The 109,461-nt window shown below is 73.9% G+C and carries 99 protein-coding genes, 5 tRNA genes and 3 pseudogenes; 76 read left to right on the top strand and 31 right to left on the bottom strand.

The features are described 5' to 3' along the window. Positions 1 to 110 precede the first annotated feature (110 nt). The 15 genes from H488_RS26945 to murA (H488_RS26875) all read left to right on the top strand — a co-directional run bounded on the left by H488_RS26945 (position 111) and on the right by murA (H488_RS26875) (position 14,309). Positions 111 to 1,028 carry a glycosyltransferase gene (locus H488_RS26945; RefSeq protein WP_017833268.1) on the top strand — a complete coding sequence of 306 codons (918 nt, stop codon included), beginning with the start codon at positions 111 to 113 and terminating at the stop codon, positions 1,026 to 1,028. Positions 1,029 to 1,032: 4 nt separating this feature from the next. Beyond that, a complete protein-coding gene (locus H488_RS26940) occupies positions 1,033 to 1,872 on the top strand; it encodes a glycosyltransferase (RefSeq protein WP_017833267.1) in 840 nt (279 codons plus the stop codon). A gap of 70 nt (positions 1,873 to 1,942) precedes the next feature. Continuing rightward, positions 1,943 to 3,871, top strand: coding sequence for a polysaccharide biosynthesis protein (locus H488_RS26935; protein WP_017833266.1), 1,929 nt, complete (start codon positions 1,943 to 1,945; stop codon positions 3,869 to 3,871). After that, positions 3,868 to 4,980: an MraY family glycosyltransferase gene (locus H488_RS26930; RefSeq protein WP_229588636.1), complete on the top strand. Its 1,113-nt coding sequence runs from the start codon at positions 3,868 to 3,870 to the stop codon at positions 4,978 to 4,980. The genes H488_RS26935 and H488_RS26930 overlap by 4 nt, the downstream gene beginning before the upstream one ends. Further along, positions 4,977 to 5,411: a hypothetical protein gene (locus H488_RS26925; protein WP_017833264.1), complete on the top strand. Its 435-nt coding sequence runs from the start codon at positions 4,977 to 4,979 to the stop codon at positions 5,409 to 5,411. The genes H488_RS26930 and H488_RS26925 overlap by 4 nt, the downstream gene beginning before the upstream one ends. Next, positions 5,408 to 5,797 (top strand): AtpZ/AtpI family protein, encoded by a 390-nt coding sequence (locus H488_RS37930; RefSeq protein ID WP_017833263.1) that lies wholly within the window; start codon positions 5,408 to 5,410, stop codon positions 5,795 to 5,797. The genes H488_RS26925 and H488_RS37930 overlap by 4 nt, the downstream gene beginning before the upstream one ends. Before the next feature lie 33 nt (positions 5,798 to 5,830). After that, entirely contained in the window at positions 5,831 to 6,625 is a 795-nt protein-coding gene (atpB, locus tag H488_RS26915) for a F0F1 ATP synthase subunit A (RefSeq protein WP_017833262.1), read from the top strand. 114 nt (positions 6,626 to 6,739) lie between these two features. Continuing rightward, on the top strand, positions 6,740 to 6,943 hold the full coding sequence (atpE, locus tag H488_RS26910) for an ATP synthase F0 subunit C (RefSeq protein WP_017833261.1): 204 nt from the start codon (positions 6,740 to 6,742) through the stop codon (positions 6,941 to 6,943). Between the two features lie 47 nt (positions 6,944 to 6,990). Continuing rightward, on the top strand, positions 6,991 to 7,542 hold the full coding sequence (locus tag H488_RS26905) for a F0F1 ATP synthase subunit B (RefSeq protein ID WP_031282934.1): 552 nt from the start codon (positions 6,991 to 6,993) through the stop codon (positions 7,540 to 7,542). Then, positions 7,542 to 8,354, top strand: coding sequence for a F0F1 ATP synthase subunit delta (locus H488_RS26900; RefSeq protein WP_017833259.1), 813 nt, complete (start codon positions 7,542 to 7,544; stop codon positions 8,352 to 8,354). The genes H488_RS26905 and H488_RS26900 overlap by 1 nt, the downstream gene beginning before the upstream one ends. A 151-nt stretch (positions 8,355 to 8,505) precedes the next feature. Further along, positions 8,506 to 10,131, top strand: a complete 1,626-nt coding sequence (atpA, locus tag H488_RS26895) for a F0F1 ATP synthase subunit alpha (protein ID WP_017833258.1) — start codon at positions 8,506 to 8,508, stop codon at positions 10,129 to 10,131. A 60-nt stretch (positions 10,132 to 10,191) separates the two neighbouring features. Further along, on the top strand, positions 10,192 to 11,103 hold the full coding sequence (locus tag H488_RS26890; RefSeq protein ID WP_017833257.1) for a F0F1 ATP synthase subunit gamma: 912 nt from the start codon (positions 10,192 to 10,194) through the stop codon (positions 11,101 to 11,103). Positions 11,104 to 11,158: 55 nt separating this feature from the next. Continuing rightward, a complete protein-coding gene (atpD, locus tag H488_RS26885) occupies positions 11,159 to 12,625 on the top strand; it encodes a F0F1 ATP synthase subunit beta (protein WP_017833256.1) in 1,467 nt (488 codons plus the stop codon). Positions 12,626 to 12,627: 2 nt separating this feature from the next. Further along, entirely contained in the window at positions 12,628 to 12,903 is a 276-nt protein-coding gene (locus tag H488_RS26880) for a F0F1 ATP synthase subunit epsilon (protein WP_031282932.1), read from the top strand. 128 nt (positions 12,904 to 13,031) lie between these two features. Further along, positions 13,032 to 14,309, top strand: coding sequence for a UDP-N-acetylglucosamine 1-carboxyvinyltransferase (murA, locus tag H488_RS26875; protein ID WP_017833254.1), 1,278 nt, complete (start codon positions 13,032 to 13,034; stop codon positions 14,307 to 14,309). A 75-nt stretch (positions 14,310 to 14,384) separates the two neighbouring features. Here murA (H488_RS26875) and H488_RS26870 read toward each other — a convergent pair whose 3' ends face one another. Together H488_RS26870 and nucS are read right to left on the bottom strand one after the other, a co-directional pair. Further along, positions 14,385 to 14,588, bottom strand: coding sequence for a cold-shock protein (locus H488_RS26870; protein WP_017833253.1), 204 nt, complete (start codon positions 14,586 to 14,588; stop codon positions 14,385 to 14,387). A gap of 324 nt (positions 14,589 to 14,912) precedes the next feature. Continuing rightward, positions 14,913 to 15,608 (bottom strand): endonuclease NucS, encoded by a 696-nt coding sequence (gene nucS / locus H488_RS26865; protein WP_031282930.1) that lies wholly within the window; start codon positions 15,606 to 15,608, stop codon positions 14,913 to 14,915. Positions 15,609 to 15,677: 69 nt separating this feature from the next. Here nucS and H488_RS26860 point away from each other — a divergent pair, with 69 nt between their 5' ends. The 6 genes from H488_RS26860 to H488_RS26835 all read left to right on the top strand — a co-directional run bounded on the left by H488_RS26860 (position 15,678) and on the right by H488_RS26835 (position 22,186). After that, positions 15,678 to 16,019 (top strand): hypothetical protein, encoded by a 342-nt coding sequence (locus H488_RS26860; RefSeq protein WP_017833251.1) that lies wholly within the window; start codon positions 15,678 to 15,680, stop codon positions 16,017 to 16,019. Between the two features lie 239 nt (positions 16,020 to 16,258). Further along, positions 16,259 to 17,221 carry a tetratricopeptide repeat protein gene (locus H488_RS26855; RefSeq protein WP_017833250.1) on the top strand — a complete coding sequence of 321 codons (963 nt, stop codon included), beginning with the start codon at positions 16,259 to 16,261 and terminating at the stop codon, positions 17,219 to 17,221. A 156-nt stretch (positions 17,222 to 17,377) separates the two neighbouring features. Further along, positions 17,378 to 18,235, top strand: a complete 858-nt coding sequence (locus H488_RS26850) for an ABC transporter ATP-binding protein (protein ID WP_017833249.1) — start codon at positions 17,378 to 17,380, stop codon at positions 18,233 to 18,235. Further along, positions 18,217 to 19,872, top strand: coding sequence for a hypothetical protein (locus H488_RS26845; protein WP_237740433.1), 1,656 nt, complete (start codon positions 18,217 to 18,219; stop codon positions 19,870 to 19,872). The genes H488_RS26850 and H488_RS26845 overlap by 19 nt, the downstream gene beginning before the upstream one ends. Before the next feature lie 57 nt (positions 19,873 to 19,929). Then, positions 19,930 to 20,265: a DUF3039 domain-containing protein gene (locus tag H488_RS26840; protein ID WP_017833247.1), complete on the top strand. Its 336-nt coding sequence runs from the start codon at positions 19,930 to 19,932 to the stop codon at positions 20,263 to 20,265. A 118-nt stretch (positions 20,266 to 20,383) separates the two neighbouring features. Then, positions 20,384 to 22,186, top strand: a complete 1,803-nt coding sequence (locus H488_RS26835) for a DEAD/DEAH box helicase (protein ID WP_017833246.1) — start codon at positions 20,384 to 20,386, stop codon at positions 22,184 to 22,186. 55 nt (positions 22,187 to 22,241) lie between these two features. Here H488_RS26835 and H488_RS26830 read toward each other — a convergent pair whose 3' ends face one another. Together H488_RS26830 and H488_RS26825 are read right to left on the bottom strand one after the other, a co-directional pair. Then, positions 22,242 to 22,853: an isochorismatase family protein gene (locus H488_RS26830; RefSeq protein WP_017833245.1), complete on the bottom strand. Its 612-nt coding sequence runs from the start codon at positions 22,851 to 22,853 to the stop codon at positions 22,242 to 22,244. Between the two features lie 126 nt (positions 22,854 to 22,979). Further along, positions 22,980 to 24,329 carry a nicotinate phosphoribosyltransferase gene (locus H488_RS26825; protein WP_017833244.1) on the bottom strand — a complete coding sequence of 450 codons (1,350 nt, stop codon included), beginning with the start codon at positions 24,327 to 24,329 and terminating at the stop codon, positions 22,980 to 22,982. Positions 24,330 to 24,384: 55 nt separating this feature from the next. Between H488_RS26825 and clpS the strand changes: the two genes are divergently transcribed. The 8 genes from clpS (at position 24,385) to H488_RS26785 (ending at position 30,279) form a co-directional block, all read left to right on the top strand. Next, a complete protein-coding gene (clpS, locus tag H488_RS26820; RefSeq protein WP_017833243.1) occupies positions 24,385 to 24,723 on the top strand; it encodes an ATP-dependent Clp protease adapter ClpS in 339 nt (112 codons plus the stop codon). Next, positions 24,723 to 25,283, top strand: a complete 561-nt coding sequence (locus H488_RS26815; protein WP_017833242.1) for a DUF2017 domain-containing protein — start codon at positions 24,723 to 24,725, stop codon at positions 25,281 to 25,283. The genes clpS and H488_RS26815 overlap by 1 nt, the downstream gene beginning before the upstream one ends. Before the next feature lie 115 nt (positions 25,284 to 25,398). After that, positions 25,399 to 26,343, top strand: coding sequence for a glutamate racemase (gene murI, locus H488_RS26810; protein ID WP_017833241.1), 945 nt, complete (start codon positions 25,399 to 25,401; stop codon positions 26,341 to 26,343). A gap of 59 nt (positions 26,344 to 26,402) precedes the next feature. Next, complete coding sequence (locus tag H488_RS26805; protein ID WP_017833240.1) at positions 26,403 to 27,230, top strand: MBL fold metallo-hydrolase; 828 nt, start codon at positions 26,403 to 26,405, stop codon at positions 27,228 to 27,230. A 56-nt stretch (positions 27,231 to 27,286) separates the two neighbouring features. After that, positions 27,287 to 28,072: a ribonuclease PH gene (gene rph / locus H488_RS26800; RefSeq protein WP_017833239.1), complete on the top strand. Its 786-nt coding sequence runs from the start codon at positions 27,287 to 27,289 to the stop codon at positions 28,070 to 28,072. Next, the gene (rdgB, locus tag H488_RS26795; RefSeq protein ID WP_017833238.1) at positions 28,065 to 28,709 is read left to right on the top strand and encodes an RdgB/HAM1 family non-canonical purine NTP pyrophosphatase; all 645 of its coding nucleotides are present in this window, start codon (positions 28,065 to 28,067) and stop codon (positions 28,707 to 28,709) included. Before rph ends, rdgB begins: the two co-directional genes overlap by 8 nt. Positions 28,710 to 28,736: 27 nt before the next feature. Then, positions 28,737 to 29,609: a phosphotransferase family protein gene (locus H488_RS26790; RefSeq protein WP_017833237.1), complete on the top strand. Its 873-nt coding sequence runs from the start codon at positions 28,737 to 28,739 to the stop codon at positions 29,607 to 29,609. 22 nt (positions 29,610 to 29,631) lie between these two features. After that, positions 29,632 to 30,279 carry a 3'-5' exonuclease gene (locus tag H488_RS26785; protein WP_020380579.1) on the top strand — a complete coding sequence of 216 codons (648 nt, stop codon included), beginning with the start codon at positions 29,632 to 29,634 and terminating at the stop codon, positions 30,277 to 30,279. On the opposite strand, the gene H488_RS26780 is transcribed toward H488_RS26785, so the two are convergent. Further along, positions 30,248 to 31,372 carry an ADP-ribosylglycohydrolase family protein gene (locus H488_RS26780; protein WP_146200241.1) on the bottom strand — a complete coding sequence of 375 codons (1,125 nt, stop codon included), beginning with the start codon at positions 31,370 to 31,372 and terminating at the stop codon, positions 30,248 to 30,250. The genes H488_RS26785 and H488_RS26780 overlap by 32 nt on opposite strands. Positions 31,373 to 31,513: 141 nt before the next feature. Here H488_RS26780 and H488_RS26775 point away from each other — a divergent pair, with 141 nt between their 5' ends. Further along, positions 31,514 to 32,446: an aquaporin gene (locus H488_RS26775; protein ID WP_017833233.1), complete on the top strand. Its 933-nt coding sequence runs from the start codon at positions 31,514 to 31,516 to the stop codon at positions 32,444 to 32,446. A 139-nt stretch (positions 32,447 to 32,585) separates the two neighbouring features. Beyond that, positions 32,586 to 33,893, top strand: a complete 1,308-nt coding sequence (locus tag H488_RS26770; protein WP_017833232.1) for a hypothetical protein — start codon at positions 32,586 to 32,588, stop codon at positions 33,891 to 33,893. Positions 33,894 to 33,985: 92 nt separating this feature from the next. On the opposite strand, the gene H488_RS26765 is transcribed toward H488_RS26770, so the two are convergent. The 4 genes and pseudogenes from H488_RS26765 to H488_RS38225 all read right to left on the bottom strand — a co-directional run. Continuing rightward, positions 33,986 to 34,726: an MBL fold metallo-hydrolase gene (locus H488_RS26765; protein ID WP_017833231.1), complete on the bottom strand. Its 741-nt coding sequence runs from the start codon at positions 34,724 to 34,726 to the stop codon at positions 33,986 to 33,988. Then, a complete protein-coding gene (locus tag H488_RS26760; protein ID WP_017833230.1) occupies positions 34,723 to 35,820 on the bottom strand; it encodes an S-(hydroxymethyl)mycothiol dehydrogenase in 1,098 nt (365 codons plus the stop codon). Before H488_RS26760 ends, H488_RS26765 begins: the two co-directional genes overlap by 4 nt. Positions 35,821 to 35,996: 176 nt before the next feature. Next, the gene (locus H488_RS38230) at positions 35,997 to 36,623 is read right to left on the bottom strand and encodes a YihY/virulence factor BrkB family protein (protein ID WP_017833229.1); all 627 of its coding nucleotides are present in this window, start codon (positions 36,621 to 36,623) and stop codon (positions 35,997 to 35,999) included. Between the two features lie 199 nt (positions 36,624 to 36,822). Beyond that, positions 36,823 to 37,227 (bottom strand): annotated as a pseudogene (locus H488_RS38225) (YihY/virulence factor BrkB family protein); the annotation flags it as partial. A gap of 171 nt (positions 37,228 to 37,398) precedes the next feature. On the opposite strand from H488_RS38225, the gene H488_RS37920 reads away from it, so the two are divergent. Then, positions 37,399 to 38,223 carry a transglutaminase-like domain-containing protein gene (locus tag H488_RS37920; RefSeq protein WP_017833226.1) on the top strand — a complete coding sequence of 275 codons (825 nt, stop codon included), beginning with the start codon at positions 37,399 to 37,401 and terminating at the stop codon, positions 38,221 to 38,223. Positions 38,224 to 38,242: 19 nt separating this feature from the next. Here the strand turns inward: H488_RS37920 and H488_RS26750 are convergent, their stop codons facing one another. The 6 genes and pseudogenes from H488_RS26750 to bcp all read right to left on the bottom strand — a co-directional run bounded on the left by H488_RS26750 (position 38,243) and on the right by bcp (position 46,204). Beyond that, positions 38,243 to 38,701, bottom strand: a complete 459-nt coding sequence (locus H488_RS26750) for a MarR family winged helix-turn-helix transcriptional regulator (protein WP_031282916.1) — start codon at positions 38,699 to 38,701, stop codon at positions 38,243 to 38,245. Positions 38,702 to 38,933: 232 nt separating this feature from the next. Further along, positions 38,934 to 42,118 (bottom strand): annotated as a pseudogene (locus tag H488_RS38660) (efflux RND transporter permease subunit). Between the two features lie 210 nt (positions 42,119 to 42,328). Next, positions 42,329 to 43,813 (bottom strand): malate:quinone oxidoreductase, encoded by a 1,485-nt coding sequence (locus tag H488_RS26740; RefSeq protein WP_031282915.1) that lies wholly within the window; start codon positions 43,811 to 43,813, stop codon positions 42,329 to 42,331. Positions 43,814 to 43,925: 112 nt separating this feature from the next. Continuing rightward, positions 43,926 to 45,533: an ABC transporter substrate-binding protein gene (locus H488_RS26735; protein WP_017833223.1), complete on the bottom strand. Its 1,608-nt coding sequence runs from the start codon at positions 45,531 to 45,533 to the stop codon at positions 43,926 to 43,928. Between the two features lie 78 nt (positions 45,534 to 45,611). After that, a tRNA-Leu gene (locus tag H488_RS26730) sits at positions 45,612 to 45,695 on the bottom strand. 35 nt (positions 45,696 to 45,730) lie between these two features. Further along, positions 45,731 to 46,204 carry a thioredoxin-dependent thiol peroxidase gene (gene bcp, locus H488_RS26725; RefSeq protein WP_017833222.1) on the bottom strand — a complete coding sequence of 158 codons (474 nt, stop codon included), beginning with the start codon at positions 46,202 to 46,204 and terminating at the stop codon, positions 45,731 to 45,733. A gap of 228 nt (positions 46,205 to 46,432) precedes the next feature. On the opposite strand from bcp, the gene H488_RS26720 reads away from it, so the two are divergent. Continuing rightward, entirely contained in the window at positions 46,433 to 46,969 is a 537-nt protein-coding gene (locus H488_RS26720) for a MarR family winged helix-turn-helix transcriptional regulator (protein WP_017833221.1), read from the top strand. Positions 46,970 to 47,188: 219 nt separating this feature from the next. On the opposite strand, the gene H488_RS26715 is transcribed toward H488_RS26720, so the two are convergent. Then, positions 47,189 to 47,264: transfer RNA gene (locus H488_RS26715), tRNA-Lys, on the bottom strand. 157 nt (positions 47,265 to 47,421) lie between these two features. Here H488_RS26715 and H488_RS26710 point away from each other — a divergent pair. From H488_RS26710 to H488_RS26635, 16 genes are all read left to right on the top strand, one after another. Then, positions 47,422 to 48,438, top strand: coding sequence for an NAD(P)-dependent oxidoreductase (locus H488_RS26710; protein ID WP_017833220.1), 1,017 nt, complete (start codon positions 47,422 to 47,424; stop codon positions 48,436 to 48,438). Between the two features lie 287 nt (positions 48,439 to 48,725). Continuing rightward, on the top strand, positions 48,726 to 50,618 hold the full coding sequence (locus tag H488_RS26705) for an acetolactate synthase large subunit (RefSeq protein ID WP_017833219.1): 1,893 nt from the start codon (positions 48,726 to 48,728) through the stop codon (positions 50,616 to 50,618). Positions 50,619 to 50,621: 3 nt separating this feature from the next. After that, the gene (ilvN, locus tag H488_RS26700; RefSeq protein WP_017833218.1) at positions 50,622 to 51,131 is read left to right on the top strand and encodes an acetolactate synthase small subunit; all 510 of its coding nucleotides are present in this window, start codon (positions 50,622 to 50,624) and stop codon (positions 51,129 to 51,131) included. A gap of 103 nt (positions 51,132 to 51,234) precedes the next feature. Continuing rightward, complete coding sequence (gene ilvC / locus H488_RS26695) at positions 51,235 to 52,260, top strand: ketol-acid reductoisomerase (protein ID WP_017833217.1); 1,026 nt, start codon at positions 51,235 to 51,237, stop codon at positions 52,258 to 52,260. Between the two features lie 162 nt (positions 52,261 to 52,422). After that, positions 52,423 to 53,229 carry a CPBP family intramembrane glutamic endopeptidase gene (locus H488_RS26690; RefSeq protein ID WP_017833216.1) on the top strand — a complete coding sequence of 269 codons (807 nt, stop codon included), beginning with the start codon at positions 52,423 to 52,425 and terminating at the stop codon, positions 53,227 to 53,229. A 73-nt stretch (positions 53,230 to 53,302) separates the two neighbouring features. Next, complete coding sequence (gene metG / locus H488_RS26685) at positions 53,303 to 54,865, top strand: methionine--tRNA ligase (protein WP_017833215.1); 1,563 nt, start codon at positions 53,303 to 53,305, stop codon at positions 54,863 to 54,865. A 79-nt stretch (positions 54,866 to 54,944) separates the two neighbouring features. Next, positions 54,945 to 56,021: a 3-isopropylmalate dehydrogenase gene (locus H488_RS26680; protein ID WP_017833214.1), complete on the top strand. Its 1,077-nt coding sequence runs from the start codon at positions 54,945 to 54,947 to the stop codon at positions 56,019 to 56,021. Positions 56,022 to 56,119: 98 nt separating this feature from the next. Further along, positions 56,120 to 57,229, top strand: coding sequence for a branched-chain amino acid aminotransferase (locus tag H488_RS26675; RefSeq protein WP_017833213.1), 1,110 nt, complete (start codon positions 56,120 to 56,122; stop codon positions 57,227 to 57,229). 70 nt (positions 57,230 to 57,299) lie between these two features. Further along, the gene (locus H488_RS26670) at positions 57,300 to 58,073 is read left to right on the top strand and encodes a fumarylacetoacetate hydrolase family protein (RefSeq protein ID WP_017833212.1); all 774 of its coding nucleotides are present in this window, start codon (positions 57,300 to 57,302) and stop codon (positions 58,071 to 58,073) included. Between the two features lie 109 nt (positions 58,074 to 58,182). After that, positions 58,183 to 59,829, top strand: coding sequence for a glutamate--tRNA ligase (gltX, locus tag H488_RS37915; RefSeq protein WP_017833211.1), 1,647 nt, complete (start codon positions 58,183 to 58,185; stop codon positions 59,827 to 59,829). A gap of 127 nt (positions 59,830 to 59,956) precedes the next feature. Then, positions 59,957 to 60,535, top strand: coding sequence for a cupin domain-containing protein (locus H488_RS37430; protein ID WP_017833210.1), 579 nt, complete (start codon positions 59,957 to 59,959; stop codon positions 60,533 to 60,535). A gap of 88 nt (positions 60,536 to 60,623) precedes the next feature. Beyond that, positions 60,624 to 60,695 (top strand) — tRNA-Gln (locus tag H488_RS26655). Between the two features lie 22 nt (positions 60,696 to 60,717). Then, positions 60,718 to 60,793, top strand: a tRNA-Glu gene (locus H488_RS26650). A 151-nt stretch (positions 60,794 to 60,944) separates the two neighbouring features. Then, positions 60,945 to 61,020, top strand: a tRNA-Glu gene (locus H488_RS26645). A 198-nt stretch (positions 61,021 to 61,218) separates the two neighbouring features. Continuing rightward, positions 61,219 to 61,557, top strand: coding sequence for a hypothetical protein (locus H488_RS26640; RefSeq protein WP_017833209.1), 339 nt, complete (start codon positions 61,219 to 61,221; stop codon positions 61,555 to 61,557). Between the two features lie 53 nt (positions 61,558 to 61,610). Next, the gene (locus tag H488_RS26635) at positions 61,611 to 62,579 is read left to right on the top strand and encodes an NAD(P)/FAD-dependent oxidoreductase (RefSeq protein WP_017833208.1); all 969 of its coding nucleotides are present in this window, start codon (positions 61,611 to 61,613) and stop codon (positions 62,577 to 62,579) included. A gap of 171 nt (positions 62,580 to 62,750) precedes the next feature. On the opposite strand, the gene H488_RS26630 is transcribed toward H488_RS26635, so the two are convergent. The 3 genes from H488_RS26630 to H488_RS26620 form a co-directional block, all read right to left on the bottom strand. Next, a complete protein-coding gene (locus H488_RS26630; protein ID WP_017833207.1) occupies positions 62,751 to 63,182 on the bottom strand; it encodes an OsmC family peroxiredoxin in 432 nt (143 codons plus the stop codon). 146 nt (positions 63,183 to 63,328) lie between these two features. Beyond that, the gene (locus H488_RS26625; RefSeq protein WP_017833206.1) at positions 63,329 to 64,585 is read right to left on the bottom strand and encodes a heparan-alpha-glucosaminide N-acetyltransferase domain-containing protein; all 1,257 of its coding nucleotides are present in this window, start codon (positions 64,583 to 64,585) and stop codon (positions 63,329 to 63,331) included. A 318-nt stretch (positions 64,586 to 64,903) separates the two neighbouring features. Continuing rightward, complete coding sequence (locus H488_RS26620) at positions 64,904 to 65,953, bottom strand: TerC family protein (protein WP_043738896.1); 1,050 nt, start codon at positions 65,951 to 65,953, stop codon at positions 64,904 to 64,906. A 291-nt stretch (positions 65,954 to 66,244) separates the two neighbouring features. On the opposite strand from H488_RS26620, the gene H488_RS38350 reads away from it, so the two are divergent. From H488_RS38350 to H488_RS26600, 3 genes are all read left to right on the top strand, one after another. Beyond that, positions 66,245 to 68,218, top strand: a complete 1,974-nt coding sequence (locus H488_RS38350) for a glutamate--cysteine ligase (RefSeq protein WP_441295099.1) — start codon at positions 66,245 to 66,247, stop codon at positions 68,216 to 68,218. After that, positions 68,215 to 68,916, top strand: coding sequence for an esterase/lipase family protein (locus H488_RS26605; RefSeq protein ID WP_017833204.1), 702 nt, complete (start codon positions 68,215 to 68,217; stop codon positions 68,914 to 68,916). Before H488_RS38350 ends, H488_RS26605 begins: the two co-directional genes overlap by 4 nt. A 158-nt stretch (positions 68,917 to 69,074) precedes the next feature. After that, a complete protein-coding gene (locus H488_RS26600; RefSeq protein WP_017833203.1) occupies positions 69,075 to 69,350 on the top strand; it encodes a hypothetical protein in 276 nt (91 codons plus the stop codon). A gap of 68 nt (positions 69,351 to 69,418) precedes the next feature. Here H488_RS26600 and H488_RS26595 read toward each other — a convergent pair whose 3' ends face one another. Beyond that, a complete protein-coding gene (locus H488_RS26595) occupies positions 69,419 to 69,976 on the bottom strand; it encodes a DUF421 domain-containing protein (RefSeq protein WP_017833202.1) in 558 nt (185 codons plus the stop codon). Positions 69,977 to 70,027: 51 nt separating this feature from the next. Then, complete coding sequence (locus H488_RS26590; protein WP_017833201.1) at positions 70,028 to 71,275, bottom strand: cation:proton antiporter; 1,248 nt, start codon at positions 71,273 to 71,275, stop codon at positions 70,028 to 70,030. Positions 71,276 to 71,452: 177 nt separating this feature from the next. Here H488_RS26590 and H488_RS26585 point away from each other — a divergent pair, with 177 nt between their 5' ends. From H488_RS26585 to H488_RS26570, 4 genes are read left to right on the top strand one after another with little or no spacing between them, the layout of a single operon-like run. Further along, positions 71,453 to 72,328: a potassium channel family protein gene (locus H488_RS26585; protein ID WP_017833200.1), complete on the top strand. Its 876-nt coding sequence runs from the start codon at positions 71,453 to 71,455 to the stop codon at positions 72,326 to 72,328. A gap of 45 nt (positions 72,329 to 72,373) precedes the next feature. Then, entirely contained in the window at positions 72,374 to 73,294 is a 921-nt protein-coding gene (locus tag H488_RS26580) for an NADP-dependent oxidoreductase (RefSeq protein ID WP_031282908.1), read from the top strand. 57 nt (positions 73,295 to 73,351) lie between these two features. Further along, entirely contained in the window at positions 73,352 to 75,115 is a 1,764-nt protein-coding gene (locus tag H488_RS26575; protein ID WP_017833198.1) for a dynamin family protein, read from the top strand. Beyond that, the gene (locus tag H488_RS26570; protein ID WP_017833197.1) at positions 75,112 to 76,800 is read left to right on the top strand and encodes a dynamin family protein; all 1,689 of its coding nucleotides are present in this window, start codon (positions 75,112 to 75,114) and stop codon (positions 76,798 to 76,800) included. Before H488_RS26575 ends, H488_RS26570 begins: the two co-directional genes overlap by 4 nt. 69 nt (positions 76,801 to 76,869) lie before the next feature. Here the strand turns inward: H488_RS26570 and H488_RS26565 are convergent, their stop codons facing one another. Beyond that, positions 76,870 to 77,682 carry an IclR family transcriptional regulator gene (locus H488_RS26565; protein ID WP_255219483.1) on the bottom strand — a complete coding sequence of 271 codons (813 nt, stop codon included), beginning with the start codon at positions 77,680 to 77,682 and terminating at the stop codon, positions 76,870 to 76,872. 114 nt (positions 77,683 to 77,796) lie between these two features. Here H488_RS26565 and leuC point away from each other — a divergent pair, with 114 nt between their 5' ends. The 6 genes from leuC to H488_RS26535 all read left to right on the top strand — a co-directional run bounded on the left by leuC (position 77,797) and on the right by H488_RS26535 (position 84,416). Continuing rightward, positions 77,797 to 79,299, top strand: coding sequence for a 3-isopropylmalate dehydratase large subunit (leuC, locus tag H488_RS26560; protein ID WP_017833195.1), 1,503 nt, complete (start codon positions 77,797 to 77,799; stop codon positions 79,297 to 79,299). 32 nt (positions 79,300 to 79,331) lie between these two features. Continuing rightward, positions 79,332 to 79,931, top strand: coding sequence for a 3-isopropylmalate dehydratase small subunit (leuD, locus tag H488_RS26555; RefSeq protein ID WP_017833194.1), 600 nt, complete (start codon positions 79,332 to 79,334; stop codon positions 79,929 to 79,931). Between the two features lie 172 nt (positions 79,932 to 80,103). Next, complete coding sequence (gene murA / locus H488_RS26550; protein WP_017833193.1) at positions 80,104 to 81,420, top strand: UDP-N-acetylglucosamine 1-carboxyvinyltransferase; 1,317 nt, start codon at positions 80,104 to 80,106, stop codon at positions 81,418 to 81,420. Between the two features lie 13 nt (positions 81,421 to 81,433). Then, positions 81,434 to 82,183, top strand: coding sequence for a lysophospholipid acyltransferase family protein (locus H488_RS26545; RefSeq protein WP_017833192.1), 750 nt, complete (start codon positions 81,434 to 81,436; stop codon positions 82,181 to 82,183). Continuing rightward, positions 82,180 to 83,301: an NAD(P)H-dependent glycerol-3-phosphate dehydrogenase gene (locus tag H488_RS26540; protein WP_017833191.1), complete on the top strand. Its 1,122-nt coding sequence runs from the start codon at positions 82,180 to 82,182 to the stop codon at positions 83,299 to 83,301. Before H488_RS26545 ends, H488_RS26540 begins: the two co-directional genes overlap by 4 nt. Continuing rightward, positions 83,298 to 84,416 (top strand): D-alanine--D-alanine ligase family protein, encoded by a 1,119-nt coding sequence (locus H488_RS26535; RefSeq protein WP_017833190.1) that lies wholly within the window; start codon positions 83,298 to 83,300, stop codon positions 84,414 to 84,416. The genes H488_RS26540 and H488_RS26535 overlap by 4 nt, the downstream gene beginning before the upstream one ends. A 34-nt stretch (positions 84,417 to 84,450) precedes the next feature. On the opposite strand, the gene H488_RS0118310 is transcribed toward H488_RS26535, so the two are convergent. Together H488_RS0118310 and H488_RS36055 are read right to left on the bottom strand one after the other, a co-directional pair. Further along, the gene (locus H488_RS0118310) at positions 84,451 to 85,053 is read right to left on the bottom strand and encodes a class F sortase (RefSeq protein ID WP_017833189.1); all 603 of its coding nucleotides are present in this window, start codon (positions 85,051 to 85,053) and stop codon (positions 84,451 to 84,453) included. A gap of 108 nt (positions 85,054 to 85,161) precedes the next feature. Continuing rightward, on the bottom strand, positions 85,162 to 85,863 hold the full coding sequence (locus H488_RS36055) for a hypothetical protein (RefSeq protein WP_126350231.1): 702 nt from the start codon (positions 85,861 to 85,863) through the stop codon (positions 85,162 to 85,164). 479 nt (positions 85,864 to 86,342) lie between these two features. Here H488_RS36055 and H488_RS26525 point away from each other — a divergent pair, with 479 nt between their 5' ends. Together H488_RS26525 and H488_RS26520 are read left to right on the top strand one after the other, a co-directional pair. After that, complete coding sequence (locus tag H488_RS26525) at positions 86,343 to 87,140, top strand: ABC transporter ATP-binding protein (RefSeq protein WP_017833187.1); 798 nt, start codon at positions 86,343 to 86,345, stop codon at positions 87,138 to 87,140. Beyond that, complete coding sequence (locus tag H488_RS26520; RefSeq protein ID WP_017833186.1) at positions 87,137 to 88,417, top strand: ABC transporter permease; 1,281 nt, start codon at positions 87,137 to 87,139, stop codon at positions 88,415 to 88,417. The genes H488_RS26525 and H488_RS26520 overlap by 4 nt, the downstream gene beginning before the upstream one ends. A 31-nt stretch (positions 88,418 to 88,448) precedes the next feature. Here H488_RS26520 and H488_RS26515 read toward each other — a convergent pair whose 3' ends face one another. Together H488_RS26515 and H488_RS26510 are read right to left on the bottom strand one after the other, a co-directional pair. After that, positions 88,449 to 88,754, bottom strand: a complete 306-nt coding sequence (locus tag H488_RS26515) for a DUF4193 domain-containing protein (RefSeq protein WP_017833185.1) — start codon at positions 88,752 to 88,754, stop codon at positions 88,449 to 88,451. 142 nt (positions 88,755 to 88,896) lie between these two features. Continuing rightward, the gene (locus H488_RS26510) at positions 88,897 to 89,388 is read right to left on the bottom strand and encodes a DUF3515 family protein (RefSeq protein ID WP_017833184.1); all 492 of its coding nucleotides are present in this window, start codon (positions 89,386 to 89,388) and stop codon (positions 88,897 to 88,899) included. Positions 89,389 to 89,452: 64 nt separating this feature from the next. Here H488_RS26510 and thiL point away from each other — a divergent pair, with 64 nt between their 5' ends. The 5 genes from thiL to H488_RS26485 all read left to right on the top strand — a co-directional run bounded on the left by thiL (position 89,453) and on the right by H488_RS26485 (position 95,880). Continuing rightward, entirely contained in the window at positions 89,453 to 90,556 is a 1,104-nt protein-coding gene (thiL, locus tag H488_RS26505) for a thiamine-phosphate kinase (RefSeq protein ID WP_109222467.1), read from the top strand. Then, a complete protein-coding gene (locus tag H488_RS26500; RefSeq protein WP_237740432.1) occupies positions 90,546 to 91,505 on the top strand; it encodes a DAK2 domain-containing protein in 960 nt (319 codons plus the stop codon). Before thiL ends, H488_RS26500 begins: the two co-directional genes overlap by 11 nt. A gap of 12 nt (positions 91,506 to 91,517) precedes the next feature. After that, complete coding sequence (locus H488_RS26495; RefSeq protein ID WP_017833181.1) at positions 91,518 to 93,815, top strand: ATP-dependent DNA helicase RecG; 2,298 nt, start codon at positions 91,518 to 91,520, stop codon at positions 93,813 to 93,815. A gap of 50 nt (positions 93,816 to 93,865) precedes the next feature. Continuing rightward, entirely contained in the window at positions 93,866 to 94,465 is a 600-nt protein-coding gene (rsmD, locus tag H488_RS26490; protein WP_017833180.1) for a 16S rRNA (guanine(966)-N(2))-methyltransferase RsmD, read from the top strand. Positions 94,466 to 94,554: 89 nt separating this feature from the next. After that, positions 94,555 to 95,880, top strand: coding sequence for a UDP-glucose dehydrogenase family protein (locus H488_RS26485; RefSeq protein ID WP_017833179.1), 1,326 nt, complete (start codon positions 94,555 to 94,557; stop codon positions 95,878 to 95,880). A gap of 96 nt (positions 95,881 to 95,976) precedes the next feature. On the opposite strand, the gene H488_RS26480 is transcribed toward H488_RS26485, so the two are convergent. Both H488_RS26480 and H488_RS26475 read right to left on the bottom strand, forming a co-directional pair. After that, on the bottom strand, positions 95,977 to 97,209 hold the full coding sequence (locus tag H488_RS26480; RefSeq protein ID WP_017833178.1) for an aminotransferase class I/II-fold pyridoxal phosphate-dependent enzyme: 1,233 nt from the start codon (positions 97,207 to 97,209) through the stop codon (positions 95,977 to 95,979). A 28-nt stretch (positions 97,210 to 97,237) separates the two neighbouring features. Beyond that, complete coding sequence (locus H488_RS26475; protein WP_017833177.1) at positions 97,238 to 98,575, bottom strand: wax ester/triacylglycerol synthase domain-containing protein; 1,338 nt, start codon at positions 98,573 to 98,575, stop codon at positions 97,238 to 97,240. 83 nt (positions 98,576 to 98,658) lie between these two features. On the opposite strand from H488_RS26475, the gene coaD reads away from it, so the two are divergent. From coaD to H488_RS26445, 6 genes are all read left to right on the top strand, one after another. Next, the gene (gene coaD / locus H488_RS26470) at positions 98,659 to 99,126 is read left to right on the top strand and encodes a pantetheine-phosphate adenylyltransferase (protein ID WP_031282901.1); all 468 of its coding nucleotides are present in this window, start codon (positions 98,659 to 98,661) and stop codon (positions 99,124 to 99,126) included. Between the two features lie 170 nt (positions 99,127 to 99,296). Continuing rightward, positions 99,297 to 99,809 (top strand): YceD family protein, encoded by a 513-nt coding sequence (locus tag H488_RS26465; protein WP_165440247.1) that lies wholly within the window; start codon positions 99,297 to 99,299, stop codon positions 99,807 to 99,809. A 2-nt stretch (positions 99,810 to 99,811) separates the two neighbouring features. Further along, entirely contained in the window at positions 99,812 to 100,015 is a 204-nt protein-coding gene (rpmF, locus tag H488_RS26460) for a 50S ribosomal protein L32 (protein ID WP_031282896.1), read from the top strand. 5 nt (positions 100,016 to 100,020) lie between these two features. Then, positions 100,021 to 100,719: a ribonuclease III gene (gene rnc, locus H488_RS26455; protein ID WP_017833173.1), complete on the top strand. Its 699-nt coding sequence runs from the start codon at positions 100,021 to 100,023 to the stop codon at positions 100,717 to 100,719. A gap of 20 nt (positions 100,720 to 100,739) precedes the next feature. Continuing rightward, positions 100,740 to 101,681 (top strand): bifunctional DNA-formamidopyrimidine glycosylase/DNA-(apurinic or apyrimidinic site) lyase, encoded by a 942-nt coding sequence (mutM, locus tag H488_RS26450; RefSeq protein WP_017833172.1) that lies wholly within the window; start codon positions 100,740 to 100,742, stop codon positions 101,679 to 101,681. A 324-nt stretch (positions 101,682 to 102,005) separates the two neighbouring features. Beyond that, positions 102,006 to 103,049 (top strand): NAD(P)-dependent alcohol dehydrogenase, encoded by a 1,044-nt coding sequence (locus H488_RS26445; RefSeq protein ID WP_017833171.1) that lies wholly within the window; start codon positions 102,006 to 102,008, stop codon positions 103,047 to 103,049. A 102-nt stretch (positions 103,050 to 103,151) separates the two neighbouring features. Here H488_RS26445 and H488_RS26440 read toward each other — a convergent pair whose 3' ends face one another. The 3 genes from H488_RS26440 to H488_RS26430 form a co-directional block, all read right to left on the bottom strand. Then, on the bottom strand, positions 103,152 to 104,327 hold the full coding sequence (locus H488_RS26440; RefSeq protein ID WP_017833170.1) for an NAD-dependent epimerase/dehydratase family protein: 1,176 nt from the start codon (positions 104,325 to 104,327) through the stop codon (positions 103,152 to 103,154). Continuing rightward, entirely contained in the window at positions 104,324 to 107,011 is a 2,688-nt protein-coding gene (locus H488_RS26435) for an alpha/beta fold hydrolase (protein ID WP_017833169.1), read from the bottom strand. The genes H488_RS26440 and H488_RS26435 overlap by 4 nt, the downstream gene beginning before the upstream one ends. Before the next feature lie 134 nt (positions 107,012 to 107,145). Next, complete coding sequence (locus H488_RS26430; RefSeq protein ID WP_017833168.1) at positions 107,146 to 108,171, bottom strand: 3-oxoacyl-ACP synthase III; 1,026 nt, start codon at positions 108,169 to 108,171, stop codon at positions 107,146 to 107,148. A gap of 324 nt (positions 108,172 to 108,495) precedes the next feature. On the opposite strand from H488_RS26430, the pseudogene H488_RS26425 reads away from it, so the two are divergent. Further along, positions 108,496 to 109,434 (top strand): annotated as a pseudogene (locus H488_RS26425) (chromosome segregation SMC family protein); the annotation flags it as partial. Positions 109,435 to 109,461: the final 27 nt, after the last annotated feature.

The raw sequence follows: 109,461 nt of genomic DNA, 5'->3' as shown, positions 1-109,461 counted from the left end.
GTAATATAGGCGAAAATGTCTTCGAAAAGCCGGACCCCGCACCCGTTCCCGCACTGCCCGTCACCGCACTGCCCGTCACCGCACAGCCCGTCACCCCCTGGAGGAGCCGCATGCCGTCCGACCCCACGCCCACCCCCACGGTGGCGGTGGCCTGCGTGACCCAGGACCGGCAGGAGGACGTCCTCGCGCTCGTCGCCGCGCTGCGGGAGCAGACGGTGCCCGTCGCCTCCCTGTGCCTCGTCGACGCGGGGCGCGAGGCGCTGCCGCGGGAGGTGCTCGAGGAGGCGATCGGCGGCCGGTTCGCGCTCGAGCTCGTGCGCTCCCTCGCCAACCTGGGCGGGGCCGGCGGGTTCTCCCTCGCGATCCTGACCGCGCTCGCCACCGGTGCCGACCGGGTGTGGCTCATGGACGACGACGCCCACCCGGAGGGCCCCGACTGCCTCGAGATCCTCCTGCAGGAGGCCGCGCGGCGGGAGCTGTCGGTCGTCTCCCCGCTCGTCGTGGCACCCCAGGACCACGGCGCGCTGGCCTTCTCCTACCGCCTCGAGGGGCGGATGACCCACTCCCGGGCGGACCTGGAGCCGCTCGGCTTCCTGCCCGGCTACGCCACCTTCTTCAACGGCGCCCTGATGGCCGAGCACGTCTTCTTCACGGTCGGGCTGCCGGACCTCAAGCTCTTCCTGCGCGGCGACGAGGTCGACTTCCTGGTGCGGCTGCGCCGCTCCGGGCTGCCCTTCGGCACCACCACCCGCACCGCCGTGGCGCACCCGCCGGGCTGGGACGAGGAGCACGTCGTGGTCCCCGGCCGGCTCAAGGTCGTGGTGCCCGGGACGGAGTTCAAGCGGGAGCACTTCTTCCGCAACCGGGGCTGGACCACGTGGCGGTACAAGCGGGTCGTCCAGCTCGGGGCCGACCTCGTCGGCTACCCCCTCTTCTACCTCCGCCGGCGGGACGTGCGCGGTCTCGCGTCCTGGGCGAGCCGCTACGCCGGCGGGATGCGCGGCCGCGGCTTCGGCGGGCCGCGGTGACCCCGTGAGCCCGCACCCCCCGCTCGAGTTCTCCGTGCTCATGCCCGTCTACCGCGCCGACACCGCGGAGCGGGTGCGCCGGGCGGCCGAGTCGGCCACCGTCGAGCAGCGGCGCCGGCCCGCCGAGCTCGTCGTCGTGCGGGACGGCCCCGTCCCCGCGGCGCTGGAGGCCGAGCTGGACCGCCTGGTGCGCGAGCTCCCCGTGCCCGTGGTGCGGGTCGACCTGGAGCGCAACGAGGGCCTCACCGCGGCGCTCACCGCCGGCCTGGACCGGTGCCGGCACGACGTGGTGGCCCGCGCCGACGCCGACGACGTCTCCTACCCCCGCCGCTTCGCGGTGCAGCTGCCCGTGATCGAGGCCGGGGCCGACCTGGTGGGCTCGTCGATGCACGAGATCGGCGACGACGAGCGGACCCCGATCGCCCTGCGCCGCGCACCGGTGGGGGAGCGGGACATCCTCTCCGTCTCCCGGCGCCGCAACCCCGTGAGCCACCCGACGGTGGTGTTCCGGCGCTCGGCGGTGCGGGCGGCCGGCGGCTACGAGCACGTGCCCCTGGCCGAGGACTACTGGCTGTGGGTGCGGATGCTGCGCGCGGGCGCCGACGTGCGCAACGTGGCCGAACCGCTGGTCGGCTACCGGGTCTCGGCGGGCTCCTACGAGCGGCGCGGCGGATGGCGCGTGCTCCGCGCGGAGCTCGCCCTCCAGGCCCGCCTGCGCGGGATCGGCCACGTCGGGTTCCTACAATGGGTGCGCAACGTGGTGGTGCGCGGCGGCTACCGGTTCGTCCCCACCCGGCTCCGGGAGCTCGCCTACCGGGCCATGGTCGGCGCACCCCGTCCCTGACCGTCCCGCACCGGCACCCTCCCCGCCCGGCCCCCCGGCTCCGGCACCGACCACGAAAGGAACTTCTGCGATGAGTGGTTCGCCCGAGCGCACCGCCGGCACGGCGGTGCCCCCCGGGGGTCCCGCCGCGGGGTTCCCGCCCCGCGGCGCCCCGCAGGACAGGCCCGTGGCGTGGCTGTGGATCCAGATGCTGCTGGACTCCGTCGCCTGGGTCGTGGCCCTCGTGCTCGCCCTGGTGCTGCGCTACGAGATGGAGCTCCAGTTCATCAGCGCCCCCGGGCTGCTGCTGGTGTCCCTCGTGGCCGTGGCCGCCCAGCTCGTCGTCGGCTTCTCCTTCGCCCTGTACAAGGGGCGGTACTCCTTCGGCAGCTTCGACGAGGCCAAGCTCCTCGTGGTGGTCACCCTCATCGTCACGGCCGTGGTCCAGGTGCTGCTCCTGGTGGTGGGCACGAGCATCGGCATCCCGCGCTCCACCGCCCTCATCGCGTTCCCCTTCGCGTGCCTGTTCATGGCCGCCTTCCGCTACCTCAAGCGGATGTACCAGGAGGCCTCCGCCCGTCCGGGCGCCTCCGCCCAGCACGTGGTGGTCTACGGCGCCGGCTACCTCGGGACCTTCCTCATCCAGCGGATGATGCAGGACCCGCACTCGGAGTTCCTGCCCGTGGCCCTGCTCGACGACGACCCCGCCAAGAAGCACCTGCGGATCTCCTCCGTGCCCGTGCTCGGCACCCTGCACGACCTCCGCGACGTCATGGCCCGCACCCGCGCCTCGGTGCTGATCGTGGCGATGTCCGGCGCGGACCCCCGGATCATGCACCGGGTCGCGGACGCCGTGGCCGGCACCGGGATCCGGGTCATGACCATGCCCCCGCTCGGCGAGGTGCTCACCGCCAAGCACCAGGGCGCGGACTTCCGGGACATCAGCATGGAGGACCTCATCGGCCGCCGCCCCGTCGACATCGACGTCGAGGAGATCGCCGGCTACGTGAAGGGCCGCCGCGTCCTGGTGACCGGCGCCGGCGGCTCCATCGGCTCCGAGCTGTGCCGCCAGCTCGTCGGCTTCGAGCCCGCCGAGCTGATCATGGTGGACCGCGACGAGTCCGCGCTGCAGGGCACCCAGATCTCCATCACGGGGCGCGGCCTGCTCGACGGCCGCGACACCGTCCTCGCCGACATCCGCGACCCGGAGTCCGTCGGGGCGATCTTCCGCGACCGCCGCCCCCAGGTGGTCTTCCACGCGGCCGCCCTCAAGCACGTGTCCCTGCTCGAGCAGTACCCGGACGAGGCGTGGAAGACCAACGTCGTCGGCACCCTCAACGTGCTGCAGGCCGCGGAGGAGGCGGAGGTCGAGGTCTTCGTCAACATCTCGACCGACAAGGCCGCCAACCCCACCACGGCCCTGGGCCACTCCAAGCGCGTCGCCGAGAAGCTCACCGCGTGGATGGCGGACCGCACCGGGCGCCGGTACGTCTCGGTGCGCTTCGGCAACGTCTTCGGGTCCCGGGGCTCGATGCTCCCCCTCTTCACCGAGCAGATCCGGCAGGGCGGCCCGATCACGGTGACGCACGCGGAGGCCACCCGCTACTTCATGACCATCCCGGAGGCCTGCCAGCTCGTGATCCAGGCGGGGGCGATCGCCCGCGGCGGCGAGGTGCTGATCCTGGACATGGGCGAGCCCGTGCGGATCATGGACATCGCCGAGCGGCTGCGCGTGATGAGCGGGCGCGAGGACATCGAGATCGAGATCACCGGGCTGCGCCCGGGGGAGAAGCTGCACGAGGACCTCATCGGCCTCGGCGAGAAGGACGAGCGGCCCTTCCACCCCAAGATCTCCCACGCGCGCGCCGACCGCCTCGACCCCGCCCAGCTGGACCGGCACACCTGGAAGGTGCGCGGCGGCATGGTCTACACGGGCACGATCCCCGTCGTCAGACCGTCCACGCAGCCGCCGCCCACGTCGGTCCAGCGCCCGCGCAGCTCCTCGGGGCGGGCGTCGTGAGCCCGGCCCCGGTCGTGCTGCTCCCCGCCGGGCTCGACCTCACCGACCCGGGCGCCGCCCCCGACCCGGAGGAGCTGCGCCGGCTCGGGGAGCTCGTCCTCACGGTCGGTGTCCCTGCCCTCGTGCTCAGCCTCCTGCTGCCCCTGGCCGTCAAGCCGCTGCTCGCCCGGTGGGGCGTGCTCGACGTCCCCAACGAGCGCTCCTCCCACCACCGCACGGTCGTGCGGGGCATGGGCCTGGCCGTGGCCCTCGCCGTGCTCGCCGCCTACGGCTCCGCCCTGCTCACCGGCGCGATCGAGGTCGACCGCTCCGTCGCGCTCGTGGTCCTGGCCGTGACCGGGCTGTTCGCCGCCCTCGGCTGGGCCGAGGACTACCGGGGCGTGTCCGTGCGGGCGCGCCTGGCCGCGCAGCTGGGCATCGGCCTGGCCGCCACGGCCGTCCTGGTCGCGGTGCTCGGCACCTCCGCCTGGTGGCTGCCCGTGGGCACCCTCGCGATCGCCGCCTACGTGAACATGGCCAACTTCATGGACGGGATCAACGGCATCTCGGGGCTGCACGGCCTCGCCGCGGGGCTGCTGTACGCCTGGGCCGGCGCCTCCAACGACCTGCCGTGGATGATCGCCGCCGGCCTCGCCGTGGCGGGCGGCTTCGCCGGGTTCCTGCCCTGGAACCTCGGCCGCGGCACCGTGTTCCTCGGCGACGTGGGCTCCTACCTGCTGGGCGGCTCGCTGGCCGGCATCGCGGTCGCGGCCTTCCTCTCCGGCGTCTACGTCGAGTACCTCCTGCCCCCGCTCGCGGTCTACGTGGCCGACACCTCCGTGACCCTGCTCCGCCGCGTCCGCGCGGGGGAGGCCTGGTACCGGCCGCACCGCCAGCACGTCTACCAGCAGCTCACCGACGTGGGCCTGTCCCACACGGGCTCCGCGCTCGTCGTCACGGCCGCGACCGTCCTCGTCAGCGTCGCCTCGGTCGTGGGCCTGCGCACGGGGCCCGTCGCCACGGCCGTGGCCGGCGCGTTCGTGCTGGCGGTGCTCGCGCTCTACCTGGTGCTGCCCGCGCTGCTCGGGCGCCGTGCGGGCGTCCGCTCCCGGACGGGGACCCGCCCGTGAGCGCGGCCCTGCTCAGCGTCCTGCTCGGCGCGGGGCTGATCACCGCGAGCCACCTGGTGACCGTGCTCGTGGCGCGGGCCACCGCCGGGACGGACGGGCCGGTCGCCGCCCCCGTGCTCGCCGCGACGTACGTGCTGAAGGTGCTCCTGCTCGGCTGGGTCCTGCTCACCGTGCCGGCCCCCGGCTGGCTGGTCCCGGGCTGGGGCGCGGCCGGGGTGCTGGCCGCGCTCGTCGTCTCGCTGGCGCTCGCGGCCCGCGCCGGCGCCCGCGGCACCCGCACCGCCCTGGAGCCGGTGCTGGAGGCCCGGCGGCGGGCAGCGGCCGAGCACCCGGACGGCCCGGGCGCACCCGGCCCCGCCGGCGACGGCACGCGCGACGGCAGGACCCCGGACGACAGGAAGCAGGACGACCATGAGCACGGACGACCATGAGCGCGGATGACCGCGACGACCCGGCCCGCCCGGACGGGACGCCCCCGCCGGAGGAGGGCCCCGGGGCCCCGCAGGACGGGCCCGGGGAGCGCCCCGGACTGCGCACCGCGGGGGAGCTCGTGGAGGGCGGAGGGCTCTCCGGAGGTCTCACGACACTCCTCTACGTGGTGATCGGGATGGGGTTCTGGAGTTTGGTAGGGTGGGGTGCGGATCGCGTGCTGGGAACCCGGTGGATCGTGGTCCTGGGAGCGTGCATCGGCGCCGCCTCCGGGATCTACGTCGTGTACCTCCACATGCAGGAGGGGTTGCGTCGCAGCCTGACCTCCGATGGGCGAGATCCACACAACCCGCACCAGTCCGGCCCGGACTCGGCGCCCCGACCGTGACCACCGGCCAGAGCACTGCAGAAAGGACCCGCATTGAACGCCGCCCTCATCAGGCTCCCCGCCACCGGAGGATTCACCGCCCCGACCGTCGAGGAGATGCACCTGCCGCCGTTCTTCGCGCTGGGCACCTTCGAGTTCGGCAAGCAGACGCTGCTGATCCTCCTGTCGGTCGTCCTGATCGCCGGCTTCTTCATGTGGGCCATCCGCCGCAACGCGCTCGTCCCGTCGAAGTCGCAGTACCTCGCGGAGAGCGGCTACGGGTTCGTGCGCAACCACCTCGGCCGGGACATCATCGGTGAGAAGGAGTTCCGCCCCTACGTCCCGCTGCTGTTCACGTTCTTCTTCTTCATCCTGGTGAACAACCTGTTCGGCTCCATCCCGGTGCTGCAGCTGCCGACCCTCTCCCACGCGGGCTCCGCCTACGTCCTGGCCGGCATCGCCTACGTCACCTGGGTCTTCATGGGCATCAAGCGCCACGGCCTCGGCGGCTTCATGGGCAAGATGACCATGCCGCCGGACGTCCCGAAGCTGCTCTACATCTTCCTCATCCCGATCGAGTTCCTCTCGAACCTGATCATCCGCCCGGTCACGCACGCCCTGCGTGTGTTCGCCACCATGTTCGCCGGTCACCTCGCCCTGATGGTCGCGGCGTCCATGACGGGCTACCTGCTCTCCCAGGCCAGCGCCATCAGCGTCGTCGCCCTGGGCTCGACCGTGCTCGGCGTGTTCATCTACTTCCTGGAGATCCTGATCCAGGTCCTCCAGGCCTACATCTTCACCCTCCTCTTCGCCGTGTACGTCCAGGGTGCCCTGCAAGAGGGCCACTGACGCCGGTGGAGCAGCCCCGGCCCCGGCCGGACCCCGCAGTCCATCCTCGAAATGTTCAGAGCCGACACGGCTACGACGCCCGGCCCCCGGGCACCTAGAAAGGAAATACCCCTCATGACTGGTTCGCTCAGCGCTATTGGTTACGGTCTGGCTGCCATCGGCGGTGGCATCGGCGTGGGTCTGATCTTCGCCGCGTACATGCAGTCCGTCGCCCGCCAGCCCGAGTCGCAGCGCGTGCTCCAGCCGATGCTGTTCTTCGGCTTCGCCGTGGTCGAGGCCCTCGCGATTCTGGGCTTCGTGCTCGCGTTCATCGCCTGAGTGCCTGACCAAGTACACGTCCTTCTGAGAGAACAGGAATCGCGCACATGACACTGTTGCTGGCAGCCGAGGAAGGGGCGAACCCCCTCTTCCCCAACGTCTGGGAAATGCTGATCACCGGCATCGGGTTCCTGATCCTGCTCTTCCTCGTCGTCAAGTTCGTCGTGCCGGCGTTCGAGCGGGTCTACCGTGAGCGCACCGAGGCCATCGAAGGTGGCCTGGCCAAGGCGAAGGCCGCGCAGGCCGAGGCCGCCGCCGCCCGCGACGAGTACAACCAGCAGCTCGAGAGCGCGCGCCTGGAAGCTCAGAAGATCCGCGAGGAGGCCCGCCTCGAGGGGGAGAAGATCCTCGCGGACTTCAAGGACCGGGCGAACGCCGAGTCGGCGCGCATCACCGAGAACGCCCACCGCACCATCGAGGCGGAGCGCTCGGCGGCCGTGGTCTCACTGCGCAACGAGGTGGGCGCCCTGGCGACCACGCTCGCGGCGAAGATCGTGGGCGAGTCCCTCGACGACGACGCCCGGTCCAACCGGGTGGTCGACCGTTTCCTCGCCGACCTCGAGCAGGAGCAGGAGCGGAACGCAGGTGCGGCGCGGTAATGGCAGACGCAGCGAACGAATTCACCCAGCAGAGCGCTCGTGAGGTCGAGCGCTGGGCCGGCTCCGCCAGCCCCGCGCTCGCCCGTGAGCTGTTCGCCGTGCTCGCCATCCTCGACGAGAACGGCGCCCTGCGGCGCGCGCTGGCCGACCCCTCCTACGAGGGGCCGCGGCGCGAGCAGGTCGTGCGCCGGATCTTCGCCGACAAGGTCTCCCCGGACGCCGTGGAGATCGTCGCGCACCTCGCCGGTCGGCGCTGGAGCGACGACCGCGAGTTCGCCGACGCCCTCGAGCACGCCGGGGTGTCCCTCACCGCGGCGTCCGCCGAGAACCGCGCCGGACTCCAGGGCCTCGAGCAGGTCGTGGACCAGTTGATCGCGTTCAAGGGGGTGCTGGACGGCTCGCACGAGCTGCAGCGCGCCCTCAGCGACCAGCGCGCCGGGGTCGAGGCCAAGACGCGACTGGCGCACCGGCTGACCCCGGGCGCCTCGGACGAGGCACTGCTCCTCGTGGAGCAGGCCGTGCTCTCGCCGCGCGGAGCCCTGGTCGGCCGTCTGGTCGAGCGCTTCGCGGAGGAGGTGGCGGCCCGCCGGCAGCGGTGGATCGCGCACGTGACCACGTCGCGACCGCTGACCGAGGACCAGCGCGGCCGGCTGCAGCAGCAGCTGAACACGCTGTACGGCAAGGACCTCAAGCTCACCGTGGACGTCGATCCGGCGCTGCTCGGAGGGCTCAAGGTGCAGGTCGGCGAGGAGGTCATCGACGGTTCCGTCGCGGCCCGGCTCGACGAGCTGCGCCAGCGGATCGGCGCCTGAGCGCCGGGGGCGCCCACGCCGCCGCCGCGGGCGGGCGCCCCACCGGCCGAACGGCAGCAGCCGGTGGACCAGCGCAGCGTTCCGCCACAGATTTGGACTCACGGTCACCGCTGACGGCAGTGATCACGAACTAGGAGAGCAGGGACAGGACATGTCCGAAGTCACCATCAATGCCGACGACGTCCGTAGCGCGCTGAGCGAATTCGCCGCGTCCTACGAGCCCGGCACCGCAGAACGAACCGAGGTCGGCCGCGTCAGCAGCGCCTCCGACGGCATCGCGCGGGTCGAAGGCCTGCCCTCGGTCATGGCCAACGAGCTGCTGCGCTTCGAGAACGGCGTCCTCGGCCTCGCGCAGAACCTCGACACCCGCGACATCGGCGTCGTGATCCTCGGCGACTTCCGCGGCATCGAGGAGGGCCAGGAGGTCCAGCGGACCGGGGAGGTCCTCTCCGTGCCCGTGGGCGACGCCTTCCTCGGCCGCGTGGTCGACCCGCTGGGCACGCCCATCGACGACCTCGGCCCCATCGAGGCCGAGGGCCGCCGCGCCCTCGAGACCCAGGCGCCCGGCGTGACCATGCGCAAGTCGGTCCACGAGCCCCTGCAGACCGGCATCAAGGCCATCGACGCGATGATCCCGATCGGCCGCGGCCAGCGCCAGCTCCTCATCGGCGACCGGCAGACGGGCAAGACGGCCATCGCCGTGGACGCCATCCTGAACCAGCGCGCCAACTGGGAGTCCGGCGACGTCAACAAGCAGGTGCGCTGCATCTACGTGGCCGTGGGCCAGAAGGCGTCCACCATCGCCGGCGTGCGCCAGACCCTCGAGGACAACGGGGCCCTGGAGTACACGACCATCGTGGCGGCCCCCGCCTCCGAGGCCGCGGGCATCAAGTACCTTGCCCCCTACGCCGGCTCGGCCATCGGCCAGCACTGGATGTACGGCGGCAAGCACGTCCTCATCGTCTTCGACGACCTGTCCAAGCAGGCCGAGGCCTACCGTGCGGTCTCGCTGCTGCTGCGCCGCCCGCCGGGACGCGAGGCCTACCCGGGCGACGTGTTCTACCTGCACTCCCGCCTCCTCGAGCGCTGCGCCAAGCTCTCCGACGAGCTGGGCGCCGGGTCGATGACCGGGCTGCCGATGATCGAGACGAAGGCCAACGACGTCTCGGCGTTCATCCCCACCAACGTCATCTCCATCACCGACGGCCAGATCTTCCTGCAGTCGGACCTGTTCAACGCCAACCAGCGTCCGGCCGTGGACGTGGGCATCTCGGTGTCCCGCGTCGGCGGCGCCGCGCAGGTCAAGGCCATGAAGAAGGTCTCCGGCACGCTGAAGCTCGAGCTGGCGTCCTACCGCTCGATGCAGGCCTTCGCGATGTTCGCCTCCGACCTGGACCCCGCGTCCCGGCAGCAGCTGACCCGCGGCGCCCGGCTGATGGAGCTGCTGAAGCAGAAGCAGTACACCCCGTACCCGGTCGAGGACCAGGTCGTGTCCATCTGGGCCGGCACCAACGGCCACCTCGACGAGGTGGAGGTCGCCGACGTGCTCGACTTCGAGCAGGCCCTGCTGGAGCACGTGCGCCGCACCACCAACGTGATGGACTCCATCGTCGGCTCCGGCAAGCTCGAGGACGACGCCGTCGCCGCGCTGGAGACGGCCGTCGCCGAGGTCAAGCGGGACTTCCGGGGCACCAAGCACGGGATCGAGCCGGGCCACGAGGAGCACGAGCCCCTCGACGCGTCCGCGGTCGACCAGGAACGGATCGTCAGGAAGTAACCGGTCGGTCCGGTGCGCCGCCGCGGCGGCGCACCGGACACGGTGACGAAAGGAAGTCACATGGGAGCGCAGATTCGGGTCTACCGGAACAAGATCGCGTCGACCAAGTCCATGAAGAAGATCTTCAAGGCCATGGAGATGATCGCGACCTCGCGCATCAACAAGTCCCGACAGGGTCTGCAGGCGGCGCGTCCCTACGCGAACGCGCTGACCCGGGCGGTCTCACAGGTCGCCACCCAGCACAACGTCTCCCATGCCCTGACCACGAGGGCCGACGAGGTGCGCCGGTCGGCCGTGGTGATCATGACCTCGGACCGCGGTCTGGCCGGGTCCTACTCGTCCAACGTGCTCAAGGAGGCCGAGGGCCTGCTGGAGCTGCTGCACGGGGAGGGCAAGGAGACCAAGGTCTACCTGATCGGCCGCAAGGCCCAGGCGTACTTCGACTTCCGCAGCCGCCCGTACGAGCGGAACTGGACCGGGGACACGGACAACGCCCGGCCGGACCGCGCGCGGGAGCTGCGCAAGGTGCTGATCGAGGACCTGGAGACCGCGTACGAGGACGGCGGCGTCGACGAGATCCACCTCGTCTACACGTCGTTCCAGTCGATGGTCGTCCAGGAGCCCCGGGTGCTCCGGCTGCTGCCGCTGGAGGTCGTGGACGCCAACGCGCTGACCGACGAGGTCGCCCGGGAGTTCGAGGAGCTGGAGGAGCCCGACAGCACCTTCGAGTTCGAGCCGAACCCCGAGGAGTTCCTCGACGCCGTCCTGCCGCGCTACATCGACGCCCGACTCTTCGCGAGCCTGGCGCACGCCGCCACCAGCGAGCTCGCGGCCCGGCAGCGGGCGATGAAGGCGGCCGGCGACAACGCCGACGACCTCATCAAGAAGTACACGCGCCTGATGAACAACGCCCGCCAGGCCGAGATCACCACCGAGCTCACCGAGATCGTGAGCGGCGCCGAGGCCCTGTGACGGGCCGTCCCGGCGATCCAGCAAGTGTCCACCACGAACAAGTGAAGTGAGAGATATGACTGCCACCATCAGCGAACAGGCCGGGCAGCCGGTCTCGGGCGGTGCCACGGGACGCATCGCCCGGGTCATCGGGCCGGTCGTCGACGTCGAGTTCCCCGAGCACGCCGTGCCCGGCATCTACAACGCCCTGACCGCCCAGTACGAGCTCAACGGCGAGAAGCGGACGATCACGTTCGAGACCGCCCAGCACCTGGGCGACAACATGGTCCGCGCGATCGCCCTGCAGCAGACCGACGGCCTGGTGCGCGGCACCGAGGTCAAGGACTCCGGCGAGCCGATCTCCGTGCCCGTGGGCGACGTGGTCAAGGGCCACATCTTCAACGTCCTCGGTGAGGCCCTCGACGTCGAGACCTCCTCCCTGGAGATCACCGAGCGCTGGCCGATCCACCGCAAGGCGCCGTCCTTCGCGGAGCTCGAGGGCTCCACGGAGATGATGGAGACCGGCATCAAGTCGATCGACCTGCTGACCCCCTACATCAAGGGCGGCAAGATCGGCCTGTTCGGCGGCGCCGGCGTGGGCAAGACCGTGCTCATCCAGGAGATGATCACGCGTGTGGCCCGCAACTTCGGCGGCACCTCGGTCTTCGCCGGCGTGGGCGAGCGCACCCGTGAGGGCAACGACCTCTGGGTCGAGATGGAGGAGGCGGGCGTCCTCAAGGACACCGCCCTCGTGTTCGGCCAGATGGACGAGCCGCCGGGAACGCGTCTGCGCGTGGCCCTGACCGGGCTCACGATGGCGGAGTACTTCCGCGACGTGCAGAACCAGGACGTGCTGCTCTTCGTCGACAACATCTTCCGCTTCACCCAGGCCGGCTCGGAGGTGTCGACCCTGCTGGGCCGCATCCCCTCCGCCGTGGGCTACCAGCCGACGCTGGCGGACGAGATGGGCGTGCTCCAGGAGCGCATCACCTCGACCCGCGGCCACTCGATCACCTCGATGCAGGCGATCTACGTGCCCGCCGACGACTACACCGACCCGGCCCCGGCCACGACGTTCGCCCACCTGGACGCGACCACCGAGCTCTCCCGTGACATCGCCTCCCGCGGTCTGTACCCGGCGATCGACCCGCTGACCTCGACCTCGCGCATCCTCGACCCGCAGATCGTGGGCCAGGAGCACTACGACGTCGCGATCCGCGTCCGGTCGATCCTGCAGGAGAACAAGGAGCTGCAGGACATCATCGCGATCCTCGGCGTCGAGGAGCTCTCCGAGGAGCAGAAGGTCGTCGTCTCGCGCGCGCGCCGCATCGAGCAGTTCCTCTCCCAGAACACCTACACCGCCAAGCAGTTCACCGGTGTCGAGGGCTCCACGGTCCCGCTCGCCGAGACCATCGAGGCGTTCGGGAAGATCTGCGAGGGCGAGTTCGACCACGTGCCGGAGCAGGCGTTCTACAACGTCGGCGGTCTCGACGACGTCATGCAGCAGTGGGAGCAGATCAAGAAGCGGACCGGTGGCAAGTAGTCATGGCTGAGATGATCGTCGAAATCGTCTCCCTCGAGCAGGCCGTGTGGACCGGCACCGCCCGGATGGTGCGGGTCCGCACGTCCGAGGGCGACATCGGTATCCTGCCCGGCCACGAGGCCGTGGCCGGCATCCTCAAGCCCGGCGACTTCGCGGTGGACCCCGTGGACGGCTCCCGGCTCGAGGGCACGATCGACGCAGGCTTCGTGTTCGTCGACAACGACCGGGTGACGATCGTGGCGGACAACGTGGAGCTGCCCGGCGCCGCCGCCGCCTGATCCCGCCCGTCCGCGCGGGGCCCCGCCCCGCGCGCCCAGCACATCGCGGCCTCCGCACCACCGGTGCGGAGGCCGCGGCCGTACCCGGGGCCCCGCAGGGACCCCGGCGAGACCGCCCAGGAGAGTGGATGGAAGAGAAGATCGTCGTGCACGGACCCACCGCGGTCAACGGCACCCTGCGCGTCTCCGGCGCGAAGAACAGCGTGCTGAAGCTGATGGCGGCGACCCTGCTGGCCGAGGGCGAGTCGACCATCACGAACGTCCCCGAGATCCACGACGTCACGATCATGGCGGAGCTGCTGCGCCGGCTCGGCTGCGGGGTGGTCTACGAGCGCGCCGAGAAGACCGTCCGCATCGACGTCCCGGCGGTCCTGCACCACCAGGCGGACTACGACCTGGTGCGGGCGATGCGCGCGTCGATCTCCGTGCTCGGTCCGCTGGTCGCCCGGTGCCACGTGGCCGAGGTCGCCCTGCCCGGCGGGGACGCCATCGGCTCCCGCGGCCTGGACATGCACCGGGCGGGTCTCGAGGCGATGGGCGCGGTGCTGCAGATCGAGCGCGGCTATCTCGTGGCGTCCGTGCCGCGCAGCCTGCGCGGGACGCACTTCCGCCTGGACTACCCCTCCGTGGGCGCCACGGAGAACCTCATGATGGCGGGGACGCTGGCCGAGGGCACCACCGTCATCGACAACGCGGCCCGCGAGCCGGAGATCGTGGACATCGGGCGGATGCTGCAGGCGATGGGCGCCCGGATCGAGGGGCTCGGCACGAGCACCGTGACGGTCGCCGGGGTGGCGTCCCTGCGCCCGGTGGAGCACCGGACGGTGCCCGACCGGATCGTCGCGGGCACCTGGGCGTTCGCCGCGGCCGTGACCGGGGGGACGGTGGAGATCGAGGGCGCGGAGCCCGGCCACCTGACCGTGGTGCTGGACAAGCTGCGCTCCGCGGGCTGCCGCGTGGACACGGACGGGGGCCGCTTCGTGGTCGCCGGACCGCGGCGGCCGCGGGCGATCAACGTGTCCACGCTGCCGTACCCGGGCTTCCCCACCGATCTGCAGCCGTTCGTGGTGGCCCTCAACGCGGTGGCCGAGGGCTCCGGCATGGTCACGGAGAACGTCTTCGAGGCCCGCTGGGGCTTCACGGCCGAGCTCGAGCGGCTGGGCGCGAGCGTGCGCCTCGACGGCCACCACGCCCTGGTGGCGGGGATGCCGGTGCTCTCCGGGGCGCCGGTGGAGGCCATGGACATCCGGGCGGGCGCGGCCCTCGTGATCGCGGGCATGGCCGCCGTCGGCACCACGGACGTGAGCGGCGTCCAGCACGTCGACCGCGGCTACGAGCACTTCGTGGAGCAGCTCGGGGCCGCGGGGGCCGCCGTCGAGCGGCACCTGGTCGGCACCGCGTACTGAGCACGCCGGCACGACGGAGCCCCGCACCCGGGACGGGTGCGGGGCTCCGTGCTCAGCCGGTGCGCGGGAAGCGGATCAGATGAGCGTGACGCCGGTGGCCTGCGGGCCCTTCTGGCCCTGGCCGATCTCGAACTCGACGCGCTGGTTCTCCTCGAGGGTGCGGAAGCCGCCCGACTGGATCTCCGAGTAGTGGACGAAGACGTCCGAGTCGGAGTCGTCGGGGGTGATGAAGCCGAAGCCCTTTTCGGCGTTGAACCACTTGACGGTGCCCTGGGCCATGAAGATCTCTCCTTGCGAGATGGTGCGAAACGTGTGCACAGGTCGTGCACTGAAGGGCGGTACCACGAGATGAGCCGAGGGCCGCGGTCTCCGTTCCCGAAGGAGGAGGACCAGGGCCAGGGTCGAACGTCACGCTCGCTTACCCGTTCTGCGAGCATGCAAAACATGGAACGAAGAACACGTTCAGCTTCACACACTCCCCGGGGGCGGTCAACGTTGTTCGCCTGCTGATCATCGCGTGTTGCGGGCTGTTCGCCGAGCGCGTGACCCCGGCGGCGCCCGGCGCGGACCCGGGCCCGCGCCGGTGGGCCCGGGGGAGCGGGCTCAGAAGAGGCGCGAGCCGCTGTCGTCGAGCCCGCGCATCTCGTCGTAGTCGAGGGTCAGGCACGCGATGCCCCGGTCCTCGGCGAGCACCCGGGCCTGGGGCCGGATGAGCTGGGCGGCGTACACCCCGCGCACGGGCGCCAGGAGGGGGTCCCGGTTGAGCAGCTCGAGGTACCGGGTGAGCTGCTCGACGCCGTCGATGTCGCCGCGGCGCTTGAGCTCGACCGCCACGGTGGCGCCGGCGGCGTCGCGGGCCAGGATGTCCACGGGCCCGATCGCGGTGGGGTACTCGCGCCGGACCAGGGTGTGCCCCGAGCCCAGGCGGTGGATCTGCTCGGCGAGCAGGCGCTGCAGGTCCGCCTCGACGCCGTCCTTCACCAGCCCGGGGTCGGTGCCCAGCTCGTGGGAGACGTCCTCGTGGATCTCGAACACCTGGATGACGAGGCGGTCGTCGCTCTTGGCGGCCTGGACGGTCCACGTCTGCAGCACGCCCTCGGCCGCGAGCTCGGCCTCCGGCTCGCCGACGTGCAGGCGGGCGGGCGGGCTCATCCAGTTCAGGGGCTTGTAGCTGCCGCCGTCCGAGTGGACGAGCACGGAGCCGTCCGCCTTCACGAGGAGGAGACGCCGGGCGGCGGGCAGGTGGGCGCGCAGACGCCCTTCGTAGTCGACGGAGCAATCGGCAATGACAAGACGCACGCGGACCAGCCTAGCGCTCCGCGGGACCCGGCCCGGACCCGGAGGCCCCCGCTGTGAGACGATGGCGCGGTGCCACGCTCCAACCACTCCTCCCGACGCCGCCACGGCGGCCCCGGCAGCGGCCCGCGCGCGAGCAAGTGGCAGCGCGGCGCCGCCCAGGAGCCGTGGTCGGTCGAACGCGTCCTGGAGCCGGCGCCCACGGTGGAGCGCTCGGCGGACGGGGACTGGCTGGTCCGCCACGTCCGGCCCGCCAACGCGGTCAAGACCTACACCTGCCCCGGCTGCGGCCGGTCGATCCCGCCGGGGATCGCGCACCTGGTCGTCTGGCAGCAGGACTCCCTGCTGGGGGCGCGCAGCGCCTTCGAGGACCGCCGCCACTGGCACGAGCGCTGCTGGCGCACCCGCCGCTGAGCCCGGCCCCGCCCGGCGCGGCCGCCGTCACGGCGTCACGCCGGGAGCGGACACGCGGGCGCACCGGTGGCCGAGCCGCCCCCGGCGGCCGATAATCGTGGAAGACCCGCGGCGCCCGCCGGGCGCCGTCCCGCCGCCGGCCGCCGCCCCGGCCCGGCGGACCGGACCACCGATCCCGCCCCGACACCGACGGCCCAGCGGACCGCCGTGCCCGTCGACGAGCCCTCAGGAGACGCCCCGTGAACGAGTTCCAGCACCAGCAGCCCCGCCGCACCGCCGAGACCGCTCCGCCGCCGCAGGAGGCCCCGCTCCCGTCGTCGGTGCGGGGCGCGGTGGACCTGGGCGCCGTGCCCGCCGCCGGGCCGGGCGGGCAGCCCGCGGGGGAGGGCCGGCCGGGCGGGTACCGCCGGGAGGTGACGGCGGCGGACTTCCAGGAGGTCGCCGAGCTCTCCACCCGGGTCCCCGTGGTCTTCGCCCTCTGGGCCCGCTTCAGCGAGCAGTCCGTGGCGTTCACCGACACCCTGGAGCAGGTCGTGGACCGCTACCGGGGACGGCTCCTGCTGGCCTCCGTGGACGCCGAGGCGGTCCCCGAGATCGCGCAGATGTTCCAGGCGCAGTCCGTGCCCACCGTGGTGGCGCTGCTCGGCGGGCGGCCCGTCCCGCTGTTCAACTCCACGGTCCCGGCCGAGCAGGTGACCCAGCTGCTGGACGAGCTGCTCGCGCTCGCCGAGCAGAACGGGATCACGGGCACCGTGGAGCCCGTCCGTCCCGACGACGAGCCGGAGCCCCTGCCCCCGCTGCACCAGGAGGCCGTGGACGCCCTCGAGGCCGGGGACGTCGACGCCGCCGAGGCCGCCTACCGGAAGGCGATCGCCGAGAACCCGGGGGACCGGGAGGCGAAGCTCGCCCTCGCCCAGGTGCACCTGCTCCAGCGGGTGCTGCCGCTGGACGCCGCGACGGTCCGCGCCGAGGCCGCCGCCGCCCCGGAGGACGTGGCGGCGCAGCTGGCCGTCGCCGACCTCGACGTCTCGGGCGGCCACGTGGAGGACGCCTTCCGCCGGCTGCTGGACCTGGTGCGGCGCACCGCCGGGGAGGAGCGGGACGCCGTCCGGCTGCGCCTGCTCGAGCTCTTCGACGTGGTGGGCGCCGAGGACCCGCGCACGGTGACCGCCCGGGGCGCCCTGATGCGCGCCCTGTTCTGAGCCCCCGCCCCTGACGCCCCCCTGACCGCCCCGCCCGCACGGCCACCGTCCGCCGGCGCGCGGGGCGCGTCCTCCGTTTTCGAAACACTTTTCAGAGGACGGANATCAGCGCGCCCAAAACGAATTCGAAAAGTCCCGCCTGCCTACGCTGGGGGCATGAGCCACCAGCACCTCCCGCAGGCCGCCCCGGAACGGACCGGTGCCCCCGCGCCGGACACCCCGGCGCCCCCGTCCGGCGGGCCGCCGGCGCTGAGCGTGCGCGGGCTCGTCCGGGTCTTCGGCCGCCCCGGCACCCCCGAGGCCAAGGTCGCCGTGGACCGCGTGGACCTCGACGTCCCCCGCGGCTCCTTCTTCGGCCTCGTGGGACGCAACGGCGCCGGCAAGACCACGATGCTGTCCATGGCGACCGGACTCCTCCGCCCCACGGCGGGCAGCGCCCGCGTGGCCGGTGTCGACGTCTGGGCCGAGCCCCGGCGGGCCAAGCAGCTCATGGGCGTGCTGCCGGACGGACTGCACCTGTTCGACCGGCTCACCGGACACCAGCTCGTCACCTACGCCGGCCTGCTGCGCGGCATGGACCGGGACGTCGTGGCCGAGCGCACCGACGACCTGCTGCGGGCCATGGACCTCACGGCCGACGCCGGGACCCAGGTCCAGGACTACTCCGCCGGCATGACCAAGAAGATCGCGCTGGCCGGCGCCCTCATCCACGCCCCGAGCCTGCTCGTCCTCGACGAGCCGTTCGAGTCGGTCGACCCCGTCTCGGCGGCGAACATCCGCGAGATCCTGCACGGCTTCGTGTCCGCCGGCGGGACCGTGGTCGTCTCCAGCCACGTCATGGACCTCGTGCAGCGGATGTGCGACCACGTCGCCGTGATGGACCGCGGCCGGGTGCTGGCCGCCGGGACGGTCGACGCGGTCCGGGCCGGGGCCACGCTCGAGGACCGGTTCGTCGAACTGGTCGGCGGGCGCCGGGAGACGGGGGAGGGCCTGCCGTGGCTGCGCCCGGAGTGAGCCCGGAGCTCGCCCCGGCCCCGGAGGGCCTCGCCCCCGCCCGGGCGGGCACCGCCGCCCTGGCCGGGCGCCTCGTGGGCCTCAAGGCGAGGATCCTCGTCAACACCCTCACCCGCAGCACCTGGGTGCTCGTGGGGACCGTGCTGGGCGCCGCCTACTTCGTGTTCCTGCTGGGCCTGGCCGTCGTCGCGCTGTTCCTGCTGGGCCGTCAGGACCTGTCCCTGGTGCGCACCGTCCTCGTGCTGGCCGGGTCGGCGGCCGTGCTGGCCTGGTGGCTGCTGCCCATCCTCGCGGCGCGGGCCGACGCCACGCTGGACCCGGCCCGACTCGCCCTCCTGCCCCTGTCCGTGGGCCAGGTGCAGTGGGGCCAGGCCCTCGGCGCGGTCGTCGGCGTGCCGGGTGCGCTCACCGTCGTGGCGCTCCTCGCCACGGTGAGCTCCTGGCGCTCGTCCGCGGCCGCGCTGCTCGCGGCCCTCCTGTGCGTGCCGCTCGCGCTGGCCCTCGTGGTCACCGGATCCCGCTGCGTCACCGCCCTCGCCGTCGGTCTCGGCCGCCGCCGACGCCTCACGGAGCTGGTCTCGCTGGCCGCGCTCGTGGCCCTGGTGCTGCTCGGCCCGATCCTCACCGGCCTGCTGAGCGGGCTGGAGCGGCTGTGGGACCGGCTGCCGCAGTACGCCGGCGTGCTCGCGTGGACACCGGTCGGAGCCGTCTGGGCGGTCCCGGCCGACGTCGCCGCCGGCCGGTGGGGCTCCGCCGCCGCCCGGCTGGCCGTCACGGTCCTGACCGTCGTCGTCCTCGTCCTCGTCTGGCGGGTCGCGCAGGAGCGGGCCCTCACCACCACGGCCGGCGGGCGGACCGCGGCCCCGCGCGAGGGGGCCGCCGGCGCGGGGCTCCTCGACCTCGCGCCCCGGCGCCCGTGGGCGGCCGTCGCGGCCCGGTGCCTGGTCTACTGGGTCAGGGACCCCCGCTACTCGGCCGGTCTGCTCGTCATCCCGGCCCTCGCCGTGCTCATGTGGTTCTCCCGGGACCCGGAGGGAGGCGGCGTCCTCCTCTACGCCCTGGGCCCGATGATCGCGGCGCTGCTCGCGTACCAGATCTCGGGCGACGTGTCCTACGACAACACCGCCCTGCACCTGCACGTCCTCACCGGTGTGCGGGGCGTCCACGACCGCGCGGGCCGGGTGCTCGCGCTGCTCGTGATCGCCGTGCCGCTCACGGCGGCCGGGCTGCTGCTGCCGTTCGCGGTCGAGGGCCGGTGGCAGCTGCTGCCCGGGGTCGCGGGCACCGCGCTGCTGGCGCTGCTGGGCGGGGCGGGCCTGTCCTCGGTGATGTCCGCCCGGTACACCTACCCCGTGGCCCCGCCGGGCGCGTCCCCGCTGAAGACGCCGCAGGGCTTCACCGTCCTGAACGTCCTCGTCCAGTTCGTGGCGCTGGGGCTGATCCTCGTCCTCGTGCTGCCGGCCGCCGTCCCCCTCCTCGTGCAGGTCTTCACCGGCGACCCCGTGTGGGGCTGGGCGGGGCTGGCCGCCGGGGCGGTGCTCGGCCCGCTGCTGTGCTGGGGCGGGATCGTCCTCGGCGGGCGCTGGTACGACCGGCGGGCCCCCGAGCTGCTCCAGGAGGTCGCCCAGTTCCGCTGAGCGGGACGGGCGCTCCCGGCGCACGGGGGCCGGCGGGGACGGGGTAAACTGGCGCCCATGCATGTCTCAGCGGCGACCACCGGCACCCCGACGAACGGCCCGGACGACACCCCGTACAGTGCCGATCCGGCGCAGCCGGCCGGGGGCACCTCGACGATCGAGCGCGAGGAGACTAGAGAGCTCCAGGAGCCGGGCGACCACGAGCGCTTCGCGCACTACGTGCGCAAGGAGAAGATCATGGAGTCCGCCCTCTCCGGCGAGCCCGTGATCGCCCTGTGCGGCAAGGTCTGGGTCCCCGGCCGCGACCCGCAGCGGTTCCCGGTGTGCCCGACCTGCAAGGAGATCTACGACGGACTCCGCCCCCCGAACGACCAGGGCGACGACCAGGGCTGAGCACCCCCGGCCGAGCAAGCGCCCGCCGCCGGCGGGCGCTTTTGCGTGGCCCGCCGCGCCCCCGTCATCCACCGCGGCCACCAGGCCGCGGCACCACGAGCGAAAGGACGTCGCCAGAGTGTCCCAGGACGACCAGCTCTCCTTGTTCGGCGCAGCCGCCGCCGACCTCCCCCCGGCCTATCCGGACCGCGCCGCGTGGGGCACGGCCCCCAAGCTGCGCGCCTGGCAGGCGGAGGCGCTGCAGCGCTACTTCGAGGCACAGCCCCGGGACTACATGGCCGTCGCGACCCCCGGGGCCGGCAAGACGACCTTCGCGCTGCGCGTGGCCAAGGAGCTCTTCGACCGCGGGACCGTCAACCGGATCACGGTGGTGACGCCCACGGACCACCTCAAGCGGCAGTGGGCGGACGCCGCCGCCCGCGTGGGCCTGGCGATCGACCCGAACTTCAAGAACGCGGACGGCTCCCACGGCCGGGACTACCTGGGCGCCGCCGTGACCTACTCGCAGGTGGCCATGAAGCCGCTCCTGCACCGGGCCCGCACCGAGGCGGGCCGGACCCTGGTGATCATGGACGAGATCCACCACGCCGGGGACTCCCTCACATGGGGCGACGGGCTCCAGGAGGCCTTCGACCCCGCCGCCCGCCGGCTCGCCCTGACCGGCACCCCCTTCCGCTCGGACACCGCGCCGATCCCGTTCGTGCGCTACCTGGAGGACGGGGACGGCATCCGCCGCTCGAGCGCCGACTACACCTACGGCTACGGCGACGCGCTCAAGGACCACGTGGTCCGGCCCGTGATCTTCCTCGCCTACTCGGGACAGATGCGCTGGCGCACCAGCGCGGGGGAGGAGATGGCCGCGGAGCTCGGCGAGGGCTTCACGAAGGACATCACCGCCCACGCGTGGCGCACGGCGCTCGATCCGAACGGGCAGTGGATCCCGTCGGTGCTCCAGGCCGCGGACCAGCGGCTCACGGAGGTGCGGCGCACCGTGCCGGACGCCGGGGCGATGGTCATCGCGACCGACCACCAGGACGCGAAGGCCTACGCCGCGCAGCTGCGCCGGATCACGGGAGAGAACCCCACCGTGGTCCTCTCCGACGACAAGGGCGCCTCAGACCGGATCGACGAGTTCTCCGTCGGGGACAGCCGCTGGATGGTGGCCGTGCGGATGGTCTCCGAGGGCGTCGACGTCCCCCGGCTCGCCGTGGGCGTCTACGCGACGTCCACGTCCACGCCGCTGTTCTTCGCCCAGGCGGTCGGCCGCTTCGTGCGCGCCCGCAAGCGCGGGGAGACGGCCTCCGTGTTCCTGCCGTCCGTGCCGGCGCTGATGCAGCTCGCCAACGAGATGGAGGCCGAGCGGGACCACGCCCTCGACAAGCCCGCCGCGGAGGAGACCGGCCTGCCGGCCGACCCGCTCGAGGAGGGCTGGGACGACGACCTGCTCGAGGAGGCCAACCGGGAGGAGAAGGCGTCCGCGGCCCTCGCCCAGGGCCGGTTCGAGGCCATCGGCTCGGACGCGTCCTTCCACGGGGTCCTCTTCGACGGCGGCGCCTTCGGCGGCGGCGTGGCGGTGGGCTCGGAGGAGGAGGCGGACTTCCTCGGCATCCCGGGCCTGCTCGAGGCCGACCAGGTCTCGGCGCTGCTGCGGGAGCGGCAGTCCCAGCACGCCCGGCGGCGCCCCGGCGCCGCCCGCACCCCGGAGCAGCCGGCGGTGCCCGACCACCGGCGGCTCAAGGAGCTGCGCGCCACCCTGTCCAAGAACGTCTCGGCCTGGGCGTCCCGCACCGGCACCCCGCACGGCATGGTCCACAACGAGCTGCGCCGGGTGTGCGGCGGACCCGCGGTGGCGCAGGCGAACGAGGCGCAGCTCCAGGCGCGGGTCAAGAAGCTGCAGGACTGGTTCATCGGGCGCAAGTGAGTCGCGCCCGGGACGCGAACCGCCCGGGACGAGGCGGTCCGCTGCCGGGCACGGGTCAGGACCGGACGACCTCGACCCCCGCCTCGGCCATCTCCCGCAGGGCGCGCTCTGTGGACTCCGCGGCGACGCCCGCGGTGAGCTCCACCAGCACCCGGGTGTCGTAGCCGGCCTCGACGGCGTCCAGGGCGGTCGCCCGCACGCAGTGGTCGGTCGCCAGGCCCACGATGTCCACGGCCTCGATCTCGTGCTCCCGCAGCCAGTCGTCGAGGCTCACGTCCGGCTCGTCGTCGACGTCCTCGTCGTCGCCCATCGGCACGTCCGCGTCCGGGGCGAGCAGCCCCTCGAAGCCGGAGTAGGCGGCGTCGTGCTCGCCCTTGCGGAACCACGCCTGGATCCAGTCCGTGTCCAGGTCCGGGTGGGAGTGGGCCCCGCGGGACTCGGCGACGCAGTGCACGGGCCAGGAGTCCACGTAGTCCGGCTCGTCGGAGAAGTGCGCCCCGGGGTCGACGTGCCAGTCCTGGGTGGCCGCGACGGCCGCGTAGTCCCCGTGGTGGTCCTCCAGGTGCTCCGACACGGCGGCGGCCACCGCCGCGCCTCCGGCGACGGGCAGCGAGCCGCCCTCGCAGAAGTCGTTCTGCACGTCGACGACGATCAGTGCGGTCCTCATGGTGTTCCTCCCTCTGTTCGGTGCTTCACGCTCGTGCCTCTCGCTCGGTGCTTCTCGCCCGGTGGTGCTCCTCCGGCGGGTGCCGCTGGGCGGATCCCGCCCGGCGCGCGCCGCCCGGACGGGCGCTCAGGCCGGGGCCTCGGGCCCCAGGACGGTCGGGATCACGGGGTCGCCCTCGCTGAGCCGCCGGGCCGAGCGGGGCAGCTCCGCCACGGACGCCGCGTGCCGCTCCCGGGCCCGGCGGACCCCCTCCGGGCCCGTCCAGCCGTCCAGCAGCTCGCCGCGGCGGACGAAGTCCTCCAGCAGCGGCCGGTCGTCGCCGTCGTCGTCGGGCAGCCGGCCGATGCCGACCATCTCGTGGGTCGCCGTGCCCCGCTCGTCCCGGCGCCGCAGGGCGTGCTTGCGCCCGCCCACGGACACCTTGCCCTTCGCGGCCTTCGCCACGGGCCGCAGCTCGCCGGAGGAGTCCTCGCGGGCCACCAGCTTGTAGACCATCGACGACGTCGGCGCGCCGGAGCCGGTGACCACTCGGGTGCCCACGCCGAACGCGTCGACGGGCGCGGCGTTCAGGGCCGCGATCGCGTACTCGTCCAGGTCCGAGGTGACGGTGATGCGGGTGTCCGGGTCGCCGAGCTCGTCGAGGAGCCCGCGCACCCAGGCGGCCTGGGTCACGAGGTCGCCCGAGTCCAGGCGCACGCCGCCCAGACCGGGACCCGCGAGCTCCACGGCCTTGCGCACCGCGGTCTCGACGTCGTAGGTGTCGACCAGCAGGGTCGTGTCCCGGCCCATGGACTGGAGCTGGGCGCGGAAGGCGTCCTCCTCCGTGTCGTGCAGGAGCGTGAAGGAGTGGGCGGCCGTCCCGACCGTCCGGATCCCGTAGCGGTGCCCGGCCTCGAGGTTCGACGTCGAGTCGAAGCCGCCGATGACCGCCGCCCGCGCGGCCGCGACGGCGGCCTCCTCGTGGGCGCGCCGGGAGCCCATCTCGATGCACGGGCGCCCCGCCGCGGCACCCACCATGCGGGAGGCGGCCGAGGCCACGGCGCTGTCGTAGTTGAGCACCGACAGGAAGTACGTCTCGAGCACGCACGCCTCGGCGAAGGTGGCCTCGACCACGAGCAGCGGCGACGAGGGGAAGTACGCCTCGCCCTCGGCGTAGCCGGAGATCGAGCCGGTGAAGCGGAAGTCGGCGAGGTAGTCCAGGGTGGCTCGGTTGACCACGCCGGTGTCCGACAGGAAGCGCAGCTGCTCGTCGCCGAAGCGGAAGCTCCCGAGCCCCTCGAGGAGGCGCCCCGTGCCCGCCACCACGCCGTAGCGCCGCCCAGCGGGCAGCCGCCGGGCGAAGACCTCGAACACGCTGCGCCGCTGCGCGGTGCCGGCGTGCAGGGCGGCCTGCAGCATGGTCAGCTCGTAGTGGTCGGTCATCAGGGACGTGGGCGGCGGGGCCCACCGGTGGCTGCGCTGGTTCACGGGCACCACTCTAGCGACGCCGCCGGTGCGCCCCGCCTCCGGCACTCGCTACGATGGACGGACCATGCACTGCGCTACTCCCGCCGCCGCCCGCCCCGCGGCCACCGCCACCCCGGAGACCGGCACCCGGCCCACCGGCGCGACGTCCGTGGCCACGGAGACCGAGACCCCGTGGAACGTGGTCGTGTGGGACGACCCCGTCAACCTGATGAGCTACGTCACCTACGTGTTCCGCTCCTACTTCGGCTACCCGGAGGAGAAGGCCCGCTCCCTGATGCTGGAGGTCCACCACCACGGGCGCTCCGTGGTGGCCAGCGGCTCCCTCGAGGAGGCCGAGACCCACACCGCGGCGATGCACGGCTTCGGACTGTGGGCCACCTTCGAGCAGGCGGGGGGCCACTGATGGCGCAGGGCTTCCGGTCCACCCGCCGGGGCATCACCGCCCGCTTCGAGGAGCCCGAGAAGGAGCTGCTCCAGAAGCTGTTCGCGGACGTCGCCCAGGCGCTCGCCCCCGAGCAGCCGGCCTCGGAGGACTCGCTCGAGCGGATGCTCGGCGTGTCCGGGGACGCCACCGTCCCCGACGACTCCGCGCTGCGGCGGCTGCTGCCCGACGGGAGCCTGGACCCCGAGCGCGCCGCCGAGTTCCGCCGGTACACGGAGCGGGGGCTGCGGGAGACCAAGCGCGGCGTGCTGCAGCAGGCGGCCCTCGCGCTGGAGGCCCAGCCCGTGCGGCTGGACCCCGCCCAGGCGCAGGCCTTCGGGCAGGCCCTCAACGACGTGCGGCTGGTGCTGGCGGACCGGCTCGGGATCCGCAGCGAGGCCGACGCCGAGCGCGTGGGTCGCTACGACGACTGGTCCGCGATCGAGGACGTCGAGACGTACATGTCGCTCCTGTACAACTTCGTCTCGTGGTTGCAGGAGACCCTCATGGAGGCCCTCCTCCACGACCTGCCCCGGGACTGACCGGGCACGACACCCCGGGCGGCCCCCGCCCCGGCCGGGGGTGACGCGGCTCACGGCGGCACGGCCGCGGCGCGGTTTGGGACGGCGGCACGCCCGGGACTACGCTCTTGACGATATGCAGGATGACGACGTCTTCGGGGCCGGCGGCCGGGCCGCCCGGCGCCCCAACCCCGGTTCACCCATCGGCGTGTTCGACTCCGGGGTGGGCGGTCTCACCGTGGCCCGCGCCATCATCGACCAGCTGCCCCACGAGGAGATCGTGTACGTGGGGGACACCGCCCACGGGCCCTACGGGCCGCTGCCGATCGCCGAGGTCCGGGCGCACGCCCTGCGGATCATGGACGAGCTCGTCGACTCCGGCGTCAAGCTGCTCGTGATCGCCTGCAACACGGCGTCCGCGGCGGTGCTGCGCGACGCCCGGGAGCGCTACACCCGGGTCTACGGGATCCCGGTGGTCGAGGTCATCCAGCCGGCGGTGCGCCGGGCGGTCGCCTCGACCCGCAACGGCCGGATCGGCGTCATCGGCACGGAGGCGACGGTCGGTTCCCGCGCCTACGACGACACGTTCGCCGCCGCCCCCCACCTGCGGATCGACTCGGTGGCCTGCCCCGCGTTCGTCGACTACGTGGAGGCGGGCGTCACCACGGGGCCCGGCCTGCTGGCCACGGCCCAGGCCTACCTGGACCCGCTGCGCGAGGCCGACGTGGACACGCTGGTGCTGGGCTGCACCCACTACCCCCTGCTCACCGGCGTGATCTCCTACGTCATGGGCGACGCCGTCACGCTGGTCTCCAGCGCGGAGGAGACCGCCAAGGACGTCTACCGGGCGCTCGTCAGCCACGGGCTCGAGCGCGAGCCGGGGGTGTCGGGCGGGCCCGCCCGGCACGAGTTCCTCGCCACCGGGGACGCCGCGTCCTTCGAGGTCCTCGCCCGGCGGTTCCTGGGGCCGGAGGTCGCCCGCGTCCGGCACACCAGCTCCGTGGCGGAGCAGTACCCCACGGGCTCGCTCGCGCGGATCACCCCGGAGATGATCGGGGGAGCGGGCCCGTCCGCGCCCTGAGCAGCTCCGCGGCCGGTGCGGCCGCCGTCCCACCGGCACCTCCTGGAAGGCTCTCGCCCATGAAACTCACCATTATCGGATGCACCGGCTCCTTCGCGGGGCCGAACTCCCCGGCCTCCTGCTACCTCGTCAGCGGTGAGGACGCCGAGGGACGGACCTGGCGCATCCTGCTGGACATGGGCAACGGCGCCCTCGGGGTGCTGCAGCGTCACATCGACCTGCACGACATCGACGCCGTGCTCGTCAGCCACCTGCACCCCGACCACTGCATCGACCTGGCCGGGCTGCACGTGGCGATCAAGTGGGACCCGCGCGGCTGGGGCCGACCCCCGATCCCGCTGTGGGCGCCCACCGGCCTCCACGAGTACCTCAGCAGCACCCACGGGCTCCCCACGGAGCCCGGGATGCACGGGGAGTTCGACTTCCACACCTGGGTCCCGGAGGAGCCCGTGCGGGTGGGGCCGTTCGCGATCACGCCCTTCCGGGTGGAGCACCCCACCCCCGAGCCCTACGCCCTGCGCATCGACTACGACGGCGTCATGGGCCCCAGCACCCTGGCCTACTCGGGGGACACCGACGCGTGCGAGGGGCTCGTGCGCGCCGCGCGGGACGCCGACGTCTTCCTGTGCGAGGCCGCCTACCACGAGGGCCGCGACGACGCGCTGCGCGGCATCCACCTGACCGGCCGGCGCGCGGCGGAGGCCGCCCGGGACGCCGGGGCCCGCCAGCTGCTGCTGACGCACCTGCCGGTGTGGAACTCCCCGACGCGGGCCGTGGAGGAGGCGCAGGAGGTCTTCGCGGGACCCATCGGGGTGGCCGAGCCCGCCTACACCTACCGGATCGTCCGGCGGGGGAGCGGCCGTCCCGCGGCCGCCGTCGGGCCGTGAGCCCCGCCGCCGGCGGCCGGGCCGGGCGGTCGGTGCCGCGGGGTAAGGTGGACCACATGGATTCCCCCGTCGACCAGACCGCACCGGCCCTCTCGACCTCGGGGGTGACCCGGTCGGACGGCCGTTCGCCCGGTGAGCTGCGACCCATCACGATCACCCGCGGCTGGTCCCAGCAGGCGGAGGGCTCCGCCCTCATCGAGTTCGGCAGCACCCGGGTGCTGTGCACCGCGTCCGTGACCGAGGGCGTCCCGCGCTGGCTCAAGGGGGAGGGCCGCGGCTGGGTGACCGCCGAGTACGCGATGCTCCCGCGGGCCACGTCCACCCGGTCCGCCCGCGAGTCCGTGAAGGGCAAGATCGGCGGGCGCACCCACGAGATCTCCCGGCTCATCGGCCGCTCCCTGCGCTCGGTCATCGACCTCTCCGCCCTCGGCGAGAACACCGTGGTCCTCGACTGCGACGTCCTCCAGGCCGACGGCGGCACCCGCACCGCGGCCATCACCGGCGCCTACGTGGCCCTCGCCGAGGCGATCGGGTGGGCCCGGGCCGAGGGGCTCGTCGCCCGCCGCGCGCAGCCGCTCACCGACACGGTGGCCGCCGTGTCCGTGGGCATCATCGACGGCGTGCCGATGCTGGACCTCCCGTACGTCGAGGACGTGCGGGCCGAGACCGACATGAACGTGGTGGTCACCGGGTCCGGCGACTTCGTGGAGGTGCAGGGCACCGCCGAGGGCGCCCCCTTCGACCGCACCGAGCTGGACGCCCTGCTCGACCTCGCGCTGGCCGGCTGCGCCCAGCTCACCCAGATCCAGGTCGAGACCCTGCGCGAGGCCGGCGATGGGTGACCACCACGGCGCCCGGGTGGTGCTCGCCACGCACAACCGGGGCAAGCTCGCCGAGCTGCGGGACCTGCTCGCGGCCGCGCTGCCCGGAGCCGACGTCGAGCGGCTGGTCGTGGACGCCGCCGCGGCCGGGGCCCCCGACGTCGTCGAGGACGGCACCACCTTCGAGGCCAACGCCCTGCTCAAGGCCCGCGCCGCCGCCGCCGCGACCGGGCTGATCGCCGTGGCCGACGACTCCGGCCTGGCCGTCGACGTGCTGGGCGGGGCCCCCGGGATCTTCTCCGCGCGCTGGTCCGGCCGGCACGGCGACGACGCCGCGAACCTGCGGCTGCTGCTCGCCCAGCTCTCCGACGTCCCCGACGTCCACCGCGGCGCGCAGTTCGTGTGCGCCGCCGCGCTCGTCACCCCTGACGGCCGCGAGCACGTGGAGACCGGGACGCTGCGCGGCGCCCTGCTGCGGGAGCCCGTGGGGGACGGCGGCTTCGGCTACGACCCCGTGCTGCGCCCCGACGGGTCCGACCGGACCTGCGCCGAGCTCACGCGCGCGGAGAAGAACGCCATCAGCCACCGCGGGCGCGCGATGCGGGCCCTGCTCCCGCACCTGCTGACCGCCCTCGACCCCGCCGCCGTCCCCGACTGACCCACGCCCGAACCGAGGAAGTTGACCATGCCCTGGTCGCAGCTCCACCACCTGCCGTTCGCCGGCGCCGTCGAGGCCGTGCTGCGTGAAGCCGGCATGAGCGCCGACCCCGGCCAGTGGGAGGTCCACGCCGGCGGGTCCGCCCACGTGGTGGTGAACGTGGGTCACGTGATCTCCGTGCGGATCGCCAAGAACGCCACGGTCTGCGAGCACGTCCAGCGCCGCACGGAGGTGCTGCGGAGGCTGCCCCGCTTCTCGTTCGCGACCCCGCGGCCGCTCACCGGAGTGGTGGTCTCCCACGGCTACACCGGGGTGGGTCTGACCTGGCTGCCCGGGCACCCGCACCCGCCCGGGCACGGCGACCCGGCCGTGCTGCACCGGGTGCTGACCGAGCTGGCCGAGGTCGACACCTCGGGCTTCGCACGGTACCTCGATCGTCCCGGCCAGCACTGGGGCGGCCACCGGCGGCGGCACGTGCTGCTCGACGAGGTCATCCCGCGGCTGCTGCCCCGCAACCAGGAGGCCGCGCGGCGGGCCGTCGCCGAGCTCGCGGCGCTGCCGACCGTGGCACCGACCCTGGTGCACGGGGACCTCATGGGGCACAACATGCTGTGGGACGGGGACGGGGACGAGCTCACGGGCATCATCGACTGGGACCACGCCTGCCTGTCCGACCCCGCGCACGACGCCGCGTCCCTCGGGCTGTGGTACGGCTGGGACACCCTGCGCGCCGCCGTCTCGGAGACCGTCTACGAGCGGGCCCGGCTGCACGCGCGCACGTTCCCGCTGCAGGCGGTCGCCTACGCGCTGCACCACGACCTCGACACCGCCCAGGTCAACCAGTCCATCGCCCGGGCCGACGACTGGATCGAGACCAACCTGCGCGGTGTCTCCGCCTGAGCGGGCGCAGTAGGCTGTTCCGGTGCCTCGTCCCGCTTCCCCCGACACGACCACCGACCGGCCCGCCGCGGATCCGTCGTCCCTCTCCTTCACCGCCATCGACTTCGAGACCGCGAACCGCTTCATCGGCTCGCCGTGCGCCGTGGGCCTCGTGCGGGTCCGCGGCGGACGGGTGGTGGCGGAGCGCTCCGCCTACATGCGCCCGCCGCGCACCCGCGCGGACTTCGACCCCGGGAACACGCGCATCCACGGGATCACCGAGCACACGGTGGCGGGCCACCCCGGCTTCGCCGAGCTGTGGCCGCGGATCGAGGACTGGATCCTGGCCGAGGACCCCGACGAGCTCGTGGTGGCGCACAACGCGGCCTTCGACATGGGCGTGATCCGCGCCGCGTGCGCGGAGACGGACACGCGGCACGCCCCGCTGGCGTACGCGTGCAGCCTGGCGCTGGCCCGGCGCGGCTACGACCTGCCGTCCTACGCGCTGCCCCGGGCGGCCGAGGCCGCCGGGGTGCCGCTGCGCCGCCACCACGACGCCCTCGAGGACGCCCGGGCCTGCGCGGGGATCGTGGTGGACCTGGTCCACCGGGCCGGTGCGGGCACCGTCCGGGAGCTGCTCGCCGGCGCGGGACTGAACGTCAAGCGGCTGGCGGCGCCCCCACTTCCCTGAGCCAGCGCTCGGCCGTCTCCGACACCACGTCCCCGGCGTCCAGCCGGGTGCGCCACTCCGGCGGCAGCGCGGCCGTCCCGAGGGCCGCGCCCGTCACGGCGCCGGCGATCGCCCCCGCCGCGGCCGGGTGGCCGGTGCCGGCGGTGGCCAGCTCCACCGCGCGGCGGAACACGGCCTGCGGGTCCCCGGCGCCCGGGGCCTCGGCCTCCGCGCGCAGGGCCGCGCCGAGGCCGCCCGCGAGGGTCTCCGGGGCGGCCCCGCCCTCGCCGAGCAGCCGGTCGAGCGCCGCGGGGTCGGGGTCCTCCCGCATGGCGGCGCGCACGGCGTCCTCGAGCCGGGCGAGGGTCTCGGCCACCGGGCGCGTGAGGTTCCCGGCGGTCTCGCGGGCGGCGGCCACGGCGGCGGCGACCGGCCGCGGCAGGCCCTCCCGGCGGGCCCGCACGGCGGCGTGGACCACGAAGCCCTGGACGGCCGCCGCGGTCTGCGCCTCGGGGTGCCCGTGGGTCAGGGCGGCGCCGTTGATGGCCAGGGGCGCGAGCGTGCGCCAGCCGACGTGGGGGAGCAGACCGAACGGCGAGGAGCGCAGCACCGGTCCGGCGCCCTTGGCCTCCGGCTGCAGGGGGCGCTCGACCTCGCCCATCCGGCCGGAGCGGAGGGCCGCCAGCACCGTTCCGTCCGGCTCCCGCACGGCGTGCAGGACCTCGTGCTCGTCGATCGGGCGGGGCAGGGGCCGCGGCGCCTCGGCCGGGTGGCGCTCGCCCTGGGTCCCCAGCCAGCGCAGGTAGGCCAGCCACAGGCACGCGGTCTCGTCGGCGCCGTGGCCCTGGTTCGCCCACTCGACGACCTCCTGCAGGGCGTCCAGGGTGTAGAGGGTCAGCTGGGTGGCGTCGGAGATCCGCAGCACCGCGCTGCCTTCGGCGTCGGCGGGGGCGTCCGCGCCGGCCGCCGCGGAGCGGGAGCGCGGACCGGAGCTCGCGCGGCCGCCCAGCGCGTCCCCGAGGGCTCCGCCCAGCAGGGCCGCGCGCACGGAGTCGGCGTACTCGGGCCAGGCGGGGTCGAGGCCGGCGACGGGCGAGAGCAGGGGTGCGGGCATGCGGTCAGTGTAGTCGGCGGCCGACACGGCCCGGGGCGGTTCAACCGCCCTTCAGGTCACTGTGGTTGCATGGCACGGGCGCCCGGCGCCCCGCCGGCACGGCACCCCCACCGTGCCGCCCCGATCCCTGAGGAGAAATCCATGAGTCACCACGTTCCCGGCACCACCGCGCGCCCCGGCGCCGACGGCGCCGACAGCGCCGTCCACGACGGCGCCGCCCCCGGCACGGCGGGCCTCGCGGCGCCCGTGCCCGTCGCCGCGCGCAAGGACACCGTGCCCGCCGGCGCCCCGGAGGCCGCGTCCGCGCCGGCCCAGTGGGCCGCCGAGTTCGCAGGGACGGCGCTGCTGGTCTTCGCCGGGCTGGGCACGGGCATGTTCGCCACCGAGGTCATCGACTCCGCGCTCGGCTTCGGTCTCGGCCTGGTCGCCGCGATCGTCGCCTTCGGGCACGTCTCCGGGGGGCACTTCAACCCCGCGGTGACGCTCGCCGCGGTCGTGGCCGGGCGCACGCCCGCACGGGCCGCGATCGGCTACGTGGTGGCCCAGGTGCTCGGCGCCCTGGCCGCGGCCGGCGTGCTGTGGGCGGTGCTCATCAGCCTGCTCGACTCCTCGACCACCGCGCAGGTCCTCGGCGCGGTCTCCAACGGCTTCGGGGAGAACTCCACCTCCCAGGCCGGGTGGACCACCGTGCTGCTCGTCGAGTTCGTGGCGACCGCCCTGTTCGCCCTCGTGGTCCTGGGCTCCACCGCGCCGCGGGCCAACGCGGTGCTCGCCCCCGTGGCCATCGGTGCGGCCCTCGCGTTCCTGCTCACGATCACCGCGCCGTTCGACGGCGGGTCGCTGAACCCCGCCCGCTCGACCGGCGCCGCCGTGGTCGCCGGCGCCGGCCACCTGGGCCAGCTGTGGCTGTTCTGGGTGGCCCCGCTGCTCGGCGGCCTCGTGGCCGGTCTGGTCCACCGCTCGGCGACGCTCTCCCGGCCGCGCCGCGGCGCCGGGGCGCCCGCCGCGGAGGAGGACGCCCCGGCAGCGGAGGCGACGCCCACCGCGTCCGCCGCGCCGGTCCGGGAGCGGTGAGCCCGCGGCCCTGCCGGATCCGGCAGGGCCGCCGGATCCTCCGCCCGCCGCGGGGGACCGACGCTTTCCGTCATCCTCCGGACGGCGGGGCTAGGCTGGTCCGTGCCCGGCCGCGGTCGGGAGGATGCGGAGGTACCTCGTGAGCAGTGCGCGCGCCGCCGAGCCCCTCGGGGGTTTCAGCACGGCCGCCCGCTCGCCCCTGGCCGACTCCCGGGAGCTCGCCGCCGTCAGCGGCGCGCTGTACCCCGTGCTGACCCTGCTCGTGCGGCTGCCCCAGACCATGGTGCCCCTCGGCGTGCTGACCACGGTGGCGCTGATCTCCGGGTCCCCGGCCCTGGGCGCCTTCTGCGCCGCCGCCGTGACGTTCGGCTCGGCGGTGTGCGGGCTGGCCATGGGCGCGGCCGCCTCGTGGCGCCGGCGCCAGCTCGGCCTGGTGCTGCTCACCCTCGTGAACCCGCTGGTGGTGTGGTGGCTCGTGCGCCGGCTCCCGGACCTCGCCGCCGACCCCGGGGCGGCCCCCGCCCAGCTGGTGCTCCCGTGCCTGCTCGCCGGGCTCGTGCTGCCGCAGATGGGCGTGGCGTGCCGGCTGCGCTGGTGGTCCCTGCTGCGCCGGGACTCCCGGGAGGACCTCTTCGACACCGCGCTGCGCCACGAGAGCGTCATGGACTCGCTGGCCACCGTCCTGGCAGCCGCGGTGACCGGGCTCGTGGCCGTGACCCTCGGGCCGGTGGCCGTGCTGGTGCTCGCGGCCACCCTGACCCTCGTGGGCACCACCGTGTTCCTGCTGCACTGCTCGGCCCGCCTGCCGCGGGGGCTCATCCACTTCCTGCCGCCCGTCGCGGCCGCACCGAACCGGGCGGCCCGCAACCGCCGCCGCCGGGCGCGGCAGCTCCGGCTGCTCCCCGTGCTGGGGATGGGGGCGCTGGGGGCCCTCGTGGGGTCGACCCTGGGAGCGGTCCTCGTCTTCGCGACCGCCGTGGACGCGGTGGTCTCGGTCAGCTGGCTGTACGCGGTCTCGGGGTTCACCTCGGCGCTGGCCGCGGTGGCCGCGTCCGCCCGCACCGAAGAGCTGCGGCTGTGGAACCGCTGGGTGGCGGCGGCCGCCGGGGCCGTGCTCGCCGCGATGCTCCTGACCATCCCGGACGACTCCGCGGGGATGGTGGTCGTGCTGGCGCTGGCCGGGCTGACCACCGGGCCGTGCCTGGTGGGGGTCTACGAGATCGCCCGGCTCGTGGCCCCGAGCTCCCGGGTCACGGCCCTGACCACCGTCATGACCGCGGTGATGAGCGTGGGGCTGACCGGGGGGCTCGCCCTGTCCGGGTGGTGGGGGGAGTCCTGGGGCTACCGGAGCGCCGCACTGGTGCCGGTGCTCTCCGCGGCGGTCCTGCTGGCCACGGCCCTGACCTTCGTGCACCGCTGGCGGCGCATCGGTCCCGGGGACCTCTGAGCCCACCGGGCCCGGGACAGTGCCGGCAGGGGCACCGCCGTCCCGGGCCACCCGCCGGGCCCGGAGGCCGCGGCGGGTGGCCGGGGTCGCGGTCAGTGGCCCCGGTCGATCCACTCCTTGAGGTGCGGGGCCTCGGCGCCGATCGTGGTGGTGTCGCCGTGGCCGGTGAGCACCTCCGTGGACTCGGGCAGCGTCAGCAGCCGCTCGCGGATGGAGTCCACGATCGTGGGGAAGTCCGACCAGGACCGGCCCGTGGCGCCGGGACCGCCCTGGAACAGGGTGTCCCCGGAGAACAGCACCCCGCCCTCGCCCAGGCCCGGGGCCCAGAAGCACACGGACCCGGGGGAGTGGCCCGGGGTGTGCAGCGCGGTGAGGGTCGTCCCCGCCACGGTGAACTCGTCCCCGTCGGCGATCGCCGCGTCGAAGGGCGTCTTCGGGTAGACCTGCTCCCACAGCACCGTGTCCTCCGGGTGCAGGTGGATCGTCCCGCCCACCTGCCCGGCCACCTCCTTGACGGAGCGGATGTGGTCGTCGTGGGCGTGGGTGAGCAGGACCGCGGTCACCGTGCGCCCGGCGACGGCCTCCACCACCGCGGCGGGGTCGTGGGCCGGGTCGATCACCACGCACTCGTCGTCGTCGCCCACGATCCACACGTTGTTCTCGACGTCCCAGGTCCCGCCGTCGAGGGAGAACGTCCCGGAGGTGACCAGCCGGTCGATGCGGGCCCGGCCGGCGCCCGCGGCGGGCCGCACCGGGACGGCGCCGCGGTCGGCGGGGTGGGCGCGCTCCCGGTCGGGCAGGGCCTCGCCGTCGTGGCCGTCGACGGCGCTCATCGGCCGAGCTCCACGACGGAGCGCAGCACCTTGCCGGCGGTCATCCGCTCGAAGGCGGGCTCGACGTCCTCGATCCCGATCCGTTCGGTGACGAAGCCGTCGAGGTCCAGCCGGCCCAGCCGGTACTGGTCCACGAGCATCGGGAAGTCCCGGTTCGGCAGGGTGTCGCCGTACCAGGCGGACTTGATGGCCCCGCCGCGGCCGAAGACCTCGTCCAGCGGGATCTCCCACGTGGTGCCGGGGGCGGGCACGCCCACCAGGACCAGCCGTCCGGCGAGATCGCGGGCCTCGAAGGCCTGCTGGAAGGTCGCGGCGACGCCCACGGCGTCGACCACGACGTCGGCGCCGTGCCCGCCCGTGAGCTCCTGGATCGCCGCGACGGGGTCCTGCTCCTTCGAGTTCACCGTGTGGGTGGCGCCGAACTTCTGCGCCGTGGCGAGCTTCTCGTCGTCGAGGTCCACGGCGATGATCGTGGTGGCCCCGGCGAGCTGGGCCCCGGCGATCGCCGCGGTGCCGACGCCGCCGCAGCCGATCACGGCCACGGACTCCCCGCGCCGGACGTTCGCGGTGTTGAGGACGGCGCCGATGCCGGCCATCACGCCGCAGCCGAGCAGGCCGACCGCGGCGTACTGGTGGTCCTCGAGCTCGCCCTCGATCTTGGTGCACTGACCGGCCGCGACCAGGGTCTTCTCGGCGAACGCCCCGATGCCCAGGGCGGGAGAGAGCTCCGTGCCGTCGGCGAGCGTCATCTTCTGGGTGGCGTTGTGGGTGGCGAAGCAGTACCAGGGCTCGCCCCTGCGGCAGGCCCGGCACTCCCCGCACACGGCGCGCCAGTTGAGGATGACCTTGTCCCCGACGGCGACCTCGGTGACGCCCTCGCCGACCGCGGCGACCACGCCGGAGGCCTCGTGGCCGAGCAGGTAGGGGTAGTCGTCGCCCACGGCACCGACCTTGTAGTGCAGGTCGGTCTGGCAGACCCCGCAGGTGAGGACGTCCACGAGCGCCTCCCCGGGCCCGGGGTCCGGGACGAGGATCGTCTCGAGGGTGGCTGGTGCGTTCTTCGCCGTGACGACGACGGCTCTGACCTCGTGCATGAGTGGGACCTTCCTGCGGACGACGTGACGGTTCCGGTCCGGAACACCGCTCCCCAGTCTAGGGAAGGACGCCGGGGGCGCGCGGTGCGGCGCCGGAGCGCGGCGGCTCCGGTCCGGGCAGAACGAAGCGGCGGACCCGTGGATCAGCACCACGGGTCCGCCGCCGGGGTCGGCCGTCAGCTCCTGCCGGAGGCCTTGTCGGCGTCCTTCCCGGAGTCGTCCGAGGAGTAGTCGAGGTGCTCGTGCTCGAGGCGCAGCTTCCGGCCCTGGTCCACGAGCTTCTCCGCCTTCTTGTCCTTCTTGTCGACCTGGCGGGTGTCGCGCGGCGGGAGCTGGATGGTCTCCTCGGCCTTGATCCCGCCCTGCAGCTGGCGGCCGCGCTCCACCTCGGCGTCGATCTCCGCGCCCAGCAGCAGCACGTTGTTGATGATCCACAGACCGAGCAGCAGGACGATGACGGAGCCGATGATGCCGTAGGTGGCGTTGTAGGACGCGAAGTTGCTCACGTACCAGGTGAAGGCCAGTGCGGCCACGGCCGCCACGACCAGGGCGACGATCGAGCCCATGCTGATCCAGCGGAACTTGGGCTGCTGGACGTTGGGCGTGAAGTAGTAGAGCACCGCGATGAGCAGGACGGCGAGGATGACGACGACCGGCCACTTGGCGATGTTCCACACCGTCACGGCCGTGGTGCCGAGCCCCACGAGGTCGCCCACCCACTGGGCGATGCCCCCGGAGATCAGCACCATGAGCATGATGAGGACCACGATGAGGACCAGCATCAGCGTGACGAGGAGGTTCATCGGCCGCAGCTTCCAGATGGGCCGNCACCCACTGGGCGATGCCCCCGGAGATCAGCACCATGAGCATGATGAGGACCACGATGAGGACCAGCATCAGCGTGACGAGGAGGTTCATCGGCCGCAGCTTCCAGATGGGCCGGCCCTCCTCGACCTCGTAGATGCGGTTCATGGCCCGGCCGAAGGCCCCCGTGTAGCCGGAGGCGGTCCACAGTGCGCCGACGATGCCGACGACGAGGGCGAGCCCGGCGCCGGTGCCGGAGGTGAGGTTGTTGATGGGATCCTCGAGCAGGGTCACGAGCTCGGGCGGGGCGGCGCCCTCGAGGAACCCGGTGATCGCCTGGGTGGTGGCCTGCCCCTGGCCGAACACGCCGAGCAGGGACACGATGGCGAGCAGCGCGGGGAAGAGGGAGAGCACCGCGAAGTACGTCAGGGACGCGGCGAGGTCGGTGCAGTCGTCCTTGGAGAACTCCGAGATCGCACGTTTGACGACGTAGCCCCACGAGGGCTTGCTGATCTCGGTGGGACTGTCCGGCTTGCGGGGATCCTCGGGATCCGGTGCGGTGCGCTCCTTGGAGCGGCTGTCCTGGGTGGTGTCCTGGGCCATGCTGCGTCCTTCGCGGTCGGCCGCCGGGTGCAGCGCGCGGGCTCCGGCCGGCGGCGGGGCGTGTGGGGGATGTCTCGTGGATCAGTGTACTGATGAATCGCCCCCGTGAGCCACAATGGAGCGGACGGGCCACCGGTCCGCCGCACATTCCCCCCGACCAGGAGGCCATTCGTGCCCACCACCCGGCGCACCGTTTCCGCGGAGGTCGACTTCGCCTCGGAGACCGACCACCTGGCGGTCTTCTCCCTCGCGGCCGCCCGCCCCGGCGGAGGCGCCCGCCCCGGCGAGCACCTGAGCCTGCGCGTGGACGGGACCGAGGTCGCGCTCGAGGAGGCGGAGGACCTGCACGGCACGCGGCTGCACCTGGCCCGGGTGCCGGGCGGCACGCAGTGCACGGTGTCCTATGCCCTGGAGCTGGACGGCCCGGCGGGGTCACCGCCTCCGGAGGAGCCGGTCGACTTCGTCCGCTACACCCGGCCCAGCCGGTTCTGCCCCTTCGACGAGATGGCCGGCACCCCCGACGCCCTCTTCCCCGGGGCCCGCGGCGGCGGCTACGAGACGCTCCAGCGGGTGCGGGACTGGGTGCACGAGCACCTGGACTACGTGGTCGGCTCCTCGACGGCCACCGACACCGCGGTGCACACGTTCCTCACCCGGCAGGGCGTGTGCAGGGACTACGCCCACCTGCTCATCACCCTGCTGCGGGGACTCGGGGTGCCGGCGCGGCTCGCGTCGGTCTACGCGCCCGGGCTGTCCCCCATGGACTTCCACGCGGTGGTCGAGGCCTGGCACGACGGCGCCTGGTACGTCCTCGACGCCACCGGGCTCGCCCCGCGCACGGAGTTCGTGCGCATCGCGACGGGCGCGGACGCCTCCGAGACGGCGTTCCTGACCACGCTCCAGGGGGAGATCACGCTGGGCGGGATGCGGGTGTCCGCGGAGTCCTCCGTCCCCGGCCGCGAGGACCCGGGGGCCAGGGTCGTCCTCCCGCTGTAGCGCGGCGGGGGAGCGCGGCTCAGAGCTCGTTGACGGCTTCCCGCAGGCGGTCGGCGAGCCGGGTCAGGATGCGCAGCTCCTCCGGGTCCAGGCCCGCGGACATCAGTTCGTGCACGTGCACCCGGAACTGCTCGGCGATCTGCACCTGCATCTGCCGGCCCCGGTCGGTCAGCCGGATCCGCAGCCCCCGCAGGTCCTGCGGGTCCTGCCAGCGGTGCACCAGCCCCTTGAGCTCGAGACGCTCCAGCATCCGGCTGAGGCTCGACTGGGTGAGCAGCACGTACTCGTTGAGCTCGTTGAGCCTCATGCCGGCCTCGTCGGAGCGGGAGAGGTTGAAGAGGACGTCGTACTCGCGGGCGGAGAGCTCCGCGAACTCGGGTTGGCGCTGGAGACGCCGCATGACCGTCACCTGGGCCCTGAAGAGGGCCTCCCAGGCGTCGGCGCTGTTCTGCACACGATCTGTTTCTCTGCGGGTCACAGGATAATGCTACGACCCGGTTACATCGGTGCACCGGGCCCCGGTGTCCCCCCTTTCGGGGGATGCCTCCCGGGGGCTCCCCGCACGCCGCCCGCTCCACAGCACCGAATCCCCCTGTGACCAGCGGCGATGATACCTTCTGCACCCTGCGGACGGGGAGTGACCGGGGTGCGCCCGCGAGTGTTTTCAGAAGCAAACGTCCACGAAAGAGCGCACGGTGACGAGTGTCACGTCACCTTCCGCGGGCGCCGCGCCCCGGGGCCGCGGCCAGCGCCGCGATCCGCTCCTCCCGGCGCCGGAGCCGCGCCTCCTTGCGCGCCTCGACGAGCCGGTACAGCACCGGCACGAGCACCAGGGTCAGCAGGGTCGAGGAGATCAGCCCGCCGATCACCACGACCGCCAGCGGCTGGGAGATGAAGCTGCCCTGCCCCGTGATCCCCAGCGCCATGGGCGTCATCGCCAGGATGGTCGCCAGGGCCGTCATCACGATGGGGCGCAGCCGGCGGGTCGCCCCCTTCTCGATGGCCTCCTCCAGGTCCATGCGGTGCTCCCGGCCCCGGTACTGGTTGATGAGGTCGATCAGCACGACCGCGTTGGTCACCACGATGCCCACGAGCATCAGCACGCCCACCAGCGAGGCGAGGCCCAGCGGCACCCCGGAGGCCAGCAGCGCGAGCACCGCGCCCGTCGCCGCGAAGGGGATCGAGACCAGCAGGACCAGCGGCTGGACGAGGGACTTGAAGGTCGCCACGAGCACCACGTAGACGATCGCGATCGCGGCGAGCACGGCGAGGCCCAGCTGCCGGAACGTGGTCTCCTGCTCCGTGGCGGCCCCGCCCAGCTCGGCCGCCGCGCCCTGCGGCAGGTCCAGGCCCGCGAGCGCGTCCCGGACCTCCCCGCTCGTGGCGCCGAGGTCGTCGCCGCCCGGGGTGACGGCCACGGTGGCGGTGCGCTGGTCGTTGCTCGAGGTGATGGTCTCGACCGTGAGCGCCTCCTCGACCTCGGCCAGCTCGTCGAGGCGGACGGTCCCGCCCGCGGCCGGCACCGGCAGGGCCCGCAGCGCCTCGAGGTCCTCGACGGCGCGGCCCTCGCCGATCGTCACCGCCACCGAGTCGGCGTCCAGGTCGATGGACCCGGCGGGGAGGGGGTTCACGGTGCCGGCGAGCGCCCCCGTGACCTGCTCCTCGCTCAGGCCGCGGGCGGCGGCGGCCGCCCGGTCGACCGTGACCACGACGGTGGGCTGGGTGGCGGCCAGGTTGCTCGTGACCTGCCCCGCGGAGTCGAGCTCCCGCATGGCCCGCACCACGGCGTCGTCGGCCTCCGCCAGCGTCGCCTGGTCCGTGGCGGTGACGGAGATCTCGACGTCGTTGCTCGTGAAGCCCTGGGCGCCCCGCACCGAGAACTCGCCGGCGCCGTCCAGCCGGTCCAGGCGCTCGCCGACGGTGCGGCGCAGCCGCTCCTGGTCGACCGCGGCGTCCGTCGTCACGGAGAACGTGGCGCTGTTGGTGCCGCTGCCGGGCAGGAACGCGGAGAAGCCGCCGCCGGGGCCCATGGTGACCTGGACGTCCTCGATGCCCTCGGTCCAGTCGAGCACCTCCTCGGCGCGGCCCGCCTGCTCGGAGGTCACCGCGAGCGCGGTGCCGGGCGGCAGGTCCTGTTCGATCGTCATGGTGTTCTGCCCGGTGTCCCCGAGCAGGTTGGTGGGCAGCACCGGCAGCAGGGCGGCCGTGCCGCCGAGGATCAGGACGCTCACCCCGAGGGTGGCCCACGGGTGGCGCTGCGTGCCGCGCAGGACCGGCAGGTAGCCCTGGGCCAGCCGGGGCGGCGTCCCGGCCGCGGCGCCGGGCGGGGGACCGGCCGTTTTTCGCAGGCGTTTTGGGGCGCGGGTGNACTTCGACCTCAAAATCTCGCCGAAAAGAGGAACCAGAACGCCAGCACGGGCACGATGGTCAGGGACACCACGAGCGAGGACAGCAGCGCGATGGTCGTGGTCAGGGCGAAGGGCCGGAACAGCTCGCCGGTCACGTCCCCCACGAACGCGATGGGCACGAACACCGCGACCGTGATGAGGGTAGAGGCGGTGATCGCCCCCGCGACCTCGCGCACGGCGGTGAGGATGGCCCGGCGCTTCGCGTTGGCGGGGTCGGTGCTCAGGTCGACCGTCCCGTAGTGGCGCTTGATGTTCTCGATCACCACGATCGAGTCGTCCACGACCCGCCCCACGGACAGGGTGATGGCCGCGAGGGTCAGCAGGTTCAGCGAGTAGCCCAGGGCGTTGATCCCGATGAACGTGGCGAGCAGGGACAGCGGGATGGAGATCGCGGTGACCAGGGTCGAGCGCAGCGACGCCAGGAACACCAGGATCACGAGCACGGCGAACGCGAGCCCCAGGAGACCCTCGACCGTGAGGTCCTCGATCGACTGCTCGATGTAGGGGGCCTGGTCGAAGACCGCCGTGATCTCGGCGCCGTTGCCGAGGTCCTCCTCGAGCTCGGGGATCATCTCGCCGACCGCCTGGGAGATCCCGACCGTGTCCCCGTCCGGGGTCTTGGTGACGGACAGGGCGAGCGTCGGGGCCCCGTTGGTGCGGGTGATCGAGGTCTGCTCCTGCTCGGCGAGCTCCACGGCGGCCACGGCGCCCACCGTGGTGGGCTCGGCGCCGTCGGGCGCGTCCTCGGGGAGGGGCAGCGGGACGTTCTCCACGGCCTCGAGGGAGTCGAGCGGGGAGCCGGCCTGGACGGGCAGGGTCGTGGCCCCGTCGTCCACGGTGCCCACGGGCACCAGCCCGCCGCTCTCCTCCAGGGCGGTGCGGATGTCCGCGGGCGTGGCGCCCGCCCGGGCGAGGTCGGCGCGGTCCGGCAGGATCGAGACGACCTGCTCGGGGGCGCCGCTGACCTCGGCGGAGCGCACGCCCTCGATCCGCTGCAGGTCCGGGACCGTGAGCCGTTCCAGGTCGGCGGCGAGCGGGCTGAGGTCCTCGTCGGAGGACACGGCCAGGAAGACGATGGGGAAGTCGGCGACGGAGCCGGCGAACGCGGTGGGCTCGACGTCGTCGGGCAGCTGGGTGCGCACGTTGGAGATCGCCCGCTCCACCTGGTTGCGGGCCCGGTCCAGGTCGGTGCCGTACTCGAAGCCGAGCCGGATCTCGGACAGCCCGCTGCGCGAGGTGGACGCCGAGCTCTCGAGGCCCTCCACGATGTTGAGCGCCCGCTCCAGGGGCCGGCCCACCTGCTCGTCGACGACCTCCGCGGACGCGCCGGGCATCGCCGAGACCACGCTGATGGCGGGGATCTCCAGGGACGGGATGAGCTCCTGCTTCATGGAGCGCATGCTGAGCACCCCGAAGAGGGCGACGAACAGCGTGATGAGCACGATCAGGGCGCGGTTGGCCATCGACGCGCGGGCGAGGAGAAACACTCGTGCTCCTTGGGGAGGGATGGGCGAGGGCGTCCCGGCCGGGCCGGGGCGCACGCCCCTCAGCGTACCGCCGCGTACCGACAGGTCACCCGGGCCTGCTGGGCCGGGGGGCCGGGGCGGACCGGACGACGACGAGGCCCCGGACCGGCCGGTCCGGGGCCTCGTCGCGCGGGCACCGCGGCGTGCGGAGCGGTGCCCGTCGGGGCGGTGTCAGCTGATGCCGAGCACCTGGGCGGTGCGGCCCATGACCTCGTCCGCGAGCTGCGGGTTGTCGTTGAGCTTCACGCCGTAGGAGGGGATGAGCTCCTTGATCCGCGGCTCCCACCCGGACATCCGCGCCGGGAAGGACTTCGCCAGGAGGTTGAGCATGATGGGCACCGCGGTGGACGCGCCGGGGGAGGCTCCCAGCAGGCCGGCGATGGAGCCGTCCGCGGCGGTGATCAGCTCGGTCCCGAACTGGAGCACGCCGCCCTTCTGCTTGTCCCGCTTCATGACCTGCACGCGCTGGCCGGCCTCGATCAGCTCCCACTGCGAGCCGTCGGCGGTCGGGTAGAACTGCTGCAGCGCCTCGACCCGCTGGCCCTTGGACTTGGCCAGCTCGCTCAGCAGGTACTTCACGAGATCCAGGTTGGCCAGGCCCGCGCGGGTCATCGGGTAGAGGTTGTGCGGGCGCACGGACAGGGGCAGGTCCAGGTAGGACCCCTGCTTCAGGAAGTTGGGCTTGAACCCGCCGTAGGGGCCGAACAGCAGCGCGCGCCGTCCGTGCTCGTAGCGGGTGTCCAGGTGCGGGACGGACATGGGCGGGGCGCCCACGGAGGCCTGGCCGTAGACCTTGGCGTTGTGCTGGGCCGCCACGTCCTCGTCGGAGTTGCGCAGCCACAGGCCGGAGACCGGGAACCCGCCGTAGCCCTTGGCCTCCCGGATGCCGGACTTCTGCAGCAGCGGCAGGGCGCCGCCGCCGGCCCCCACGAACACGAACTTCGCGCGCACGAGCCGGTCGCCCTCGGTGTTGAGGCGGTTCTTGACCCTCGCCACCCAGGTGCCGTCGCCCTGCCGGTCGAGGTCCGTGACCTGCTGGCCGTAGCGCACCTCCCCGCCCCGGGCCTGCAGGTGGGCGACCTGCTGCCGGGTCAGCTCGCCGAAGTCGACGTCGGTGCCCTCGGGGGACCAGGAAGCCGCCACGCGACCCGCGCCGCGGCCGTGCATGGTCAGCGGCGCCCACTCCGCGATCTTCTCACGGTCCTCGGTGTACTCCATGCGCTCGAAGAGCTTGTTCGGCTGCAGGGCCTCCCAGCGGCGGCGCAGGTAGTCGCTGTGCGCGTCGCCGAAGACGAGGGACATGTGCGGCACCGGGTTGATGAAGGAGCCGGGCTCGCGCAGCTTGCCCTCCGACACGAGAGAGGCCCAGAACTGGCGGGAGAGCTGGAACTGCTCGTTGATGCCGAGCGACTTCTCCGGGCTCACGGACCCGTCGGCGGCCTGGGGCGCGTAGTTGAGCTCGCAGAGCGCGGAGTGGCCGGTGCCGGCGTTGTTCCAGACGTTGGAGCTCTCCGCGCCCACCTGGTCGAGGCGCTCGAGCATCGTGATGTCCCACTGCGGCTCGAGCTCCTTGAGGAACACGCCGAGGGTGGCGCTCATGATGCCTCCGCCGATCAGGAGGACGTCGGTCGATTCCGTTGTCTGAGGTGATGTCACAGTCGATGCTCCCGTTGAACGCCCGGCGCTGCGCCGGTGAATGGTCGGGATCAGACTATCGCCACGCCCGGACGAACCCCGAATGCGGCCGGGCGCGCGCCGGGGCCGGTGCTCACGGCGCGGCGCCGAGGTCCACCCGGTTGAAGACCTCGTTGCCGGTGGAGCTCAGGGGGAAGGACGTCACGGAGTCCCCGACGGCGACCGCGGAGATCGGGTGGGCCAGCGGGACGGCGGGCAGCAGCCGCGAGACGCGGTTGTTGATCGACACGTACGCGCTCGAGCGGTCCTCGCCGTCGGGCAGCGCCGCCGCGCGGTTGACGGCGCCGAACAGTGACACGGCGTCCGCGCCGAACTCCCCGCGGGGGGCGCCGAACAGGGCGGCCGTGAAGTAGTCCGGGTCGCGGTAGCCGCCGTTGAGGCCGAGCAGGTGCAGGGCGTGGTCGCCCTCCGGGTCCTGGACCTGCTGCACGTAGCCGTCCGACCAGGCCACCGGGACGGGCTCGATCACGAACCCCGCCCGCACGAGCTGGGCCGCGATGTCGGCGTAGATCTTCTCGGGCTCCTGCATGTAGGTGCGGGAGGTGCCGCGGGGATAGTAGAACCGCAGCGGCTCGCCGGCGTAGGAGGACGCCGCCAGCAGCTCGCGCGCCCGCTGCGGGTTGTAGGACGGGACCTGCAGGTCGGTCCCGTCCATCGCGAAGCGGGCGGGCAGGAACTGGTTCGCCACCCGGGTGCCGTCGGGGTAGTGCTCGCGCACGATCGCGCCGCGGTCCACGGCGGCGGCGATCGCCTCCCGCACCTCGGGGTCGTCCAGGGGCTCCACGTCCTGGTTGATGCCGAGGTAGGACACGGAGTACGGGTCGCGCTGGAGGACCTGCACGCCCTCGCGCGCGAGCGGGGCGAAGGAGTCCAGGCCCACCTGGTCGTAGCCGTCCACCTGGCCGAGGCGCAGCGCCACGTAGCGCAGCTCCGGCTCGGCGATCGTGCGGAACTCGAGCCGGCCGATGTCCCCGAGCTCGCCCCAGTAGTCGGGGTTCGCGACCAGCACCACGTTCGTCCCGTCCCCCGACTCGTAGCGGAAGGGGCCGGTGCCCACGGGGTGCGTCTCGTGCGTGCCGGCCGCCAGGGCCGCGGGGGACGCGATCCCGAACGCGGGCTGCGTCAGCGCCCGGAGCAGGGGCGTGTGCGGCGCGGTCAGCGAGAGCTCCACCGTGGACTCCGACGCCGCGGCGCACCCCGCGTAGAGGGAATCGATGCCGGGGGCGCCGGTGCGCAGGACCGTGGCGAAGGGGGTCCGTGCCCCGTCGGCGGCGAGGGTCTCCCAGCGCTCGAAGTTCGCGCACACCGCCGCCGCGTCCAGGGCGGTGCCGTCGTGGAAGCGCACGTCCCGGCGCAGGTCGAAGGTGTAGGTGAGCCCGTCCTCGGAGGTCTCCCACGACCGCGCCAGGGCCGGCACCGCCTCGCCCGTGGAGGGGTCGGCGGAGACGAGCCCCTCGAGCATCTGGGCCCCGATCCGGGACGTCTCCAGGATGTTGACCGTGGCCGGGTCCAGGGTGGGGGCGGCGGCGGCGTTGGCGAACACGAACTCCCCGCTCGGCACGGACCGGGCGGCGGTGGGGGTGCCGGGCCCCTCGCCCGCAGGGGCGCACCCGCCGAGGGCGAGGAGCCCCGCGACGAGCGCGAGCGCGGCCGCGGTGCGGGGGGTTCGCCTGGGCGCCATGGGTCCTTCGCCGCCTCACCGGATCTGTCGTGGGTGTCGTCGTGGGCCGGCCCCGGGGCGTGCCCGGGGACGGCGGGGTGCGCGAGGCGGGACTCGAACCCGCACGCCGGTCAGGGCACAGGAACCTAAATCCTGCGTGTCTGCCAGTTCCACCACTCGCGCCGAAGGGCCCGTCCGGGCCCCCGCCCATCCTAGCCTCAGCCCTCCAGGCCGAGGTCGCGGCGCAGCTTCGCCACGTGGCCCGCGGCGCGCACGTTGTACTGCGCGAGCTCCACCTCGCCCTCGGGCCCGACCACCACGGTGGAGCGCACCAGGCCCTCGTAGGTCTTGCCGTAGTTCTTCTTCTCGCCCCAGGCGCCGTACGCCTCGGCGACCCGGTGGTCCGGGTCGGAGAGCAGCGGGAAGGTGAGGGACTCGGCCTCGGCGAACCGCGCGAGGGCCTCCGGGGAGTCCGGCGAGATGCCGAGCACGGCGAACCCGTCCGCGGCGAAGCGCTCCAGACTGTCGCGGAAGTCGCACGCCTGCGTGGTGCAGCCGGGGGTCGAGGCCTTCGGGTAGAAGTAGACGACCACCCGCCGCCCGCGGTGGTCGGCGAGGGAGACGGTCCCGCCCCGGGCGTCGGGCAGGGAGAAGTCGGGGGCCGGGCTGCCGGGTTCGAGACGTGCTGCCATGGGGATGTTCCTCCGTCGGTTCGGTGGTGCCGTCCGGGCCGGGCCCGGGCGAGGGTCGGGTGCCGCGGGACGGCCCCGGACCACGAACACTACCGGCGCTCGTCCCGGTGGTCCCGGCCGTCCCGGGGGAGCGCTCAGGACCGCCGCGGATCCGCCCGCGGAGAAATGCTCGTCAGTTTGCTTAGCATGGTGCTGTATTCCGTGGTGCAGGTCGGTAGACTGCTTTGCATGCCTTTCACCACTCAATGGCCGACCAACCGACTGCTCTCCACCGCGGCCCGGCTCGTGGAGCACGCGTGGAACGAGCGCCTGGCCACGCTCGGGGTGACCCACGCGGGCGTCATGGCGCTGGACGTGCTGAAGACGGCGGGGAGCATGACGCAGGCCCAGCTGGCGCACCGCGTCCGGGTGCAGGCCCAGACCATGGGCAAGACGCTGCACCGGCTCGAGCTGCACGGCCACGTCAACCGGTCCAAGAACGTCCACGACCGCCGCAGCCACCTCGTGTCGATCACCCCGGAGGGCCTGCGCATTCTCGAGGCCGCCACCCAGCTCGAGGACGAGCTGGTGGACCACGGGCTGCTCACGGACGAGAACCTGCGCCGCACGCTGGCCGACATCATCACCACGCTCGGCGGCGCCCGCTGGAAGCTGCGGGTCCAGCCGGACGGGACCGTCACCGACGCCGGGTCCGCCGACGCGACCACGCCCGAGCAGTCGCGCGACATCGCCGAGGCCGGCACGGCGGGGGACACCGCGTCCTGAGACGGCCGCGGCCCGCGGTCCCGGCACGGACGGGCGCGGGGCGGGTCGGCACGGGGTCGAGGACGACCCCGGCACGAGGGCGCGCGAGGTCGCCGGACGGCGGCCTCCGGCGGGAGCACCCGGGGCACGACGACCCCGGGTTTTTTCGTGCCCGCGGGCCGCCGTGCCCCGGGGACGACAAAGGACCCCACCGCGGTGCTCCGCGGTGGGGTCCTCCTGTGGTGCGCCCCCTCGGACTCGAACCGAGAACCCATTGATTAAGAGTCAATTGCTCTGCCAATTGAGCTAGAGGCGCTGGTGGTGCGGCAAGAACACTAGCACGCTCCCGGCCCGGGGCCGAATCGCGCCGGCCGGCTTCCGCCGGGTCCCGCCTCGCAACGAGAAAGTACTCTACCAGCTCGTCCCGCCTTGTCCATTCCGCCGCCGCCGTCCGGACGGCGGCGGCGTCTAGCATGGCCGTCATGCCCTCCGCACAGACCCCCGCGCCGTCCGCCCCGTCCGTCCCGCTCTCCGAGCTCCGCGTGGTCTCCCTCCCGGAGCAGGAGCTCGTGGACCACCTGAGCGCCCGCGTCCCGGGCTTCCGCTACGTCCTGTGGGACATGGCCGGGGACCCGGTCGGGGCCCGCGCCGATGAGATCGACGTGGCGGTGGCTCCGTACTTCACCGGCCGCTGGGTGGGGGCCCTGCCCGCCGCGACCCGCCTGCGGCTCGTGCAGCTGCAGAGCACCGGCTTCGACGGCGTGCCGGAGGCCATCGGGCCCGACCTCGCCCTCTCGACGGCGGGCTGGGTGCACGCCGCCGGGACCGCCGAGCTGGCCCTGGGGCTGATGATCGCCGCCCAGCGGGAGCTCGACCGCGCCGTCCTGCAGCAGCGCGACGGGATCTGGCGCCGCTTCGAGACCCGGACACTGGCCGACAGCCGCGTCCTGGTGCTGGGCGTGGGCGAGATCGGCTCCGCCGTGGTCGACCGGCTGCTCCCCTTCGAGGTCGAGGTCACGAGGGTGGCCTCCCGGGCCCGGACCGACGAGCGCGGCCCCGTGCACGGCATCGACGAGCTGCCGGCCCTGCTGCCTGACGCCGACGTGCTCGTGGTGGCCCTCCCCGCGAGCCCGGCGACCGACGGCCTCGTCGACGCCCGCGTGCTGTCCCTGCTGCCCGACGACGCCCTGGTGGTCAACGTGGGCCGCGGCCGGGTGGTCGACACCCCCGCGCTGACCGCGGAGGTCGTGTCCGGGCGGCTCCGCTGCGCCCTCGACGTCGTCGAGCCCGAGCCCTTCCCCGGCGACCACCCGCTGTTCCGTGCCCCCGGGGCGATCCTCACCCCGCACACCGGTGGTTCCTGCACGTCCTACAAGCCGCGCGTGCGGCGGCTGCTGCGGACCCAGCTCGAGCGCATCGCCGCGGGGGAGCGGCCCCTGTTCCTGCAGCAGGAGGGGCGGCTGGACGTCCCGGCGGACGCGGAGGAGTGATCCGGACGTGCCGTGTCTCACATCGTGGGACACGGAGTCCGAAGATTGACACGCCCGGCCGGGCGGCAGAGCATGGGAGCATGCAACTCAGCCACGGTGTCGTCCAGCTCACGGTACGCGTCCTCGTCGGACGCGGGGCCTGAGCCGACGACCGGTCGAGCGCACGGGCCCTGTCGCACCTCCCGGTGCCGCGAGGGCCTTTTTTCTTGCCCGGCGCCCACGGCGGAGCGACAGTCGAGCCGGAACAGCAGCACCAGCCCAGAAGGCCAGACCAGAAGGACAGTGACATGAGCAAGGGACAGCCGATCAGCCCAGCGCTGATGGCCACCAAGCGCGCGGAGACCGCCGCTGACCACCGGCCCCCGGGGGCCCCGGAGAAGTCCGTCCCCGCCGTCCCGTCCGTCATGGGCCCGGGCAGCACGGTGGCCCCCACGGAGATGACCGGCTCCCAGGCCGTCATCCGGGCGCTGGAGGAGCTCGGCGTCACCGACGTCTTCGGCCTCCCGGGCGGCGCGATCCTGCCGACCTACGACCCGCTCCTGGACTCGGACCGGATCAACCACATCCTGGTCCGCCACGAGCAGGGCGCCGGCCACGCCGCCGAGGGCTACGCCCTCGCCTCGGGCCGCGTGGGCGTCTGCATCGCGACCTCCGGCCCCGGCGCCACGAACCTCGTCACCGCCCTCGCCGACGCGCACATGGACTCCATCCCCATGGTCGCGATCACCGGGCAGGTCTCGTCCAAGGTGATCGGCTCCGACGCCTTCCAGGAGGCGGACATCGTGGGGATGACGATGCCGGTCACCAAGCACTCCTACCTGGTGACGCACGCCGAGGACATCCCGCGGGTGCTCGCCGAGGCGTTCCACCTGGCCTCGACCGGGCGCCCGGGACCGGTGCTCGTGGACATCGCCAAGGACGCCCAGCAGGACACCATGACGTTCTCCTGGCCGCCCCGGATGGACCTGCCCGGCTACCGGCCCGTGACGCGCGGGCACGCCAAGCAGATCCGGGAGGCCGCCAAGCTCATCGCGGCGGCCCAGCGGCCCGTGCTCTACGTGGGCGGCGGGACGGTGCGCGCCGACGCGGCCGCCGAGCTCATGGAGCTGGCCGAGCTGACCGGCGCCCCCGTGGTGACCACGCTGACCGCCCGGGGCGTGTTCCCGGACTCCCACGAGCAGAACCTGGGGATGCCAGGGATGCACGGCACCGTCCCGGCGGTGTACTCGATGCAGCAGGCCGACCTGCTGGTGACCCTCGGCGCGCGCTTCGACGACCGCGTCACGGGCCACCTGGAGACCTTCGCCCCCACGGCCAAGATCATCCACGCGGACATCGACCCCGCCGAGATCTCCAAGAACCGCACCGCCGACGTCCCGATCGTGGGCGACGTCAAGGAGATCCTGCCGGACCTCGTGACCGCCGTGCGCCAGGAGTTCGAGCGCAGCGGCAGCCCCGACCTCTCCTCGTGGTGGACCGCGCTCAGCAGCCTGCAGGCCACCTACCCGCTGGGCTACCCCAAGCCGGCGGACGGGCTGGGCTCGCCGCAGCACGTCATCGAGCGGATCTCCGCCCTGACCGGCCCGGAGGCCGTCTACGTCTCCGGCGTGGGCCAGCACCAGATGTGGAGCTCCCACTTCGTCCAGTACGAGCGGCCCCGGCAGTGGCTGAACTCGGCCGGACTGGGGACCATGGGCTTCGCCGTGCCCGCCGCGATGGGGGCCAAGGTCTCCCAGCCCGACCGCGTGGTCTGGGCGATCGACGGCGACGGCTGCTTCCAGATGACCAACCAGGAGCTCGCCACCTGCACGATCAACAAGATCCCGATCAAGGTGGCGGTGATCAACAACTCCTCGCTGGGCATGGTGCGCCAGTGGCAGACCCTGTTCTACGACGGCCGGTACTCCAACACCGACCTGAACACGGGCCACGACAGCATCATGGTGCCGGACTTCGTCAAGCTCGCCGACGCCTACGGGTGCGCCGCCCTGCGCTGCACCCGGGACGAGGACGTGGACGACGTCATCCGGCAGGCCCTCGAGATCAACGACCGCCCCGTGGTGATCGACTTCGTGGTCTCCGCCGACGCGATGGTGTGGCCGATGGTGCCCACCGGCGTGTCCAACGACCAGATCCAGATCGCCCGCAACATGACCCCCGACTGGGACGAGGAGGACTGACCCATGAGCCGACACACCCTCTCCGTGCTGGTCGAGGACAAGCCGGGCGTGCTGACCCGGGTGGCCGGACTGTTCGCGCGCCGCGCCTTCAACATCGACTCGCTCGCCGTGGGACCCACGGAGCTCGACGGCGTCTCCCGCATCACCGTGGTGGTGGACGCCGAGGGCGAGCTGCTCGAACAGGTCACCAAGCAGCTGAACAAGCTCATCAACGTGATCAAGATCGTCGAGCTCACCCCCGACTCGTCGGTGCAGCGGGACCACATCATGGTCAAGGTCCGCGCCGACGCCGCGACGCGTCTGCAGGTCACCCAAGCCGCGGACCTGTTCCGGGCCACCGTTGTCGACGTCTCCACCGAGTCGCTCGTCATCGAGGCCACCGGCGCCCCGGAGAAGCTCCGGGCGCTGCTGGACATCCTGGAGCCCTTCGGCGTCCGGGAGATCGTCCGGGCCGGTACGCTGGCCCTCGGACGTGGTCCCAAGTCGATGAGCGACCGCGCCCTGCGCCACTGACGCCCCCGGGCGGCGGTGGACGCGGGCGCCGGCCCACAGACACCCCAACCACCTCGCGGCGGTGCCCCCGCCGCGCCCACCCATGCTTCAAGGAGACAATCCCATGGCAGAGATCTTCTACGACGACGACGCCGACCTCTCGATCATCCAGGACCGCTCCGTGGCCGTCATCGGCTACGGCTCGCAGGGCCACGCCCACGCGCTGAACCTGCGCGACTCCGGCGTGGACGTGCGCATCGGCCTCGCCGAGGGCTCGCGCTCCCGGGCCAAGGCCGAGGCCGAGGGCCTGCGGGTGCTCACCGTCGCGGACGCCGTCAAGGAAGCCGACGTCATCATGATCCTGACGCCGGACCAGGTCCAGCGCCACGTCTACGCCGAGTCGATCGCCCCGAACCTGGAGCAGGGCGACGCCATCTTCTTCGCCCACGGGTTCAACATCCGCTACGGCTACATCGAGGCCCCCGCGGGCGTCGACGTCGTCATGGTCGCCCCGAAGGGCCCGGGCCACACCGTGCGCCGCGAGTTCGAGGCCGGCCGCGCCGTGCCCGCCCTCGTGGCCGTGGAGAAGGACGCCTCCGGCAAGGCCCTCGAGCTGGGCCTGTCCTACGCCAAGGGCATCGGCGGCACCCGCGCGGGCGTCATCAAGACCACCTTCACCGAGGAGACCGAGTCCGACCTCTTCGGCGAGCAGGCGGTCCTGTGCGGCGGCATGTCCCACCTGGTCCAGTACGGCTTCGAGACCCTGACCGAGGCCGGCTACCAGCCGGAGATCGCCTACTTCGAGGTCCTGCACGAGCTCAAGCTCATCGTGGACCTCATGGTCGAGGGCGGCATCGCCAAGCAGCGCTGGTCCATCTCGGACACCGCCGAGTACGGCGACTACGTCTCCGGCCCCCGGGTGATCAGCCCCACGGTCAAGGAGAACATGAAGGCCGTGCTGGCCGACATCCAGGACGGCACCTTCGCCAAGCGCTTCATCGAGGACCAGGACAACGGGGGCGCCGAGTTCAAGAAGCTGCGCGAGAAGGAGGAGTCCCACCCGATCGAGGTCACCGGCCGGGAGCTGCGCAAGCTCTTCGCGTGGACCTCGCCGGACGCCGACTACGTCGAGGGCACCGCGGCCCGCTGATCCGCACCCGCCCCACCGCCGCGACCGGCGCGGGGGCACCGGCCGAGGGGTCGCGTCCGCACGTCATGCGCCGAGCATTCCGTGCGGACGCGGCCCCTCGCCGCGTCCGGCGTCCTACCCTGGGGGCGGAGCCGGTCGCCGCGATCCCGGGGGGTGGTCCGCATGACGGACATCGGAGCACGGGCACAGCAGCCCGGGCCGGGCCTGCGGGGGCGGGTCGCCCGGCACCAGCTGCCGGCCTTCTTCGTCCTGACGTACGCGTGGTCCTGGACGTGCTGGGCGCCCCTGCTGCTCGGGGCGGGCGGCACGCCGCTGCTCCTGCTCGGCGGCCTCGGCCCGTTCGTGGCGGCGTGGGCCGTCACGTGGCTGTCGGGGGAGCCGGTGCGGGACTGGGCCCGGGCGATCGTGCGGTGGCGGGTCCCGGCCCGCTGGTGGGCCTGGGCGCTGGGGCTGCCCGCGCTGCTGTACGCCGTCGTCAACGCCCTGCTCGCGGCGCTGGGCCGGGAGGTCGACTGGTCCCTGGCCCTCGAGCGGGCCCCCGCCTACCTGGCGACCTTCGTCTTCGTGGCGGTGCTCGGGGGCGGCCTGGAGGAACCCGGCTGGCGCGGCTTCGCGCTGCCCCGGCTGCAGGAGCGGCTGGGCCCGCTCCGGGCGACCGCGCTGCTCGGTCTGCTGTGGGGGGTGTGGCACGTCCCGCTCTACGGGCCGCTGGGCTTCGCGGTGCCGTTCGTCCTCGCGTTCCTCTACACGCCGCTGTACAACCGCACGGGCAGCGTGCTGCTGTGCGTGCTGCTGCACGCGAGCTTCACGCCGGCCCAGGACCACCTCGTCCTGCTGGCCGCGGAGCCGGTGCACACCGGGCTGCTGGACACCGTGGACCTCGTCCTGTTCGGCACCTACGCCGGGGCCGCGCTGCTCGTCGTGGCCCTCACCCGCGGGCGGCTGGGCGCGGGGCGCCCCCGGCGGTGAGCCGACCCGGCCGGGCCCCGAGCGCCGGCCGCCCCGGGCGCGCACGGCCCCCGCGGTCGGTAGAGTGGAGGCCGTGACTTCCTCCCACCGCACCCCGTACTACATCACCACGGCCATCGCGTACCCCAACGGCACCCCGCACATCGGGCACGCCTACGAGGTCATCGCGACCGACGTCATGGCCCGGTTCAAGCGGCTGGACGGCTACGACGTCCGCTTCCTGACCGGCACCGACGAGCACGGCCAGAAGATGCAGCAGACCGCGGAGAAGGAGGGCCTCACGGCCCGGGAGCTCGCGGACCGCAACTCGGCGCGCTTCCGCGAGATGGACGACGCCCTGAACATCTCCTACGACCGCTTCATCCGCACCACGGACGCCGACCACTACGCGGCGTCGGCGGCCCTCTGGCGCCGGATGGAGGAGGCCGGGGACATCTACCTCGGCAAGTACGCCGGCTGGTACTCCGTGCGCGACGAGGCGTTCTACGGCGAGGACGAGACCGAGCTCCGCGCGGACGGCGTGCGGTGCTCGACGGGCACCGGCACGGAGGTCACCTGGACCGAGGAGGAGTCCTACTTCTTCCGCCTCTCCGCCTACCAGGACCGGCTGCTGGAGCTCTACGAGCGGGAGGGCTTCGTCCACCCCGAGACCCGGCGCAACGAGATCGCGTCCTTCGTGCGCTCGGGCCTGGAGGACCTCTCCATCTCCCGCACCACCTTCGACTGGGGCGTGCCCGTGCCCGGCAACCCGGACCACGTGATGTACGTGTGGGTGGACGCCCTCACCAACTACCTCACCGGCGTGGGCTTCCCGGACACCGCGTCCGAGACGTTCCAGCGGTACTGGCCCGCCGACGCCCACGTGATCGGCAAGGACATCGCCCGCTTCCACGCCGTGTACTGGCCGGCGTTCCTGATGTCCGCCGGCCTGCCCCTGCCCCGGCGCGTCTTCGCCCACGGCTTCCTGTTCAACCAGGGCGAGAAGATGTCCAAGTCCGTGGGCAACGTCATCGACCCGCACGCCCTCGTGGCCGAGTACGGCCTCGACCCGCTGCGCTTCTTCCTGCTGCGCGAGGTGCCGTTCGGCCAGGACGGCAGCTACTCGCACGACGGGATCAAGAACCGCATCAACTCCGACCTCGCCAACGACCTCGGCAACCTCGCCCAGCGCTCGCTGTCGATGGTCGCCAAGAACTGCGAGGGCCGGGTCCCCGCGCCGGGGGAGCTCACCCCCGAGGACCGGGCCATGCTCGCCGCGGCCGCCGGGCTCTGCGCGCCGGTGCGCGCCGAGTTCGACGAGCAGCAGTTCCACCGGGCGCTCGAGCGGATCTGGCGGGTGGTCGCCGAGGCCAACCGGTACTTCACCGCCATGGAGCCCTGGAAGCTGCGCAAGACCGACGCCGGGCGGATGGCCACCGTGCTCTGGGTGACGCTCGAGGTGGTGCGCACGGTCGGCATCCTGGTCCAGCCGGTGGTGCCGGACGCCGCCGCCCGGCTGCTCGACGTGCTCGGCCAGGCCGAGGGCGACGCCCGCCTGTTCACCGCCCTGGACACGCCCCTCGTGGCGGGCACGGAGCTGCCCCCGCCCGCGCCGGTGTTCCCGCGCTACGAGGAGCCCGCCGCACTCCAGTCCTGAGCGGCGATCGGCTGTCCATCATGTGAGACGTCCGTCCACACCGTGGTCGGACGGGTCGGTCGGCTCCTATCCTGGGGCCATGAGCCAGCCGACGCCCGCAGCCGCCCCCGCCCACCTGAAGATCGCCCTCGTCCCCGGTGACGGCATCGGCCCCGAGGTCGTGGCCGAGGCGGTGAAGGTCCTCGACGCGGTGACCGCCGCGGCCGGCGTCACGGTGGAGAGGACGGAGTTCGGCCTCGGCGCGCAGCACTGGCTGGACACGGGGGAGACCCTCACGGACCGGACGCTGGACGAGCTGCGGACCCACGACGCCATCCTGTTCGGCGCGGTCGGCGCCGCCCCCGGGGACCGGCGGGTCCCGTCCGGGATCATCGAGCGCGACGTGCTGCTGAAGATGCGCTTCAGCCTCGACCACTTCGTCAACCTCCGCCCGTCCAAGCTCTTCCCGGGCACCACCAGCCCGCTCTCCCACCCCGGGGACATCGACTTCGTGGTGGTGCGCGAGGGCACCGAAGGCCCGTACGCCGGCAACGGCGGGGTGCTGCGCGGCGGCACCGACGCCGAGATCGCCACCGAGGTCTCGCTCAACACCGCCTACGGCGTGCGCCGCCTCGTGCGCTACGCCTTCGAGCTCGCCGCCGGGCGGGAGCGCAAGCGGCTGACCCTCGTCCACAAGCACAACGTGCTCGTCAACGCGGGCCGCCTCTACGCGCGCCTCGTCGAGGAGATCGGTGCCGAGTTCCCCGACGTCGCCGTCGACTACCTGCACGTGGACGCGGCCACGATCTTCCTCACGACCGACCCGGCGCGCTTCGACGTCATCGTCACCGACAACCTCTTCGGGGACATCCTCACCGACCTCGCCGGCGCGGTGACGGGCGGCATCGGACTGGCCCCGGCCGGCAACATCAACGCGGACCGCACGGCGCCCTCGATGTTCGAGCCCGTGCACGGCTCCGCACCGGACATCGCCGGGCAGCAGAAGGCGAACCCCGTGGCGGCGATCCTCGCCACCGCCATGATGTTGGAGCACCTCGGCCACTCCGGGCCGGCGGCCCGGATCGAGGCCGCCGTGCAGCAGGACCTCGCGGCCCACGGCAACGAGTCCCGCACCACCGCCCAGGTGGGCGACGGCGTGCTCGCCGCCCTCGCCTGAGCCGATCCGGCCGTGCTCCGGGGATAGGCTGGGGCACGGAACCAACAGCTGAGCCCCGCGTGCCGGTCGCCACGGGGTCGACCTCGCAGGGAGACGCAGTGACCACACAGCCCACCACCTTCGCCCACCACCTCAGCCAGGACCCGGTCCCGGAGGAGGTCCGGGCGGCCATCCTCGCCGAGCCGGGCTTCGGCACGAACTTCACGGACCACATGGTGAAGATCGACTGGTTCGGGGACGTCGAGAAGGGCACGGGCCGCTGGAGCGACCCGCGGGTCGAGCCGTACGGTCCGCTGGTGCTGGACCCCGCCGCGGCCGTGCTGCACTACGGCCAGGAGATCTTCGAGGGGCTCAAGGCCTACCGGCACGCGGACGGCTCCGTGTGGACGTTCCGGGCCGAGGCCAACGCCGCCCGGCTCAACCGGTCGGCCCGCCGGCTGGCGCTGCCGGAGCTGCCCGAGCAGCTGTTCCTGGACTCGCTGCGCGAGCTCGTGTCGGTGGACGAGCAGTGGGTGCCCGACGGGGACGGGGAGTCCCTCTACCTGCGCCCGTTCATGATCGCCACGGAGGCGTTCCTGGGCGTGCGCCCGTCCCGCCAGGTGCTGTACTCCGTGATCGCCTCCCCGGCCGGCAACTACTTCGGCGGCCCGGTGAAGCCCGTGGACATCTGGCTCTCCCGCGACTGGGCCCGCGCCGGCCGCGGCGGCACGGGAGCGGCCAAGTGCGGCGGCAACTACGCCGCCTCCCTGATCGCCCAGATGGAGGGCGACGCCCACGGGTGCCAGCAGGTGATGTTCCTGGACCGAGACCGCGGCGACGCCGTCGAGGAGCTGGGCGGCATGAACGTGTTCTTCGTCTACGACGACGGCCGCCTGGTGACCCCCGAGCTCACCGGCACGATCCTCGAGGGCGTCACCCGCCGCTCGATCATCCAGCTCGCGAAGGACCGCGGGATGACCGTCGAGGAGCGCCGCTTCACCCTCGACGAGTGGCGCGAGGGCTGGCAGGCCGGGACCATCACCGAGGCGTTCGCGTGCGGGACCGCCGCCGTCATCACCCCCATCGGCCGGCTCGTCTCCACCGAGGAGACCATCGGCGACGAGGGCGCCCGGCCCGGCGAGGTCACCATGGACATCCGCCGGCAGCTCCTGGAGATCCAGACGGGCCGCGCGGAGGACCCGCACGGCTGGCTGACCCGCCTGGTCTGAGCCCCGCGCGGCCCCGGTGGCGCCACCGGGGCCGCGCGGCCGCCCGCGGACCGTGGGATAGCCTGGTCCCATGCGAATTGCCAGGTTCACGGTCGACAGCGAGATCCACTTCGGCGCGGTGCAGGGCGCCGCCGGCGAGGAGACGGTCACCGTCCTCGCGGGCGACCCCTTCTACACCGGGATCAATCCCACCCAGCAGCGCCACGACATCGCCGACGTCCGCCTCCTCGCCCCCGTGATCCCGCGCTCCAAGATCGTGTGCGTCGGCCGCAACTACGCCGACCACGCCGCGGAGCTGGGCAACGAGCTGCCCACCTCGCCGATGCTGTTCTTCAAGCCCAACACGTCCGTCGCCGGCCCCGGCGACCCCGTGACCCTGCCCGCGTGGACCGAGCAGGTCTCCTACGAGGCCGAGCTCGCCGTCGTCATCGGACGGATGTGCAAGGACGTCCCCGTGGAGCGCGTGCCCGAGGTGGTCTTCGGCTACACCGCCGCCAACGACCTCACCGGCCGCGACGTGCAGAGGACCGACGGGCAGTGGGCGCGCGCCAAGGGCTTCGACGGGGCCTGCCCGCTCGGGCCCTGGATCGAGACGGACCTCGACACCTCCGCCCTCGCCGTGCGCAGCCGCGTCAACGGCGAGACCAAGCAGGACGGCAACACCCGGGACATGGTCTTCGACGTCCCGTTCCTCGTCTCCTACGTCTCCCAGGCGTTCACGCTCCTGCCCGGCGACGTCATCCTCACGGGCACGCCCGCCGGCGTCGGCATCGTCGACGAGGGCGACCGGATCGAGGTGGAGGTCGAGGGCATCGGCGTCCTGCCGACCGTCCTGCGCCGCTGACCCGCACCGCCGGCCGGCGCCGGTCCGCACCGCCGACCCGTGCGGGCACCGCGGCGCCCCGCACCACCGCACGACCCCGCCCAGACCCCGACCGATCCACGAAAGAGCCATGACCGACACGCCCGCCACCCCGGCCACCGCCTCGACCACCTCCTCGCCCGTGCGCGTGCGCTTCTGCCCGTCCCCGACGGGCACCCCGCACGTGGGACTGATCCGCACCGCGCTGTTCAACTGGGCCCACGCCCGCCACACCGGCGGCACCATGGTCTTCCGCGTCGAGGACACCGACACCCTGCGCGACTCGGAGGAGAGCTACCAGCAGCTGCTCGAGGCGCTCGCGTGGCTGGGGATCGACTGGGACGAGGGCGTCGAGACCGGGGGTCCGCACGCCCCGTACCGGCAGTCGCAGCGCCTGGACGTCTACCGCGACGTGGCCGCCCGGCTCCGGGAGCACGGGGCGGTCTACGAGGCGTACTCCACCCCGGAGGAGGTCGAGGCCCGGCACCGGGCGGCCGGCCGCGACCCCAAGCTCGGCTACGACAACTTCGACCGCGACCTCACCGAGGAGCAGATCGCGGCGTACCGGGCGGAGGGCCGGGAGCCCGTGCTGCGGCTGCGGATGCCGGACGAGGACATCGTGGTCCACGACATGATCCGCGGCGAGATCGTCTTCCGGGCCGGCTCCATCCCGGACTACGTGGTGGTGCGCGCCAACGGCCAGCCGCTGTACACGCTGACCAACCCCGTGGACGACGCCCTCATGGAGATCACCCACGTGCTGCGCGGCGAGGACCTGCTCTCCTCGACACCGCGCCAGATCGCGCTGTTCCGCGTCCTGGTCGAGATCGGCTTCGCGAAGTACGTGCCCGAGTACGGCCACCTGCCCTACGTCATGGGCGAGGGCAACAAGAAGCTGTCCAAGCGCGACCCCGAGTCCAGCCTCTTCCACCTCAGGGACAGCGGCTTCGTCCCCGAGGGCCTGCTCAACTACCTGGCCCTGCTGGGCTGGTCCCTGTCCGCGGACGAGGACGTCTTCACCGTGGAGCAGCTCGTGGAGCACTTCGACGTCCACGACGTCCTGGCGAACCCCGCNGGCTTCGTCCCCGAGGGCCTGCTCAACTACCTGGCCCTGCTGGGCTGGTCCCTGTCCGCGGACGAGGACGTCTTCACCGTGGAGCAGCTCGTGGAGCACTTCGACGTCCACGACGTCCTGGCGAACCCCGCGCGCTTCGACCTCAAGAAGGCCACCGCGATCAACGGCACCCACGTCCGCAGGCTCGCCCCCGAGGACTTCCGCGACCGGCTCGTCCCCTACCTGCAGGCCGGCGGCGTGCTGGGGGACACCCTGGACGAGCGCCAGCGGGACATCCTCGACCGGGCCGCCCCGCTGGTCCAGGAGCGGATGAACCTGCTCGGCGAGGCCCCCGAGCTGCTGTCCTTCCTCTTCGCCGCCGACGACGAGATCGAGGTCGCCGACGACGCCCGCAAGCAGCTCAAGGACTCCGCCGGCGACGTCCTGCGGGCCGCGCTCGCCGCCCTGGAGCCGCTCGAGGACTGGAGCGCCGCCGCCCTCGAGACCGCGCTCCGCGAAGCCATCGTGGACGGGCTGGGCATCAAGCCGCGACTGGCCTTCGGCCCCGTCCGCACCGCCGTCTCGGGCCGGCGGATCTCGCCGCCCCTGTTCGAGTCCCTCGAGATCCTCGGCAAGGACTCCTCCCTGACCCGCCTGCGCGCCCTCGCCGCCCAGCTCGGCTGAGCGCCCTCCCCGCCGACGACGACGGTCCGGCCCGCCCTCCGCGGAGGGCGGGCCGGACCGTCGTCGTGGACGTCATCTGCACACACCCGGGCGCTCCGGCGTAGCCTGGGACACGGGGGCGATCAGCATGGACCGGACGGACGACCAGATCGAGGCGATGCGCGCGGGACGCCCGCAGCACCGCAATCCCGTGCAGCGCGACACCATCACGTGGTTGCGCACCGGCGCGGAGACCGGGGGCGAGCACGCCCTGCTGCACGTCGAGGTGGAGGCCGGGGGAGAGGTGCTCGCCCACTACCACCGCCGGTTCGGGATGCGCGTTCGGGTCCTCGAGGGCGTGCTGCGGGTCCAGGTCGGCCACGTCGTGCGGGACCTCGGGGCGGGCGGCGAGGCCGAGGTGCCCCCGGAGCACCTGTTCCGCTGGAAGAACCCGAGTGGGTCGCCGGCCCGCTTCGTGGTCGAGGTGCGGCCCGCCCACGAGGGCTTCGAGAAGGGCCTGGTGGCCCTGTACGGACTCGCCCGGGACGGGCGCACCCGCCGGGACGGCCGCCCGCGGAGCCTGCTCCGCACGGCGCTGCTCATCGAGTGGACCGACATCAACCTCCCGGGGCTCTACCGCTGGCTGGGGCCGGTCGTCCGGGCGCTGGCGGGCATCGCCCGCCGCCGGGGGATCGACGCGGAGCTCGAGGACCGCTACTGCCGTTGAGCCCGATTTGCCGCCCCGCCGGAAGGCCGGTATAGTTCTTTTGCGTTGCGCCGGTCGCCGCGGGAAACCGCCGGACCGGGGACGACAGTGGGATATGGTGTAATTGGCAACACTACGGTTTCTGGTACCGTCATTCTAGGTTCGAGTCCTGGTATCCCAGCGCTGCTCCATCGGATCAGTACGGCCCCATCGTATAGCGGCCTAGTACGCCGCCCTCTCACGGCGGTAACGCGGGTTCGAATCCCGCTGGGGTCACCACCGCAGAACACCCCCGGACCACACGGTCCGGGGGTGTTCTCGTGTCCGGGGTGCGCTGCGCTGCCGGAACAGGGCCGGCGTCCGGAACAGGGCCCGGGACCTGGTACAGTGTACGAGGCCGGTCGCGGGAAACCGCGGACCGGATCGGTGCGGCCCCATCGTATAGCGGCCTAGTACGCCGCCCTCTCACGGCGGTAACGCGGGTTCGAATCCCGCTGGGGTCACCACGGAAGACGTCCCCCGGACCACACGGTCCGGGGGACGTCGTCGTTCCAGCCCAGCGCCCGGGGAGTGCCGGCAGGGGAGGCCGCGCCGAACTCGGCGCCGAGCACTAAGCACCCTTACGTTGTGGTGGTCGGACTGCTACCGTGGCAGGACCGTCGCCGCCGACGTCCGGATCGGCGGCCATGAGCCGAGGAGCAGACGTGAACGACATCTCCCAGCACGACGACCTCCCGTTGCCCGACTACGACCACCTCCCCGTGGGCGTGCTCGGCTCGAAGATCTCGGGCCTCGACGAGCGCGGGGTGCAGCAGCTGCTGGACTACGAACGGGCGCATGCCGACCGGCTGCCCGTGGTGCAGGTCCTGGAGCGACGGATCGAGGCGCTGCGCCAGGGGGCCGAGCCCAGCGGCGCGGTGCCCGAGGCCGCGCCGGAGGTGTCCGGGACCAGCGGCGGTTCGCCCGTCTCGCCGGAGACCTCCGGGCCTCCGATCAACCCACCGTCCCAGGGCACGCCCTTCAACCCGGCCCAGCCCCGCTGACCCTGCGCGGGTCCGGCACGGGCTGAGCGCACGGCGGGGGAGAGGAGCGCACCGTGAACGAGAGCTACGACGTGGTCGTCGTCGGTGGGGGGCCCGCGGGCCTCGCCGGGGCGCTGTGCCTGGCCCGCGCCCGGCGCACGGTCCTCGTGGTGGACGCCGGGGCCCCGCGCAACGACCCCGCGGAGCACGTGCACAACTACCTCGGCCGCGACGGCGACGCCCCGGGCGCGCTGCTCGCGGACGGGCGTGCCGAGGTCACCGGCTACGGAGCGGACGTCGTCGACGGCACAGTGGTCTCCGCCCGTCCCGCCGGGGACGACGGCCACGGCGTCCGGTTCCTGCTGGCGCTCGAGGACGGCCGGTCGGTGCGGGCGCGCCGCGTGCTGATCACCACCGGACTGACCGACGAGCTGCCGGACGTCCCGGGCGTGGCGCAGCGGTGGGGCCGCGACGTCGTCCACTGCCCCTACTGCCACGGCTGGGAGTGGCGGGACGAGCCGCTGGCGGTGCTGGGCACCGGCCCCCTGGGCGTGCAGCAGGCGCAGCTGTTCCGGCAGTGGAGCCACGACATCACCTTCGTGCAGCACACCGCCCCGGCGCCGGACGACGAGGAGCGCGAGCACCTGGCGGCCCTCGGCATCGCGTGCGTGGCGGGCGAGGTGCGGCGCGTGGAGGTGTCGGAGGACCGGATCACCGGTCTCCGGCTGGTCGCCGGCGAGCTCGTGCCGTGCCGGGCCGTGGTCGTGGTGCCGCGCTTCACGGTCCGCTCCGCCCTCATCGACTCCCTCGGCCTGCGCACGGCCCAGGTGGAGGAGAAGGGCCATGCCGTCGGCACGTACGTGCCCTCGGCGCCCACGGGCGGCACGGACGTGCCGGGGGTCTACGTGGCGGGCAACGTCACGGACCTCCACGCCCAGGTCCTCGCCGCGGCGGCGGCCGGGCTCACGACCGCCACGGCCGTCAACGCCGACCTGCAGGCCGAGGACCTCGGCCGGGCGCTCGCCGAACGCGACCGCGCCTGACGTCACGGGTCCGGCCGGCCGGGGGCGGATCCACGAGGAGCAGGAGCGGACGCGCGCGACCTGCCGCGCCCTCGCCGGCCGGGCCGTCGTCCGCCGCCGTCACCGACACGCCGGACGCGGCCGGCCCCGCCGGCCCGGGCACTGCCCGGGCCGGCGGGGCCGGGCACCGGATCAGGCCAGCGAGGCGTCCAGGGTGATGTCCACGGACAGGGCCTGGGAGACCGGGCAGCCGGCCTTGGCCTCCTCGGCGATGCGCGCGAAGTCCTCCGCGGAGATGTTCTCCACCTGCGCCACCACGGTCAGCTCGACCCCCTTGATGCCCTCGCCCGCCACGAAGGTCACCTCGGCCGAGGAGTCCAGCCGGGTGGGCGGGGTCTCGTTCTGGGCGAGCATGTTGGAGAACGCCATGGCGTAGCAGGTGGCGTGCGCGGAGGCCAGGAGCTCCTCGGGGCTCGTCTTGGCGCCGGCGCCGCTCTCCGCGCGGGTGTCCCAGTCCACGTCGAAGGGGCCCAGGCCCGAGCCGGTCAGGCTGGTGGTGCCCGAGCCGTTGAAGAGATCGCCGGTCCAGACGGTGCTGGCCTTGCTGATGACGGGTTTCGGCATGGTTCCTCCTGAGGTCCACGGCAGGCGGGCGCTCCGCCTGCCGGCGCCGGGCGGCGCTGCTGTCACGCTAACGGATCCGTGCGGCCCGCGAGCGGCCGGGGCCGTGTTTCAGCCGTCGGCGCGTGTCCGGCCGGCGGAGGCACGTGCTACCCCAGGGGCCTCCTGGGGGTCTCCGGGCCGCGGGGCGTCCCCCGATCCGCGACAGCACGGGAGGTCGCGTGCGCGGCCGCGGACACGAGCCGTTCCAGCGGACCCCGTCCGAAGGCGTGCCGCCAGGCGAGCGCCACGAGCGCCGAGACGAGGAGGCAGGCGGCGAACCAGAGCAGCGGGCTGCTGTAGTGGACCTCGGTGGCCAGCAGGACCAGCTGTCCCGTGTACAGGGACAGGGTCATGGCCCCCATGGCCGTGAGCGGCAGCAGCCACTTGCCGAACTCGCGGCCGGCGAGCAGGAAGGCGCCGAGCACGGCCGTGCTCACGCCGAGGCTCCAGGCCACCGAGAGGAGCGTGTTGGTGTGCGGGGCGGAGAGCGCCTGCCACCACAGCGAGGACGTCGGCAGGGGCCCGTCGGCGCCGAAGACGACGAGGTGGTCCAGGTCCGCCCGGGTGAGGGAGACGATGCTGTAGAGCAGGACGTTGTAGCCGTCCATGCCGTAGAGGAGCACCCAGGAGACGAGCTTGGCGAGGGCCGCGAGGCCGAGTCCCGCGGCCAGGAGGCGGCTCTGCAGACGCAGGCTCTTGAGGTTGAGGCGGCCGAGGGCCAGCCCGGCGAGCAGGTACGCCATGTACGTCACGGCCGGGTACGTGCCGGTCAGCGTCAGCTGCCAGAAGAGCGCGACCGGTTCGGTGACGAGGTGGGCGAACGTCGGGTTGGCGGCGCTGTGCTCGGGCACCACGTCGCCCAGCCAGTGGATCAGGAGGGGCCCGAGGAGCAGGAACGCGCCCGAGCACAGGAGCAGGGTCCGTGCCCGCAGCCCCAGGAAGGGCAGCGCGAGCAGGAAGAAGAGCCCGTAGTGGACCAGGATGCCGACGGCCGGCGGGTCCGCCGGCATCAGGTACCCGACGGTCAGCCCGATCACCATGATCAGCAGCGCGCGCACCGCGATCCCCGCGCGGGCGGCGGTCAGGTCCCGGCCCCTGCGGGGTCTGCGCGCTCCGGTGGAGAAGGCGAGGCCGACCCCGGCGAGCAGCGCGAACAGCGCCGCGGAGTCCCCGGCGAACAGCAGCCAGGACAGCGTCGGCCGGTCGTTGTCGGGATAGGACTGCGGCAGGAAGTGGACCGCCGTCAGCCCGACGAGAGCCAGTCCCCGGGCGGCGTCCACGGCGACCAGACGCCCGGCCGACCGGCGGGGGTCGAGCCCGCCGGTGGCCTCCGCGGCCCGATCTCTCGTGGGGTGGTCGTTCATGGGTCCCGCCGTCCTGTTCCTCATCCCCGGCCCCACGGTGGGTCGCGCTCAGGATGTCGTGTGCACTGCCGCCAATCTTCGCATCCGGGCCGTCGGTCGCGGCAACGTTGCGCCGGAAGGCTCAGGAGGCCTCGCGCAGCGCCGGCCCCGGCCGCGGCGTGGAGGGCCTGCTGGTTCGCGCGGGTCAGGGGACCGGTCACGCTGACCCGGACGAACCGGCCGTCGGGGTCCACCTCGACGAGGACGGAGAGCTTGCGGTGCACGGGGTCGGCTCCTTCACGGGGCGGCGACCCTCCCACGGGGCGCGGTCCGCGCCCCTCAGGGGCCGCTCCGGCCGTCCTCGCCCCGGTCCGCGGAGGCGGCCCGGGACGGCCGCAGGGGTTGGAGCGCCGCGAGCTCGGCGGGGGTCGCGGTCCGGAACGGCGGGGCCTCCGGGCACTGCGGCGCCCGCCGCCCCTGCCCGCGGGTGGCGCGCAGGCTCGTGCCGACCGACACGACCAGGACGGCCGTGATCACCGCGAGGGAGACTCCCGTGGGGATGTCGACCACGTCGACCTTGAGCGCCATCTTCACCCCCACCCACACCAGGACCAGGGCCAGCCCGGCGCGCAGGTGCACGAAACGGTGCATCAGGTCCGCCAGCAGGAAGTACATGGCCCGCAGCCCCAGCACGGCGAAGGCGTTGGCGGTGAAGACGATGTAGACCTCGTCGGTGACCGCGAAGACGGCCGGGATCGAGTCGACGGCGAAGACCACGTCGGTGGCCTCGATCAGCACCAGCACCGCCAGCAGCGGCGTGGCCCGCAGCGTCCCGCCGACGCGCACCACGAGCCGCTGCCCGTAGAACACCTCGGTCATCGGCACGCAGCGGCGGAAGACCCGCAGCACCGCCGACCGGTCCGGGTCAAGACGCGCCTCCCGCTGCCGGAGCATCCGCCACCCGGTGCAGAGCAGGAACGCGGCGAAGAGGTAGAGCACTCCCTCGAAGGCGTGGATCAGCGCCGCGCCCGCGGCGATGAAGGCGCCGCGCAGCACCAGCGCCCCGAAGACGCCCAGGAACAACACCTGGTGCTGGTAGGCGCGGGGGACGGCGAAGTACGTGAGCAGGACCGCCCAGACGAACACGTTGTCCACGGAGAGCGACTTCTCGATCAGGTACCCGGCGAAGTACTGCTGGCCGGCCTGCGACCCGAAGACGGCCCAGACCACCACCCCGAAGCCCGTTCCGCAGGCCACCCACACCGCCGTCCACACCGCGGCCTCGCGCAGCCCGATCGCGTGCGGGCGCCGGTGGGCGAGCAGGTCCACGGCCAGCAGGACCACGATGCCGCCGATCACCGCGGCCCACCCCCAGAACGGGACGTCCATCGCCACCAGCCACCCTCCGGTTCCCGACCGGAGGTCTCTCCCGGCCCGTTCCGGGCCCGCGCGCCGGATCCTGCGGGGGACCGTCGTGACGACGCTGCGCGGGGGGATACTCCCCTCCTGGCCCCTCCAGCGAACCCCGCCCCGCCCTCCGCGTCAAGAGGCGTGGCGAGCTCCCGCAGCGGCGCTGCGCGGGTCCCCGGTGCTACGCTCCGCAGTGAGCCGGGGGATCCGCCCGGCGACGACGGCGGGGCCTCCCGCCCAGCCCGTCCGCACCGCTCCAGCCCCTCCCGGATGGTGGTGATCACCGTTTTCCCGCACCCGTCCCCCGCAGCGACCACCGGCCCCACCCGCACCTTCGGCGTGGAGGAGGAGCTGCTCCTCGTGGACGCCGTGACGCTGGAGCCCGCCCCCGCCGGCCCGGACGCCGTGGACGCGCACGCCGCCGGCGTCCGCTCCTCCCCGGCGACGGCACCGGCGCACCAGGTCACCACCGAGCTGCAGCAGGAGCAGATCGAGGTCGCGAGTCCTCCGCTGACCGGCCTCGCGGAGCAGATCGCCGCGATCCGTCAGGGGCGCCGCCTGGCCGACGCCGCCGCCCGCGCGGTGGGTGCCCGCGCCGTCGCCCTCGCCTCACCGGTCACGGCGGGCGCCCCGCACCTCGTGCCCGCACCGCGCTTCCGGTGGCTCCAGGAGCGCTTCGGGCTGGTGGCCGCCGAGCAGCTGACCTGCGGCCTCCACGTCCACGTGGGCGTCGGCAGCCGCGAGGAGGGCGTGGCCGTGCTGGACCGCATCCGGGTGTGGCTGCCCGTCCTGCTCGCCCTGAGCGGCAACTCCCCGTTCTGGTACGGCCGGGAGAGCGGCTTCAGCAGCTACCGCTACCAGGCCTGGGTCCGCTGGCCCACCTCCGGTCCCACGGAGGTCTTCGGCTCGGTCGAGGAGCACGACCGGCAGCGCGAGGCCCTGCTGCGCTCCGGGGTGCCCCTCGACCTCGGCATGATCTACTTCGACGCCCGGCTCTCGGCCCGCTACCCCACCGTGGAGATCCGGATCACCGACATGTGCCTGGACGCGGAGCACGCCGGGGTGCTGGCCGCCCTCGGCCGGGCGCTGGTCGAGACTGCCGCCCGCTTTTCGAAGAGATTTTCGGCACCGGCACNCCGCCCGCCAGTGGCGGGCGGGCCTCCCCGCGCCGCCGGTGAGCGCGGCGCAGCTGCGGACCTGGTCCTGGCAGGCCAGCAGGGACGGCGTCGAGGGGCCGTTGATCAGCCCGGCCTCCGGCGCGCCCGCCCCGGCCGCGGACGTCGTGGCGGAGCTGCTGGCCGTCGTGCGCCCCGTGCTCGCCGAGTGGGACGAGGCCGCGCAGGTGGAGTCCGTGGTGGCCGGCGTCCTGCGGGACGGCTCCGGCGCCCGGCGGCAGCTGGCGGCCCACGCCGCGCGGCGGGACCCGCTCGACGTCGTGCGCCTGGCGCTCGAGGCGACCCACCGGTGAGGGCGCGGGGGCACCCGGGGCTCGAGCGGCGGCGCGTCGTCGCCGGCACCCACGCGGTCGACGTGCGGGGGACCTTCGACCGCGCGCGGCCCCCGGTGGTCCTCGTGCACGGCATCGGCATGTCGGGCCGGTACTTCCTGCGGCTCGCTGACGCGCTCGCGGCCACGCACGACGTCTACGCCGTCGACCTGCCGGGCTGCGGGTCCTCGCCGCGCCCCGCCCGGCCCCTGTCGGTGCCCGAGCTCGGCCGCGTGGTTGCGGGGGCCGTCGAGGCGCTGGGGCTGCGGGCTCCCGTGGTCGTGGGGCACTCCATGGGCTGCCAGGTCGTCGTGGACGCCGTCAGGGACCACCCCGGGCTGTGCGCCGGCTACGTGCTGGTGGGACCGACCGTCGACCCCACCGCGCGCAGTCTGCTCGGCCAGGGACGGCGGCTGCTGCGGGACACCGCGCGCGAGCCCCTGCGCACCAACGCCGTGGTCGTCCGCGACTACCTCCGGATGGGCCCGCTCCGCTATCTGCGCACTGCCCGGCACATGCTCCGCGACCGGATCGAGGAGGACATCCGGGGCTGCACGCCCCCCGGGCTGGTGGTGCGCGGGTCCCGGGACCCCATCGCCCGGCGGGACTGGTCCCGCCGGCTGGCCCGGGCGGCCCCCGACGCCCGCTTCCTGGAGATCCCCGGGGCCCCGCACAACGTCCAGCACACCGACCCCCGGGAGCTCGCCGCCGCCTGCGCGCCCTTCCTCGCCGCCTGCCGTCCCGGGAGCCCGGTGTGATCCCGCGGCCGGGCGCGGCGGCCGCGAATCTCGCGGCCTGGGCCCGCGACTACGTCTACGCGGTCCGGTGGCAGGCCGCGGGCGTCCTCGGCCGGTGGGAGCCCGCCCACTACCGGGGCCGGGGAGAGCCGGGGCGGACGCCGGTCGTGCTGATCCCCGGGATCTACGAGTCGTGGACGTTCATGCTCCCGGTGGCCGGGCTGCTGCGGGAGCACGGCCACGACGTCCACGTGGTGGAGGACCTGAGGTTCAACACCGGGACCATCGAGGACATGGCGGCGCTGGTCGACGAGCACATCCGCCGGGAGGGGATCGAGCGCTGCGTGCTGGTGGCGCACAGCAAGGGCGGGCTGATCGGCAAGCACCTCCTGGCCCACCACAACAAGGGCACCGTGATCCGGGGGCTCGTGGCCGTCAACACCCCCTTCACGGGCTCCGAGCTCGCCCGGCTCCTGCCCCTCCCGACGATCCGGGTGTTCCTGCCCCACTCCCCGGAGCTCACCGCGCTGACCACCCGCCGGGAGGTCAACCAGCACATCGTCTCCGTCTACGGCCTGTTCGACCCCCACATCCCGGGCGGCAGCCACCTGGAAGGGGCGCGCAACGTCCAGCTCGGCACGCGCGGTCACTTCCTGCCGCTCAGCGACCCGCGCGTGCACGAGGCGATCCTCGAGGGGATCGGCACGCTCACCCGCTGACCCCGCCGGCGCCCGGTGGCCCCGGCGGCCGCCGACCCGACCGGACCGCCCCGGCCCGGCGTCGGAGGCGACTGCTACTCTTCGGCCACCGAGCGCGCCCCGGACGGCGCGCCGCCGGAGACAGGAACGACGGACGACGCCGGAGGGACGGTGGGACCGTGGGCGAACTGGGACTGACCCCCTTCCAGGGCTGGGAGGTGATGTCCTGGGCCCTGCTGGCCGCCGCCGCCGTGTGGACCGTGGCCCGGGGCGTCCGGTGGCTCGTGGGACGCTACGGGCAGAACACCCGCTGGGGCCGCAGGTCGCGCACCCGGCTCGGCCTGCGGCGGGCCCGTGACGGTCTGCTGGAGCGCCACGCCGCCGGAGAGCTCACCGAGGACGAGTACCGGGAGCGGCTGCGGCTGCTCGAGCAGGAGGGCCGCTCCGGCTCGTGACCGCCCCGGGGCCGCGGGCGGGAACGTGCGAGCACCGGGCCCGGCGCAGCGCCACCGCGCCGTGCGGTTCACGCCTCCGGGCCGGCCGGTCCCCGGCGGTCGTCGTCGCCCAGGGCCTCGGTCCCGCGGACGTCCGCGAGCGCGGACCCGTCGCCGTAGGAGCTCGATGTGATGACGCTGAGCTTGCCGTTGGTCTCGAGCACGACCGCCTCGACCCGGGAGAGGTCCCCGGTGCCCTGCATGCGCACCGCCTGACGGATCTCCGACTCCGTGAGCCGGTTGCGGCGCAGCGCCTCGCCCCGGATCCGGCCGTCGGCCAGCAGCAGGACGGGGTCCGAGGTGAAGAAGCGCCGGGCCCCCGGACGGCGCGCCGAGACGAGGGCCACGAGCAGCTGGAGAGCCGCGAGCAGGGCCAGGGCGGTGGCGCCCTCGGCCCAGGAGACGTCCGTGCTGAGGAAGATGGTGGCGAGGGTCGAGCCGAGGGCGACCGTGACCACGAAGTCGAAGACGTTGAGCTGGGCGAGGGTGCGCTTGCCGGACAGGCGCAGGATCGCCACCAGCGTGGTGTAGGAGGCGGCTCCGACGAGCAGGATCCGGAGGATGTCGGCCCAGGAGTCAAACCACACGGCGGGCCTCCCGGTCCGTGATGAGGGGCCTGGGACAGGGGTGCTGCGGGCTCATGCGGGGGTCTCCTCCTCCTGTTTGCGCTCCGGCTCCCGGTGCTGGAGCCACGCGCTCAGCGGTGCGGTGGACAGCCCGTGGACGAGCACGGACAGGGTGACGGCCAGGGTGGTGTGGACGAAGATCTCGTGGTTGCCGGTGTGCCGTTCGGCCAGCGTCGCGTAGAACAGGGCGGAGACGCCGATGGGTCCGAACCAGCTCAGGACGAGCGTCTCGGCGCGGTCGTGCACGCCCCGCAGCAGCGGCCGGAGCGCCCACAGGGCAACGAAGCGGCGCAGCAGCAGCGCCGCGCCGAGGACCAGGGGAGCACCCCAGCCCAGTTCCGTCCACTCACCGACCGGCAGCGCCAGGCCGAGCAGGATGAACACCGGCAGCAGGAACAGCCGGGCCACGGCGTCCTGGACCTTGTCCTCCTGCGCCTCGTCCCGCTGGGGGATCACCTGCCCGAAGACCGCGACGCCCACGAAGACGGCCAGCAGGGCGTCGGTGCCCAGCAGCTTGCCGGTCCCGAGCAGCACGAGTGCCAGCGGCACCACGAAGGCCAGGTAGGAGCTCTCCTCCATGAGCCCGTGCCGGCGGACGACGACGAACAGCCTGCCCAGCAGGAAGCCCGCCAGCGCCCCGAACACCGCCGCGCCGAGCACCTCCCACAGCAGGACGGTGGTCAGCAGCTCGTGCCACGCCCGGTCCGGCTCGGTCAGCAGCAGCACCGGGAGGAGGACGAAGAGGTAGGCCAGTCCGTCGTTGAGCCCGCTCTCGGCCGAGAGATTGTGCCGGACCCGCTCGGGAATCCGCTCCTCGGCCAGGGAACCCGTGACGATCGGGGTGGTGACCACGGGGTCGGTCGGGGTGATGATCGCGCCCAGCAGCAGCGCCACCAGGAACGGCACACCCAGCGCCGCCCACAGCACGCCGGTGGCCACGACGAGCATCAGGGCCATGCCCAGCCCGATGACCACGGCGATCCAGCGGGCGTCGCTGCGCCAGTAGCCGTGCGGCAGGCGCAGGGCGACCCCGGCCAGGCCCACCGCCAGGGTGATCCGCGCCGCCTGCTCCAGCAGCGTTCCCGGGGGCAGGCCGAAGTCCTCGATCCGCACGAGGTCCAGCGCGTAGGGGCCGATCAGCGCGCCGAACGCGAGGGCGAGCACCGGGCCGGGGAGACTGATCCGCTGCAGCAGCGTCGAGAACGCCGAGATCAGCAGGACGGCTCCGGCGAAGAGCGCCAGCACCAGGTTGATGTCCATCGTCGTCCTTCCGTCCCTGTGGGGGCCGCGTCGCCGTCCGGGGCAGCGGATGCTTCCACCGTAACCCTGCTGATGGTCCCCGGGGCAAGCACGGAGGCCGAACCTCCGGGACGGGCCCGGGCGCCACCGGGTAAGGTCCCCGGGAAGGACGGTCATCGACTGGGACGGAGCGACGACGTGGACGTGCTGCTGACGCTGCTGGGGACCACGGTGATCGTGCTCGGCCTGCGGGACATGTACCACAGCCTGCTGCACCCCAGCGGCTCGGGCGCCGTCGGCGGCCGGGTGCAGTCGGGCGTCTGGTGGGTCTCCCGGCGCACCGGGCACCGCTTCGGCTCGGCCGTGGGCCCGGGCTCGATGATCACGGTGGTGCTCCTGTGGGTGCTCCTGCAGGGCCTCGGCTGGGCCCTGATCTACCTGCCGCACGTCCCCGAGGGCTTCACGTACTCGCCGGGGGTGGACCCCGCCGCCTACCCCGATCTCCTCGAGGCCCTCTACCTCTCGTTCGTCACCCTGGCGACGCTGGGGTTCGGGGACGTCGTGGCCACCGACCCCTGGATCCGGCTGGCCACCCCGCTGGAGGCGCTGACCGGGTTCGCCCTGCTCACGGCGGCCCTGACGTGGTTCACCCAGATCTATCCGCCGCTGTCCCGCCGCCGGGCCCTGGCGCTCGAGCTGACGTCCCTCGCCGAGGTGGAGTACGCGGACGGGATCGCGGAGGAGGACCCCGTGACGGCGGCCCGGGTGCTGGACGGGCTGACCGCGGAGGTGTCCCGGGCCCGGATCGACTTCACCCAGCACGGCGAGACGTACTACTTCCAGGAGGAGGACCCGGACCTCTCCCTGGCCCGGCAGCTGGCCTACGCCCTCGAGCTGCGCGACCGTGCCGCCGCGTCCTCGGCGCCGCCGGTGCGCACGAGCGCCCGCCGCCTGGGCCTGGCCCTGGAGCAGCTCGCGCGAAAGCTGCGGGAGGACTTCGTCAGCACGGGGGAGGCCCCCGGGGAGGTGTTCGCCGCCTACGCCGCGGATCACCTGCGGGAGCCGGGCCGCTGACCCGCGGCCGGGAACAGATTCCCGGGACCGCCGGTTGCGCGGAGCATGAAGGCATTGACGTACGCCCGCTACGGCGGCCCCGAAGTCCTCGAGCTCACCGACCTCCCCGAGCCCAAGGTCCCCCCGGGCTGGGTGCTCCTGAAGGTGCGCAGCGCCGCGATCAACCCCGTGGACTGGAAGATCATGGCCGGCGGCCTCGATCCGCTGATGGAGGTCCAGTTCCCGGTGGTGCCCGGCTGGGACGTGTCCGGGGTCGTGGAGGCCGTCGGCATCGACGTCCCGGAGTGGGCCCCGGGCGACGAGGTGATCTCCTACGCCCGCACGGACTGGGTGCACGGCGGGACGATGGCCGAGTACGTCGCCCTGCCCGCACGCCTGCTCGCGCCGAAGCCGGCCTCCGTGGACTGGGACCGGGCGGCCGCGCTGCCGCTCGCCGGGCTCACGGCCTACCAGGTCCTCGGCCGCCTGGAGGCGGCCGCGGGAGAGACCGTGCTCGTGCACAACGCCTCCGGGGGCGTGGGCGGCTACGCCGTCCAGCTCGCCGCGGCCCGGGGCGCCCGCGTGATCGGCACGGCGTCGGAGGCCAACCACGAGTACCTGCGCGGTCTCGGCGCGGAGCCCGTGGCCTACGGGGACGGGCTGCCCGAGCGGGTCCAGGAGCTGGCTCCGGACGGCGTGGACGTCGTGGTCGACCTCGTAGGCGGGGTCGTGGAGCAGACGCTCGCCGTCCTGAAGGACGGGGGGCGGCACGCCTCCGTGGCCGACGACGCGGTCGAGGCCCACGGCGGGACGTGGATGTGGGTGCGTCCCTCCGCCGAGGACCTCACCGAGCTGGGCCGTCTGGTGGACCGGGGCGCGCTGCGGATAGAGCTCGCCCGCAGCGTGCCCCTGGCCGAGGGTGTGGAGGCCTACCGGCTCAGCCAGGAGGGGCATGTCCGCGGCAAGATCGCCGTCCGGATGGCGTGAGCCCCCGGCGACCCGCGCCGCGTAGGTGCACAGCAGGCTGACTGGCACAATGTCCCTGTGACCGACCAGACAGAGATCCTGAGCGCCCTCGAGGACGCGCGGGCGCTGCTCGCGGCGTCGACCCTCCCGCTGTCCACGACCGACGTGCTGCGCGAGCGCGAGGACATCGACCGTGCCGTCGCCCAGCTCGACGACTACGTGCTGCCCCGGGTGCGCTCCCTCGACGCGCCGCTGCTCGCGGTGGTCGGCGGCTCCACGGGCGCCGGCAAGTCGACCCTGGTCAACGCGGTCGTGGGGCACCCCGTGACCCGGTCCGGGGCCATCCGCCCGACCACCCGGCAGCCCATCCTGATCCACCACCCGCGCGACGCCGAGGCGTTCTCGACCCAGCGGGTGCTCCCGCACCTGAGCCGGATCCACGCGCGGAAGGTCATCCCCGCCGGCTCGACCGCAGCGGACACCGCCTCCCCGTCCGCGCTGCCCGGCACCGCGGACGGCCAGGCCCTCGTGCTGCTCGCCGAGCCGCGGATCCCCGAGGGCGTCGCCCTGCTCGACGCCCCGGACGTCGACTCGATCTCCGACGAGAACCGCCGGCTCGCGGGGCAGCTGCTGGCCGCCGCCGACCTGTGGCTGTTCGTGACCACCGCGAACCGCTACGCCGACGCCGTGCCGTGGCGGCTGCTCGTCGAGGCCGCCCAGCGGGACATCACGGTGGCCGTGGTCCTCGACCGGGTCCCGCAGGGGCTCGAGGCCGAGATCGAGGACGACCTCCGGCGGATGCTCGCCGAGCAGGGCCTCGGGGACGCCCCGGTGTTCACCGTCCCGGAGTCACCGCTCAACGAGATGGGCATGCTCCCGCCCCACGTCGTCGCCCCCGTGGTGGACTTCCTGGCCGAACTGGGGCGCAACGCCGCCTCCCGCTCGGAGATCGCCCGCCGGACCCTCGGCGGCGCGGTCCGCTCCATCGCGGAGCGCACCGGCGCGGCCGGGACGGCGGTGCTCTCCCAGCACCGCGTCGAGGCGCAGCTGCGCCACGACGTGGACCGCGCCTTCGACGAGGCGCTCGCCGCCGTCATCGAGTCGACCCGGGACGGGACCCTGCTGCGCGGCGAGGTCCTCGCCCGCTGGCAGGACTTCGTGGGCACCGGCGAGTTCTTCCGCAACCTCGAGGCCGGGATCGGCCGGATGCGGGACCGGCTCACCGCCTTCTTCAGCGGGCGGCCGGCACCCGAGGTCCAGGTCGAGGAGGCCATCGAGACCGGTCTGCAGACCGTGATCGTTGAGGAGGCCGCGCGCGCCTCCGAGACCGCGGAGCGCCGCTGGCTGGACGAGCCTGCGGGCCGGGTCCTGCTCGGCGGGTCCGACCTCGGCTCGCTGCCCCCGGACTTCCGCGAGCGCACGGCAGAGCAGGTGCGCGCCTGGCAGGGCGACCTCATGGAGCTGATCCAGCGCGAGGGCGCGGACAAGCGGACCAGGGCGCGGGCCATGTCGCTGGGTGTGAACGCGCTCACCGTGATCCTCATGATCGGCGTGTTCTCCATGACGGGCGGGCTCACCGGGCTGGAGGTCGGCATCGCCGGCGGCTCCGGCGTGGTGGGCACCAAGCTGCTCGAGGCGGTCTTCGGGGAGGACGCCGTGCGGCGGATGGCCGAGGACGCCCGCAAGAACCTCGAGTCCCGGATCCACACGGTCATGGACCAGCAGGCGTCCGTGTTCCTGCGGCGCCTCGACGTCCTGGACGGGCACCCGGAGGCCGACGAGCTCGTGGCCGTGGCCGAGCGCATCCGCGCCGCCGGGCGGACGCTGGGGGAGAGCGCATGAGCCCCGCCCGGCAGGCGGCGCCGACTCTCTCCGAACGGCTCACCGCGCTCGCGCGCGCCACGGAGCTGGCCTCCGGCCGGCTCGACGACGAGGCCGTGGCGGCGTCCCGCACCGTCCTGGACCGCGCCGCCGAGCGGCGCTCCCTGTCCGCCGACCACACCGTGGTGGGCTTCTTCGGGGCGACCGGGTCCGGGAAGTCCACCCTGTTCAACGCGGTCGTGGGACGGGACATCGCCCGGGCCGCCGCCCGCCGCCCCACCACCTCCGAGCCGCTGGCCGCCGTCTGGGGGGAGCCGGGCAGCGAGGCCCTGCTGGACTGGCTCGGTGTCACCCAGCGCCACCACGTCGACACGCCCCTGCCCACCGGGCACGCGGACGCCGGCCGGTGGACGCGCGTCAAGGAGCGGATCACGGGCGCGCCCGCCGCGGAGGCGCCCGGCGGCCTGATCCTGCTCGACCTGCCGGACTTCGACTCCGTGAGCCTGCACCACCGCACCATCGTGCAGCGTCTCGTCGGCATGGTCGACGTCGTGGTGTGGGTCGTGGACCCGCAGAAGTACGCCGACGCGGTCATCCACCAGGAGTTCATCGCGCCGCTGGCCCGGCACGGGGCCGTGACCATGGTGGTGATGAACCAGGTGGACCGGCTGCCGGACGCCGAGGTCCCCGCCGTGATGGCCTCCCTCGAGGAGCTCGTGGCCCAGGACGGGCTGCCCACCACGGGGCTGTCGAAGCCGGTGGCCGTCTCCGCGGTGACGGGGGAGGGCGTCGAGGCCCTCCGCGCGCGGATCCGCCAGGTGGCCGACACCAGGGCGGCGGCCGGCGCCCGGCTCGACGCCGACGTGGACGACGCCGCCGCGCTGCTCGCCGAGGCCTCCGGGGACGGGGAGCCTGCCGGGATCACCGAGCCGGCGCAGGAGCGGCTCACCGACGGGCTGGCGCAGGCCGCCAACGTGCCCGGGATCGCCCGGGCCGCCGGGAGGTCCTACGCCCTGCACGCGGCGGAGCACACGGGGTGGATCCCCACCCGGTGGCTGCTGAGGTTCCGCAAGGACCCGATGCGGCGGCTGAACCTCGACCGGGGCGGGACCGTGAACCCCGAGGTCAACCGCACGTCCCTGCCGCCCATGGGCGCCGCCCAGCGGGCCGCGGCCGACTCCGCGGTGCGCACCTTCGCCCACGACGCCGCAAACGGGGCCGCCGAACCGTGGACCCGGTCGGTCCGGCAGGCCGCGCGCACCCACGAGGAGAGGCTGCCGGACGCGATCGACCAGGCGGTCGCCCGCACCGACTTCCGGGCCGGGCGGAACTCCTGGTGGTGGCTCGTCCTCGACGTCGTCCAGTGGCTCGCGATGCTCGCGGTGGTCGCGGGTCTGCTGTGGCTCCTGGGCCTGTTCCTGCTCGAGTGGTTCCAGATCCCCGTCCCGCCGCCCCCGTACGTCGAGGGCTTCCCGCTGCCCGTGCCCACGCTGCTCGTCCTCGCCGGGGTGGTGCTCGGGATCTTCACGGCCCTGACCGGCCGGGTCCTCGCCGGCTTCGGCGCCCGGATGCGGGAGCGCTCGGTGCGGCGCCGGCTGCGCGAGTCGGTGGCCGAGGCCGCCCGGCGCACCGTCGTCGACCCCGTGCGGGCGGAGCTCGAGGCCTTCGCCGCCTTCCGGAGGGCGCTGGCCGTCCTGCGCGGCTGAGCGCGGCGGCCGCGGAGCGTCCCCCGCCGCACGGCGGGGGACGGCAGGGCGGGGGCCGCCGGCGCCCGGCTACTGGGTGGTGGCCCGGACCGCCTCCGTGAGCTGGCGCGCGGCCTGCACCACGACCTCGGCGTGCAGCCGGCCCGGCTGGCGGGTGAGCCGTTCGATCGGTCCGGAGATCGACACCGCGGCGATCACCCGGCCCGAGGGTCCGCGCACCGGGGCCGAGACGGAGGCGATGCCCGGTTCGCGCTCGCCCAGCGACTGCGCCCAGCCCCGGCGGCGCACCCCGGCCAGCACGGTCGCGGAGAACCGCGCGTGGCGCAGGCCCTCGAGCAGGCGGTCGTGGTCCTCCCACGCGACGAGCACCTGCGCGGCGGAGCCCGCCTTCATCGACAGCTGCGTGCCCACCGGGATCGTGTCCCGCAGCCCGATCGGCCGCTCGGCGGAGGCCACGCACACGCGCCAGTCGCCCTGCCGGCGGAAGATCTGCGCGGACTCCCCGGTGGCGTCCCGCAGGTTCATCAGGACGGGGCCGGCGGCCGCGATCAGGCGGTCCTCGCCGGCCGCGGACGCCAGCTCCACGAGCCGGGAGCCGAGCACGAACCGGCCCTGGATGTCCCGTCCCACGAACCGGTGGTGGGCCAGTGCCACGGCCAGCCGGTGCACGGTGGGCCGGGCGAGGCCCGTGGCGCTCACCAGCTGGGCCAGCGTCGCCGGCCCCGCCTCGAGGGCGTCGAGGATCATCGCGGCCTTGTCGACCACCCCCACCCCGCTGGGCGCGGTGGTCGCGGTCAGCGCGAGCGACTCCCCGGTGCCCTGCCCGCCCAGCGGCGTGCCGAGCGGGGCGCCGGACGGGTCCATGTGTCCAGATGTGTCCATGCAATGATACTGACGTCTCAGAATGTGAGAAGCAAGCCCGAAAGCTGGCCCGTCGCGAGCCGGGCGCCGACCATGGAGGAAACACGTTGCACAGGCAGCACGGAAGGATCCGCCATGCCGGACTACCAGTCCTCGACCCCCTCCACGACCTCCGCCGCACCCTCCGGGCCCCGGGGCGGGCGCACCCTCGCCGAGAAGGTCTGGGCGGACCACCTCGTGCGCCAGGGCGAGGACGGGCGGCCGGACCTGCTCTACATCGACCTCCACCTGCTCCACGAGGTCACCTCGCCGCAGGCCTTCGAGGGGCTGCGCCTGGCGGGCCGCCCGCTGCGCCGGCCCGAGCTCACGATCGCCACCGAGGACCACAACACGCCCACGCAGGACATCTTCTCCCGCATCGCCGACGACACGTCCCGCAAGCAGATCGAGACCCTGCGGGCCAACTGCGCCGAGTTCGGCGTGCGCCTGCACCCGCTCGGGGACGCCGAGCAGGGCATCGTGCACGTGGTGGGCCCCCAGCTGGGCCTCACCCAGCCCGGGATGACCGTGGTCTGCGGCGACTCCCACACCTCCACCCACGGCGCGTTCGGGGCCCTGGCCTTCGGCATCGGCACCTCCGAGGTCGAGCACGTGATGGCCACCCAGACGCTGCCGCTCGCCCCGTTCCGGACCATGGCCATCAACGTCGAGGGCACGCTGCGCCCGGGGGTGTCCGCCAAGGACATCATCCTGGCCGTGATCGCCAAGATCGGCACCGGCGGCGGACAGGGCTACGTCCTGGAGTACCGGGGCTCGGCCATCCGCACCCTGTCCATGGAGGCCCGGATGACCATCTGCAACATGTCGATCGAGGCCGGCGCCCGCGCGGGCATGATCGCCCCCGACGACACCACGTTCGACTACGTCCAGGGCCGCCCGCACGCGCCGCAGGGCGCCGACTGGGACGCGGCCGTCGAGTACTGGCGGACCCTGCGCACCGACGAGGACGCCGTCTTCGACGCCGAGGTCTTCCTCGACGCGGACGAGCTCGAGCCGTTCGTCACCTGGGGCACCAACCCCGGCCAGGGCGTCCCCCTGTCCCAGGCCGTCCCCGACCCCGAGGACATCGGGGACGAGAACGACAAGGCCAACGCCCGCCGGGCCCTCGAGTACATGGGCCTGGCCGCCGGCACCCCGATGAAGGAGATCCCGGTGGACACCGTCTTCCTGGGCTCCTGCACCAACTCCCGGATCGAGGACCTGCGGGCGGCGGCGGAGATCGTCAAGGGCCGCGCCAAGGCGCAGAACGTCCGGATGATGGTGGTGCCGGGCTCGGCCAAGGTGCGGCTGCAGGCCGAGGCCGAGGGCCTGGACCGGGTGTTCAAGGACTTCGGCGCGGACTGGCGCTTCGCGGGCTGCTCGATGTGCCTGGGCATGAACCCGGACCAGCTCGCCCCCGGCGAGCGGTGCGCCTCGACGTCGAACCGCAACTTCGAGGGCCGGCAGGGCAAGGGCGGGCGCACCCACCTCGTCTCCCCCGTGGTGGCCGCCGCCACCGCGGTGCGCGGCACGCTGTCCTCCCCGTCCGACCTCGAGCCCGCCGGCGCCCCCACGGACCTCGCGTCCGCCGGCGCCTGAGCCCTCGACCCGAAGCCCAGAAAGGCCCTGCCATGGAGAAGTTCACCACCCACCGGGGTGTCGGCGTCCCGCTGCGCCAGTCCAACGTGGACACCGACCAGATCATCCCGGCCGTCTACCTCAAGCGGATCACCAAGACCGGCTTCGAGGACGCCCTGTTCGCCGCCTGGCGCAAGAACGAGGACTTCGTGCTCAACCGGGAGCCGTACCGGCACGGCTCCGTGCTGGTGGCCGGGCCCGACTTCGGCACCGGCTCCTCCAGGGAGCACGCGGTGTGGGCGCTGCGCGACTACGGCTTCCAGGCCGTCATCTCCTCCCGGTTCGCGGACATCTTCCGCGGCAACTCGGGCAAGCAGGGGCTGCTGGCCGCACAGGTCGACCAGGCGGACGTCGAGCTGCTGTGGAAGCTGATCGAGGAGCACCCCGGCACCGAGATCGAGGTCGACCTCGAGTCCCGCACGGTGACGTGCGACACGGTGACGGTGCCGTTCACGATCGACGACTACACGCGCTGGCGCCTCATGGAGGGCCTCGACGACATCGGCCTCACCCTCCAGCGCGAGGAGGACATCGCCGCGTTCGAGGCGGGCCGACCCGCCTTCAAGCCGACCACGCTGCCCGCCCGCACCTGACCCCGTCACGCCCGGCACGGCCCGGCGGAGCCTCCCACGGCCCGCCGGGCCGTCGTGCTGTCCCGGACACGCACGACGCCCGCCCCTGTGCGGGGGCCCGCGCCGGGGAACCTACACTGTACGGGTGCCGCTCCCGCTCGGGGGTGGCCCGGCAACAGCAGATCGGAAGGTCATGAGCAGCGCACTGCACATCACGGGCGGAATCCCCCTGTCCGGGCAGGTCACCGTGCGAGGTGCCAAGAACCTCGTCCCCAAGGCCATGGTGGCCGCCCTCCTGGGCTCCACACCCTCCGTCCTGGAGAACGTGCCCCAGATCAAGGACGTCCAGGTCGTCACCAACCTGCTGGCGCTGCACGGGGTCGACGTGGGGCGCGAGGACGGCCGACTGGCCCTGGACCCCTGCAACGTCACCACGGCGCGGCACGCCGACATCGACGCCCACGCCGGGGACTCCCGGATCCCGATCCTGCTGTGCGGGCCCCTGCTGCACGCCATCGGCGAGGCGTTCATCCCCGACCTCGGCGGGTGCAAGATCGGCGACCGGCCCATCAACTACCACCTCGACGTGCTGCGCCACTTCGGCGCCCGTGTCGAGAAGCTGGAGTCCGGGATCCGGATGAGCGCCCCGCACGGCCTGCACGGCGCCAAGGTCGAGCTGCCCTACCCCTCGGTCGGCGCGACCGAGCAGGTGCTGCTCACCGCCACCCGGGCCGACGGCCACACCGAGCTGCGCGGCGCCGCCACCGAGCCCGAGATCATGGACCTCATCGCGATCCTGCAGAAGATGGGCGCCATCATCACCGTCCAGACCGACCGGGTGATCCGCATCGAGGGCGTCCCCGAGCTCACCGGCTACCGGCACCGGGCCATGCCGGACCGCATCGAGGCCGCCTCCTGGGGCTCCGCCGCGCTGGCCACCGGCGGCGACATCTTCGTGGCCGGGGCCCGGCAGTCCGACATGATGACCTTCCTCAACACGTTCCGCAAGATCGGCGGGGGCCTCGACATCCGGGAGGAGGGCATCCGCTTCTACCACCCCGGCGGGGACCTCAACCCGCTCATCGTGGAGACCGACGTCCACCCCGGCTTCATGACCGACTGGCAGCAGCCGCTCGTGGTCGCCCTGACCCAGGCCACGGGCGTGTCCATCGTGCACGAGACCGTCTACGAGAACCGCTTCGGCTTCACCGCCGCCCTCAACCGGATGGGGGCCACGATCCAGCTGCACCGCGAGTGCCTGGGCTCCGTGCCGTGCCGCTTCGGCCAGCGCAACTTCGTGCACTCGGCCGTGATCTCCGGGCCCACCCCGCTGCAGGCCTCCGAGATCAACATCCCCGACCTCCGCGGGGGCTTCTCCCACCTCATCGCGGCGATGGCCGCCGAGGGCACGTCCCACGTCACCGGCGTGGAGCTCATCGAGCGCGGCTACGAGCACTTCACCGACAAGCTGACGGGGCTCGGGGCGTCCTTCGAGCTCGACGGCGAGTGAGCCGGGCCCGCCGATGAGCCGCACCTCGAACCGCCGCCTGTTCCGCGTGCTCGCGGGCGTCGTCAAGCCGGCCTACCGGCTGGCGGCCCGGCTGCGCTGGACGGGGGAGGAGCACCTGCCCGCCGAGGGCGGGTTCATCGTGGTGCCCAACCACCTCACCGAGCTCGACCCCCTGACGGTCGCGATCACGCTCTACGACAACGGGATCATGCCGCGGTTCCTGGCGAAGGAGTCCCTGTTCCGCGCCCCCGGGGTGGGGACGGTGCTCCGGGCCACCGGCCAGGTCCCCGTGCTGCGCGGCACGGCCGACGCCGCGGCGGCGCTCACGGCCGCCCGCGCCGAGCTCGCCTCCGGCGGCGCCGTGGTGATCTACCCCGAGGGCACCCTCACCCGGGACCCCGACCGGTGGCCGATGACCGGGCACACGGGCGCCGCGCGCCTGGCCCTCGCGACCGGGGCCCCGGTGGTCCCGGTGGCGCACTGGGGGGACCAGGAGGTCCTCGACCACGACCGCTCCACCGGCCGGCGCACGGTCAGCCTGTTCCCCCGGAAGGACGTGCGCGTGCGGATCGGCCCGCCCGTGGACCTCACCCCGTGGCGGGACGACGTCCCCGACCTGACCCATCCGGTGGGCCGCCACGCGGCGCGGCTCGAGGACGCCACCGACGCCGTCATGCGCGCCGTGACCCGGGAGCTCGCGGTGCTGCGCGGCACGGACGCGCCGGCAGTCCTCTGGGACCGGCGCCGGGGAGGCCGCCTGTGACGCCCCCCGAGACCGCCGCGGCCCCTGCCGGCGGCCTGCCCGCCGCCGGGCCGCGGAGGATCGCCGTGCTGGGCGCCGGGTCCTGGGGCACGACCTTCGCCAAGATCCTCGCCGACAGCGCCCGCGAGTCCGCCCACGCCCGGGCCGAGCCGATCGGGCGGACCGTGGCCCTGTGGGGACGCAGCGCCCCCGCGATGGACCACACCGCGCGCACCCGCGTCAACGACCGCTACGTGCCCGGCATCCGGCTGCCCGAGCGCCTGGAGATCACCGCCGACCTCGCCGCCGCCGTGCGCGGCGCGGACCTGGTGGTCCTCGCCGTGCCCGCCCAGTCCCTGCGCGCCCAGCTGACCGCCGTGGCCGGACACCTCGAGCGCGACGCCGTGGTGCTGTCCCTCGCCAAGGGGCTCGAGCGGGACACGGGGCTGCGGATGAGCGAGGTCGTCGCCGAGGAGCTGGGACGGGCCACCGGGCTGGGCCCCCGGCACTGGCGGGCGCGCACGTGCGTGCTGTCCGGGCCCAACCTGGCCATGGAGATCGCCGAGGAGCAGCCCACGGCCTCCGTCGTGGCGGCCCCCGCCACGGACCTGGCCACCTGGGTGGCCCACGCCTGCCGGACCCGCTACTTCCGCCCCTACACGAACACGGACGTGGTGGGCACCGAGATCGGCGGCGTCGTCAAGAACGTCATCGCCCTCGGGGTGGGCATCGCCGACGGCCGCCACTTCGGGGAGAACTCGAAGGCCTCCATCATCACCCGCGGGCTCGCCGAGACGATCCGGCTCGCGCTCGCCCTCGGCGGGAGGCTGGAAACCCTCTCCGGCCTCGCCGGACTGGGCGACCTCGTGGCCACCTGCTCCTCCCCGCTGTCCCGCAACCGCACCGCGGGCCGGCTCCTCGGCCTGGGCCTCACCCCGGCGGAGGTCCAGGAGGAGATGACCCAGACCGCCGAGGGCATCAAGTCCGCCCCCGCCGTGCTCGCCCTGGCCCGCCGCCACGGCGTGGACATGCCCATCACCGAGGCCGTCGTGGCCATCCTCCGCGAGGAGATCACCATCGACGACGTGGCCCCGCTCCTGCTGGGCCGCGAGATCAAATCCGAAGGGACCGCCCCATGACCCCCCGCCCCTGCGTCGCCGTGCTGTTCGGCGGACGCTCCAGCGAGCACTCCATCTCCCTCATCACCGCCCTCGGGGTCCTGCGCGCCATCGACCGGGACAAGTGGGACGTGGTGACCGTCGGCATCGCCACCTCCGGCGAGTGGTTCCTCTGCCCGCAGGAGGAGCTGGAGGCGCTGCTGGACGCGAACCCGATCGCGGAGCTGCCCGTGGGCGACGAGCTCGTGAGCCTGCCGCTGAAGGTCGGGGAGAGCGAGCTCATCGTGCGCCAGGACGGTCCCTGCGGGCAGACCGTCAGCCGGGACCGGCACATCGACGTGGTGCTGCCCCTGCTGCACGGGCCCTTCGGCGAGGACGGCACCCTGCAGGGTCTGCTCGAGCTCGCCGACCTGCGCTACGTGGGCTGCGGCGTCACGGCCTCCGCGGTGGGGATGGACAAGCACTTCATGAAGCTCGCCTTCGAGGCGGCGGGCCTGGCGGTGGGCCCCTACACCGTGGTGACCGACCGGCAGTGGGCCGTGGACCCCCAGGACGTGCGCGAGCGCATCGCCGCGCTGGGCTTCCCCGTGTTCGTCAAGCCCGCCCGGGCGGGGTCCTCCTTCGGCATCACGAAGGTGGAGCGCGCCGAGGATCTGGACGCCGCGATCGAGACCGCCCGCGAGCACGACCGCAAGCTGGTGGTCGAGGCGGGGATCGTGGGGCGGGAGATCGAGTGCGCCGTCCTCCAGGGCCGCGGGACCGCCGCCGCCCGGACCTCCATGCCCGGCGAGATCGAGATCGTCGACGAGCACGCGTTCTACGACTTCGAGGCGAAGTACGTCTCGCAGGCCTCCGCGCGGCTCAGCTGCCCCGCGGACCTGCCGCAGGAGGCGATCGGGACGATCCGCCGCAGCGCCGTGACCGCGTTCGAGGCGCTGGACGGGGAGGGCCTGTGCCGGGCCGACTTCTTCTACACCCCCGACGGGCGGGTGGTCATCAACGAGATCAACACGATGCCGGGGTTCACACCGATCTCGATGTACCCCCGGATGTGGGCCGCCTCCGGGCTCGACTACGCCGAGCTGATCGACGAGCTCCTGGGCCTCGCCCTGGAACGGCCGGTCGGGCTGCGCTGAGCCGCGGCACACCACCGGGGGCGGAGCCCCCGGCTCACGCAGCGGGCGACGCGGTGACGACGACGTTCTTGCCGACCGCGTCCTGGGTGTAGCAGCTGATCAGGACGATGCGGTTCGGGACGATCCGCCAGATCTCGCTGTCCTTCAGCGTGTCCTTCTCGTAGGTGGTCACCGAGTCCACCACGTAGTCGAGGGTCCCGTCCACGGTCTCGACCTCGAGCTCCTCCCCGACCAGGGTCGGGTCGCTCAGCTTGTTGAAGGGCAGCTCCACCTTGTCGTAGCTGTGCCCCGCGATGTACGTGGTGTTCGTCGACCCCTCGCCGGGCATCCCGTACGGCGTGAGCCGGTAGCCGCTGTAGGTCTGCGGAGGCACGAGCGAGCCGCCCTCGAGGTCCTCGTCGGTCGGGTCGTAGGGGAGCACGTCGGCGTCGAAGCCGACCGAGTCTATGCTCAGGCGCACCGGCGACGCCGCGGCCGGCACGTGCCCCAGGAGGTGCTGGGCGAGGAACCACTGGTTCATGAGCGCCACCCACAGCACGGCGGCGCACAGCGTCACCACCGCCGCCCGCCGGACCAGGGGATCCCTCTCCTCGGCCGGGACGGGGCGCGGCGGTCCCGCCACGGTGCTCGTTGCCATGCTGTGCTGTCCTCCTCCGACCTGACCTGTTCTCCGACCCGGCGCGTTCCGCCGGGGTCGGTGCCGTGCCGGCGCCGCCCCGCGGGCACCACCGGCACGGCACGCGGCTCAGGCGCCGCTGCGCCCGAGCCTCCGGGCCCGGTACGCGAGCGCACCGGGAAGGGCCACTGCCGCCGCGAGCAGCGCCGTGAGCAGACCGGCGCCGGCCGCCTGCCCCATCGGTGCCGCGGTGAGGCGGGTGTCCACGTTGAGCCCCGGGTTCGCGGCCCCGGCGGCGGCCTCCTGGGGCGCGAGCTCCGGGACCACCTCCTGCTGGACCGCGGCTGCGGCCGGCGCGGCGGGTGCCGCGTCGGACAGCGCCGGTGCCTCCGGCGCCACGTCGGCCACGAACGGAGCCGGCGCCTCCGCCGGTGCGGGCAGGACCTCCTCGGCGGCCGGCACGTCCACGGGCGCGGCAGCCGGGACGTCCACGGGCGCGGCGACCGGGACGTCCGCGAGGGCCGCGGCCGGCAGCTCGGGCGCCGCCACGTCGGCGACGACCGGTGCGGGCTCGGCGACCGGGACCTCCGCCGGTGCGGGCGGAGCCGCCTCGGCGACCAGGACCTCGGCGACCGGGACGTCCGCGGGCACCGCGGCCGGCAGCTCCGCCACGGCACCGGCCACCTCGGTGGATGCGGCCGCGCCCGGTGGGGCGTCGACCGGCGGGGCGTCGCCAGGTGCCGCGACGGCCGCCGGGACGCCCAGGAACAGGCCCCCCACCAGCACGGTCGCCGAGGCACCGGCAACAGCCAGTCTTCTCGTAGTTGTCATGTCGATGCGTCTCCTGTACTCCGTAGTCGGCCCGGGCCCACCCCAGGACCGCCAGCGCGCCGCACGGCCCCACCGGGGTCCTTGCCGCGCCCCCGCGCGGACGGACCCCCGTCACGTCGTGCCGCTCGTCGTTCGGCGCGGACGGGGCGTGCGCCCGTCCCGCGGAGCCGGAACCCCCTGCCGAAGAACAGCTGTGCTGTTAACTATCGTCCACATCCCGGCATTAGCAAGGGTGAACTGTTACGTGACGGGAGGAGTCCCGGCCTGCAGCACCGGACCCGGCGAGCGCCTCCGGGCCCTCGTCACCGGTCCGCCGGGGGTGTCCGCACCGGCCGCCCCGGCCCGTGCGGGTCACGGGACAGCACTAGTGGGGACACGGATCGGGTCGCCGTCGTCATTCGCTTGCGCACATGATGGGGGAGGGACGTGGTCCCGCGGCGGCCGTCCGGGGGGACGGTCGCCCCGACAGGGGGAATTCGATGACGTCCGCGGTGCTCGAGGCCGAGAACCTGGTCAAGATCTACGGCCGGGGGGACACCCGTTTCGCCGCGCTGCGGGGCGTGGACCTGCGCATCCGGCACGGGGAGTCCGTCGCCGTCGTCGGGAAGTCCGGCTCGGGCAAGTCGACCCTGATGCACCTGCTCGCGCTGCTCGACGCGCCCACCCGCGGCACGGTGTCCCTGGACGGCAGGCCGGCGGCGTCGATGACGGCCCGTGAGCTCAACGAGACGCGCAACGCCGCGTTCGGGTTCGTGTTCCAGCAGTTCTACCTGACCCCGGACCAGACCGTCCTGGAGAACGTGGTGCTGCCGCTGCGCATCGCCGGGGTCCGCCCCGGAGCGCGCCGGCGCCGTGCCCTGGACGTGCTCGAGCGCCTGGACGTGGCGGAGAAGGCCTCCAGCCGTGCCGCCGACCTGTCGGGCGGGCAGAAGCAGCGGGTCGCGATCGCCCGGGCCCTGGTCAACGACCCCTCCGTGATCTTCGCCGACGAGCCCACCGGCAACCTTGACTCGGCCACCGGCGCGGTGGTCCAGGACCTCCTGCTCGAGCTCCACCGGGAGCGCGGCATCACCCTCGTCGTCGTCACCCACGACGAGGACCTCGCCCGGCGCTGCGGACGCCAGGTGCACCTGCACGACGGTCTCGTCGTGGACGCCCCTCCACCCCGGCAGGCCCCCGCAGCCGGGGCGGACGACGCCGGAGGGGACGACGCAGGAGGGGACGACGCCGGCGCGGACGACGAGGTCGTCGTCGGAGCGGTCGGAGGTGCCCGGTGAGGTGGTCCGACCTGCTGGCCTCCGCGGTCGCCAACACCGCGCGCGCCAGGATCCGCGCCACCCTGACCGTGCTCGCCGTCTTCATCGGTGCGTTCGCCCTGACCCTCACCTCCGGCATGGGCACCGGGGTGAACCGGTACATCGACGACACCGTGGCGGCGTTCGGCGACGCCGACGCGCTCTACGTCCAGAAGTCGCAGCCCCTCATCGAGCTGTCGTCGACCTCGGGCCCGCGGGAGTACGACCCGGACACCACCCGGATCCGGACGGGGTTCGGCGTGTCCTTCGAAGGGCTGACCCCCGAGGACATCGAGGTCATCGAGGACCTGGACGGGGTGCGCTCCGTGAAGCCGATGTACTCCGTGGCCCCCACCTACCTGGAGGCCGCCGACGGCAGCCGGTTCCAGCTCTCCCCGGGGATCCCCGTCGACGCCGTGGGCCTGCAGATGGTGGCCGGCGGAGCGCCCGCCGCGGGCCGGGACGAGATCGCGGTCCCCGACAGCTGGGTCGCCGACCTGGGCTTCTCCTCCGCGCAGGAGGCCGTCGGAGGCCGCGTCGACGTGGTCATGACCAACATGGCGGAGCAGGACCGGGCGTTCCCCGCCACGATCTCCGGGGTGACGCAGGCCAGTCTCGTCGGGACCTCCCTGAACCCCATCCCGTCGGACACGTTCAACGAGCGGCTCTACGACTACCAGGTCAGCGGCGTCCCGGAGGAGGTCCCGGAGAGCTTCGCGATGGCCACGGTCACGGTCGAGGACATGGCCCTGGCCCCCGGGATCCAGGCGCGGCTGGAGGAGCAGGACATGCTCGGGCTCACCGTGGAGGACCAGCTCGGCATGTTCCGCGCCGTCATCAACGCCATCGTGTGGATCCTCAACGCCTGCGCCGTCATCGCGCTCGTGGCCGCCGGGCTCGGCATCGTCAACACCCTGCTGATGTCGGTCCAGGAGCGGACCCGGGAGATCGGCCTGATGAAGGCCATGGGCATGAGCGGAGGCCGGGTCTTCGGCCTGTTCTCCCTCGAGGCCGTCTTCATCGGGTTCCTCGGGGCGGTCGTCGGCGCCGTCGCGGGCGTCGTCGGCGGCTCGGCCCTGAGCGGGGCGCTGGCCGACGGGTTCCTGTCCGGGCTGCCGGGGCTGTCGCTGTTCGCGTTCGAGTCGTGGCGGGTGGCCCTGATCGTGCTCTCGGTCATGGGGATCGCGTTCCTGGCCGGGACGATCCCCGCCGTCCGGGCCGCGCGGAAGGACCCCATCGCCTCCCTGCGCCACGAGTGACCGGGCGGGCCCGGGGCGGGTGCCGCGGCCGTCAGCCCTCGCACTCGATGCAGTACCGGGCGCCGTCCTGCTCGCGGGCGAGCTGGCTGCGGTGGCGGACCAGGAAGCAGGACATGCAGGTGAACTCGTCGTCCTGCTCGGGCACCACCTGGATGAGCAGCTCCTCCTGGGACAGGTCCGCCCCCGGCAGGTCGATGCCCTCCGCCGTGTCCGAGTCGTCGACGTCGATCGCCGGGCTCTGCGCGGTGGCGCTGCGCTGCGCCTGGATCACCTCGAGGGACTCGTTGGCGGGCTCGTCCTCGGGCTTGACGCGGGGCTCGTCGTAATCGGTGGCCACGGATGTGCCTCCTTCTGGCGTGGTGGTGGGGCGCGGTGCGCTCGCGCGCGTGTCCACGCCACAACCGGGCGGGGCACGGGCCTATTCCCGAGCCCCCGGGACGTCCCGGGGGAGGGGACGGACTCCTCCGTCCGGCCCCGGCTCAGAGGCCCTCCACCGTGTCCTGGAGGTCCAGGCACCGGCGCTCGGCGGGGATCTGCTCCACCGCGGAGCCCAGCTCGACCAGCAGGGTGGAGGAGGCCACGGCGGTGCTGTCGAAGACCACCTCGACGGCCGGGTCCCGGCCGTAGGTCGTGGCGGTCCAGGTGCTCCCGTCCTCGTCCTGGCGGATCAGCCAGTCGACGTCGTTGACGGAGGAGCAGGCGTCCGTGGTGGGCCCCGGCGGGGTCACGCCGCACCGCACGACCGCCGCCGTGGGCTCGCCGTAGGCCGTGGTGGCCTGGCTGGTGGTCTCGCGCCTCACGTGCTCGCCGACGGTCTCCGGCATGGCCAGCATCGCCGGGGCGCACCCCGGGTCGGCGGCGTTCTCGGCGGGGTCCACGGTGACGGCGGGGGAGCACCCCGCGAGGACCGCCACCAGGGCTCCCGCCCCCAGCAGGGCACGGGCGGATCGGGACAGGGAGGGCGAGGGCATGCCCCCAGCGTAATCCTCGGGGGCGCCCGTTCCCGCGTCCGGGGCCGTCGTTAGGATGAGCGCCATGACCCGACCCCCAGCGGAGCCGTCCCCCGTGCCCGACGCCCCGCCCGGTCCGGGGCCCACCGTCGGGGAGCTCTCCGAGGCCGAGCTGCTGGCCCGGGTGCTCCCGCTGCTCCTGCGCCCCGCCCCCCGCCCCGGAGCGGACCTGGTGCTGCTCGGCCCCGGCGACGACTGCGCCGTGGTCGCGGCCCCGGACGGGCGGTACGTGATCACCACGGACACCCAGGTGCAGGACCAGGACTTCCGGCTCGCCTGGACCGGCGGCGCGGTCACCACGGGCTACGACACCGGGGTGAAGTGCGCGGCGCAGAACCTCGCCGACGTCGCCGCGATGGGCGCCGTCCCGTCGGCCGCCGTCGTCTCGCTCACCCTGCCGCCGGGCACGCCCGTGTCCTGGCCCGAGGACTTCGCCCGCGGCCTCCTGGCCGGGTTCGAGGCCATGGGCGCGGACCGCTGCGCCGTGGTGGGCGGGGACCTGGGCGCCGGCCGGGAGCTGTCGGTCACCGCCACGGTGACGGGCGACCTCGAGGGCCGGGACCCGGTGCGCCGCTCCGGGGCGGGCGAGGGCGGCACTGTGGCGCTCGCCGGGACCACCGGGCGGGCGGCGGCGGGCGTGGCGCTGCTCGAGGACCGCCGCTACCGGCCCGGCCGGGACGCGCTCCTGGACGGGCTCGCGGCGGCGCAGCTGCGGCCGTGCGCCCCGGTGACCGCCGGCCCCACGGCCGCCCGCGCCGGCGCCACCGCGATGATCGACCTCTCCGACGGCCTGCTCCGCGACGCCGGGCGGGTCGCGGCCGCCAGCGGCGTCGTCGTCGACCTCGACGGCGCGGCCGTGGCCGGCCTCGCCGAGCCCCTGCGCCCGGCCGCCCGGCTGCTCGGCGCCGACCCCCGCGACTGGGTGCTGACCGGCGGCGAGGACCACGGGCTGCTCGCCGTCTTCCCCCGGGGCGTGCCGCTGCCGGGGATGTTCCGTGCGATAGGCTCGTGTGCGCCCGCGCCCCCCGCGCACGACGACACCCTCCCCCGGGTGCTGCTCGACGGACGAGCGCCGCACCTCGCCCTCGGGCACCCGGTCGGCGAAGGATGGGATCACTTTGAACCATAGGATCGGATCGAACGCGGCCGTCATGCGGCGGTGGCTCGACCTGGCCCACCGTGATCTCGTGCGCCACAGCCCCGTCCTCAACGCCCTCAACGTCTTCCCGGTCGCGGACGCCGACACCGGGACCAACCTCGCGACCACCGTGCGCGCCGCCGCCGAGGCCGCCGCCGTGCTCGAGACCGGCGACGTCGGCGAGCTGCTCTCCCTCGCCGGCCAGGCCGCCCTCGAGGAGGCCCGCGGCAACTCGGGCACCCTGGTCTCCGTCTTCCTCACGGCCGTGGGCCGCTCCCTCGAGGGGAGCACCAGGATGAGCGCCGAGTCAGTCCGGCTGGCCCTGCACGCCGGCCACGTGCGCGCCTGGAGCGTCCTGACGGACCCCGTGGACGGGACCATGCTATCCGTCCTGGAGGCCGCCGCCGCCGTGCCCGTGCCGCAGGGCGTGGAGGACGGGTCCAACCAGCAGCTCAAGGAGTTCCTGGCCGCCGTCAGCACCGCCGCCCGCGCCGCGGTCCTCGTCACCCCGGACCAGCTCGAGATCCTGCGCGAGACCGGCACGGTCGACGCCGGCGCCCTGGGCATGCTCGTGGTCTTCGACGCCCTGGCCCGCACCGTGGGCGGCGACGACGCCGGCGACGAGAACGCCCTCGACGCGCTGATCGACGCCGCCGCGGCCCGGGCCGCCGGCGCCGGGGACGCCCCGCACACCGTGCACGGCGGCGTGGAGGTGATGTGCACCGTGGAGCTCACCCCGCTGGACGCCGCGGAGCTGCGCCACGAGCTCAGCGAAGTGGGCACCAGCGTGATCATGAGCGCGGTGACCGAGACGGGGGACGGCTACCGCTGGCGCGTGCACGTCCACGTGCCGCGGCCCGAGGACGCCCTCACCGTGATCGGCGCCCGCGGCAAGGCCGTGAACCTCACGGTGACCTCCCTCTCGGAGGCGGACGGATGAGGCACCCCTGAGATGACCCCGACCCACGGCGGCGGGGCGTTCCCCGACCCGGTCTCCGAGCTCGACCAGCCGCTGGCCCGGCTGCTGGGGCGGACCACGGCCGACCAGCTGGCCCGGCAGCTCTCGGTGTCCACGATCGGGCAGCTGCTCGACCACTTCCCCCGCCGGTACATGCCGCGGGGCGAGCTCACCCCGTTCTCGGAGCTGCGCATCGACCAGCAGGTCACCATCGTGGCCGAGGTCGTGCACGCCTCCACCCGCCAGATGCGCTCGCGGCGCGGGTCCATCACGGACGTGGTGATCACGGACCGCGTCTCCTCCGACCCGCAGCGGCTCTTCGCGGACGGCGACCCGGGCCCCGGCCGGACGATGCGGCTGAGCTTCTTCAACGCCTGGACCGCCGCCAGGGACCTGCCCCCCGGAACGCACGCCCTGTTCTCCGGGAAGGTCGGGCTGTACAACGGCGGCGTGACCATGACGAACCCGCACTACGCGATCCTCGACCCGGACGCCCCGGAGGCCGGGGAGACCGCCGAGGAGCGGGCGGGCCGGCCCATCCCGATCTACCCGGCCACGGCCAAGCTGACCACGGACAAGATCGCCCGCGCCGTGCACTCGCTGCTGCCCGTCGTGGACTTCGGGGCCGTCCCGGACCCGCTGCCGGACGGGATCCGGGAGCGGGAAGGGCTCATGGGGCTCGAGGAGGCGTACTGGCAGGTCCACCGCCCGAGGGACACCCGGGCGCACGGGGAGGCGCGCCGCCGGTTCCGCTACCAGGAGGCGTTCCTGCTCCAGTGCGCCCTGGCTCGCCGCCGCGCCGAGCTCGCCGCCCACCCCACGACCGCCCGCCCGGGCGTCCCCGCGGGGGTGCTCGCCCGGTTCGACGCCGGGCTGCCCTTCGAGCTCACCGCCGGGCAGCGGACCGTTGGGGAGGAGCTCGCCGCGGAGCTCGCGGGCACCCGCCCCATGAACCGGCTGCTCCAGGGCGACGTCGGCTCGGGCAAGACGCTCGTGGCCCTGCGCGCGATGCTGCAGGTCGTGGACTCCGGCGCGCAGGCCGCGCTGCTGGCCCCCACCGAGGTGCTCGCCGCCCAGCACCACGGCTCCGTGGTCCGCTCCCTGGGCCCGCTCGCGCAGGCCGGCCTGCTCGGCGGGGACCCGGACGGCACGCAGGTCGTGCTGCTCACGGGGTCCATGGGCGCCGCGGCGCGCAGGCGGGCCCTGCTGCGGATCGCGTCGGGGGAGGCCGGGATCGTCATCGGCACCCACGCCCTGCTCTCCGAGGTCGTCCAGTTCGCCGACCTCGGACTGGTCGTGGTGGACGAGCAGCACCGCTTCGGCGTCGAGCAGCGCGACCGGCTGCGGGACAAGGCCGGGCGGCCCCCGCACCTGCTGGTGATGACCGCGACCCCCATCCCGCGCACCGTGGCGATGACCGTCTTCGGCGACCTGGACGTCTCCGTCCTCGACGAGCTCCCGGCCGGCCGGCAGCCGATCGCCACCCACACCGTGGGGCTCGTGGAGCACCCGGGCTGGGAGCGGCGCCTGTGGCGGCGCGCCCGGGAGGAGATCGACGCGGGCCGCCAGGTCTACGTGGTCGCGCCCAAGATCGGCGACGACGACGAGCCCCCGCCCCACGCCTCCCTCGCGGAGTCCGCACTCGCGGCGGCCTCCGAGGACGAGGAGTCCGAGGCGACGATGGCGTCCGTCACCTGGCTCGCCGAGCTCGTGGCCGCCGAGCCCGTCCTGGCCGGCGTGCGCGCCGAGGTGCTGCACGGCCGGCTCGACACGGACCGGAAGTCCCGCCTCATGGAGGAGTTCGCGGCCGGGGACGTGCAGCTGCTCGTGTGCACCACCGTGGTCGAGGTCGGCGTGGACGTGCCCAACGCCACGCTGATGATCATCGTCGACGCCGACCGGTTCGGCATCTCCCAGCTGCACCAGCTGCGCGGCCGGATCGGGCGCGGCGGGCACGCCGGGACGTGCCTGCTCGTCACCCGGCGCCCCGCCGAGCACCCGTCGCGGGAGCGGATCGAGGTGGTGGCCGGGTCCACGGACGGCTTCGAGCTGGCCCGGGCGGACCTCGAGCTGCGCCGCGAGGGCGACATCCTCGGCGCCGCGCAGTCCGGCGGCCGCTCCACCCTGCGCCTGCTGCGGGCCCTCGACGACGCCGAGCTCATCGAGCGCGCCCGCCGGGACGCCGTGACGATCCTGGGCGAGGACCCCCAGCTGCTGGAGCACCCCGAACTGGCCGAGGCCATCGAGCGCTACCTCGACCCGGACGCCGAGGCGTTCCTGGACCGGGGCTGAGCCCCCGTGCCGCCGAGCCGCGTGCCGCCGGGCACCCGAGAGGAGCACCCATGAGCAGGATCATCGCCGGGGCCGCCGGGGGGCTGCGCCTGCAGTCCGTGCCGGGCCGGGACACCCGGCCCACCACCGACCGGGTCAAGGAGTCCCTCTTCGCGCGGCTCGAGGCGTGGGGCATGCTCCGGGACGCCAGGGTCCTCGACCTCTTCGCGGGCTCCGGGGCCCTCGGCTGCGAGGCCGCGAGCCGCGGCGCGGCCGCCGTGACCCTCGTGGAGCGGCACGCGGGCGCGGCGCGGGTCTGCCGCGCCAACGCCGCGACGGTCCACCGGGCCCTCGGGCGCGAGGACGTCGTCACGGTCCGGCACGGGGCGGTGGGCGGCTACCTCGCGGATCCCGCCGAGGGGCCGTGGGACCTCGTGCTGGCCGACCCGCCCTACCCCCTGCCGGAGGCGGAGCTCGCCGCGGTCCTCGCCCCGCTGGTGGGCCGGCTGCGGGAGGGCGGGGTGCTCGTGGTCGAGCGCTCCACCCGGTCCCCGGAGCCCGGCTGGCCGGCCGGGCTGCGCCGCTTCGAGCAGAAGCGGCACGGGGAGACCACCGTGTGGTTCGCCGAGACGGACGTCACATCGCCCGCGTCCCCCGGCGCGCCGGACTGACACCTGCGCCGCTGGGCGCACCCCCTTTGACAAGATTCGACAGGCAGCATCGAGCCCGGGTCAGCGCCCGGGAGGAACGGAGGACGTCCATGAGGATCACGGTTCTGGGAACGGGCTACCTGGGGGCCACGCACGCCGCGTCGATGGCGGAGATGGGCTTCGAGGTGCTGGGGCTGGACGTGGACCCCGAGAAGGTCGACGCCCTGTCCCGCGGCGAGCTGCCCTTCCACGAGCCGGGCCTGGGCGAGCTGCTGCGCAAGCACGTGGGCACCGGCCGGCTGCGCTTCACCACGAGCTACGAGGAGGCCGGCGCCTTCGGCGACGTCCACTTCGTCGGGGTCGGCACCCCGCAGCGGGCCGGGAGCTTCGCGGCGGACATGCGCTACGTCGACGCCGCGGTCGGCTCCATCGCCGCGGCCGCCACGAAGGACTGCGTGATCGCCGGCAAGTCCACGGTCCCCGTGGGCTCCGCCTGCCGCCTGGCGGACCTGGCGAAGGCCTCGGCGCGGGAGGGCGTGGACGTGTCCCTGGTGTGGAACCCCGAGTTCCTGCGCGAGGGCTACGCCGTGGAGGACACCCTGGCCCCGGACCGGATGGTGCTGGGCTGTCAGGACCCGGCCGCCGAGGCCGTGATGCGCCGGGTCTACGCCCGGCAGCTGGCGGCCGGCGTCCCGCTGATCGTCACCGACTTCGAGACCGCCGAGCTCGTCAAGGTCGCGGCCAATGCCTTCCTGGCCACCAAGATCTCCTTCATCAACGCCCTGTCCGAGCTCACCGAGGCGGTCGGCGGGGACATCCGCACCCTGGCCGACGCGATCGGCCTCGACGAGCGGATCGGGCGCAAGTTCCTCAACGCCGGCGTGGGCTTCGGCGGCGGCTGCCTGCCGAAGGACATCCGCGCCCTGCGCGCCAGGGCCGCGGAGCTCGGGGTGGAGCAGTCGGTGCGCTTCCTCGCGGAGGTCGACGACATCAACGTCCGCCGCCGCGGCCACACGGTGGAGACGGTCACCCAGATGCTGGGCGGGACCGTGGTGGGCCGGCAGGTCGCCGTGCTCGGGGCGGCCTTCAAGCCGGACTCCGACGACGTGCGCGACTCCCCGGCCCTGGACATCGCCGCCCGGCTGCACTCGATCGGCGCCGAGGTGGCCGTCTACGACCCCAAGGCCAACGCCAACGCCGCCAAGCGCTATCCGCGCCTGGACTACGTGGACTCCCTCGAGGCCGCCGTCACCGGGGCCGAGGTCGTGGTGCTGCTGACCGAGTGGGCCGAGTTCAAGGCGATGACCCCGGAGCAGCTCGACCCGCTGGTGGCCGTCCCGCAGATCCTCGACGGCCGCAACGTGCTCGACCCCGACCGCTGGACCGCGGCCGGCTTCACCTACCGGGCCCTGGGCCGCCGGGCGAGCGCCGTCTGAGCCGCGGCGCGCGGGGCGGCGTCCCGCGCGCCGGTTCCCCGCCGCCGGGGAGCCGGCACGAGGGCGGGCGGCGAGCTCCCCGCCGTGCGGACCGGCTCAGCCGGCCAGCTGCCGCCCGGCCCGCTCCAGGACGTCCAGGCGCTTGCCGAACGAGAAGCGCATCCAGGACGCGTAGTGCTCCCGGTGCTCCGCGGAGGCGAGGGCCGGCACGGGCACGCCCACCACACCGGCCCGCTCGGCCAGCACCGGCGCCAGGTGCGCGGCGTCCTCGACCCCGTACCGCTCGCACAGGCCGCGGACGTCCGCCACGACGAAGAACGTGCCCTGCGGCTCGAACGGCTCGGCGCCCGCCGCGGCCAGGCCCCGCACGAGCACGTCGCGCCGCCGCCGGAAGTCCTCCGTGAGCCGGTCGTAGAACCCGTCCGGCAGGCCCAGAGCGGTGGCCGCCCCGATCTGCAGCGGCGTGGCGGCGCTGTGCGTGAGATAGGCCTTCGTGGCGCGCACCGGGCCCACGAGGTGCGCCGGCCCGCTGACCCAGCCCACCCGCCAGCCCGTGACCGAGAAGGACTTGCCCACGGAGGACACGGTGAGGGTCCGTTCGAAGGCCCCCGGCAGCGCGGCGAGCGGCCGGTGCCCGCCGGCGTAGCGCAGGTGCTCGTAGACCTCGTCGGTCACCACCACGCAGTCGTGCTTGGCGGCGAGTCCGGCCACGCGGGCCAGGACGGCGTCGTCGAACACCGTCCCGGTCGGGTTGTGCGGGTCGTTGAGGATCACCATGCGGGTGCGGGGCCCGAAGGCCGCGGCGAGGCGGTCGAGGTCGGGGGAGAAGTGCGGCGGCTCGAGGGGGACCGTGACCAGCCGCGCACCGGCGAACTCCACCACGGCGCCGTAGAGGTCGTAGTGCGGCTCGAACACGACCACCTCGTCCCCGGGGCGCAGGAACGCGAGCAGGCTCGCGGCCAGCCCCTCGGACGCGCCCACGGTCACGACCACCCCGGAGGCCGGGTCCAGGTCGATCCCGTAGAACCGGTGCTGGTGCGCCGCGACGGCCTCCTGCAGCAGCGGCAGACCCGCCACCGGCGAGTACTGGTTGCCGCCGCCGTGCAGTGCGGCCGCCGCGGCGTCGAGCATCTCCCGCGGGCCGTCGACGTCCGGGAAGCCCTGGCCCAGGTTGATCGCGCCCGTGCGCGCGGCCAGCCGTGACATCTCCTCGAAGACGGTCCCGGTGAGCTCCCCGGTGCCGGTCAGCAGACCGCCCCCGCGGGCCATCCGCTCCCACGGGGGGCCGGACGTGTGCGTGGACGGGACGGCGGCGTCGGTGGCATCCATGGCCGCCAGTCTAGGGTCCCGCGGCGGCTCAGGGCGGCGGCCCGGCGCCGAGCCGCACGAGGGTCCCGGCCAGCCCCTCGACGAACACCGGGAGGTCCGGCACCACGTCGGCGTCGGCCACCACGTCGATGCCCAGGGTCCCCGTGTAGGAGACGACGCCCACGGCGAGGGCCAGGTTGCCCTGCACGGCGCCGAGCTGGAACAGCTCGAGCACCGGTGCCCCCGCGAAGAGCAGGGGCGCCGCGGGGCCGCGCACGTTGCTGAGCAGCACGTTGACGAGCCGCTGCCGGTCCATGACCCGGACCATCCAGCGCTGGGCCAGGCGGCCGCCCGGCCGGTACGGCGGACGGGTCCGCTGCCGGGAGGTGGTGGCCGCGATCCGCCGCAGCCCGGCCACCGGGTCGGGCTCGTCGACGGGCACGGCCACGACGCGCACACCGGCCCGGTTGCCGCCGGCGGGGTCCCCCGCCGCGCGCACGGAGGCGGCCACCGACACCTTCAGCTCCGGCACGCCGGCCAGCTCGCCGCGCGCGGCCAGCAGCCGCCGGGCGCCGCCCGCCACGGCGGTGAGCACCACGTCGTTGACCGTCCCGCCGTGCCGGTGGGCCAGCTCCCGGACCGCCGCCAGGTCGGCGCGCACCAGCACCGCCCGGCGCCGCGCGCCCACGGGCCGGTTGAGGGACAGCGCCGGGGCGCGGCCCTCCGCGAGCGCGCCGCGGACCTGGGCCGCGGCGCCGAGCAGGCGGGCAGCGGCGCGGGCCGGAGTGCGGGCCGGAGCGCGGGCCGTGGCAGAAACGGGCGGCGGGCCGCCCGTCCCCGGGCGATCCGGCGCGTCCGGGGCGCGCGGGGCGCCGCCGGGCTCCGGATCGAACAGGGGCGCGAGCAGGGTCAGGGCCGCGAGACCGTCGGCGAGCACATGGTGCCACCGGATCAGCAGGCCGACCCGGCCGCCGGCGAGGCCGGGGAGCAGCCACAGCTCCCACAGGGGCCGGTCCCGGGGCAGCGGGACGGCGGCGATCCCGGCGCACACCCGGAGCAGGCTCTCCTCGTCCCCGGGCGGCGGCACCGGACGGCTGCGCACGTGCCGGGAGACGTCGAAGACCGGGTCGTCGAGCCACACGGGGCGTCTGCCCCCGGGGCGGGTGAGCAGCCGGCGAAGCGGCCAGACGTCCCGGGTGCGCCGCTCGACGTGCTCCCGCACCTCCGCCAGCCGGACGCGCCCGCCGGCATCGAGGAGGGGACCGGCCTCCAGGAGGGCCAGGGCCGCGACGTGCATGGGCACCCCGCGCCGCTCCACGCGGAGGTTGGCCTCGTCCAGGGCGCTGATCCGCTCCCCGGTCCGCGCCCGGCGGCACTGCATGCCCATGTCGGTGCTCCGCTCTGGCCGGAGGACTCCCTCGTCCACCACGGTACGCCGCCCCGGCACGGAGCGCCCCTAAGATGGCACCCATGCACCGAGCGATCTGCCCCGGCTCCTTCGACCCCCTGCACAACGGCCACGTGGAGGTCGTCGCGCGCGCCGCGGCGCTCTTCGACGAGGTCGTCGTCGCGGTCTCCACCAACCCGCACAAGCGCTACCGCTTCGACGCTGACCGGCGGCTGGCCCTGGTGGCGGAGAGCCTCGCGGACGTCGCCGGCGTCGTCGTCGAGCCCATGGGCGCGGGCCTGCTCGCGGAGTACGCGGCGCAGCGGGGGGCGGTGGCCCTGGTCAAGGGGCTGCGCTCGGGCGAGGACTTCGAGTACGAGGTGCCGATGGCCACGATGAACCGCCACCTCACGGGGGTGGAGACGGTCTTCCTGCCCGGCGACCCTCGGTTCCTGCACCTGTCCTCGACCCTCGTGAAGGAGGTCCAGGGCCTCGGCGGCGACGTCTCCGGGTTCGTGCCGGCGCCCGTGCTGCGGGCCCTGCAGGGCTGAGCGGGCGCGGCCCGTCCCGGCGCGCCCGGACCCGGCCCGTTTGAGAACGCGCAGGGCGGCACGCTAACATGGTCTGTCGGTCAGAATTTCACCAGGAGTCAGTCATCAGTCGCGAGAACAGTTCGCCCCTCACCATCGGTGTCCGGGACCTCGAGCACCGCCCGGGGACGATGCGACGCCTGGAAGAAGTTGTGCCCGCGCCGGAGAACTTCGGCAACGCACTCATCGGCGCCCCGGAGGGCTCGGACATCGACCTGGACCTCCGGCTGGAATCCGTCCACGACGGGATCCTGGTGTCCGGCACGGCCGCCGTGGCCATCCACGGCGAGTGCAGCCGGTGCCTCGACCCGATCGACTACGATCTGGACGTCGACGTGCAGGAGCTCTACGTCTTCGACCCCGCCGCCGACGGCGGGGAGGACTCCGAGGACGACCAGATGTATGAAGTTCAGGACGAGACCATCGACCTCGAGCCCATGCTTCGGGACGCAGTGATCACGCAGCTGCCGTTCCAACCGGTGTGCCGGGAGGACTGCCAGGGGTTGTGCGCCCAGTGCGGCGCGCGCCTGGAGGACGACCCGGGACACCACCACGAGGTGCTCGATCCTCGCTGGAGCGCCCTGTCGGGGCTGCTCGAGCAGGACACCTCGACCCAGACGACCGAACCGAGAGAAGAGAGATAGCCGTGGCTGTTCCGAAGCGGAAAATGTCCCGTGCCAACACCCGTGCACGCCGTTCGCAGTGGAAGGCGACCGCGCCCAAGCTGGTCAAGACCGTCGAGAACGGCAAGGTCACCTACAGCCTGCCGCACCAGGCGAAGGTCGTGACCGACTCCGCCGGCACCGCGCTGTTCCTGGAGTACAAGGGCCGCAAGGTGGCCGACGCCTGACCACGGTGACCTCCACCGCGACACCTCAGGACCTGCTGGAGCGTCTCGGCGTCGACATCGACGCCGGGACGCTTCGTCTTGCCCTGACCCACCGCTCCTACGCGTACGAGCACGAGGGGCAGGGCCACAACGAGCGGCTCGAGTTCCTCGGGGACTCCGTGCTGGGTCTCGCGGTCACCGACGAGATCTTCCACCGCTACCCCGACGACTCCGAGGGCAACCTCGCGAAGATCCGCTCGGCCGTGGTCAGCACCCGCACGCTCGCCGACCTCGCCCGGTCCCTGGACGTGGGTCCCCACATCCGCCTGGGCAAGGGCGAGGTGCGCACCAACGGGCACGAGAAGGCCTCGATCCTCGCCGACACCATGGAGGCGCTGATCGGCGCCGTGTACGTGAGCACCGGCCTCGACGCGGCGCGTGCCTTCGTGCTGCGGCTCGTGGTGCCCCTGCTGGAGGACGGCTTCGTGATGAGCGAGGGCCGGGACTGGAAGACCGAGATCCAGGAGCTGGCGGCGGCCCGCGCCCTGGGCCCCGTGCGCTACGCCGTGGAGGGCACGGGCCCCGACCACGACCGCCGCTACGAGGCGCACGTGCTCGTCGGCGGTCAGGACCACGGCACGGGCACCGGCACCACCAAGAAGGAGGCCGAGCGCTCCGCCGCGGCGCAGGCCTACGCGACCCTGGTGGCCCGCCGCGGTGGCTGAGCGCGCGCCCCGGAGCGCCCGTGCCTGAGCTGCCCGAGGTCGAGGTGGTCCGCCGCGGGGTGGAGCGCTGGGTGGTCGGCCGCCGGATCGAGTCCGTGCAGGTCCTGGACCCCCGCTCGGTGCGCCGCCACGAGCCCGGCCCCGTCTCCTTCGGCCACGAGCTCGACGGCGCGGTCGTGGCCGACGCGGTGCGCCGCGGCAAGTTCCTGTGGCTGCCGCTGACCGGGGCGGACGGCGCCCCGCCGCAGGAGGCGCTGCTGGTGCACCTGGGGATGAGCGGGCAGCTGCTGGTCAAGGACGCCGGGCTGCCCGACGAGAAGCACCTCAAGGTGCGGCTGGGCCTGTCCGAGCGCCCCGGCACCCCGGCGGAGCTGCGCTTCGTGGACCAGCGGATCTTCGGCGGCATGCTCCTCGACCGGCTCGTCCCCACCGACGACGGCGCCCCGGGCGGCCGCTCGGCCACGGGCGTCCCGCTGGTGCCCGCCCGGGCCGCCCACATCGCCCGGGACCCGCTGGACCCCGCCTTCGACGCGGAGCGCCTCCACGACCGGCTGCGCCGGCGCCGGACCGGGCTCAAGCGCGCCCTGCTGGACCAGGCGCTGGTCTCCGGGATCGGCAACATCTACGCGGACGAGGCCCTGTGGCAGGCGCGCCTGCACTGGGCGCGGCCCACCGACACGCTCCGGCGGCCCGAGACGCTGCGCCTTCTCGCGGCCGTCCGCGAGGTCATGGACCGCGCGCTGGCGGCCGGCGGGACGAGCTTCGACTCCCTCTACGTCAACGTCAACGGCGAGTCCGGCTACTTCGCCCGCTCCCTCTCCGCCTACGGCCGCGCCTCCCTGCCCTGCCCGCGCTGCGCGGAGGAGGGGCGGAGCACCCTGATCGTGCGGGAGCAGTTCATGAACCGCTCCTCCTACCGCTGCCCGGTCTGCCAGCGCACGCCCCGCAACGCCCGGTTCTGAGACCGGGCCCCGGGCGGGGCACGGGGGGCGCCGGTCCCCGGCGGCCCGGAATCGATCAGCTTCCTTTCCAACTTCCTGCGCGTGTAGGCTCGTCGAGGACGTGCGGCTCGCCATGATCCCGTCGGGGAAGACCCCGCGCCGGCCCCGCACCGTCCTCCACCCTCCGTGGCGGCCGCCCCTGCGGTCGCGACCCCCGGTCACCGCCGGCACCAGGAGCCGCACCCGGTTCCGGAGGCCGCCGTGCGCCCGGGCGGGCGCCCCCTTCCGCCGCACCCGCACTGCTGCACGCACACTTCTGCACCCACACCCTCCGAGGAGCACCTCTTGCGCACCGTCAACGCCTACGCCGCCCCGTCCGCCGGCGCACCGCTGGTCCCGACCACTCTCGAGCGCCGGGACCTCGGCGCCCACGACGTCCTCATCGAGATCAAGTACGCCGGGATCTGCCACTCCGACCTGCACACCGTCCAGGGGGACTGGGGCCCCCAGCAGTACCCGCTGACCCCCGGGCACGAGATCGCCGGGATCGTCACCGAGGTCGGCGCCGGCGTCACCCGCCACGCGGTCGGCGACCGGGTCGGGGTCGGGTGCATGGTCAACTCCTGCGGCGAGTGCGCCAACTGCCGGGCCGGCGACGAGCAGTACTGCCTCGACGGCGCCGTGATGACCTACGGCGCCGAGGACCGCGACGGCACCGTCACCCAGGGCGGGTACTCCACCCACGTGGTGGTCACCGAGGACTTCGTGCTGCGCATCCCGGAGGGCATCGAGCTCGACGTCGCCGCGCCCCTGCTGTGCGCCGGCATCACCACCTTCTCCCCGCTGAACCACTGGAAGGCCGGCCCCGGCAAGAAGGTCGCCGTCGTGGGTCTGGGCGGGCTGGGGCACCTGGGCGTGAAGATCGCCCACGCCATGGGCGCGGAGGTCACGGTGCTCTCCCAGTCGCTGCGCAAGAAGGAGGCCGGGCTGGCCCTGGGCGCCGACGCCTACTACGCCACGAGCGACCCGCAGACGTTCGAGGAGCTGGCCGGGACCTTCGACCTGGTCCTCAACACGGTCAGCGCGAAGATCGACCTCGACGCCCACCTGTCGTTGCTGAACGTCAACGGGGCCATGGTCAACGTCGGCGCCCCGGCGGAGCCGCTGGACGTCAACGTGTTCTCGCTGCTGGCCAACCGCCGCACCTTCGCCGGGTCCATGATCGGCGGCATCGGGGAGACCCAGGAGATGCTCGACTTCTGCGCCGAGCACGGGGTGGGCGCCGAGATCGAGGTCATCTCGGCCGAGCAGATCAACGAGGCCTACGAGCGGGTGCAGAACTCGGACGTGCGCTACCGGTTCGTGATCGACACCGCCACGCTGGTCTGATCCCCGGCCCCGCGCACCCCCGGGGCGACCGCACGTGCGGCCGCCCCGGGGGTGCGCCGCGCGCAGACCGCCGACCGGCCCGCCGCCCGACGCGGCGGGGGATCAGCGGGCGGCGGTGGACCCGGTGGCGGGCATCGGGGCGTCGTGGGCGCCCAGGGGGTGGGTCCGGTAGTACTCGGCCAGCCGCGCCATGCCCTCCTCGACCGTCACGGACGGCGTCCAGTCGAGCACCTCGCGGGTGCTCTGCTGCTCGAACCAGTGGGCCGTGGACATCTGCTCGGCCAGGAAGGCCGTCATCGGCGGCTCGTCCGCCCCCGGGCGGACCGCCCACACCTTCTCGATGACCGTGCCCGCGAGGCGGGCCAGGACGCCGGGGACCCTGCGCGTGGGCGGCTCCACGCCGGCCGCCCGGCAGAAACCCGCCACCAGCTCGCCCACGGTGCGGGGCTGGCCGTTCGTGACCACCAGCGCCCGTCCGTGCGCCCACTCGATCCGCTCCAGCGCCCGCACGACCGCCTCGGCCGCGTTGTCCACGTAGGTGGTGTCGATCAGGGCCGCCCCGTGGTCCAGCAGCGGCAGCCGCCCCTTCGCGGCGCGGTCGACGATCCGCTCGACCAGCTGGGTGTCCCCGGGGCCCCACACGATGTGCGGGCGCACGGCCGTGACGCGCATCCCACGGCCGTCGGCCTCGAGCGCGAGCAGCTCGGCCGCGGCCTTGGACCGGGCGTAGTTGCCGCGGGCGTGCACGGGGTCGGCCGCCCGGGCGGGCTCGCCCACGATGGAGTCGCCCGTGTGGGCGACCGACGGCGAGGAGACGAACACCACGTTGTCCACGCCGGCCCGCCGCGCGGTCTCCAGGACCACGCGGGTGCCGGTGACGTTGGTCAGCACGAACTCGTCCCAGTCCCCGGCGAAGGAGACCTTGGCGGCGAGGTGCACGACGTCGTCGACGCCCTCCATGGCCCGCGCCACGGCGTCCGGGTCCGTGACCGAGCCCAGGACCTCCTCGACGTTCGGCTGGTCGGCCAGCGGCGCGTGCCGGCGCTGGAGCAGCCGGACCGTCCAGTGGCGGGCGGCGAGCAGCCGCGCCACGTGCTCCCCGAGCATCCCGGAGGCGCCGGTGACGAGCACCGTCCGCCCGTCGCCGGACAGCTCCTGCCGCCCGCGCTCCACCTCGTGGCTGCCGGTGCCGGCCGGCGGGGCGCCCTCCGTCACGGAGGCGTCGTAGGCGGGGACCTTGTCGTCGTGCGTGCCGTCCTGGCGGTGCTTGCCGTTCACGGGTTCCTGATCCTTCCTCCGGCCAGGGCGTGCTCCGCCCATCCGGCCAGCAGGGCTCGGTCGATCTTGGAGTTGTGCCGGATGTCGGTGGGGTGCTCGGGGACCACGAGCACGGCCGCGAGGTCCAGGCCCGTGGCCTCGCGCACGGCGGCGCGCACCGCACCGGAGAGCAGCGGGTCGGCGGGGCCCGGGCGCGGGGCCGCCGGGACGGTCTCCACGACGGCCACGGGCACCTGCGTGCCCGCCGGGCCGACCCCGACGACGGCGGTGCGGCCGACGCCGGGCACGGTCCGGGCCGCGTGCTCCGCGGCGACCGGCGTCAGCACGCCGCCGGCGGAGACGATGACGTGGGCGAGGCGGCCCTCGACCCACAGCCGCCCGGCGGCGTCGAAGTGCCCGACGTCCCCGGTGCGGTGCCAGCCGGGCAGCTGGGTGCTGAGGTGCTCCGTGTGCCAGAGCCTGTCGTAGCGGTCCTTGACGTGCGGGGCGCGGGCGACGATCTCACCGGTGACCCCGGGCTCGGTGGTGATCCCGTCGTCGGGGACGCCGTCCGGGCCCAGGGCGGTGACCCCCAGCTCGGCGCCGTGCACGGCGGTGCCCACGCACACGCCGTTGCCGGCGCCGGCCACGGCGGATCCCGCGCTGTCCAGGCCGGCCTGCCGGATGGTCCCGAGGGTCACGTCCGTGAGGGGCAGCCCCTCGGTCATCCCGTAGGGGGTGTGCAGCGTCGCCGCGGGTACGAGTTCCTGCAGCTGCTCCAGGAGCGGCTCCGGGAGGGGTGCCCCGGCCGAGAGCACGAGCTCCACGAGCTCGAGCGCCCGCCGCTGCCCCTCGTCGAGTTCGTGCCGGGTCGCGAGGACGTTGGCGATCGCCGCGGGGGAGAGGAACACGGCCGTGGCCTGGATGGCCGAGGCGGCGTCGGCCAGGGCGCGGGCGGTGAGGGTCTTCGGCGCGGTCACGTCCATGTCCGGGGTCACGGACGTGGTGCCCATGGCGGGCCCGAGCAGCGCGAAGGGCGCGAAGCCCGCCACGAGCCCCGTGCCGGCGGTGAGCCCGTACGTGCCGCGCACGGCGTCCCGCATGGCGGAGAGCTGGCGGTGGGTGTAGACGACGCCCTTGGCCGGGCCCGTGGACCCGGAGGTGAACAGCACCGCGGCGTCCGCGTCCGGGTCCGGCGCGGGCAGGTCGGCGCGCGGGGCCGAGTCCAGCAGCGCGGGGACGTCGTGCGTCACGCCGAGGGCCCGGCGGGACACGGGGTCGAGGGCCTCGAGCGAGATCCGGGTGCCCGGCCAGCCGAGGGCCCGGCCGGCGACGAGCGCCCTGCGGATGCCCACGAGCCAGGCCGGGGCGGCCCCCCGCAGCGCCCGGGTGAGGCCCTTGGGGCCGAGCCCGGAGTCCGCCACGACGACGACGGCGCCGATGCGCAGGCACGCGTAGAGCAGCGCGGTGAGGTCGGAGCCCGGCGGCACCATGAGGCTCACGCGGTCCCCGGGGCGCACCCCGATGCCGGTGAGCCCCGCGGCGAGGCGGTCCACGCGGTCGGCGAGCTCCGCCCAGCTCAGGCTCGCCCGCACCGGGGCCGCGTGCGCCCCCGCGCCCGCGTCCCCGGAGGCGGGGGCCATGTCCACGACGGCGAGGCCGAGGTCGGCCCGCCGCGCGTCGAGCTCCGCGGGGAAGGGGACGTGCTCGCCGCGGGAGACGGCGCGCCGCTGCAGGTGCAGCTCGCGGCGGCGGGGGCCGGGGCCGAAGCGGTCCGCGAGCCAGGCCAGCACCGGCGTCGCGACGTCCCGGTCCTCGGGCAGCAGGTGCAGGGCTCCCTCGTAGCGGTGGACGTCGGCGTGCGGCATGCGGCGCACGAGGTCCTGCAGGTAGCGCTCCTGGAACACGGGGTCGCCGATGCCCCACAGCAGCAGGGCGGGGACCTCGCGGGCGGCCACGCCGGCGGCGATCTGCTCGTAGCGGGCGTGCGAGGGGTGGTCCGGGGCGGCCGGGATGTCGGCCACGAAGTTGCGGATCGCCTCCCGCCGGGCGCGCGTGGCGTAGGGCGCCCGGTAGGCCGCCCGCACCTCGCGGGACAGGGACGGCTCCGCCAGTGCCAGGGCCACGTCGAGGAAGCTCGTGGTCCGCTCGGTGAGCAGCCCGTGCGCGGCCGGGGCCAGTGCCAGCTGCAGCGAGGCGGGGATCCGCTCGGCGTTGTCGTGGTGGACGGCGGTGTTGGTGAGGATCGTGGCGCGGTGGACGTCCTGGTGCTCCAGGGCCCAGCCGGAGGACACGAGCCCGCCCCAGTCGTGGGCGAGGGTCACCACGGGGGCCTCGCTCGCGTCCAGGCCGAGCTCGGCCGTGAGGTCGCCCAGATCGCGGACCCGGTCGTCGAGGCGGCGGAAGAGCCCGGTCCGCTCGGAGAACCCCATGTCGAGCTGGTCCACGGCGATCACCCGCCAGGGGTTCGCGGGGTCCGTCCCGGCGGCCAGCACGTCGCGCCACAGGTAGGACCAGGTGGGGTTGCCGTGCACGGCGAGGACCGTGCCCCGCGGGGTGAGGCCGGCGGCCTCCAGGGAGGCCGCGTTGTCGAGGACGTGCCAGCGGCGCCGCCGGCCGGGGACCGGCTCCACGGGGGCCGTCGAGGCCACCGTGACCGTGCGGGACCACGCCGGGTCCACCCCGGGCAGGGGGACCTCCGTCATGGGCAGCCGCGCCGCGTCCGGCCCTCCGGGCTGCTGGGTCGTGGACGGTCGTGTGCGTGCCATGGTCGTGGGGCTCCTCGAGGGTGCGTCTCGTGCGGGGTGTCTCGGGCGGGCGCGGCGTCAGCGCCGGCGGTTCACCAGTCGATCTCCATGTAGGTCGCGTTGAGCCCGGAGCCCACGCCGAGCAGCAGCACGCGCTCGTCGGGCCGGAGCCGCTCGGCCTCCAGGGCGAGGGTCATCGGCAGCGCGGCGGCCGCGACGTTGCCCCAGAACGGGAAGGTCAGGGGGAACTTCTCCGGGTCGATCCCGACGTCCTGGAACAGCTTGTTGGTGTGAGACATGGAAACCTGGTGGCCGATGTAGCGGTCCATGTCCGCCCAGTCCCAGCCGTCCTCGTGCGCGTCGTGCCACGCGTCCGCGAGCAGTCCCACGCCGTGCTTGAGCAGCCCCGTGGCGTCGGTGTACATGCCGTCGAAGCCCCCGATGCACAGCCCGTGGTGCTCGGTCGCGGACCGGGTCACGGACCCCGCGATGCGGTGGCCCTCCGGGTGCCGGTCGGCGGGGCCGACCACGGCGGCGGCCGCGCCGCAGCCGAGGGTCAGGGTGGCGAACTCGCGCACCACGTCCGCCCGGGTCACCTCCGGGCCCTGCAGCCGCTCGTACGTCTCGCGGTGCCAGGGGGTCGGGTCCTCGCCGGCGACGACGACGGCGTAGTCGATCGCGCCCGCGTCGATCATCGTGGACGCGATCGTGAGCCCGTTGACGAAGCCCAGGCACGCGTTGGTGACGTCGAAGTTGAGGGCGGAGGGGGCCAGGCCGAGCCGGTGGTGCACGGACACCGAGACCGCGGGCTCGTAGCCGTCGCGGGTCACCGAGGCGTTGATCAGGAGCCCCACCTGGTCCGGGCGCACGCCCGCGCGGGCGAGGGCGGCCTCGCCCGCCTCCACGGCGCCGTCGGTGAAGTGGCGCCCGGGGGCCCAGACGCGCCGCTCGTTGACGCCCGCGAGCCGCTCGAGCAGGCCCTTCGGCATCTTCAGCCGGGCGAACGTGTCCGCCAGGACCTCGTCGGCGTGGGACGAGGGCACCACCTCGTCCGCCTCGACCTTGGTGATGGCCAGGAGGGCGGCGTTGCGGTGACGGATCGAGGAATTACCGGTCAAGGTCTCTGGCTTTCGTTAGGGTCTCGCCGACGCCCCGGCCCGCCCACGGAGGGCGCGGTCGCGGGGAGGGCAGGTCGTGCTGGTCGCGGTCAGTCTACCGGCCGGTTCCGCGGCGCCGGCCGGGGCCCGGTCGTTTCTCTGTAGGCTGATCATCTTCTCCGCTCCTCGTCCCCGCTCCTCGTCTCCGCCCGCGCCCGCTCCGGGCGGGCCGGCGCTCCCTCCGGTGCGCGGCGCCCGGCCGGCGGCCGCGGGGCCGTCGCGGCGCGCGAGTACAGTGGTGGCGACCCCCTGCCCGCCACGCCCACCCCAGGAGACCGGACACCCGTGCACCTGAAGACCCTGACCGTGCGGGGGTTCAAGTCCTTCGCCTCGGCCACCACCTTCGAGTTCGAGCCCGGGGTCACCGCCGTCGTCGGCCCCAACGGCTCGGGCAAGTCCAACGTGGTGGACGCCCTGGCGTGGGTCATGGGGGAGCAGGGCGCGAAGTCCCTGCGCGGCGGGAAGATGGAGGACGTCATCTTCGCCGGCACCGCCGGCCGGGCCCCGCTCGGCCGGGCCCACGTGTCGCTGACCATCGACAACGCCGACGGCGCCCTGCCCATCGAGTACTCCGAGGTCACGATCTCGCGCACGCTCTTCCGCTCGGGGGGCTCCGAGTACGCGATCAACGGCCGGCCGTGCCGGCTGCTCGACATCCAGGAGCTGCTCTCCGACTCCGGGCTCGGCCGGGAGATGCACGTCATCGTGGGCCAGGGCCAGCTCGACCGCATCCTGCACGCCACCCCGGAGGAGCGCCGCGGCTTCGTCGAGGAGGCGTCCGGGGTCCTCAAGCACCGGCGCCGCAAGGAGCGGACGCTGCGCAAGCTCGAGGCGATGCAGGCCAACCTCGACCGGCTCGAGGACCTCACCGCCGAGATCCGCCGCCAGCTCACCCCGCTGGGACGGCAGGCCAGGACGGCCCGGCGTGCCCAGCGGATCCAGCACGACGTCCGCGACGCCCGCGCCCGGCTGCTGGCCGACGACCTCGTGCAGGCCCGCACGAGCCTCGCCGTCGACGAGGACGCCGAGCGCCGGCTGCGCGCCGAGCGCGCCGAGGCCGAGCAGGCCCTCGACACCGGCCGCGCCCGGCAGGCCGACGTCGAGGCGCGCGCCGCCGAGGCGACCCCCGCCCTGAACACCGCGCGGGACACGTGGTACCAGCTCACCGCCGTGCAGGAGCGCTACCGGTCCCTCGCCTCGCTCGCCGCCGAGCGGCGCCGGCTTTTTCGAACCGGTTTTAGGGGCTGATCC

It is taken from the genome of Kocuria sp. UCD-OTCP (genome assembly GCF_000349605.1).
GTDB lineage: Bacteria > Actinomycetota > Actinomycetes > Actinomycetales > Micrococcaceae > Kocuria > Kocuria rosea.
Note: the sequence above shows the minus strand (reverse complement) of the source record. Positions and strands in the feature narration are given on the sequence as shown.

Excerpts from the sequence above, each read along its gene's own strand:
- H488_RS37930 (WP_017833263.1), top strand. The coding sequence starts at position 5,408 with ATGAGCGCGGATGACCGCGACGACCCGGCCCGCCCGGACGGGACGCCC.
- leuC (WP_017833195.1), top strand. The coding sequence starts at position 77,797 with ATGCCGGACTACCAGTCCTCGACCCCCTCCACGACCTCCGCCGCACCC.
- H488_RS26890 (WP_017833257.1), top strand. The coding sequence starts at position 10,192 with ATGGGAGCGCAGATTCGGGTCTACCGGAACAAGATCGCGTCGACCAAG.
- rsmD (WP_017833180.1), top strand. The coding sequence starts at position 93,866 with ATGAGCAGGATCATCGCCGGGGCCGCCGGGGGGCTGCGCCTGCAGTCC.
- murI (WP_017833241.1), top strand. The coding sequence starts at position 25,399 with ATGCAGGATGACGACGTCTTCGGGGCCGGCGGCCGGGCCGCCCGGCGC.
- H488_RS26805 (WP_017833240.1), top strand. The coding sequence starts at position 26,403 with ATGAAACTCACCATTATCGGATGCACCGGCTCCTTCGCGGGGCCGAAC.
- ilvN (WP_017833218.1), top strand. The coding sequence starts at position 50,622 with ATGAGCCGACACACCCTCTCCGTGCTGGTCGAGGACAAGCCGGGCGTG.
- murA (WP_017833193.1), top strand. The coding sequence starts at position 80,104 with ATGAGCAGCGCACTGCACATCACGGGCGGAATCCCCCTGTCCGGGCAG.
- H488_RS26625 (WP_017833206.1), bottom strand. The coding sequence starts at position 64,585 with ATGAACGACCACCCCACGAGAGATCGGGCCGCGGAGGCCACCGGCGGG.
- H488_RS26760 (WP_017833230.1), bottom strand. The coding sequence starts at position 35,820 with ATGCACGAGGTCAGAGCCGTCGTCGTCACGGCGAAGAACGCACCAGCC.
- H488_RS26630 (WP_017833207.1), bottom strand. The coding sequence starts at position 63,182 with ATGCCGAAACCCGTCATCAGCAAGGCCAGCACCGTCTGGACCGGCGAT.
- H488_RS37430 (WP_017833210.1), top strand. The coding sequence starts at position 59,957 with ATGGACCGGACGGACGACCAGATCGAGGCGATGCGCGCGGGACGCCCG.
- H488_RS26485 (WP_017833179.1), top strand. The coding sequence starts at position 94,555 with ATGAGGATCACGGTTCTGGGAACGGGCTACCTGGGGGCCACGCACGCC.
- leuD (WP_017833194.1), top strand. The coding sequence starts at position 79,332 with ATGGAGAAGTTCACCACCCACCGGGGTGTCGGCGTCCCGCTGCGCCAG.
- H488_RS26580 (WP_031282908.1), top strand. The coding sequence starts at position 72,374 with ATGAAGGCATTGACGTACGCCCGCTACGGCGGCCCCGAAGTCCTCGAG.
- H488_RS26710 (WP_017833220.1), top strand. The coding sequence starts at position 47,422 with ATGGCCGTCATGCCCTCCGCACAGACCCCCGCGCCGTCCGCCCCGTCC.
- murA (WP_017833254.1), top strand. The coding sequence starts at position 13,032 with ATGGAAGAGAAGATCGTCGTGCACGGACCCACCGCGGTCAACGGCACC.
- H488_RS26850 (WP_017833249.1), top strand. The coding sequence starts at position 17,378 with ATGAGCCACCAGCACCTCCCGCAGGCCGCCCCGGAACGGACCGGTGCC.
- H488_RS26565 (WP_255219483.1), bottom strand. The coding sequence starts at position 77,682 with ATGGACACATCTGGACACATGGACCCGTCCGGCGCCCCGCTCGGCACG.
- H488_RS26670 (WP_017833212.1), top strand. The coding sequence starts at position 57,300 with ATGCGAATTGCCAGGTTCACGGTCGACAGCGAGATCCACTTCGGCGCG.
- clpS (WP_017833243.1), top strand. The coding sequence starts at position 24,385 with ATGCACTGCGCTACTCCCGCCGCCGCCCGCCCCGCGGCCACCGCCACC.
- H488_RS26935 (WP_017833266.1), top strand. The coding sequence starts at position 1,943 with ATGAGTGGTTCGCCCGAGCGCACCGCCGGCACGGCGGTGCCCCCCGGG.
- H488_RS26735 (WP_017833223.1), bottom strand. The coding sequence starts at position 45,533 with ATGGCGCCCAGGCGAACCCCCCGCACCGCGGCCGCGCTCGCGCTCGTC.
- H488_RS26870 (WP_017833253.1), bottom strand. The coding sequence starts at position 14,588 with ATGGCCCAGGGCACCGTCAAGTGGTTCAACGCCGAAAAGGGCTTCGGC.
- H488_RS36055 (WP_126350231.1), bottom strand. The coding sequence starts at position 85,863 with ATGACAACTACGAGAAGACTGGCTGTTGCCGGTGCCTCGGCGACCGTG.
- atpE (WP_017833261.1), top strand. The coding sequence starts at position 6,740 with ATGACTGGTTCGCTCAGCGCTATTGGTTACGGTCTGGCTGCCATCGGC.
- H488_RS26900 (WP_017833259.1), top strand. The coding sequence starts at position 7,542 with ATGGCAGACGCAGCGAACGAATTCACCCAGCAGAGCGCTCGTGAGGTC.
- H488_RS26720 (WP_017833221.1), top strand. The coding sequence starts at position 46,433 with ATGCCTTTCACCACTCAATGGCCGACCAACCGACTGCTCTCCACCGCG.
- coaD (WP_031282901.1), top strand. The coding sequence starts at position 98,659 with ATGCACCGAGCGATCTGCCCCGGCTCCTTCGACCCCCTGCACAACGGC.
- H488_RS26510 (WP_017833184.1), bottom strand. The coding sequence starts at position 89,388 with ATGCCCTCGCCCTCCCTGTCCCGATCCGCCCGTGCCCTGCTGGGGGCG.
- H488_RS26905 (WP_031282934.1), top strand. The coding sequence starts at position 6,991 with ATGACACTGTTGCTGGCAGCCGAGGAAGGGGCGAACCCCCTCTTCCCC.
- H488_RS26945 (WP_017833268.1), top strand. The coding sequence starts at position 111 with ATGCCGTCCGACCCCACGCCCACCCCCACGGTGGCGGTGGCCTGCGTG.
- H488_RS26775 (WP_017833233.1), top strand. The coding sequence starts at position 31,514 with ATGAGTCACCACGTTCCCGGCACCACCGCGCGCCCCGGCGCCGACGGC.
- H488_RS26545 (WP_017833192.1), top strand. The coding sequence starts at position 81,434 with ATGAGCCGCACCTCGAACCGCCGCCTGTTCCGCGTGCTCGCGGGCGTC.
- H488_RS26815 (WP_017833242.1), top strand. The coding sequence starts at position 24,723 with ATGGCGCAGGGCTTCCGGTCCACCCGCCGGGGCATCACCGCCCGCTTC.
- H488_RS26830 (WP_017833245.1), bottom strand. The coding sequence starts at position 22,853 with ATGAGGACCGCACTGATCGTCGTCGACGTGCAGAACGACTTCTGCGAG.
- H488_RS26435 (WP_017833169.1), bottom strand. The coding sequence starts at position 107,011 with ATGACGGAGGTCCCCCTGCCCGGGGTGGACCCGGCGTGGTCCCGCACG.
- H488_RS26780 (WP_146200241.1), bottom strand. The coding sequence starts at position 31,372 with ATGCCCGCACCCCTGCTCTCGCCCGTCGCCGGCCTCGACCCCGCCTGG.
- H488_RS26840 (WP_017833247.1), top strand. The coding sequence starts at position 19,930 with ATGCATGTCTCAGCGGCGACCACCGGCACCCCGACGAACGGCCCGGAC.
- H488_RS26465 (WP_165440247.1), top strand. The coding sequence starts at position 99,297 with ATGCGACGCCTGGAAGAAGTTGTGCCCGCGCCGGAGAACTTCGGCAAC.
- H488_RS26690 (WP_017833216.1), top strand. The coding sequence starts at position 52,423 with ATGACGGACATCGGAGCACGGGCACAGCAGCCCGGGCCGGGCCTGCGG.
- H488_RS26880 (WP_031282932.1), top strand. The coding sequence starts at position 12,628 with ATGGCTGAGATGATCGTCGAAATCGTCTCCCTCGAGCAGGCCGTGTGG.
- H488_RS26525 (WP_017833187.1), top strand. The coding sequence starts at position 86,343 with ATGACGTCCGCGGTGCTCGAGGCCGAGAACCTGGTCAAGATCTACGGC.
- H488_RS26705 (WP_017833219.1), top strand. The coding sequence starts at position 48,726 with ATGAGCAAGGGACAGCCGATCAGCCCAGCGCTGATGGCCACCAAGCGC.
- H488_RS26765 (WP_017833231.1), bottom strand. The coding sequence starts at position 34,726 with ATGAGCGCCGTCGACGGCCACGACGGCGAGGCCCTGCCCGACCGGGAG.
- H488_RS26480 (WP_017833178.1), bottom strand. The coding sequence starts at position 97,209 with ATGGATGCCACCGACGCCGCCGTCCCGTCCACGCACACGTCCGGCCCC.
- H488_RS26495 (WP_017833181.1), top strand. The coding sequence starts at position 91,518 with ATGACCCCGACCCACGGCGGCGGGGCGTTCCCCGACCCGGTCTCCGAG.
- atpD (WP_017833256.1), top strand. The coding sequence starts at position 11,159 with ATGACTGCCACCATCAGCGAACAGGCCGGGCAGCCGGTCTCGGGCGGT.
- rdgB (WP_017833238.1), top strand. The coding sequence starts at position 28,065 with ATGGGTGACCACCACGGCGCCCGGGTGGTGCTCGCCACGCACAACCGG.
- bcp (WP_017833222.1), bottom strand. The coding sequence starts at position 46,204 with ATGGCAGCACGTCTCGAACCCGGCAGCCCGGCCCCCGACTTCTCCCTG.
- H488_RS26590 (WP_017833201.1), bottom strand. The coding sequence starts at position 71,275 with ATGGACATCAACCTGGTGCTGGCGCTCTTCGCCGGAGCCGTCCTGCTG.
- rph (WP_017833239.1), top strand. The coding sequence starts at position 27,287 with ATGGATTCCCCCGTCGACCAGACCGCACCGGCCCTCTCGACCTCGGGG.
- H488_RS26535 (WP_017833190.1), top strand. The coding sequence starts at position 83,298 with ATGACCCCCCGCCCCTGCGTCGCCGTGCTGTTCGGCGGACGCTCCAGC.
- H488_RS26620 (WP_043738896.1), bottom strand. The coding sequence starts at position 65,953 with ATGGACGTCCCGTTCTGGGGGTGGGCCGCGGTGATCGGCGGCATCGTG.
- thiL (WP_109222467.1), top strand. The coding sequence starts at position 89,453 with ATGACCCGACCCCCAGCGGAGCCGTCCCCCGTGCCCGACGCCCCGCCC.
- atpA (WP_017833258.1), top strand. The coding sequence starts at position 8,506 with ATGTCCGAAGTCACCATCAATGCCGACGACGTCCGTAGCGCGCTGAGC.
- H488_RS26475 (WP_017833177.1), bottom strand. The coding sequence starts at position 98,575 with ATGGGCATGCAGTGCCGCCGGGCGCGGACCGGGGAGCGGATCAGCGCC.
- H488_RS26790 (WP_017833237.1), top strand. The coding sequence starts at position 28,737 with ATGCCCTGGTCGCAGCTCCACCACCTGCCGTTCGCCGGCGCCGTCGAG.
- ilvC (WP_017833217.1), top strand. The coding sequence starts at position 51,235 with ATGGCAGAGATCTTCTACGACGACGACGCCGACCTCTCGATCATCCAG.
- H488_RS0118310 (WP_017833189.1), bottom strand. The coding sequence starts at position 85,053 with ATGGCAACGAGCACCGTGGCGGGACCGCCGCGCCCCGTCCCGGCCGAG.
- H488_RS26570 (WP_017833197.1), top strand. The coding sequence starts at position 75,112 with ATGAGCCCCGCCCGGCAGGCGGCGCCGACTCTCTCCGAACGGCTCACC.
- H488_RS38230 (WP_017833229.1), bottom strand. The coding sequence starts at position 36,623 with ATGAACCTCCTCGTCACGCTGATGCTGGTCCTCATCGTGGTCCTCATC.
- H488_RS26680 (WP_017833214.1), top strand. The coding sequence starts at position 54,945 with ATGAGCCAGCCGACGCCCGCAGCCGCCCCCGCCCACCTGAAGATCGCC.